Below are 115,343 nucleotides of genomic sequence, written 5' to 3'. Positions count from 1 at the left end.
TTGATTTTTTGAAAAAAAATCATGTGAGTGAAGCTAAGTTAAAAGCGGAAATTATATTTTCAAGTGTTTTGGGAATTGAAAGAATGATGCTTTTTACAAAGTACAATGAAAAAATATCTAAAGAAAAAAAAGACAAATTAAGAAAATTTATTTCAAAAGTTGGGAAAGAAAATTTTCCAATACAATATCTTTTGAATGAACAGGAATTTTATGGAAGAAAATTTTATGTGGATAAAGGTGTGTTAATTCCACGCCAAGATACTGAAATTTTGGTTCAAAAAGCTATTGAAATTTTAAAAAAAAATGAAAAAGAAAATAAAAATTCAAAAAAAATACTTGATATTGGCTGTGGAAGTGGTATAATAGGATTAACAATAGCACTAGAAATTAAAAATAGTTATGTTTTAGGTGTGGATATATCAGAAAAAGCATTAAAAACATCTGAAAAAAATAAAAAAATACTAGGTTCAAAAAACATAAAATTTATAAAATCGGATTTGTTTGAAAATATTGAATTTAAGAGTTTTGATATGATTGTGTCAAATCCACCATATGTTTCTTTGAGTGAAATTGGAATTATGTCTGATGATACTTTACATGAGCCGAGTGAAGCACTTTTTGCAGAAAATGATGGATTATATTTTTATTTGGAAATTTCTAGTAAAGCTAAAGATTATTTGGCTGAAAATGGTTTTTTGATTTTTGAAATTGGGTTTAAGCAAGGTGACAAAGTCAAAGAAATCATGGAGAAATTTGGATTTAAAAATGTTGAAATTATTGAAGATTTGAATGGAAATGCGAGAGTTGTAATTGGACAAAAAATTTCATAAATATTTTGGTTTAGAAACAAGCCGTTTATCTTGTGATAAAAAAATAGTTTCAAAAAAATAAATAAAAAATAAAAAAAGAGGAGATGAGTTAATGATTTGTGACAGGACGATCATGAAAAAAGCAGGAATTTTATTATTAGGACTGACATTATCAGTATCAGTGTTTGGAGGACAAGCAAAATCTGCGCAAGGGAATTCTCAATTAGAAAATTTAATAAAAAATCAATATAATAATCAGAATATCAATTTGAATACGGATAGAAGCGTAAAAAATATGCAACAAACTGGAAGTTACACAAAACCAAGTAACACAGAGTTTGTATCTACAACAAATGGAAAATCTCAAGATGGGATACCTGAATTGAAATTGACTAGAGAACAATTGCTATCAGTTGCGAACAAAATTTTTCAAAATGAAACTGGAGGTTCAGTAAATAATTTGGTTGACTGGAATGATGGAGAAAATTTCCCATCGCTTGGAATAGGTCACTTTACTTGGTTTAAAGCTAGTGGCGGAAGAAGCGGATTTGGAGATAGTCTTCCTGATATGGTCGCTTATTTTAAGAGTAAAGGTATTAAATTGCCAAAAATTTTGGCAGAAAATAGATTTTCACCTTGGCAAAGTAAGTCTGAGCTTATGAGCAAAAAATCCAGAGGAGATAAAGATATTCAAGAATTAATTTCTTTCTTTGATAACACAAGAGATATTCAAGTGATGTTCATCTATGAGAGATTGAAATCTTCATTGGGAAAAATGTTAAATGCGTCTTCAAACAAAGAAAACTTAAAAAATCAATTTAATAGAATGGTTGAGACTCCGAATGGACTTTACGCTTTGATTGATTATGTCAACTTTAAAGGAGAAGGATTGTCAGGTGTTTCTTCATACAACAATGTTGCTTGGGGACTAAGACAAGTACTTGAAAATATGAAAGGGACAGCTACAGGTCAAAGTGCTTTAGAAGAATTCAGTAATTCTGCAAAATATGTATTACAAAGAAGAGTAAAAAATGCACCAAGAAATGAGAGCAGATGGTTACAAGGATGGTACAACAGAGTTGATACTTATAAAACATTTGTAATAGGTAGTTTGTAATTTTTTTGGCAGGAACTTTTTTAGTTTCTGCCATCTTTTTTAATTCATAAAAAATTTTAAAAATAAGGAGAAAAAAGTGAAAATATCAGATTTTGATTTTGAATTGCCAAAGGAATTAATTGCACAAAAGGCGGCAGAGCCAAGAGATAGTTCCAGACTTTTAGTTTTAAATAAAGAAGAAAAGACACTTGAACACAGACATTTTTTTGATATAATCGACTATTTAAAAAAAGGGGATGTGCTTGTCATAAATAGAACAAAAGTCATTCCTGCAAGAATTTTTGGACATAAAAAGTTGGATGGAGAAGAAATTGGAGCGTTGATGGAGTGCTTTTTATTAAAAAGATGTGATTTAAACACTTGGGAAGTTTTGCTAAAACCTGCTAAAAAGTTGAAAATAGGACAGAAAATTGTGTTTAGTAAAGGTCTTTTAGAAGCGGAGTTAATTGAGATTAAAGAAGATGGGAATAGAGTTTTGAGATTTGAGTTTGAAGGAAATTTTGAAGAAATATTGGATAAATTGGGAGAGATGCCACTTCCACCTTATATAACTGAAAAACTTTCAGACAAAAATCGTTATCAGACAGTTTATGCAAAAAAAGGAGAATCGGTTGCAGCACCGACTGCGGGACTTCATTTTACAACAGAATTGCTTAAAAAAATAGAAAAAAAAGGTATTATTTTGACGGAAGTATTTTTAGATGTTGGACTTGGGACTTTTAGACCTGTGCAGGTTGAAGATGTGACTGAGCATAAAATGCATAGTGAAAAATACTGGATTCCCGAAGAAACTGCAAAAATTGTGAATGAAGCTAAAGAAAATGGAAACAGAGTTATAGCGGTTGGAACAACTTCTGTGAGAACATTGGAGTCTTGTGTTGATGAAAATGGCAAACTTCTTCCAAAAAGTGGAGCTACAAATATTTTTATCTATGGAGATTATAAATTTAAAATTGTTGATGCGATAATTACTAATTTTCATTTGCCAAAATCTACGCTTGTTATGTTAGTTTCGGCATTTGCTGGAAAAGATTTTGTATTTTCGGCGTATAAAAAAGCGATTGAAGAAAAGTATAGATTTTATTAAATAGTGCAAGAACACTCACAACTTTAGTCGTGAGATGAATTGCACGAAAATTTTAGTAAGCATATAGGGAAACTTGTATGTAGATACGGAGCAAAACCGTGCAACAAAGAAACTGAACTGCTGGGAACTCTTAAAGCTGGTATAACCACAACATAATACCTTCGTTCAAATATGGTATAAGTGTGAAGGTAGCGAAAGCAGAAAAAATATACTAGATGGTGCAAGGTTAAATCCTAAACATTATGATAATAGACAATCAGCAGCTAAGCCTGAAAAGGAAAGTTCAACGACTATCCCTCGTGAGGGGAGTACAATACAAGCGACTGGTATTGGAAGTGGTTTCGCCTAAGTCCTTGAAACAGGATATGGATAAGATATAGTCTGTGCTTGTTAGAGATAACAAGAGGTTCAAGGCTAATCTCCTTAATTTATTAAGGAGTATATATGCCATGAGAACTGCATAAGTAGTAGCGCACTTATGTGAACGACGCTTCCCACTGTTGTGGGGTTTTAAAAACTTTAAAAATATTTAAAAATAAATAAAAATATTACTTTTTTGACAGATAAAATGTAGAATACATGGTATAATATCTCTGATGAAAAGGAGGTGATTATATATGTATTTAACATTAAGACAACAGGTAAAACATCTTAGTAAAAATGAGTTTAGGATTTTAAAATATTTATCTCATATAGCCAAGAACTTAACTAATGAGGCTATATATAATGTTAGACAATACTATTTTGAAAATAAAAAGTATTTAAGTTATAATGAAAACTATAAAATGCTTAAAAATAGTGAGAACTATAAGAAGTTAAATTCTAATATGGCTCAACAAATTCTAAAGGAAGTAGACGGAAGTTTCAAATCATTTTTTGGACTTTTAAAACTTGCTAAAAATGGTCAATATAATTTTAAAGATATAAAATTACCTAAATATCTTGCTAAAGATGGTTTTACTACCCTTGTTATAGGTTTTGTTAGATTAAAAGATGATATGCTGATAGTTCCTTATTCAAATTCATTTAGAAAGACACATAAGGAAATCGCAATAAAACTACCACCAGTATTAAAAGGCAAGAAGATAAAAGAGATTAGAATAATACCAAAACAACATTCTAGGTACTTTGAAATTCAATACATTTATGAGGTAGAAGAAGTTCAAAGGGAATTAAATAAAGAAAATGTACTAGGAATAGATTTAGGTATAGACAATCTGTGTACTTGTGTTACAAATACTGGGGCTTCGTTCATAATAGATGGTAGAAAATTAAAATCAATAAATCAATACTATAATAAGATAAATGCAGAATTACAAAGTATAAAAGATAAGCAAAAGATTAAGCACACAACATTAAGACAAAAGAGAATAACTAGAAAGAGAAATAATCGTATAGAAGATTATCTTTCAAAAGCAGCAAGAATAATAATAAATTATTGTCTTAATAATGATATAGGGAAAATAGTTCTAGGATATAATGAAGATTTTCAAAGAAATTCAAATATTGGAAGTATAAATAATCAAAATTTTGCAAATATACCATATGGAAAATTAAGAGATAAATTAATATATCTATGTAAACTATATGGAATAGAATTTAAACTGCAAGAAGAGAGTTATACATCAAAAGCAAGTTTCTTTGATGGAGATGAAATTCCAATATATGATAAAGAAAATCAAAAAGAATATATATTCAGTGGAAAAAGAATAAAAAGAGGACTATATCAAACAAGTAAAGGTTATCAATTAAATGCGGATTGTAATGGAGCATTAAACATATTAAGAAAAAGTAAAGTTGTGGACTTAAGTGTCCTATACAATAGAGGTGAGCTGGACACGCCTGAAAGAATAAGGGTAGTGTAAAGCTATCAAACTTCTTAGAAAATTTTTGAATATTTTTAAAGATTTTAGAACTCTGCGACTTTAGTCGTGGGAGGTTCAGAGTTTTGGAGATTCGATGTTTGTATATTAAAAAACGAGCCGTGTGCTCGTCTTTTTTGTATGAAAGAAGTCTAAATGTAGAGATGGGGCGTCTCTTTTAGACAATTATTTATATCATATATGTAAATATTTGTCAAACGAATTAAAAATTTTAAAAATCAAAATAATTTTTTTATTTTTTAAAAGTATTTTTAAAATGATTGTTTAAAGCATTAAAAACATTTCCTAAATTTTCCATTTCCTCTATTTCTTCCATGTTGGGCTCCTTGAAATTTTCATCTTTTTTTTCGATTTTTTCTGATTCTTTGACGCTTTTCAAGTTATCAGAAAAATTTTGGGCGATGGAAATTTCTTCTGAAAAATTATTTTCAGCTTTTGAATTTTTTACTTCAATTTCAATTTTATTTTTTTTAATTTTCGTATTAGTTTTAATATTTTCTTTTTTTTCGTTAATTTTAAAAGTTTGGTCAAAAAAAATAAAAAAATCATTTATCGCATTTTCTTCTTTTTCGGTTTTTAAAAGTAAAATTGTTCCTTCAAAAAGCGCTATTAAAATTCTGGCTAAACTTTCAGAAGGAATTTCAGAAAATGTTTCCAAAGAAGAATATTTTAGTGTTGTGATAAAAAAAGAAAATCGTAATTCTATTTTTTGGTAGGATTTAATAATTTCTTCTCGAATTGGATTATTTATATCAGAAAGTTCCAGCGTCAAGTTTCCAAGTGGACTTCCACCGTAAAATTTATTATTTTTTATATTTTCAAAATATTTCTCAAAAAAATCTCTAAATTTTGAAATTGATAAATCATTTACAATTGTATTAAAAAAATTTATCAAATTTTCAGTGTGATATTTTATAACTTCAAATAAAACTTCTTCTTTTGTTGAAAAAAATTTGTAAAAATAATCATTTGGAATTTTACATTCTTGAAATATGTCAGTTAATTTAGTATTTAAATATCCTTTATAATAAAATAATTTAGCGCTTTGCTGAATTATAATTCTTTTTTTCTTTTTCATAAAAGTTTTCCTTTCTTATCTTTAAAAAACAAATTTATAATAATCATTTTATAATTTATTCCAAATTATAAAATAAATTAAATATAAAAAAATTTGAATAATATACTACATATTTATTAGTATACTAAAAAAATTAATTATTAGCAAGAAAAAAAATTTATTTATTTTATTAAAATAATCTAAAAAATAAATTTTAAAAAATTCTATTTTAAAAATAAGAGAAATAGGTTATAATATAAAAGAATAAAAGTAAAAAAATTTTAATAAAAAATTAGGAGGAAAAATAATGTCAATATTAGTTTTTGGACATAAAAATCCAGATACGGATACAATTTGTTCAGCACTTGCTTACGCTGAATTAAAAAACAAACTAGGAAAAGATGTAAAACCTGTTAGATTGGGAGAACTTAACGAAGAAACAAAATTTGCTTTGGACTATTTTAAAGTTGAAAAACCTGAACTTGTAACAAATGTTGCAGGAAAAGAAATTATTTTGGTGGATCACAACGAAAGAACTCAGACAGCGGATGGATTTGAAGAAGCAAGAGTTTTGGAATTGATTGACCATCACAGAATTTCTAACTTTAATGTGGACGAACCGCTTTATGCAAGAGTTGAGCCAGTTGGATGTACCGCAACAATAATTTTAAAATTATTTAAGGAAAATAATTTAATGCCGTCAAAAGAAGTGGCAGGACTTATGTTAAGCGCAATTATTTCAGATACATTGCTATTCAAATCACCAACTTGTACTCCACAAGATACAAATGCGGGACTTGCGTTAGCAAAAATTGCTGGAGTTAATCCAAATGAATATGGACTTGAAATGTTAAAAGCTGGAACTGCACTAGGAGATAAAACAGAAGCTGAATTACTTACAATGGATATGAAAATTTTTGAAATTGATGGACAAAAAATTGGTGTGGCACAAGTAAACACTGTTAATGAAGAAGAATTATTAGAAAATAAAAAAGCTTTGTTAGATGAAATTAATAACATTATTTCTAAAGAAAACTTGAAATTTTTCATGTTTGTAATTACAAATATTTTATCAAATGATTCTGTTGCAATTGTTGAAGGAAATGGAGATGCAGTTATTGAAAAAGCGTTTGGACAAAAAGTGGAAGATAATGAAGTTGTTTTAAAAGGAGTAGTTTCTCGTAAGAAACAAATCGTTCCACCTTTGACAAAAGCTATTCAAGATTAAATTTTAAGACGGGAAATAGAAAAAATGGCAATAGTTAAATTAAAAAAAAGAGAAGAGTTAAAGATACTTTTTGCGGTAAAAATGCCTGAAATTGTATCAGAACTTTATAAAGAAATAAAAAATAAAAAAATAGCTAATTCGAAATTAAAAGAAATTTTGAACATAAAAAAAGATAGAGTTATTAATATTATTGAGTTGGTTGATAGTTTTGAAAATATTTTTTCGGTGCTTGTAATTTATGATAATATTTTGACGGAGAAAGAGCTTTTAAAATATGATTTAGATATTGAAAGTATTAATTTTAGAATTTTGGACTTAAATTTTAACAGCAAAATTGAGATGGAAAAAATTATCGAAAGTATTAAAGGTTAAATTTTAAAAAGGAGGATTCATGAGATCAAAAAAATTGACATTGTTAGCTAGTATAATGATGTTGTTTGTATTTAACATAATAAATGCAAAAAATATTAAAATTGTTGAAAAAACAAAAGAAGAGAAAAAATTTGAAAAAATAATGAAAAAATTTGAATTGGAAGCTACAATTCACACAACAAAAGGGGATATTAATGTATTTTTATATCCTGAAGCAGCTCCTGTAAATGTGGCAAATTTTGTATTTTTGGCAAAAAAAGGATTTTATGACGGACTTACTTTTCACAGAGTTATTACAAATGGAATTGTGCAAGGTGGAGATCCAAAAGGAGACGGAACTGGAAGTGCTGGATATTATGTCGATGATGAATTTGTAAACTGGTTAAACTTTAATAATAGTGGAATGTTAGCTATGGCAAATTCAGGAAAGAATACAAATGGAAGTCAATTTTTTATATCGCTTCAAAAAATTCCATCTCTTAATGGAGTGCACACTATAATTGGTGGACTAAAAAGTGGTACTGATTTAGCAGTTGCAAAAATTATAAGACAAGGGGATAAAATTAAGAGCATTGATATAAAAGGGAAAAAAGTTGATGACTTTTTGAGCTATTTTTCTGTGGAAACAGCTGAATGGGAAAGTAAGATGCAAAATAATTAAATAAAGTAAATCAAAGTAAATAAAACAAATAAAAAAGATTGCACAAAATTTAAGGCAATCTTTTTTTTAAATTAATTTTTTTATATATCTTCTTTTGACTTATCTTTTACATAATCAATAAATTTTAAAAATATTTTGTGAGCATATTCATCTGTAGCTGTCATCATTTCAGGATGCCACTGGATTCCTAAAATAAGATTTTGCGTACTCAAATTTTCAATTGCTTCAATAACTCCGTCGCTGCTTTTAGCAATCGGCTTAAATCCAGGTGCTATTTTATTTATAATTTGATGATGAAAGCTGTTTACAAATCCAATTCCGCTCTCAAAAATATTGTTTAAGAAACTATTTTTATCAATAGAAATTGAATGAGTAAAAACATTCCATTTAGCTTTTTGAAAATGTTTAATCGAAATATTTTCTGCATATGATAAATCTTGGTGCAGTGTTCCTCCAAATACAACATTTATCAGCTGATGTCCACGACAAATTCCTAAAATAGGCTTTTTTAATTTTTCTGCAGTTTTAATCAAAACTGTATCGAAGTGATCTCTATCAGGAAAAATTTCTCCTAGCTTTTCTTTGGGTTCTTCTCCGTAAAGCAGTGGAAATACATCATTTCCTCCAGACAAAATAATGGCATCGACATTTTTTACCATTTCTTCAATAATCTCGTCATCTGTGTTAAATGGCAAAACATATGGAACTCCTCCAGCACGAATGACAGAATCAATGTAGCTCTGATCCAGAGAACTGCGTTTATATCCTGCAAAAAGACCATTTTCAAGATGCATTGTACTTCCTGAAATACCTATGAGTGGTTTTTTCATTTTTTTCTCCTCTTTTTATGTTATGTATATTTAATTTGTAACTTAATTCTATCATATTTGCAAGTAAAATACAATTTTAGGTTAAATTTCAGTAATAAAAATATTTTAACAAAAAGATAACAAGAAGTCGTAGACTTTCTACAAGCGGGAATAGTTCACTAAAAAAACTTCTTATTTTTAAAAAATTGAAAATATTGATAAAATTAAAAAAATATAGTATAATTAATAGATTAAAGAAGTTCAATTTCTGAAAATCATATAAATGAATTGATAAAAAAATTTTGTGAAAAATATCATTAAAAAAAAATTAAAAAATATGGAGGTAAATTATGTACACATTGGATAAACAGCTGGTTTTAGAAGATGGTAGCGTGTATAAAGGGTATGGAATTGGTGCAGATGTGGAAATGGCAGGAGAAGTTGTATTTAACACAGCGATGACGGGGTATCAGGAAACACTTTCAGATCCGTCGTATAATGGTCAAATTATCACATTTACATATCCACTTATCGGAAATTATGGTATAAATAGAGATGATTATGAAACTATTAATCCTAGCATAAAAGGAATAGTTACCCGTGAAATATGCAGAAAACCTTCTAATTTTAGAAAAGAATTTACTTTGGATGAAGTGCTAAAAGACTTAAATATTCCTGGAATTTCTGGAATTGATACGAGAAGTCTGACTAAAAAAATTAGAGAGCATGGAACGATAAAAGGAATTATTACAGGAATTGAAAAAGATGCGCAGGAAGTGGCAGAAAATTTGAGAAAAAATAATTTGCCAACTAATCAAATTGAACAAGTGTCGACAAAAAAGGCGTTTTTGTCTTCAGGACTTGGAAAAAGAGTTGTATTGATTGATTTGGGAATGAAATCTGGAATTATGAGAGAGCTTAATTTGAGAGGCTGTGATATTATTGTTATGCCACACGATGCAAGTGCGAAAGAAATTTTAAGACAAAAACCAGATGGAATAATGCTAAGTAATGGACCTGGAGATCCTGTGGATGTGCCAGAAACAATTAGTACAATAAAAGATTTAATAGGAAAAGTTCCAATTTTTGGAATTTGTATGGGACATCAGCTAATTTCGCTAGCTTGTGGCGCAAAGACATATAAATTGAAATTTGGACACAGAGGAGCTAATCAGCCGGTAAAAAATCTTCTTACTGGAAAAGTTGATATTACAGCACAAAATCACGGATATGCAGTTGATATTGACTCGCTTAAAGATACAGATTTGGAGCTTACTCACATTGCAGTAAATGATGGAACTTGTGAAGGTGTTAGACACAAAAAATATTCAGTATTTTCAGTGCAATATCATCCAGAAGCTTCACCAGGACCACACGATCCAAATTATTTGTTTGATCAATTTATTGAAAATATGAAAAAATTTAAATATTAAGTATAAAAATTTTTAAAGTTTTCGATAAAATAAATTTATGAGATAAATTTTTTAATAAAATAAAAATTATTATTTTAAAAGATTAGGAGTTGTTAAAAAATGCCAAAACGAAAAGATATAGAAACGATATTAGTAATTGGTTCAGGACCAATAATAATAGGACAAGCTGCGGAATTTGACTATGCGGGGACACAGGCTTGTTTGTCACTTCGAGAAGAAGGATACAAAGTAATACTTGTAAATTCAAATCCAGCGACTATTATGACGGATAAGGAAATCGCAGACAAAGTTTATATTGAGCCTTTAACTGTGGAATTTGTTTCGAAAATTATTAGAAAAGAAAGACCAGATGCATTGCTTCCTACACTTGGTGGGCAAGTTGGACTAAATCTTGCGGTGGAACTTCACAATTCAGGAGTTTTAGCAGAGTGTGGAGTAGAACTTTTGGGGACAAAACTTTCTTCTATTAAACAAGCGGAAGACAGAGAACTTTTTAGAGATTTGATGAATGAATTAAACGAACCTGTACCAGAATCGGATATCATTCATAATCTTGAACAAGCTAGAGAATTTGTTTCAAAAATTGGTTATCCAGTAATTGTAAGACCTGCTTTTACGATGGGTGGAACAGGTGGAGGAATTTGTCATAACGATGCTGAACTTGAAGATATTGTAAGTAATGGGCTTCGTTATTCGCCAGTAACTCAATGTCTTTTGGAAAAATCTATTGCGGGATATAAAGAAATTGAGTATGAAGTTATGCGGGATAGTAAAGATACGGCAATTGTAGTCTGCAACATGGAAAATATTGATCCAGTTGGTATTCATACAGGGGATTCGATAGTTGTGGCACCGTCACAGACATTGACAGACAGAGAATATCATATGTTAAGAGATGTTTCGCTAAAAATAATAAGAGCATTAAAAATTGAAGGTGGATGTAATGTGCAGTTGGCACTTGACCCAAATTCATTTAAATATTACATAATCGAAGTAAATCCGAGAGTTTCTCGTTCATCAGCTCTAGCTTCAAAAGCTACAGGTTATCCAATCGCAAAAATTGCAGCAAAAATCGCAGTTGGACTTACACTTGATGAAATTATAAATCCTGTTACAAAAAATTCTTACGCTTGTTTTGAGCCATCACTAGATTATGTTGTAAGTAAAATACCAAGATTCCCATTTGATAAATTTGAAAAAGCTGATAGACATTTGGGGACTCAAATGAAAGCAACTGGAGAAGTTATGGCAATTGGGAGAACTTACGAAGAAAGTTTATTAAAAGCAATTCGTTCGCTTGAATATGGAGTTCATCATCTAGGACTTCCAAATGGAGATGAGTTTCCATTGGAATATATTTTACGAAGAATTCAAAAAGCTGGAGATGAAAGATTATTTTTCATTGGAGAAGCTCTAAGAAGAGGAGTTACACCGGGAAATATTCATGAAATGACAAAAATAGATATGTTTTTCCTTGATAAAATGAAAAATATTATTGATATTGAAGTGGAATTAAAAGCAAATGTGGGAAATCCTGATGTACTTTTATTTGCCAAAAAATTTGGATTTTCGGACAAAGTTATTGCGCATCGTTGGAATACGACTGAAGAAGAAGTTTATAAACTTCGTGAAGAATATAGTATTAAGCCAGTTTTTAAAATGGTAGATACTTGTGCTGCAGAATTTAAGTCAGAAACACCTTATTTTTATTCAAGCTACGAAGATGAAAACGAGAGTATTATTGGAGATAAGAAAAAAATTGTTGTATTGGGATCAGGTCCAATAAGAATTGGACAAGGAGTGGAATTTGACTATGCGACAGTTCATGCTGTAAAGGCGATAAAAGAAATCGGATATGAAGCAATTATTGTAAATAATAACCCTGAAACAGTTTCAACTGACTTTTCAATTTCGGATAAACTTTACTTTGAGCCACTTACAGAAGAAGATGTTATGGCAATTATTGAATTAGAACAGCCTGAAGGAGTCGTAGTTCAATTTGGAGGACAAACTGCGATAAATCTTGCTGAAAAATTGGCTAAGCACGGAGTAAAAATACTTGGAACTGCACTTGAAGAAATTGATAATGCTGAAAATAGAGATAAATTTGAAGCATTACTTCATAAATTAAATATTCCGCAACCGCTTGGGAAAACTGCGTTTGATACAGAAACAGCTGTAAAAAATGCTGCGGAAATTGGTTATCCTGTGTTAGTAAGACCGTCTTATGTACTTGGAGGTCGTGCGATGGAAATCGTTTACAGGGAAGAAGAATTAAGACATTATATGGAAAATGCTGTAAAAGTGTCGCCTGATCATCCAGTTTTGACAGATAGATATTTAGTTGGAAAAGAAATTGAAGTAGATGCGATTTGTGATGGAGAAACTGTTGTAATTCCTGGAATAATGGAGCATATCGAAAGAGCGGGAGTTCACTCTGGAGATTCAATTGCTGTTTATCCGCCACAAAGTTTGTCACAAGAGCATATTGACACATTAGTTGATTATACAGTTAGACTTGCAAAAGGACTTAATATAGTTGGACTTCTTAATATTCAATATGTAATCAGTCACGGAGAAGTTTTTGTTCTGGAAGTAAATCCAAGAAGTTCGAGAACTGTGCCATTCTTGAGTAAAATAACAAAAGTTCCGATGGCAAACTTGGCTATGAAAGGAATTTTGGGAGAATCATTGGCTTCTAAAGGATATAAAACTGGACTAATACCTATGGCAGATGCTGTTTATACAAAAGTTCCAGTATTTAGTTTCCAAAAATTAAAAGATGTAGACACAACTCTTGGACCTGAAATGAAATCAACTGGAGAAGTTATGGGAAGTGATATAAGTCTTGAAAAATCACTTTACAAAGGATTAATTTCTGCAGGAATAAAAGTAAAAGATCAAGGAAGTGTGCTATTTACAATAAGTGGTAATGCAAAGGAAGAAGCGTATAAACTTGCTCAAAGATTTTCAAATTTAGGTTACAATTTGATGGCGACTGAGAAAACTGCGCATTACTTTAGAGATAGAGGACTTAGAGTTGAAACTGTTGGAAAAATTAATGAAGGTAAATATGAGCATAATGTACTTGATGTAATTTACAAAGGTCATGTGGATATGATTATAAACACTGCGGCTAAGAAAAAAAGTGCAACAACAGATGGATTTAAAATTAGAAGAGCTGCAAGTGAACAAGAAATTGCGTGTTTAACTTCACTTGATACAGCTGATGCGCTATTAAAAGTGCTAGAATCTATTTCGTTTAATGTAACATCAATATAAAATAAATCGAAAAAAATATTAAAAAAGATTTTTTAAAAATAAAAAAATTTGGAGAAAAAATGGAAAAAGATAAAGTTTCAATTATAACTCCAATGTATAATGCACAAAAATTTATCGCAAAAGCAATAGAAAGTGTGCGCTCACAAACTTATCAAAACTGGGAGATGCTTATAATAAATGATAAATCAAAAGATAAAAGTTTTGAAATTGCGAGTGAATTTGCAAAAAAAGACGACAGAATTAAAATTGTAAATGTAAAACAAAATGTCGGAGTTGTGAGAGGAAGAAATCAGCTGATAGAAAAGGCAACTGGGAAATATATTGCTTTTCTTGACGCTGATGACTTTTGGCACGAAAAAAAATTGGAAAAGCAGATAAATTTTATGAAAGAAAGAGATGCGGCTATAAGTTGCACAGAATATACGAGAGTTAGAGAAGATGAAACAAAAATAAACGAAGTTATCATAAAAGAAAAAATTTCTTACAAAGATATGCTAAAAAATAACTATTTAGGATGTCTTACAGTAATTTATGATGCACAAAAGTTGGGAAAAAGATATTTTAAGCAAAGAGATAAAAATGAAGATTATGTGCTGTGGCTGGAAATTGTAAAAGAAGTAAAAATAATTTATGGACTTAAAGAAAATCTGGCATTTTACAGAGTTTTGGATAATTCTCGCTCGAGTAATAAATTTAAAACAGCAAAAGTCAGATGGGAAATTTATAGAAATGAAGAAAAATTACCATTTTTTAGTGCAATTTACTATTTCATTCAATATGCTTTTTTTGCGTTAAAAAAAAGTAAATAAATTTTTGAAAATAAATAGGAAGGAAGAAATTATGGGAAAATTTTTTGACGAAATTGAATTATTTTTATTTGATATGGATGGATTATTGTTTGATACTGAGACAATTTATGTGGAATATGGGCGTGAAGTAGCTAAAGAAAACGGATATACAATAACAAAAGACATTGTGGAAAAAACAACAGGTGTTACAAATGATAAAGCAAGAATATTGTTCAAGGAAGCACTAGGACAAGATTTCCCGTATGATGAAATGATGGGGACGGTTAAAAATTATATACTGGAAAAAGCTCTAAAAGGGGAAGTCCCGCTAAAACTCGGTGCATTGGAATTGCTTGAATTTTTGAAGAAGAATGATAAACAGATGATTTTGGCAACTTCATCGGAGTTACATTTGGCAGAAGCGTTGACGGAAGGAAAAGATGTAAGAAAATATTTTTCTCATTTGATAACTGCGGAAGATGTCGTTCACGGTAAACCCGACCCAGAAGTGTTTTTAATAAGTGCTGAAAAAGCTGGAGTTTCTTGTGAAAAAACAGTTGTATTTGAAGATTCGTTCAACGGAATAAGGGCAGCGCACGCAGCTGGAGCATTTCCCATTATGGTACCAGATAAATTGAAGCCGACTGAGGAAATTTTAAAATTGGTTTATAAAAAATTTGATAATTTATTGGAAGTGCTTGACTACTTTAAGGGAAAACAATAAATGCAAAAAAGTAAATGGAAAATTGATTAATAGAAGTTATTTTGGAAAAATAGGATAACTTCTATTCTTTTGTAAAAATTCTTTTTTCAAAAGATTTAAATTAATTGAAAAAAACTAATAAATATAGTAAAATAAATAGTAAAAAGATAAAATTTTAGTAAGGTAGATTTTTTAGGTTTTTATGGTTCAGTTTTTAAAATAAAGTAAGAAAATTCTAAAAATTTTGGAGGAATGAAATATGAGAAATAATACTTTTGTAATAGTGGGAACGCAGTGGGGAGATGAAGGAAAAGGTAAAATAATTGATGTGTTGTCTCCAAAGGCGGATTATGTAGTGAGATTTCAAGGAGGAAATAACGCAGGACATACGGTTGTCGTAAATGATGAAAAATTCATTTTGCACTTATTGCCATCTGGAATAATAAATTCAGCTGGAAAGTGTATAATTGGAGCTGGAGTTGTGATTGACATTGAAGTTTTATTAGAAGAAATTGAAGAGTTGGAAAAAAGAGGAAGAAAATTAGATAATTTGCTTATTGATGAAAGGGCGCATATAATAATGCCTTATCACATTGCAATTGACAAAGCGAAAGAAGAAGCAATGGGAGAAAATAAAATTGGAACAACTCAAAGAGGAATCGGGCCTTGCTATATTGATAAAATTGCGAGAAATGGAATTAGAATAGGAGATTTACTGGAACCAGAAAGATTTAGAGATAAATTAGCTTGGAATGTGGCAGAAAAAAATGATATGCTTACTAGATATGGTAAAGAAACTTTTGATTTAGAAGAACTTTATGATAAATTTATGAAACTTGCTGAAAAGATTAAATTTAGAATTATTGATGCAGTTGTGGAAATTAATGAAGGGATTGAAGAAGGAAAAGTTGTACTTTTTGAAGGGGCACAAGCGTTAATGCTTGATATTGATTATGGAACTTATCCTTATGTAACTTCGTCATCGCCAACATCTGGTGGAGTAACAGTAGGAACTGGGGTTGCACCGACAAAAATTTCAAGAGTGCTTGGAGTTATGAAAGCCTACACAACAAGAGTCGGAGAAGGACCTTTCCCAACAGAATTGGAAAATGAAGATGGAGAAACTTTGAGAAAAGTTGGACATGAATTTGGTGCGACAACTGGGCGTCCAAGAAGATGCGGATGGCTTGATTTAGTAATCGGAAAATATGCGGTTCTAATTGATGGATTGACAGATATTGTGTTGACAAAATTAGATGTATTGACTGGATTTGAAAAAATTAAAGTTGCAGTTGGTTATGAAATTGATGGAAAAGTTTGTTATTCATATCCTGGAAACTTGAGAAAATCTAAGGACTTGAAAGTAATTTATGAAGAATTAGATGGATGGAACGAAGATATTACTCAAATAAAAAATTACGAAGATTTGCCTGAAAATTGTAAAAAATATATTGAATATATTGAAAATAAATTGAAATGCCGTGTTTCAATGATTTCAGTTGGACCTGAAAGAACTCAAAATATTTATAGATATGATTTGGGAGATTTTGTGAAATAGAAATTTTTGAATTAATTGAAATCTATAAAAATATAAGAGAATAAAAGAGAATAAAAGATATTTTTTGAAATTAACTTTAAAGAAAGGAATGATTAATGAAAAAATTATTATTAGTATTGATGTTAGTTATAGGAGCAATTTCATTTTCAGCTAAAGCACAAAATGTTGGAAAATCTAAAGTTGAAAAATCTTCAAAAGAAAATATTGCACAAAATTTATCTTTTGATACAATTACTTTAAAATTAGTCGGACAAGGATTGTCGAAAGATGATGAAAATAAGATAGAATTAGAATATGAAAATTTTAAGGCAATTGGAAAAAATAAAAAAGTTTATACAGAAAAAGATTTTCAAGTAAATGGTAAAAATCCAAAAATTATGATAAGTAAAATAGTTTCTACTAAAATGATAAGAAATTTTATTGAAAGCGATGAAGAAATACAAGTAATTGGATTTTTAGACGAAACTAATGAAAGAGATAAAGGAATTAGATATAAACCATTTGATGTTAAATTTACTGAAAATCAAGATTGGGTAAAGAAAATTTATTTTAAGGATGGAGTAATTTATATTTGGGATAATTAGTCAACAGAAAATTTTGTAAATAGAGATTTTGTTTATACAAAAAGGAATAATAAGTATAAATAAAATTATAATTAATTATTAGTTTTAGGAATTTTATCATATTCTTTTAAATTTCAAATAATAACATGTTGTGAAAATTGTTATCATAAAAATTTAAGAATAAAAAATAAAAAGTTTGATTGGGATAAATTAGGGACTGAATTTAATTGGGATTTAGGTTCAGAGTATAAATTTATAAAAAATAATAATTAGGAGGAATTAGAAATGGCAGATATGAGCATATATTCAAATCCGTTGGCGGAGAGATATTCAAGTAAGGAAATGTTGCATATTTTTTCACCAGAGTTTAAATTTATAACTTGGAGAAAATTGTGGATAAATTTGGCGGAGGCGGAAAAAGAGCTTGGGCTTGATTTTATTACTGATGAACAAATTGAGGAACTAAAAAAATATAAAGATGATGTTGACTTTGAAGTTGCGGCTGAATTCGAGAAAAAATTGAGACATGATGTTATGGCTCATGTGCATACTTATGGGGAACAAGCTAAAAATGCAAGAAAAATTATTCATTTAGGAGCGACAAGTGCGTATGTTGGAGATAATACTGATTTGATTCAAATTAAGGAAGGGCTTTTAGTTATTAGAAAAAGACTGCTTGTCTTAATTGAAAAAATGAGAGATTTTGCGTTACAATACAAAGATTTGCCAACTTTAGGATTTACTCATTTCCAAGCAGCACAGCTTACTACTGTTGGAAAAAGAGCGACTTTGTGGCTTCATTCGTTACTTCTTGATTTTGAAGAATTGGAATTTAGATTAGAAAACTTGAGATTTAGAGGAGTTAAAGGGACTACTGGGACTCAGGCTAGTTTTAAAGAATTGTTTGAAGGAGATTTTGAAAAAGTAAAACAGTTGGATGAATTGGTTACTGAAAAAGCTGGATTTGGTAAAAAACAAGGTGTTTCAGGACAAACTTATGATAGAAAAGTGGACGCACAAATCTTGAATTTATTGTCAAATATTGCTCAGTCTTCACATAAATTTACAAATGATTTTAGATTGTTACAACATTTGAAAGAATTGGAAGAACCATTTGAAAAAAATCAAATTGGGTCAAGTGCGATGGCATACAAGAGAAATCCAATGAGAAGTGAAAGAATTTCATCACTTGCAAAATATGTAATTTCAAGCTCACAAACAGGTGCGCTAGTTTTTGCAACACAATGGTTTGAAAGAACATTGGACGATTCTGCAAGTAAGAGATTGTCTATTCCACAAGCATTTTTGGCAGTTGATGCAATCTTAATTATTTGGCTTAACATCATGGATGGAGTTGTTGTTTATCCAAAAGTAATTGAAGCTAATATTCAAAAGGAATTACCATTTATGGCGACTGAAAATATTATTATGGAATCAGTTAAAAAAGGAATGGACAGACAAGAAGTTCACGAAATTATTAGAGAACTTTCGATGGAAGAAACAAAGGAAATTAAATTAAATGGAAATCCTAACAGATTGATTGACAGAATTATAAAAGATGGTAGATTGGGACTTAAAGCGGAAGATATGGAAGGGATTTTAGTTTCTGCTAATTATACTGGATTTGCTGGGCAGCAGACTGAGGATTTTGTGAAAAATGAGATTGATCCGATTCTGGATAAGTATAAGGATGAGATTGTTGAAGATAGGGAGGAATTGAGGGTTTAATGAAAAATAATATAATTGATTATGAAAATTCTTGGAAAAGGAAAAATGAAGAAAGAGAATATTTTAATTCAGAATTTTTGAATAAAATAAATATTAAAAAATATAAAGATGAAGTTGAAAAATTTGATGCTTTAGCTATAAAAAATCGTGCAAAATATAAAATTTCTAAAAAAACAATTGACGAAATAAAGGATTACTGTTTTTCATATTTGCCAATGCTTACAGGAATAGAAAAGGAAGCAGTTAGCGAACTGTTAAATGAAAAATACAATATTGATGAAATGGAAATAGACATTCCAAATAAATTGTTTTTTGAAGATGAAGAAGTAAAAAATGAGCAGAAACATTGGTTTCAAATGTATAAAATGTTATTTGGAGAAACAGAAATTGAAGAGTTTAAAAAAGAAGATTTGATTCCAATTGCAGAAGATGAAGAATTTATGTTATTCATTGAAAGAAGAACTGGAGAAGTGTATATTAATATTTATGAATTATTCTTTTTTTGCGCAATTTCTGATAGTTTTGATGAGTTTTTAGATGCAATTAAAAAATAAGTAAAAGATGACTTTATGAAATTTATAAAAAAATGGAAATTACTATTTTTATTGATATTTTGCATTATAATGTTAAGTTTTTTGTGTAAGTAATACTGGGAACAGCGATATTAACACTTACAGCACTAATAGGAAGAGCATGTATAGTTGATCCCGGGTAAATGTCCGTAAGGATGTGGAAAAATGAAAAAGAAAAAACCTCTCACAAGAAGCCAGAACATGGCAAGAATAAAATCTAAAAACACTAAACCTGAGATTTATATTCGGAAATTGCTTTATAAAATGGGATATAGGTACAGAGTGAACTATTCACAGCTTCCAGGAACACCTGATATTTTTATTCTGAAATATAATACTGCGATATTTGTGAACGGATGCTTCTGGCATAGGCATAAAAATTGTAAAATTGCAACTTTTCCTAAGACACATACTGAATATTGGGAAAAGAAGTTTAGGAGAAATGTAGAGAGGGATATTGAGGTTCGTGAGAAGCTTTTTGAGATGGATATTAGTGTCATTACGATTTGGGAATGTGAAATTAATAAAATGCAGCGAAATGAAAAATACAAGGAAAAATATTTGAAAATTCTGAAGGATAGAATTGAAAGAGTCTTTAATTATGAAGAAAAGGATATTTCAGTGCAGATGGAGATTGCAGAAGAAAGCATGCAATAAAATAATTGAAATTTGATTAATTTGTACTGAAATGGCTTTGAAATAATTTGACAAAAACTAGGAGGAATTTTTTGTGAATAAGAATTTAAGCGAGTTTGAAAACAAATTGCCTAGTGTATTAGAATACGATACACAGCAGCTTTTGGATTATTATTATGAAAGTCCAGAAAAAATGAAGATTGCAGAAGTATTTTCTGAATTTTTGATAGAAAAAGGAATAAAAGTAGAATTGAAGGAAATAGGAGAATATCAGTATATTCATGAGATTGAAACTGGATATTACTTATTACCTTTATTTGTCGGGGGTGGAACTACTGATAAAAAAATGTCAGTGAGCATTAATATTCATCTTTTTCACGAAAAATATTTTCCTGAAGGAATGAAAAATTGGAATGGATCTCAAATGAACCTTAATTATAAAGATTCCTTGATACAGGCTTTTGAAAACTGGTTCAATTATGACAGACTGAACTATTTAAAGTTAATAAATCCTGATAAAACAGATTTGAGAAGAATAGAAATTAATGGAAAGAAAAAAATCATTGTTTCTGGAAATATAAAAATAATATATAACTATGATGAAGAAAAATATCAAGGAAAAGAAAGTGAAGAAAATTTTTTGTCAAATATATTTTCACTTATTAAAGAAAAAATTTCATTAAAAGATTCTAAGATTGATATTTCTCTTTTAAAATATCCATACAATAATTATGGAAGCTATCTTGAAGAATTTGATAAAGGGGATTTTTATGTAGATTGCCGTATAGATGGTAATCGTTTATACGGTAATGAATTAAACCCAGAAGGAAATACTGAACTTTATTACAGAGAAATTCTAAAGAACTGGAAGGATTATGAATATAGTAAAAGTCAAACATTTTTCGTACTTGACAATAAATTCGAGAAAAGTGAGTGGTTAAAAATACCAGAATTTGAATTTTTGCCTAAAATTAAGCTAAAATATGTTGAAAAACCTTCTTGGAAAAAAATGGAAGAAAATTTTGGTAATTTGAAGGAAATGGATAGAGGACACGAAGGAGATTTTGCCTTTACGATGGCTGAAGTTTTGTTTGATAAAATGATACATTGTGGTTATAATGTCAGATTAATGGATGATTGGGTGTATGATTTTGATAATGAGTGCTATTTACTTCCTTTGCTGTCAACGAAAGACTATAAAACTATTCCACACGATGATATTTATCAGGTTGTTACTACGATTCAAGTCCATAATAAAAAATATTTTCCAGAAGGAAAATTATATGTTCAAAAACTGATAGGCGAACCGCTTTATGATGCAATTTGGATAAATTATAGAAATTGGATAAATAATGATTATAAAAAGTTGTGTAAAAGTATTTAAGTAAAAAAATAAAATTTTAAAAAGTATTAAATATAAGTAATCAGAATTAGAAAAAATGAGGGGGTATGATGATGCGATGTTTAATTTGGCAATAGTTAGAACACTCGCAACTTTAGTTGTGAGATGAATTGCACGAAAATTTAGTAAGCATATGGAAAAATTTTAGTAGATAAAATATAGAATATATGATATAACATCTTTGATTGAAGACTGTAATGGAGTATTAAATATTCTAAAGAAAAGTAAAGTTGTGGACTTAAATGTTGTCCTATACAATAGGGATGAGCTGAACATGCCTAAAAGAATAAGGATAGTTGTTGTGCTATCAAACTTCTTAGAAGATTTTTAAATACTTTTAAAGATTTTAGAACCCTGTGACTTTAGTCGTGGGAGGTTCAGGGAGTAAAAAATATGATAAAAAAAATAATAGCTCATAAAAATAATGAAAATATTCAAACATTAAAAGAACATTTATTTCAAGTTGCAGGAAAAGTAAGAAAAATAGGCAAAAAAATAGGAATAGAAAAAATTACAATTTTAGTTTCTTTACTTCATGATTTAGGAAAATCAGATAGAAATTTTCAGAATTATATTTATAATGGAACAAATGAAAAAATAAACCATTCATCAGCAGGTGCAAGATTTTTGTTTGAAAAAGTTAGATATTTTGTTGAAAAAAATTTAAAATTAAAAAAAGATTGGCTTTTATTTTTAGAAATTATGGAATATGTCATATTTTCACATCATGGTTTGTACGATGTAATTTCTAGTGAAGGTGAAAGTAGAACAATAAAAAGACGAAATTATGATAAAGAAAAAGATGACAAAAGAAAATATTATTATGAAGAAGATGTAAAAAAATATATAAAAGATCTTGAGGTTGATGAGAATGTTGATTTTAATAAATACATATCAGAAGCTTTTGAGGAATTTGAAATAATATTTAAAAAGATTAATGATATAATAAAAGAAGAAAAATTGGATCAAAAATTAAGTGAAAAAAATATCAAAGAAATAGAAGAGGAGAAAAGATTCTTTTATTATTCTTGTATTGTAAGATTAATCTTGTCAATTTTAAAAGAAGCGGATATAAATGACACTGAAAATTTTTTTCAAGAAGAAAATATTGAAAAATTTAGTGAAAAAGAAATTTTAGAATTGTGGGATAAAATAGGAAATAATATAAATGAAAAATATGAAAGTTTTGAAAAAAATTCTAAAAAAACAAAAATAAATGAATTGAGAAAAAGTTTGTCAGAAAATGCAAGAAAAAGAGGGAAAATAGATACATCTGGAGTTTATAAACTGGAATTACCAACAGGATCTGGGAAAACGCTGACCTCTTTTAGATATGCTATAGAACAAGCAAAGTTTCAAAAAAAAGACAGGATTATTTATATTACAGCATTTTTATCAGTTTTAGAACAGAATGCTGAAGAAATAAAAAGACTTGTGAAAAACGATGATTATGTATTGGAACACCATTCAAACATAACACAAGAAGGTAATGATTCAAAAGAAACAGAAAATTATGAAAAATATAAAGAGCTTCTAAAAAGACAGTATCTTTTAAATAGTTGGGATAGTCCTGTGATTCTTACTACAATGGTTCAATTTTATAATACTTTATTTAAAGATAAATCTTCAAATATAAGAAGATTCTCAAAACTTATAAATTCAGTAATAATAGTTGATGAAGTACAAAGTTTGCCAAAAAAAGCAATTTATATTTCGAATTTAATGACAAATTTTTTAAAATATTTTATGAATTGTACGATTATTCATTGTACTGCAACTCAACCAAGTTTTGATAAAGATATTTTAGAACATAGAGTTATTTATGGAAATAAAAATGGAAAAAACACAGATATAGTTAAAATGAATAAAAAAGAAAGAAATGTTTTTGAAAGAGTAAAAGTATATAATTTAGCAGGTAAAAATGGCATAAAAACTTTGGAAACTGAGCAAATTTCGAATTTTATAATTGAAAAATATGAAGAAAATGAGAGCATCTTAGTTATTTTAAATACAAAAAAAGCAGTTAAAAAAATTTATGATAATTTGAAAGAAAAATTAGAAAATTACGAGGGGAATTTACATTACTTAAGTACAAATATGTGTGCTACTCACAGGCTTGAAAAGATTAAAGAAATAAAACAAAAATTATCTGAAAATAAAAAATAATATGTGTAAGTACTCAATTGATAGAGGCTGGAGTAGATGTGGATTTTAATGTCGTTATAAGAAGTATTAAAGGGATAGACTCTATAATTCAATCTATAGGAAGATGTAACCGAGAAGGAAAATTAGACAAAGGAAAATTTTATATAGTAAACTATTCAGAAGAAAATTTTAAATATTTGAAAGAAATAAAAAATTCGATAGAAGCTACTTCAAAAATTTTAGAAGAAGAAATTGACAATATAGAAAAGTTGAGAGATAATTATTATAGTGGATATTATATAAATAATTTAGAAGAATTAAGATATAAAATTGGTAGTGATGATTTACTTTCAATTCTTTCCAAAAATACTGTTTCTCGTAGTGAATATAAAAAAAGATATGGAAGATCATATAATAATTATCAAATTGCACAATCATTTAAAACGGCTGCATTAAAATTTAATTTGATAGATAATGAAACGGATTCTATTATAGTAAATTATGATAAATATAGTGATGAATTGATAAAAAAATTGAGAGAAGCAATAAAACAATATGAAATTGCTGATATAAAAAAAATATTAAAAAAATTACAGAGATATACTGTAAATGCTTATAATATAGAAAATATGAAGGAATATTTAGAACAATATAAAGAATATGGAATTCATATACTTTTAGATGAATATTATGGGGAAACAGGAATTGAAAAAGAAGAATTGAGTACATTAATAATTTAGAATTAAGAAACTAGTATTTTATAAATATTAAAAAAAAGGAGAAAAGATGGAAAGAAAATTTCAGTCAAAACCATTTTACTACAAAGTTAAAGGAGAATATGCTTTATTTACTGATCCTGTAACAAAAGGTGGAGGGGAGAAGTTTACTTATCAAGTTCCTACATATCAAGCTTTAAAAGGTATTACAGAAGCTATTTATTGGAAACCTACTTTAATATATTATATTTCCAGTGTTAAAATTATTAATAAAATAACTACTGAAACAAAAGGAATTAGAACAATATTTAAAGATGGCTCAAATGATTTAAGTTATTATACTTATCTTAAAAATGTTGAATATTTAGTGAAAGTATATTTTGAATGGAATTTAAAATATGAAAATTTGAAACAAGATAGACAGGAAATAAAACATCAGCAAATACTTTTAAGATCATTGGAAAAAGGTGGGAGAAGAGATGTATTTTTAGGAAGTAGAGAATGTGTTGCAGAAGTCGAAAGAATTACAAAAGAAGAATATGAAAAAACAAAAAGTTATTACGAAGGAGAAAATTTAAATTTTGGAATAATGTTTCATTCTTTTATTTATCCAAATGAAACAGAAGAAAAAATAGAAAAGTTACAATCGACATTTGCACAAATACAAATGGAAAATGGTGAAATTAAATTTATAAGACCCGAAGAGTGTCAAATAAAAAGTGAACTTGGAAATTATACAATAAGCAAATTTGAATATGATAAAAATATGAAAGACATTGATAAAGAAATTTTGGATTATAAAAAAGAAGGTGAAATAGATGAGCGTTCTGACAGCATTGTATAAGTCCTACGAATATTGCGAAGAAAATGGTTTTGTTGATAGAAGTGAAAAAATTGATTTTGAAACAGTTTTACTTCCAATCTATCACAGTAATAAAGAGTCAAGAGATGAAGATATAATCGAAGTTACATTGGATAAAAATGCTGAAATAATTTTTGCAGATTATTTGGAAAAAAATAAGAAAATTATATTTCCTGTAACAGAAGATTCTATAAGCAGATCTTCGGGAATTGCTCCACATCCATTAGCAGAAGAAGTTTCTTATTTTGTAGAAAAAAATAAAAATGAAGAATATATAAAAAATTTAGATGAATGGATAAATTTTTCGAAAGAAAATAATCAAAAAAGTTATTCTTTTTTAAAAATCATAAAAAATTTTCTAAATCAAAAAAATTTTCTAGAAGAAATTTTTAAAAAATGCTATAAAGATAGATTTTGTTCATTTTCGATAATAGAAGAAAGAAAAAGTAAAGGAAAGATGGATTTAATAATAGAAGTAAAATATTTGGATAATAATGAAAAAGAGAAAATCAAAAATGTAAATAAAATATTTATTACTTTTAAGATTCAAAATCTATTTGATGATTTAAAAGATTATTCTATTACAAATTATAAACAACTTCATAAAGATTATATTAAGTATACAAATAATGCAAATGAAAAATATACTAAAAAATTATGTAATATTTCTGGAAAGAAAATATATTGTTCTTCAAAACATAGGGGACTATTTGGTAATTCTAAATTAATCTCAGTGAGTAATCATAGTGAAACATATTTTGGAAGATTAAAAAAAGGAGAGGAAATAATATCAATAGGATATGAAACATCACAAAAAATTCATAATATGATTAAATATTTATTGGAAAACAAAAAAAGTTCTATTTCTTTAGGTGAAAACTCATATTTAGTAAATTGGTTTTCAGATGACATTAATAATTTTGAAAATATTTCTGTAACAAGAGATGCAAGTGATTACTTGGATATATTTGATCAAGAAATTTTTGAAGAAAAGGTAGATATGGCAGATATGTATAATGAAAATATCATAAAATACTTGTCGGGAAATCATGAAAAAATAAATAGTAAAAGTCGGTACTATATAATGATTGTAAATAACTTTAATAAAGGAAGAGTATCAATAAAATATTTTAGAGAACTTCCAAAATCTGAATTTTATGAAAGAGTATCAAGATGGTATGATACAATTGGTTGGATAAAATATAATTATAAAGAAAAGAAAAAATGGAAAAAGTATCCTGGAATATATAAGATTATTGACTATACTTATGGAATTGAAAAAAAAGATGGAAAAATAGAATTTGATCAAAAAGGATACAAAAGAGATCTAATGGAATCATTAATTACTACTATGATTGATGGTAAAAAAATACCTTTAAATATAGTAAAAAAAATGTATTTTAATGTATCAAACCGACAAAAATATGATAAAAAATGGAATTTGATTGTTGATATGGCATGTTCTATATTTAAAAAATATAATATAGATTATAAAAATAAGGAGGTAAATGAAAAGATGTTTGATAATAATGATAGAGATTTTTTGTATGGACGATTACTTGCGATATTTGAAAAAATGGAAGCAGCAACTTTTGATGATGAAAAAAGAACAACTAATGCACAAAGGTTATGGTCTGCTTATGTAAATAATCCTGGAAAGACTATGAACATTTTATTTGATAAATTACAACCATATAAAAGAAAACTTGAAAATTCTAAAAGAGGATTGTACATTACATTTGAAAAGAAAACTCAAGAAATAATGGAAAATTTGATGAAAACAGATAATTTTGAAAATAATAAAAATAAAAAATTAAGAGAAAATTTCATTTTTGGGTATTATTATCAATTGAATGAAATTTTTAAATCTAAAAAGGATGAAGATTAATAAAAAAATAAAATTTGATGATTGCTTTAAATAAAAAATACTAGTACTTAGTGAAAATATTTATAAAATTGTGATATACTGAAAGTAGAAAAAAATTTTTATTAAATATTTAGTATGAAATAGAATTTGGAGGAAATAAAAAATGGAAGAAAATAAAAAAGTTTTGAATAAAAAAATAGATTTTATGTTGACAATAGAAGTTAGAAATGCTAATCCAAATGGGGATCCTTTAAATGGAAATATGCCGAGAGCAGACTATGATGGATATGGAGAAATATCTGATGTGGCAATAAAAAGAAAAATAAGAAATAGATGGCAAGATATGGGAAAAGAAATATTTGTTAAATCAAATGACAGAATTGATGATGGAATGAGGTCATTGGAAAAAAGGTTTGAAAATAAATTTGGAAAACTTTCAAAAGAAAAAAAAGATGAAGAAATTTATAGAGAATCTTGTGAAAAATGGCTAGATGTAAGAGGATTTGGACAAGTAATTACTTTTCAAAAAAAATCAATAGGAGTAAGAGGACCTATATCTATTTCACTAGCAAAAAGTCTATCACCAGTAACTATCCAAACAATGCAAATAACAAGAAGTACTAATGGTATGGAAAAAGACGGAAAATCTTCTGATACTATGGGAAACAAACATTTTGTAGAATATGGAGTGTATATAGTAAAAGGTAGTGTAAATTGTTTCTTTGCTGAAAAAACAGGATTTACAGAAGAAGATGTAAAAGATTTAAAGGAAGCTTTAAAAACATTATTTGTTAATGATGCTTCTTCAGCAAGACCTGAAGGAAGTATGAGTGTTAAAGAATTATTTTGGTTTGAGCATAATTCAAAATTAGGAAAAGTTTCTGCAGCAAAAATATATGAATTATTGAAATACAATAAAGAAGAAAATATGGGAATGTTTACTAAATATTCGGATTATAACATTAGATTGGATGAAGAAAAAATGAAAGAATATAACATTGTATATAAAAAAATAGAAGGAGATGACAGTGAAAAAAATGAAGACAGTTGTATGGTAGAGAGAATTGAAGGAATTTAGAGAAGACGAGTATCTAATGTTATCTGGAATACAACATTTTTATTTTTGTAAAAGGCAATGGTGTTTAATTCATATTGAACAACAGTGGGATGATAATGAAGCAACAAAAGAGGGTGAATATTTGCATGAAAATGCAGACAATCCCTTTTTAAAGGAAAGTAGACAAGATGTATTTTTTTCGAGAAGTATTCCAATTTCATCTAAGAAACTTGGACTAAATGGAATACTTGATGTTGTTGAATTTAGGAAAAGCAATAAAAATGAAGGAATAAAAATATTTGGGAAAAATGGATATTGGATTCCTAAAATAGTAGAATACAAGAGAGGAAAAGAAAAAAAGGATTTAAGAGATATAGTTCAATTAGTTGCAGAAGTTATATGTTTAGAAGAAACATTAAATGTAGAAATAAAAGAGGCTTTTCTTTTTTATGATATGACTAAAAAAAGAAAAAAAATTGAAATAACTCAAGAATTAAGAAACTTAGTAGAAAAGTTATCTTTAGAGATGCATGAATATTATAAATTAAAGAAAAGTGCTAATGCAGAGAATTACAAAAATTGTACAAAATGTTCCTTATATGATATTTGTATACCAAAAATTACAAAGAAAAAAAAGAATGTTTTAAATTATATGAACTCAAAGATATATGGTGATTTAGAATGAGAAAATTATTGAATACACTATACATTACAAATGAATTGTGTTATTTATCAAAAGATAGAGAAAATATAGTAATAACAATAGATGATAAAGAAGTAAAAAGATTTCCAATACATATTTTAGAAGGAGTAATTTGTTTTAATTACAATGGAATAAGTCCAGGCGTTATAAGATTATGTAATGAAAATCATATATCAATTGCTATTTTAACACCTTATGGTAAATTTTGTGGAAGATTTATAGGAAAAACGAATGGAAATGTTTATTTAAGGCGTGAACAATATAGAATTGCGGATGATGAAGAAAAATCACTCAAAGTTTCTAAAAATTTTATTATTGGAAAGTTAAATAATTCTAGAAAAATATTAATGAGATTAATAAGAGATCATAAAGAAAAAATAAATAGTGAAAAAGTGCAAAAAAACAATAGATAATTTAATGGAGCAAATAAAAAAAATTCAAACAGTCAATAATAAAGATTCCTTAAGAGGAATTGAAGGTGAATCGGCAAGAAATTATTTTTCAAATTTTAGTGAAATGATACTTTCACAAAAAGAACATTTTATTTTTAATGAAAGAAATAAAAGACCTCCTAAAGATAGAGTAAATGCGTTATTATCTTTTTTGTATAGCTTACTGACATATGAAGTTCAATCTGCATTAGAAAGTGTAGGATTAGATAGTTATGTTGGTTTTTTTCATACAGATAGACCTGGACGAGCTGGAATGGCACTGGATATGATGGAAGAACTGAGAGCATATATGGTTGATAGACTTGCAATTACATTAATCAATAGAAAACAAATTGATTCAAGAGGATTTGAGGAAAAAGAAAATGAGAGTGTTTTATTGAATGAGAAAGGGAGAAATATTGTAATTGAAGCCTGGCAAAAGAAGAAACAAGAAGAAATAATACATCCGTACATTGAAGAAAAAATAAGTATAGGTTTATTGCCTTATGTACAGGCACAACTATTGGCTAGATATATTAGAGGAGATATTAATGAATATCCTCCATTTCTGTTATAATACAAGGAGAAAAAAATGATGATATTAGTTACTTATGATGTAAATACTACAGAGTTAGATGGAGTAAGAAGATTAAGACAGGTTACAAAAGTTTGTGTTGATTATGGTCAAAGAGTTCAAAATTCAGTTTTTGAGTGTAGTGTTGATCCAGCTAAGTTCGTAGAAATAAAACATAAGCTTTCAAAAATTATAAATCATGAAAAAGATAGTTTAAGATTTTATAAATTAGGTAAAAATTGGGAAATTAGAGTAGAAACAATAGGTAAAAATAATTCATACAATCCAGACAAAGAAGTATTAATATTTTGATTGCGAATCATTATTACACAAAAAAAGGTCAAATGTTCGCACTTAAAATTACTATAAAAAAGAAAAAAATATATTTTTTATATTTTTAAAATAATTATTTTATAATTCAATTATATATTTGTTGTAGTAAAATATCTAAAAATCGCACTATAGTGCAGTCACTCTCTTTACGAGAGTGTGAATTGAAATTGTTATTATTATCATAGCAACATTTTTTTTAAAGTGTCACTCTCTTTACGAGAGTGTGAATTGAAATACTCACATATCTCATTTTTTTTTACCTCCACATAGTCACTCTCTTTACGAGAGTGTGAATTGAAATTAAGTCAAACATACCATTTTCGTCTAATTCACAACGTCACTCTCTTTACGAGAGTGTGAATTGAAATTGTTTAAGATAATCGCCTTTTATGATATTTTCGGGTCACTCTCTTTACGAGAGTGTGAATTGAAATAATGCTTGGAAGTCCATCGGAATCCATTGTTGTGGTCACTCTCTTTACGAGAGTGTGAATTGAAATTATCGACATTTGTAAAGAGACAATAACAATTACTGTCACTCTCTTTACGAGAGTGTGAATTGAAATTGTTTGAACTCCTAATATCTGTTATAATCGTATTGTCACTCTCTTTACGAGAGTGTGAATTGAAATAATAATTTTCAAGCATACACTCCATTGGTATGGAAGTCACTCTCTTTACGAGAGTGTGAATTGAAATTATGATTGGAAAATGTGTTATTCTTTAGCCAAGAGTCACTCTCTTTACGAGAGTGTGAATTGAAATTTTTTGTTGCTGCTTTCGATAAATTCAAAACGGTGTCACTCTCTTTACGAGAGTGTGAATTGAAATTTGAGTGATCCGAATGACGAAAATGCGAGGGGGGAGTCACTCTCTTTACGAGAGTGTGAATTGAAATGGTCATTGTCAACGCAGCCAATTTTATAATAAATGGTCACTCTCTTTACGAGAGTGTGAATTGAAATCTCGTTATATGTTATTGTACCAACAGACACATAAGTCACTCTCTTTACGAGAGTGTGAATTGAAATAAATAGTAACTGAAAATGTGTAATAACATAAAATGTCACTCTCTTTACGAGAGTGTGAATTGAAATAAAAAATTTATGCATAAAAAAGCAAAAAATGATTGTCACTCTCTTTACGAGAGTGTGAATTGAAATTATAAAGTCTTTTTGATAATCTAAAAATAAGTTCGTCACTCTCTTTACGAGAGTGTGAATTGAAATCATTAGTCGCTTGTGTATTATGTGTATATTACGCAGTCACTCTCTTTACGAGAGTGTGAATTGAAATACTGTAGACAAATTCTTCGTAATACTCCCAGTCTGTCACTCTCTTTACGAGAGTGTGAATTGAAATCATCAATCCTTTTTTATAAATTAACATTTATCTTGTCACTCTCTTTACGAGAGTGTGAATTGAAATATAAGGGAAAGCTACAATGTGATGAAGGGCAAGAGTCACTCTCTTTACGAGAGTGTGAATTGAAATAATAATGGAAAAGTAATCAAAAGAAAAAAAACAAAGTCACTCTCTTTACGAGAGTGTGAATTGAAACTTGAATAAAAATTTAATTATTAATTTATAAATTGTATTAAATTGTGTCTTAAATTTTTGTATTTTAAAAGTTTTGGGCACAATTTAATTATACTGATAAAAAAGGAGTGAAGTAATGAAAAGTAAAATAGTATTAATTTTTTCAATCTTTATGCTCTCTTTTAATGTTTTTTCAACTCCAAATTCTAATGAGAAATTTAAATTGGCAAAATCATATTTGGAACAGAAAGAATATGTCAAAGCTGAAAAGATATATTTGGAATTGGCTAAAAAGAAAGATGTTCATGCGATATATAATTTAGGTTATCTTTATATGGAGCAAGGAAAAATAATAGAAGGCGAAAAGTATTATAAAATGGCTGCTGATATGGGATACGATGATGCGATGTTTAATTTGGCAATGTTTTATGATAGACAAAAGAATTATGATAAAGAAAAATTTTATTTAGAAAAATTGGCTGCAAAAAATCAAAATGATGCAATATTTCAGTTGGCAATTATTTACAGGCAAGAAGGAAATTATCAGAAAGCTGATGAATTTTATAAGCGATTGTTGAAAGAAAAATATCAAGAAAGCGAAGTTTTCTATAATTTAGGAATTTCTTGCTACTATCAAAAAAAATACGATGAAGCAGAAAAGTATTTTTTGAAGGCAATAGAACTTGGAAATAACGATGATCCTGAATATAATTTAGGAATTTTATATAAAATTCAAAGAAAATTCGCACAAGCTAAAAAATATTTGATACCGCTTGCTCAAAAAGGTAAAGTAGATGCGATGATGAATGTGGGAGCAATTTATCGAGATGAAAAAGATTATAGCAATGCTAAAAAGTATTATAAAATGGCAATGGATAGAGGTTCACGAGAAGCGGAAGTAGAATATAATACTATATTGATATTAGAAGAACATGGTTTTTAAATATTAACTTATAAATTGTATTAAATTGTGTCTTAAATTTTTGATATTTCAAAAGTTTTTGGCACAATTTAGTGAAAATTTTTATCATTTAAAATAAAATCCCTAACCTTTTCAGCAACTTCCTTTTTAGCAAAAAATAATTTCTCAGATTTAAAAGATTTAGTAAAAATAAAAGTTAAAGATGAATAACTTCCTCCACGATTATAAACTCTATCAATTGTTATGTCAGAAATCCAAGAATAAGGAATTATGTATGCTGGATAGACAGAAAATAAATATCTGCTTCCAATTTTTAAATCACTTTGTGCGACCATTCCAGTTTTAACTATTTTCTCAGAGTTGATAAAATCTTCTTTTGCATAATTTAAAAATCTGTATTTTTCTAAGTTATCTAGCATGTCGGCTAATCTTTTATTTTCTTTCTTTTTCATAAATAATGCAAATAATAATAGAAAAAGTATAGTAAACCATAAGAAAATTGGGATACCAAATTTAATGAATACAAATAACATAGGATTTATTGGAAAATCAGGAAACTCTTGTGCAAATTTTAACTCTTTTAGATATTCAGCATACCCGCCGAATAAGATATAAATGGTATCTATTGTCAACAAAAAAATTTCTGCATAGTAAACTGGTTTTGCTGTTCTTTCCATTTTTAATAAATTATAAAAAAATTCTCGTGGTTTTAAGTCTTTTAAGTCGTCACTAATTTCAGCGGATATAATTTTTTGAATGTTTCTTTTTCTTAATGATAAAGAAAAAAATATTGATAAAATAAATAAAAATGGTATAAACATTGTTCCTATAATTATTTCATATATTCCCATTTAAAACACTTCCTTTTTAGTATAAAATTTGTTATTTTGAATAAATTTTGAATAAATAAAATAGAACTAAATTTCTTAAAATTCTATAACAATAATATTCAAAATTTAACAATATCTAGCAAGAAGTTTCCCTCTTCTACAAGAGGGAGATAACTTGAAATAATAATTATTATATGGTATAATACTCGTACATCAGGGCAGGGACTGCCCGAAGAGCTTGGTAAATATGTTTGGCTAACAGAAGCAGATACTTCCCAAGAAGCTCCCACTTCTAAAAGCTGGAGTAGTTCACTTATAATTAATAGTGTACGGTATCAAATATTCCTTCAAAATAGGTGTCAATTTATTAATTTCATCTAAAACTATTTGTTCAGTAACAAAAAATGTAAATTTACTTGTTTGAAAAAATCGTTTGACTACTTTTGAATTTATCGTATGAATCTTTATCAATCCTCTGCAACTGTTACGAAAACGACTGCAATAAAATTCTATGTAATCAATATCAGAAAGTGGAATCTTTTTTGTAGGCATAGAGTTTAGGCATAAAATTTCATTTTCTATGTAAAAACATTCCATTGTATTTTTTCTTGTTATTAAATAGATAATAGTTGTGATACTAGTAATAAGTATTACCAATTGCAATATCAACATAAAAATAAACATTATATTTTTCTCCTTATTTTTTAATTTTGTAATTAAAAAAAATTTTTATTTCTAAAATCATATAGACTCTTAGAAATAATCATATAAATCAGCAATCATCACATTATATTTTGTAAAATATTTTTTCAGCAAACAATAATCAGTTGGCTTGATAGACATTTCAACAAATTTTTTCTCTTCTTTATCAAAAATTTGAAAAGTGGGATTTCTTTCTTTTCTGCCTTTTCCAGCATTAGCCGCATAAAATTTGGCATAACGGATATTATCAATTTCTATAAATTCTATTTCATTGTTTTCATATAATAATTTTATAATTCTTCCACTTATAATTAAAGAATATTTTCTTTTTTTGAGATTTTCCAAAAAAAAGCTAAAATTGACGGCAATCGTTATAATCATAAAAATAACGAAAAAAATATCTTTTGATGTAAAATTTTTTAACAATTCATTTAATTTAAAATAGAGTATTGTAATAAACATAATAAATAATATAATACACAAAAAAATATATGAATTATCTTTTAGTGGATGAATTTCAAATTCATATGGCAATGTCATTTCTTCAAGTTGTTTCAATTTTCTTTCGATGAAAGAAATATTTACTTTTATAATAATAGCCAAAAATAAAAGAAAAAAAACTGAACCTCCACTATAAATCAAAAATATTATTTGTTTTGGGGAAGTTTTATCTAAAAAATATAATTGCATTAGAGCAATGATAAAAAATAGTAACGATAAAATCAAAAATATTTTTACAAATTTTTTCTGTCTTGGAATATTAGGAATCAACATATCTAATTTTTCATCAAAGATATAACCCCATCTTTTACGATTTTTATCCATTTTATGCCTCCTAATTTTAGTATTTTAAAGTCATTTTATTCTAATTAACAGATATTTCCAAAAATCCTAAAATTTCTTCTTTACTTAACGGCTCAACAAGAATGTATGAAGCGTCAATAAAACGATACTTATCTTTTGGTAATTTTTTTATAAAATCATTATAATCTAATTGACCAATAACTTGATAACTGTTTGGATCATTTTCATCTCCGTCAATAGTTACCAGTCCAATATTCCAGAAAGCAATATCTTCATTTTTAACCATATCTGAATTTTCAAATTCAACACTAGGTTTATAAGGAAGTATCGTTCTAAGATTTTGTGTAAGAGTATAAGTTCCTATTATTTTCCCGTCTTCCTTATTTCTGAAAAATCGCTGATTTGCCGAGAAGGCATCTAAATATTGTATTTCCTTTACCATATTAGAAAAAGTATCAATAGGGCTATCTGAATTTTCTATTCTATCAATCATTTCCTGATTAAAGGAAACTATTCTATTTATTCCAAAAATACTGTAAAGAGTCGAATCTTCACCTTTAACTCGTGATGAAATTCCTTCTATTCCATAAAGTATATCACCTTCATAGTCAAATTTATCAATATTGTCAACTGTATATTCTTCTCCCGTTTCACTTATAATTTTTGAATCAAATTTTTTAGCCAATGCTTTTATATATTCCAACGCCAAAAGCCAATCTTCCCTAGATGACGGCGTAAAAATTCTTACAATATAATTATTATATTTTGTGTCATAAGATAGCTCAAATCCTCTTGAACTTTCCTTGCCATCTCCTATTAAAAGACACTGATAATTAGAAACTGGAGATAACAGCAAATCATTAATATCAACATTTCCAGTATTGTAGCTGTAAAGCTCCTTATCCAGCAAACTTAATGCAGTTTCAACATTTAAAACGGCTTTATAACCTAAAAATTTTTTCTTGTTTTTCACATAAAAACTTATACTCATTTTTTATCCTCCGTATTTTTTATTTATATCAAATTTTATAATATTTTATTTTAATTTTACCACGATTTTCAAGATAATCAAATATTTTGAGTTGAAAAGACAAAATAAAAAAGCCGATTCATAAATTAACTTTATGATACAGCTTTTTTAAAATTTTTATAACAATCCTTATCAAAATCTTCACTTTGAATTGAGAGCAAAATGGCTCTTAATTTTACTAATCTGAATCATACCCCCATTTGCACCATCTGTCACCCCATTTATCGGTATAACAAGTCATAGGCCAATGAGGATAACCTTCTTTTTCCCATTCATCTTTTAACTCACCTTCAGGTTTCCATCCATAAAATCTCTGGGGCTGTGTCACATAATCTACAAAAGAGCATCCTTGTAATGTTCCCAATAATACTAATAATATTAATATCTTTTTCATTTTTATTACTCCTTAGTCTTTTTTTATTCTAATGTTTCTATTTTTGTTCCACTTTTTTTAATTGAAATCTAAGTCAGTAAGTTGACAAAAAATCGCTATTAAAACTAAAATAAATATTAAAACAGCTCTTTTAACTGCTATATCAATATTTGAAAAAATATATCTCATAAAATATTTTTTATTATCTTCTTTCAATATTATTAAAAAAAGTTAAATCAAACTTTCGTTCAATCAATCCAAAATCAAAATAAATTAACCTTTCTATAATGTAAAAATCTAACTTTTTATCCTCAAAAAGATTATTTAAAATATCTTTCTTCAGTTATTATATCCTGTTTTTTTTTTTTTTTACTTTGGTTACCATTATATTTATATTAGAATGATAGAAAATACAAATTTTTTTAAATATAATAAATAAAAAATAATATAATTTAGTAAACAAGAAAATATTATAACAGATACCAAAAATGAATTTAAAATATTTTATATTTTTTAAAAACATATGCTATAATTAATTATATTAATCAAAATTTATTTAAAATAAATTCAATATTCAAAAAATATTAAAAAAGGAGCAAATATGAAAAAATTAAATTTCAAAATAGAAGAAAAAGAATGTATTTTATATACAAATGAAAATAAAAAGACAGAATATATTTTAATACAGCCTGTTGATGAGCATGATATGCAACTTTTAGATAATGAAGTGAAATATATTTCTGAAAATACAGATAAAAGTTTTAGCTTGGCAGCTTTCAAAATAGAAGACTGGAATAGTGAGCTGACACCTTGGGAAATGCCACTTCTTCGTGGAAAAGGGAATTTTGGCGATGGAGCTGGTAAAACATTAGAATTTATAAAGGAAAAATTGATTCCAAATTTGGTAAAACTTGTGAATATTCAAGAAAATAATGTGAAATATGTTTTAGGAGGATATTCACTTGCGGGATTGTTTTCGTTGTGGTGTGGGTATCAGACAGACATTTTTGCTGGAGTTGTTGGAGTTTCGCCATCAGTTTGGTATAAGGATTGGATTAAGTTTGTGAAAAATAATGAAATTTTGGCAAAAAATGTTTATTTGAGTCTTGGAGATTTGGAGGAAAAGACTAAACATCAGGTTTTATCGAAGATTGGGGATAATATAAGAGAATATTTTGAGATTTTGAGAAATTCTAAAGATTTGGAAAAATGTGTCTTGGAATGGAATGAGGGGAATCATTTTAGGGATTCGGATGTGCGAATAGGAAAAGGATTTGTCTGGATTACAAAAAATTGTTAATTTTAATAATTTAAATAATTTAACTCCCCTAAGGGTAGAGGCAGAGGTGAAATTCGATATTTTTCGACTATCTAGTCAATCTGTAAACAATATACATAATAACTAGAAGTCTAATAAGTTCATCGCTGTTCACTGCTCTAAACCTCCTTTGTATTAAAGTATGAGTTATTGGAACTCATTAAAATTATTATAACAAAAAAAACTGGAAAACTCCAGTTTAATTTGCCAATATTTTTTTACTTTAATACAAAGTTTTTTCCCTTAGGGTTTTTAACAATTTAATTATATCATATTTTCAAAAAAAGTCAATCCTGAAATAAAGATCATTTTTTTATTTTTATCCCTCGCAAAATCGTCATTTTTCCTTAAAAAATGCAATCCCAATTTTCAAAATTTTTATGGATTTTATCATTTAAAATTAAAGAGGGAGCAAATGTAATACTAAACCCCATTTAAATAACGAATATGTTGTAAATCTTTTTAGCAGATTAAACTTGATATTTATTTTAATTATTTGAAAATAAATATTCGCTTTTTAAACGGGGAATAGTATGAAAAGAAATTTGAATGGATTTTGAGAAATATTTGAATTGATAAAACAGACTTATTGATATTTAATTTTGAATTCAAATATCATTATTAAAAGGATGTATAAAAAATTTTTTATGTAAATCTCTAAATAATATATGATAAAATATATGATATTTGGAGATTTTTATTATGGTTAAAAAGAAAATTAATAATTATATTTTATAAAAAACAAAGAGAGCTTTAAAACTCTCTTTAAATTGGCCTTTTTTTAACAATGAATATAAGTTTTTTTATTTCATTTATTAAGTTAATTATACAATATTTTTTTATGAAAAGCAATAATATTATATTTTTTAACTATTTTTCAAACTTCATCTCAAATTCTTTCCCCAAAAATGCAATCCCAATTTTCAAAACTTTCTCAATCCCAGCATTTTTCAAAACAGAACTATATCCTTTCTCATCAATTTGATTCAACGCAACTTCACATTCCTTTTCAAGTTTTTCATGAATTTTATTATTACTTAAATTTTCTGTCCCATTAATAATTTTCAATTCAATAATAATTCCTTCTTTTCCTTCCAAAATATTTTTAGGTTTTAAAAGTAAATCGTATCTTCCTTTTCCCGCAAAATTATTCGATGTAATTTCGTATTCATTTTTCAAAATTAAAATTAATCCTAACATCAATCCGTGATAAAATTGCTCTTTGTAAGTTCCACTCACATCAAATATTCCAGTATTTTCCAATAAAATTTCTTTTAGATATTTTTTGAAATTTGAAATATCGCCATTTCTTAAAGAATCTGACATATATAAAAATTTTTCATAACTATCAAAGTATACTTCTATAAACATTTCTGAAAACATTTTTAATATCTCTTCATTTGGTATTTTTAAACAAACATCATTTCCATTGTATTTTTCTGCTAAAGTCAAGTAACCGCTATGAAAAAATAAATTCCAAATATTTTTTTCAAAATTTGCTTCCAAATTACCAAAAGTCATATTATCATTAATAATTTTTAAGATATTTTTTTTATCCAGAAGTTTCGTAAAATCATCAAAAATGCTGTCTCTTAACTTTTTCAAATACAATTTAATAAGACCATTTCCACTTGTGTTTACCCAATAAGGTTTCAATTTTCCATTTTTTAAAAAATTGATAATAGACCACGGATTATAAACTTGTCTATTTCCAAATAAATAACCATTATACCATTTTTGGACATCTTTCAATTCATACTCCAAACCAAAATCTTCGACTGATTTTTCCACTTCGTTTTCCATAATCCCAAAATATTCTGTAAACTCATCATCTAAAATTGTATGAACTTCTAAATTATTCAACCCAGAAAAAATATTTTCCTTAGCAACCCTCAAAATCCCAGTCATAACTCCCATTTCAAGATACTCATTATCCTTCAAAACAGCACCATAAAAACTTTTGAAAAAATCAATAGTTTCATCGTAATATCCCTCAATATAGGAATTTATTATCGGCTGGTCATATTCATCTATTAAAACAATCACTTTTTTTCCATAAAAATCATACAAATAATTTGACAAATCTGCCAACGAATTTTTCCAATTAGCAAGATTAGCTTCCTCCATCAAAATCGAATCAAACTTTTTCTTTTTTCTTGCACTGAGTTTTTCCTTCACAAACTCAAATTCATCATACAAGCCAGAAATAATATCTTTAATCATATCAAATCCATTTTTCCAATCTTTTTCCTGATATTTCTTAAACGAAACCGAAATCACAGGAAAATTCCCTTGTATGTCAAAATACTCACTTTTAGAAATATTCAGCCCTTCAAACAGTTTCCTGTTCTCATCTTTATTCTTAACATCAAAAAAGTATTTAAGCATCGACATATTCAATGTTTTCCCAAATCTTCTAGGACGAGTAAACAATTTCACCTGAGAGCCATCTTCTAAAATATTTTCTATAAATTTTGTTTTATCAAAATAATAGTAATTTTTTTCAATAATGTCTTTAAAATTAGATACTCCGATTGGCAGTTTTGTTTTTTTGCTGTTCTTCATATCGGGTTCTCCTTTCTTCTTATTTTGTTATCTGAATAATTTTAATATCTATTTTTACTTAATTCTTTCTCCATGATAATATTTACTATTTTTATCTTTCGAATAATCGTCATCTAGCACTTCAAAACTTTCAACATCAGCATTTTCAATTTTTTTCATTATTTTTTCTTTATCTGAAAAATAGAAAATATTTTTATCATCTTTAAAATAATTAAATTCTATCATATCAAATTTTTTAGGATTTATATTATTTAATTTATTTAGTTTATAATCATTTTTTTCAAAACTAAAAACCGTAACTGTTTTATCATCATCTGTATTCAAAGTATAAACAGAATTTTTATCTTTAAAAACATAAGGATAATTTGTAATTTCTTCAAAATTATTAAAATCAATATTCTTAATATTTTTATCAATTTTAATTATTTTTATGCTACTCTCTTTAGTTAATATGTAAATTCCATTTTTATCTTTTATTATAGAATTATCGTAAGATTCATTTAATACTCTAAAACTATTTCTATCTATTTTTTCTAATTTATCTCCTTTATAATAAATATTATTTTTATCTTTTCCAAAATAAGAATTTTCTTCTAGTATTCCAAAACTTTTGAAATTTACATCTTCTATTTTTTTTAATTTTCCATTTTTATTATAATAAATGTTAGTTTTGTCCTTATAGTACTTGTTATCAATATATTCAAAGCTTTTTACATCAACTGCTAAAGGTAATATTTCAACTTCTTTTTCTTCAAAATTAGAAATTTCATATAATGTATCTTTTATTTTAATGAAGTCATTTTCAATTATTTCAACATCATTGGGATTAACATTTTTTACTTTTTTCCATTTAAAGTACAAATTATTTTTATCCTTTTTGTATCTTGTCATAAAAATATTTTGATAAGTCTCAATATCCAAATCATCTAACCTATGAAGTTTATAATCCTCCAAATAATAGACATTATTTTTATCCTTGAAATAATCATCCAACATTTTATTTGCTATTCCAAAACTTTCTATATCTATCTCATTATTTTTAAATTTTATTAAAGTTTTTTTATTTTCATCAATATAATAGACACCATTTTTATCTTTTATCAAATTTTCAGGTTCTGATATTCTATTTTCATAAATAACTTTAAAACTATTAACATCCAAACCTTTTATTTGTTGATTTTCAAAATAGACATTATTTTTATCTCTTAAAATATTTTTACTTAATTCATTAACACTGTTTCTATCTGCATTTTCTAGTTTCAATATTTTGTCACTAGAAAAATAGTAGACATCATTTTTATCTCGATAATATTTATTATCAAGATAACTACGACCGTTTATTTTTTCAAAAGTTTTCGCATCCACATTTTTTATTGGATAAATTTTCCCGCCTTTTTGGAAATAAACATCATTCTTATTTCTATAAATGGTTGGATTTTCGCTTGAAATTACTTTAAAATCATTAAAATCTATATCAATCCCATTTTCTTTAAAATTTATAATTTTTAATTTATCATAATTTTTTCCAAAAGTATAAATTCCATTTTTATCTTTGAACATTGTAATATAGTATCCTTCAACTACTTCAAAAGTTTTTGGATCTATTTTATTCAGTTTATCTCCCAAATAGTAAACATTATTTTTATCCCTTCCAAAAGATCTGCTTTCTTTAAAAATTTCAAAAGTTTTCGCATCTGCATTTTGCAACTTTTCTAATCCATTTTCTGTTCTATAGTACACACTTTTTTCATGAATTTCATAAAAAGGCACCACAAGAATATCTGCATTCGCAACACTCCCTACCAAAACAAGTAAAAGCAGAATTTTTAACAAATATCTTTTAATGTTCACAATAACTCTCCTTTTTTATTCCAAAATTTAGCAATTCAAACAAAGCAATTCCTATTATTTAATCTCCATCTCCTCCTCAAACTTCTTCGGATTCTCCCCTTCCATTTTCTTCCCTTCAAAATAAACATTATTCCTATCTTTTCCATATTTTCCACTCATTGTCACTTCAAAAGTATCTATATCCGCTCCATTTATTTTCACGAATTTTTCTCCATTCAAAAAATAAACCCCATTTTTATCTTTAAAATAATTGGAACTATCCATTGGAGATTCAATTCTTTCAAGAGTTTTTAAGTCAATATTTTTGCTATCAAGTGGGATTATTTTATCTTTTTGATTTTCATTTTCCAACAATTTGTAAGCTCCGTTTTTGTCAACTAAAATTATATCATACGACATTCCGCCATCAAAATAGTTAAAGTTATTTGAACTGATTTTCTCCAATTTCTTCCCTCGATAAAACACACTATTTTTATCTTTTATCCAAAGCCCGTCTATTCCTTCAGCACTCTTAACATCTATTCCTTTTACTTTTTCTCCGTCAAAGTAAACATTATTTTTGTCTTTTGCAATAAAAGTATAATTTTCGTTGTCATATTCAAATGAATTTGGATCTGATCCATCTATTTTCTTAAACTCATTTTCTCCAAAATAATAGAGATTTTTATCGTCTTTATAATAATTTCCACCTATTTCTTCAAAATTTTCAAGATTGACTTTTTCATTGAGTGGAATTAATTTTATCTCATTTTTTTCTTCATCTTCGTCAATTTTATAAAGTCCATTTTTATCTTTTATAAAATTAAATTCTATTTTTTCAAAACTTGCAGCATCGATTCCATCCAATTTTTTATTTTTATAATAAATATTATTTTTATCTTTCGCAAAATTATAATCCAAGTCTTTGAATGTTTTTAAGTCAGCATTTTCTATTTTATGTAAATTTCCAGAATCCTCGTAGTAAATACTATTTTTATCTTTAAAATAATAATCACTATCATCAATTTTTTTAAAACTTCTCAAATCCAATCCTTTTAAGTTCAACTTTTTAGTTTTTATTTCTGAATTTTCATTTTCTTCTGAAATATTTTCCAAAAAATACACTCCATTTTTATCTTTTATCATTTCATAATTTAATGCTTCGAATGTCTTTGGATCAATTCCATCTACTTTATATCCCAAAATATAAACATTTTTATCATCTCTTGCAAAATAATCGTCAACAATTTCAAATGTTTTCGGATTCGCACCATCCAATTTTTCAAATTCCATTTTATCATCTTTATCATTCAAAAAATATATATTATCTTTATCTTTAAAATATTTGTTATAAGAATATCCAAAAAATTCAAAACTCGGAATATCAATTCCTTTTGTATCTAAAACTTTTACTTTATAAGTAATCCCATCACTTTCTCTATCCAAATAATAAACATTCTTATAATCCTTCACAAAATTAAACAAATCAGCCAATACTTCAAATCCTTTAGAACTCACACCTTCCAATTTCTGATTATCAACAAAAACACTATTTTTATCTTTAGAAATAACTCCAAACTCAAATGTAGCCGGATCTGCTCCTTTTAATATTTTCAAAGAAACTTCTCCATTATTTTCATCAACATAATAAACTGAATTTTTATCTTTGTAATTTAATCCGCCGAAAATATCTTCAAAAGTTGCCACATCAATATTAAGATTTTTAATCGGTTTTACTTTCACTTTATCATTATCATTTACAGAAATTTCATAAACATTTTTCTTATCTTTCAAATAACCCTCATTAAAAATTTTAAGTCCATCTAATCCTATAAAATCCAGTTTTTCTCCCAAATAATAAACATTTTTACTATCCACTCCATAATTTCCGTTTACAACTTTAAATGTGTTTTTATCAACATTTTTCACAATTTTTATTTTCCCATCTTCATCATTCACAAAGTAAACATTTTTCCCATCTCTCAAATAACTACTAAAAACAGAATTTCCATCATCCAAATATTCTAAATTATTTACATCAATTTTCAAATTAATTTTCTCAAGTTTTCCATCAGAAAAATGATAAATATTATTTTTGTCCTTTATAAAATCACGCAACTCAATCATTTTTTCAGCACTTTTAACATCAATATCACTTTTAATTTTTTTCAAGTCATTATCTGAATGATAATAAAAATTATTTTTATCTTTATACAAATCGTATATTTCAAAATATTTAAATGTGTCATAATCAATATTCAAGCCATTTATTTTCTTTATTTTAAATTTTTCTTTTGTATTATCATCTGACTTGTCATATGAATTTCCTTCATTTACAGTTACCAAGTAATGATCATTGCCACTTTGAAAAATATAATCGTAATCTCCTAATTCTTCAACAACTTTAGCATTATTCGAAGAAATTCCATCTATTTTTTCTCCAAAATGATAAACGCCATTTTTATCTTTCCCAAATTCAGCATTCAAAATATCAAAACTACTTCTATCAATATTTTTCGACATTTCCAAAACCAAATTATAACTAGAGTCAGGATAATCATTTTTTAAAGCAAAAACATTATTTTTATCCCTAAAATAATAGCTTTCTCCCATTCTCTCAAAAGTTTTCGCATCCGCATTTTTAATATCTTTACGCTCATCCATATAAAAAACTCTATTCTTATCTTTCGCTATCCCATTATCAAAATATTTAAAACTCGCAATATCTATATTTCCTAATTTTTCCCCTTTTTTATAGACATTATTTTTATCTCTAGCAATAGAATACCCTAAAATTTCAAAAGAATTTCTATCCGCTCCTGTTATTTTTTCCAAATTATCTTTATCAATATAAACATTGCTTTTATCTACATAATAGTCGAAGTAGGAATCTTTATTATTCTCTAAAACCTTAAAACTTTTCACATCAAGTCCATCAATCGAAACTTTTTTCGTTTTTATTTCATTACTTGAAAAATAAGAAAGCGAATCAGTTTCAAATTTATACAAGTTTTTATCATCTTTTACATATTTTGTATCCAAAATCTCAAATCCTTTAGGTGAAACATCTTTTATCTTTTTCCCAATAAAATAAGTATTCTTGCTATCTTTTCCAAAAAAGCCAGCCATTTCCATATTATCTTCTCCAACATTCTCCAAAGTCTTCGCATCCGCACCTTTCACTTTTGACTTAATTTCAAAATATGGCATCTTATAATAAACTTCTCCATTTTCCTTAAAATATTCAGCATTTGCAATAGTTTCCGCTAAAATAAATAAAATCAATATTTTTAATAGATTTTTTGTTTTCATATTCGCTCCTTATTTTTAATTTTTCATTTTAATGTTAGATTTATCTAAATCCTTTTTGATAAATGCTCATATTTCCCTTGTTATTCAAAAATATCAACCACATTGAACATCAACAAAAATATCTGAAAAATCTTTATTTTTCAATTTTTCACTGTTAATAAAAAAGTTCACAAATCCAGCATCAAAAATTAAAGCTCTCCAATCTCCATCTTTAGACAAATCACTTCCTAACTGAAAAAGAACCGTATCGTATTTTTCTTTTTCTCCTTCCTTTTCTCTAGGGTCGTATCCTTGAAAAAAATCAGGATATCCGCCACAATGCGTTCTTGAATCAATTCCACACGCCTTTTCATCTACTATTTCCATATTTTTATCAATATACTCATTCCACTTAAAATTATAGAATATGTCATCTTCTACCTTTAAAAATATATCTTCCTTTTCTTTTTCCGACAATTTTAAATTCATTTTTTCCAAAGTTGTCTCAAGATATTTTTTCTGTTTTTCTTCACTTATTTCTGAAATATTGTACATCGAAGAAAATTCCAATGCATACCCAATCTCTCTTCCAAGCGTTTCTCCAAAAGGAAAATCTCCACAATCAAATTTTGGATTATAAATCTCCTTCAATTCTTCTTCGCTATAATGTTCCCCAATATTTTCATAATAAATCACTTTCAAGTCATCTTCATTGTAAACTTCAAAATCTGTATCCCCTTGCATATAAATTTGAATAAGCCCCTTTTCAGGAAAATTTTCAAGTCCTTTTAAATCCTCACAATTAATTTGAGCAAACAGAGCCATTGTTTCATTTCCATCTTCATCGTCATCCTCATCATCTTCACAATCTGAAAACGCATCATAAAACATCGGTGCTCTTTCTCCAATCGGAATATACGGAAATCCTCCCACTTTACTCTCTGTCAAGGAAATTTCTTCTCTATCCAAAAGTTTTGCATGACGAAGTGGCTTAATATTAAGTTCCACATTATTTTCTTTAATTTCTTTCAAAAAATCCCCTTTTATTCTTTCTAAAATCTCATTAACAATCTCTTTATTCAAATTTGACATTTTTATTACTCCCTCTTTTTAAATATTTTTATTTTTTCTTAATATATTTTACCTCATTTTTTGTAATTTCAAAATTATTAAAATTTCAATATTTAATTATTTTTCTTCATAATTAAGAATTATTTTTTAATTCCAAAATTCCAGTTCATCTTCTTCTTTCATATCTTCCTCTTCCATTTCATCTTCAAAATCTTTCAAAATATCTTCTATATTCATGTCATTAATTTCAGGATCAATTTTATCAAGAAACTGTGAGAAACTTTTTTTCGCCTTTTGAATACAGATTCTATCGCCTGTTGCTACAACCATTTGATAATTTTTTAAATAACCAGAAATATGATTTCTTATTTAAGTATTCTTGCTATCTTTCCCAAAATAGCCGGCTATTTCCATATTATCTTCTCCAACATTCTCCAAAGTCTTCGCATCTGCACCTTTCACTTTCGACTTGATTTCAAAATATGGCATCTTATAATAAACTTCTCCATTTTCCTTAAAATATTCAGCATTTGCAATAGTTCCCGCTAAAATAAATAAAATCAATATTTTTAATAAATTTTTTCTTTTCATATTTTGCTCCTTGTCATTTTTAATTTTTTTTCTATTTAAAATGGTAAATTTATTCAAGATCCTTTAATTAGTTCTGTCTGATAACTTTAAAAACTTTTTCCAATTTCTTTATCTTCTTTAACAGTTTTACTTTTTTTATCATAATAATATTTCTTATTTTTATACTCGAATCTCTTTTCATCCAAAATCAAAAAATCTCTTGCCTCAAAATTCTCGAGTTTTTTCCCATCAATATAAATATTATTTCGATCTTTTGCAAAAATATCATTTAACTCTATAAATTCACTTGGTTTTACACCGTCCATTTTTTTATCTTGATAATAGACACTGTTTTTATCTTTTCCATATTTTCCTTTAAAAGTCACACTAAAGCTATCTTTATCTGCACCGTTCAATTTAAGAAATTTACTTTTCCCCGCATAATAAATTCCATCTTTATTTTTGAAATAATTTGAGTACCCTAGATCCCAATGATCAGAAATTCTAATTCTTTCAAGACCATTCATATCCATATCGCCACTCTCAATTCTTCTCACTCCCTCAACTTTTTTTCCATTATTAAAAAGAACACCTTCATATGTCGCAAATCTTTCATCCAGTTCCTCAAATCCAATTGGTTTAACACCATCCAATTTTCTATTATGATAAAAAACACTATTCTTATCTTTCCCATAATTTCCAAATTTCATAACTTCAAAACTATCTTTATCAACTCCATCCAATTTCAAAACTTTTTCTCCACTTTTATAATAAATCCCATTTTTATTTCTAAAATAATTTGAATCCCCAATTTTTTCAATAAGTTTCAAATCAATTTCTTGATTACTTAATATTTTTGAAACATTTCTCTTACTTTTTCCACTTTTAACACTCGTAATTTTCATTTTATAATCTGAATTTTTAGAATAAGTTTTCTCAAATTTCCCAGAATATTCAGCATTTGCAACATTTCCTACTAAGATCAATAATCCCAATATTTTCAATAAATTTTTTCTTTTCATAACCATCTCACTCCTTTTAAAAAAGTTGTCAAACAAATTTATTTTACTTTAATTTATTATTTATTTTCAGTTTCTTAATATATTTTACCTCATTTTTCATAATTTCAAAATCATTAAAATTTAAATATTTAATTATTTTTCTTCATAATTAAGAATTATTTTTTAATTCCAAAATTTTAGTTCATCTTCTTCTTTCATATCTTCCTCTTCCGTTTCATCTTCAAAATCTTTCAAAATATCTTCTATACTCATATCATTAATTTCAGGATCAATTTTATCAAGAAACTGTGAGAAACTTTCTTTCGCCTTTTGAATACGAATTCTATCGCCTGTTGCTACAACCATTTGATATTTTTTTAATAACCAGAAATATGATTTCTTATTTCTGTATTTACTATCTCAGCATAAATTCTATTTGCTCTCTCAAGCAGCAGTTTATCCTTATTTTTATTTTCAGACTGAATTTTTATTTCTTCCAGCATTTTTATTTTCTCGTTTTTTTCTTCTTCAGATAAATCTCCATTTACAATCAATTTACTTTTTTTAAGTCCTGTACTCACAACTGTCGCTTCCACTTCCAGAATACCGTTTATATCATAAGTAAATCTGACATTTATAGCTTCCTTTCCTGCTATATTTCGTGGCACATCTATCAAAAAATTTCCCAAAAATAAATTGTCATCTATATTCAGGCTTTCTCCTTGATAAATTCCAACATTCACTTTATCCTGATAGTCATCTATTGTGTAAAAATATTCAGATTTACTTGTTGGAACAGTTGTATTTCTAGGAATAATTGGTGCAAATCGTTTTCCTACGAGTTCTGTTCCTAAAGTAAATGGACAAACATCAGTTAAAATTCTCTCCTTAAACATTTTGTTTCTTTCTTTCATTCCAACTGCAACTCCAACACCGTAAGCTACAACTGTATCAGGATTTGCCACTATTGACACGAGTTTATTATTTTCAATAAAATTCTCGCTACTAAAATATATTTTTTCTCCACGCATTTTATGAAAATATTTTTCTGTAAATTCTTCAATAATCCCTAATTTTACAGCTCCTCCAACCAAAACAACCTTTTCAATTTCTCTGGCATCTGTATTTCCATCCTGCAAAGCCTTGTCAATTGCAGCTTTCATTTTCACAAGCAACGGTTTTACAGTTTCTCTAAAATCCTTTTGTGTAATTTCTGATTTATAATTTTTTCCTTTAATTTCTAGCTCAATTTCAATATCTTTTAAACTTATTAATTTTTTCGCTCTATCTGCCTTTGTATACAATTTTGTTCTTTCATCACGGCTCAAATCTGTTATTGCTAATTTAATATTCTTTAGAAAAATTTCACAAATTTTAGTAGTAAAATCTTCTCCACCAAGCATCGTATCCCCGCTTATAGAAATCACATCCATAATATTTTCAAATGTTTCAAGCAAAGTAACATCAAATGTCCCACCACCCAAATCAAGAACAATAAACTTTAAATTTTGATTTAAAATATTGCTTCCAAGTGACAATGCCGCAGCCGTTGGTTCATTTATAAGTCTTTCTACTGTAAGTCCTGCCAATTCTGCTGCCATTTTTGTATCTCTTCGCTGTTTATCATTAAAATATGCAGGTACACTTATTATCGCCCTATTTATTTTTTCATTTAACTGTTTTTCAGCATTTTCCTTTAAATGTTTCAAAACAAATGAAGATAACATTTGTGCATCAAAAGTTCTATTTTTAACTTTAATTTTTGCATCTGTTCCCATTCTTCTTTTAAAATTACTCGCAGTTTCCCCAGCATTCATCATTCTTCTTTCTTTTGCTAATTCCCCTACAATAATATCATCATTTTCATCAATTCCCACAACAGACGGAATCAAAATATTTCCATATTCATTTTTTATAAACTCTATTTTCCCATTATCGTCAATATATGTAGCTAGGCTATTCGTTGTTCCCAGATCAATTCCAATCATTCTTCCCATTTTTATTTTTCTCCTTTAATAATATTTTGGTCATTTATAAAAGTTTAGAAAATTTTCTAATATAGCATTTTTCAATTTTTATTTTTTATATTTTATTACTTTTTGATAAATAGTCTCAATTCTTTAATTTTTAATAATTTTATTTTTATTAACTGTAATTTTTTTAATTATATATTTTATCTAAAATTTTTTTTGCATAATTTTTCAATCTTAAATATTTTATTCTATTTACAATTATTAATTTTATAAGCATCCATATTAATATTCCAAACAATAGAAAATCTTTAATTTTATAATTAAAATAAATAGAAATTAAATAACTTCCAAGCAAAATTATCTGTATATTCAACATACTTGCCATGTTTAAATTGTTTCCACGTTTTGCAAGTGAAAAATCTAAATAAATTCTTGTAACTGTAAGTACAATCCAATAAATTCTCACTAATTCAAAACTTTTCACGACATTTCTATAATCTATTTCCTTTGTATTTATTATTGCTGGTAAACTAAATATGCAAATAAAAATTAGCGCAATACAACTAAGAAGAAATATTAGAGTGTGTATAAAAGCGTCATCTTCTCCAATATCGTCTTCGCAAGTAATTTCCAAATGATAAAATATATTCTTTATTTTCTTATAACTGTAAACTATTCTTTTAAAAAAGAAATTATTTGCTGAATTAAAAAACAAATTGTGAATTCTTTTATTTATTTTTATATCAAAATATTTATAATTTCCACGATAAATATTCCAAAATATAAAAAATCCAAAAATATTCAACTTTTTCACATTAAAATATCTTTCTACAAAATTTTCTAGAGCCTTATCATTATCTTTTTTCTCTTTACTGTTATAAAGCCCCTTTATTTCCCCAAATTCATTTTTATTATTTGACAAACAGGAAATAATGTATTCTTTTTCAAATTCAAAAAGATTCTCTGATTTTAAAATCAAATTATCTTCAAAATCATTATTTTCCAATCCTAAAATATCCCTAATCCTAGACTTTTCATCATCTGAAAACTTATCAAATCTTTTCAAAAAAACTTTTAAGTAAATAAAAGAAACTTTTTCGCCATTTAAAATCCTACGAATTTCTTTTATCCAAGATTTGAAATTTTTTTCCATCCATTCATATTTCCCATTAAAAATATCAGAAAATTCTTCATTTTCAATCTCTGACTTTTGAATATCATTTCCAAAAGAAACTTCCTCATATCCATCTTTTTCCGACTTTTGTTCAATTTCAAAAAAATTTTTATTTCTAAAATTCCCTTTATTAAAATTAATTTCATTAAAATCAAATTTTTCAAACTCCAAAGCAACCCTATACGCTTCATTAATCTTCATAAACATCTCAGGAAACTCCTCAGGATGATATTTTTTCAACATTTTAGAATATGCAATTTTTATTTTCTTCTTATCATTTGTCGGCTCTATTTCCAGTATTTTAAACGCTTCATCAAAATTCAAAATCATCACTCCTAATTTTTTCTCAAATAATAGAATAGATATGTTCGATAACCTAAGTTTACAAGGAATAACCTCTAGTTTTTAAATATTTATTTTGTCAAATCCTAAATTTATATAGTTATTGAACAAGTCTAATATAAAAATAATATTTTATTTATTTTACAACAAATTTTTTAGTCTTTTATTCAATAGTAGTAAATTCCTTTAAATTTAAATAATTTTACTAGTTAGTGAGTAGCAACATAAAATGGCATAAGCAATCTGATTCCTTCCAAAAATTCCTCAACAAGCTCATCCAAACTCTCAAATCTTTCAATCTCTTCCACATCAAACTTAACCAAAACTTTCCTAATTCCCCCATTTTTCCACTCTTTAAGAAATTTTTCTCTATTACTTTCATTACCTTCAAATCTATCCAAAGCACAGTTTTCCTTACTTTTCGCAAATTGCACAAAATAATAAAGCGGTTCATTAATCGGCACTTCTAAAACTTTATTCTGATTTTCAAGCGTATTTTCCCCAATTTTTCTTTCAACAAAACTCACTTCAAGCGAAATCCCAATTTTCTTAGTCTTCCCATTTTTAAAAACTCTCAAAGCAATCCCTGATTCAGTATCACTATCCCCATCTTGTCGCAAAAATACCCAAAGATAAGGTCTTGCAATCTGAGCCTGATTCATCCAGCTACTAACTTTCTGCAAATGAAATCCATCAGTCTTTTCTTCCAAAGCCTTTGCAATTTCCGTAAAAACTTTTCTAGCATTTTGTCCATTTTTTCTAAAAAGCTCCATATCTTCCTTTAAATCTCCAGCTTTTTCAGGTTTTACATATTTTTTCCCTTCATAATTTGTGTATTCAATTAATGGTTTGTAGTTAAATTTTTTATTCATTTTTATTTTTATCTCCTTTTTTTTATTTTTTTTAAATTATATCATATTTTTTTGCAATTTTTTAATTTATATTACCCAAAATAAAAACCTCCAAATATGTATAATTATTTTATTATACATTATTCAGAGGTTTGAACGAAAATTTTTAAATTGTTGTTTAATGTTTCCATGATACCACTTTATTTATGTTAAATGAAATTTTATTTTCATTTGGGTAATAGTATACGGTCTTTTTAGGATAAAATGTTAAAGATGAAAGAGTATCTGTAAATTCATTACTGCTTTTTGTAATTATTGCTAATCGTACATTGTGAAAATAATGACCACCTATTTTGCAATTAGCATATTCATACATGTGAGCATAATATCCATCATTGAAAGAATCTATTCCTTGATAATCAAGGCTATAATTTGCTGGAACACATCTATCTGATTTTCTAGTTTCAATCGACATGCTTTCACCAAAAGCAAAACTACCTAATAATAACATTAGAATTAGTACTTTTTTCATAAAAGATCACTTCCTTTTTTTATTTTTATAATTTTTTACATAATAAAAAGATACATAAGTTTTTTCTTCACATTAAAATTGTACCTTTTTATTATGATTTTTTGATTAGTATAATCTTATATTTTTGTTTGTTAGTTAAAAAATAAGATATAAATTTATAAAAATTGTAAAAAATGAAAATTTTGTTTTTTCGCTTCAAATGTGATAAAATATTTTTAGAAAAATAAAAAAGGGAATTGGATTAAAATGGGAAAATTGAGAAATAAGAGAAAAATTGGGTTTGAATATGAAGAGATTGCAAAAGAGTATTTAACTTTAAAGGGACTTGTTTTTGTTGAAAGAAATTTTTCTAGCAGGTATGGGGAGATTGACTTGATTTTTAAAGATTTTGAAAATGACGAAACACTTGTGTTTGTGGAAGTTAAATATAGAAAAAATGATTTTTTTGGGAAAGCCGTTGAAATGGTTACACAAAGAAAGCAAAAAAAAATTTTGGCAACTTCACAGGTTTATATATTAAAAAATAAATGGAATAGTGGCGTAAGGTATGATATTATTGGAATAGACAGTTTTTCTAATAATATTGAATGGATAAAAAATGCGTTTTGAGGTGAAATATGAGAAATAATGAAAGATGCTTGAAATGTGGTGAAAAAACATTTGAAATAAAAAAAATAGCAGTGCCGACAACAAAAACGACAAAAGCGAAAATTGGAATAGATATGTTTTATTTAAAAATATGTCAAAATTGTGGATATACAGAAATGTACTCAACTAAAGTACTTGAAAAAGTCAAAGACCCAGTTAAAAATTATTGATAAATTAAAAAGCGAGATTTTTAACTTTAAAGGAATTTTTTTTAGAAATAAAGATATAATTTCTGGGGAGGAATTAGTTGAGTGCGAAATAGTTTCAAAAAAGACTAAAAAAATTTTTAATGATTTAAAAAAATTGCGAAAACTTAATAATATTTATTATTTATGGGATTATAACAATGAATTTAAAAGATTGATTTATGCTTATAAATATAACAAGAAAAAAATTTTGGCAAAATTTATTTCAGGACTTATAAAAAAAGAATTTTATTTTATCTTGAAAAAAGAAAAAATAGATATTGTTGTAAGTGTGCCTGTAAGTAAAAAGAGAAAAAGTGAACGGGGTTTTAATCAAGTTGACGAGATTCTAAATTATTTAGAAATAAAATATTGTAAAATTAAAAGGACAAAAAATACTAAAAAAATGGCGTCAATTTTGGATGAGGAAAAAAGGAAAAAAAATATAAAAGGTGCATTTGAAATTTCAGGGGGAATTGATTTTAGTAATAAAAATATTTTGATTGTTGACGACATTGTTACGACAGGAGCGACTTTAAAAGAAATAAAAAATGAAATTTTACAAAGTTCTAAAATTAAAAATTTAAATATTATCGTTTTTTGTCTTGCAGCGGCAAAAGAAATTAAAAAAGATAAAGGAGAAATATGAGTAAATTAAAATTAAAAATTATAGTTCTGTTATTTATAATTGGTACAACTCTTTCTTTTTCAAAAGAAAAAAGTGACAAAGTGAACAATGCAGATACAAATATGGAGCATCTGGACGAATCAACGCAAGAAATTATAGATGACAGTTCAAAAATAGATGAAGAAATTATAGACGACCAAGAAAATAAAAGTACGAATGAAAATTTGAAATACAGTCAGAGAAATGACGGAATAATAGATGTAAATTCGTTAAAACACGAAGAAAATTCTGAATATCGTGTAAAAGATGGGAAAAATGTAAAAATACTTATGAAAACGAAAAACAACGATGTTTATTCAGTGGAAGTAATTTATAAAAATGGAAAAAAAATGATGCGTGGAATTGGAAATTATGGTGGAAACGAAACATTTTTAGCAGAAGTTCCAGACACGATTAAAGATTATTTTTTTGAAATAACTGACGCCAAGACAAAATATTTTATGGGAAGAAATTTAACAAAAAATAGAAGTTCGGTAATTCCATTTGAATATACAAATTCAAAAAAATTGACACAAATTCCAGATTGGGCAAAAGGTTCTGTTGGTTACCAAATTTACATTGATTCATTTAGAAATGGAGATGTTGACAACGATGCGATCTTTAATGAATTTGGAACTGATGACTTTTCTGCACCAACTGGAGAAATTCGTTCGGGAACTACAAAAAGAGAATTACTTTTAGCTGAATGGGGAGATGGAAGCAAACCGCAATTTTCATTAAATGAATGGAACAGTAATTATGAAGAAAAAAATGAGTGGGAAGAAAGTGCGTTAAATGAAGTGCAAAATTACACCCGTTATTATGGTGGAGATTTAAAAGGTGTTGAAGAAAAACTAGATTATTTGAAAAATTTAGGAGTGGAATATATAATTTTATCTTCACCTTTTTATTCGTTGTCAAATCATAAATATGATACGATTTATTTTAATCATGTAGATCCATATTTTGGAGTTATTGAGCAGACTGGGACAATAAAGGCGCTTGATATAAAAGCACCTGTTCACAATGTCAATGGTGACAAAGAATTAAATTTATTAGTTTTTAATCCGACAACTGATAAAAATTTGCTTGGGGAAGATTTGAGAAATATAAATAGCTGGGTTTGGACTGATTCTGACTTGGTTCTTGCAAGTCTTGTAAAAAAGGCGCATCAGAAAGGGTTAAAAGTTGTTTTGGAAGTTGCGCCAGATGTGACTTCGGGAGCTTTTTTTGCAAGAGAAAATAAAGAGTTTAAAGATTGGTATTTAAAAGATACAGTGCTTGATTTGAGCAACAAAGAAGTTCAAAATTATTTTGAAAATTCGATGAAAAAATGGATTTTAGGACCAGACCAAACTTTTAAGAAAAATATTTATGATGATGGAATTGATGGAATTAGATATGTATATTATGACGATAGAAATAAAGAATATATAGCTGATATCACGGAAAATTTAAAGCAGTATAAGCCAGATTTATTAATAACTGGAGAGTTTTCTAATAGTTTTACAAAAGATATAGATGATGGAGTTTATGACAGTGGAGCGGATTATAATATTATAAATAATATAATTAAATACACCGTAAATACAAATCCTAATTATCGTATAAATGGAGTAGAATTTGCTTCAAAATTAAATGAAATTTATAATAGATATTCATCTGACAGATTTAATATGACGCAGCTTTTTATAGGTTCACTGGACACAGATAGAATTTTTAGTGGAATGATAAACACAAACCGTGTTTATGACAGAAATAATCAGTCAAATCAGTATTTAAACATAAGACCTGATTTATATGATGGAACTGCAATAAGTAAATTAAAAAGAGTGGTTTCGATGCAAATGATGTTACCTGCAACTCCTATTATTTATTATGGAGATGAAAAGGGAATGTGGGGAGCGGATTCTCCTAGAAATAGAAAACCTATGTTATGGGATGATTACGAACCATATGATAATGAAACTGATGATATAAGTAAATATAAAAAAGTACTTAGAAGTTTGCCAGATTCAGTGGAAGTAAATGAAGTGCAAAAATTTATTTCTTATCCAGTTACAAGCAACAAAGAAATTGAAAATCATTATAGAAGTTTACTAAAAATAAGAAAAGAGCACAAAAATTTGTTTAAAAATGGAAAACTTAGAATATTAGAAGTTTATAGTGATGGGAAGACGAAAGGTAGAGTTGATGCTGAAATTGCAGCATATTTAGCTGATCAGACAAGAAGAGCAAAATTATATCAAGGTCGTGACTACACACCACCAAAACCAAATACGGATTTTATTTCCTATGAAATTTCCTTAGGAAATGAATCAATCATAGTTTTGGTAAACAACAGCACCGACAGTTATCCACTAAACTTAAATGTTCCAAAAATGTTTGGATTTTATAAAAATCAATTAAATCCAAAAGAAAATTATGCAATTTCTGAGAGAAAAATACAAGTGGATGTAAAACCTTATGAAGTAAAAATTCTTTACAGCAATGCTAAAAATATGTTTGATTCATTTAGAAAAAATAAAAAATAAAAAAATATAATTAATAGAAGTTCTTTTTTAGGACTTTTATTTTTTTAATTTATTTATAAAAAAAATATTTTTAGAAAAAATTTTAACAAATAAAAAAATTGGCTCTTGTTTTATACAAAAGTCAATTTTTTATAAATTAATTAAATTAAATATTTAATTTAGAAAAATTATTAAATATCAAGTTTAATTCTTTGAATATCAGCACCGACAGCGTTTAATTTAGCTTCTAGTCTATCGTATCCACGATCAATGTGATAAACTCTGTTTACGATAGTTTCCCCTTCAGCAGCAAGTCCAGCAAGTACAAGTGCAGCTCCAGCTCTTAAATCTGAAGACATAACAGCGGCACCAGTTAATGAAACACCTCCATTTATAACGGCAATTCCTCTTTTTATCATAATGTCAGCACCCATTCTGTTAAATTCTGGCACATGCATAAATCTGTTTTCAAATACAGTCTCTTCCATTGTGCTAGTTCCATTTACCAATGTTTGAAGTAACATCATTTGTGGCTGCATATCTGTTGGAAATCCTGGATGTGGAAGAGTTTTAACATTACAAGGTTTTAGTTCTTTTAAATTTCCTTCCACAGTTAAAATGTTTCCTTCTTCTTTAAATTTAACTCCCATTTTTTCAAGGTCAGATTTGAAAGCTCCTAAATCGTCAAGTCTAGCGTCTTGAATTTTTAAATCTCCTTCAGTGATTAAAGAAGCAATTACATAAGTTCCAGCTTCAATTCTATCTGGCATAATTGAATATTCAACGGCATGTAAATCTTTTACTCCTTCAATTTCGATTCTAGTAGTTCCAAGTCCTTTAATTTTAGCTCCCATTTTTGTTAAAAAGTTTCCTAAATCTACTATTTCAGGCTCTCTTGCAGCGTTTGAAATGATAGTTTTTCCTGGAATTTTTACTGCAGCCATCATAATGTTTTGAGTTGCACCAACGCTTGGAAAACCTAATGGAATTTCTGCTCCTTTTAAATTATCTGATTTTGCATGGACATATCCATGAATTCTAGTAATTTCCGCACCCAAAAGCTCAAATCCTTTTAAATGCAAGTCAACAGGTCTTGAACCAATTGCACATCCTCCAGGAAGTGAAACAACTGTTTCATCAAGATTGGCAATCATAGGTCCCATTACTAAAAATGAAGCTCTCATTTGCTTTACAATTTCATAGCTGGCTTCGTTTCTTACAAATCCTTCATTAACTATTTTGTAAGTAGTTTCATCCAATTTTTCAGTTTTCATTCCCAAATCTTCTAAAAGTTTCATTGTAACTCTAATATCTCTTAAATTTGGTACATTTTTTAAAATATACTCACCTTCTGCAACAAGTGTTCCAATAAGGATTGGAAGAGCTGCATTTTTAGCTCCGCTCACTTTTATAGTTCCATTCAAACTATTTTTTCCTTTTATTTTAAATCCATCAACCACGCTTTTTTCCTCCTAATTTTTGACATATTGGACATTTTGAACCGAATAATTTGTCCAAAAATCCCATTTCTTTATAATTTTTCGTGTAATTTGGCAATTCTTGCCGAACTATATCTAAATGAAATTCACAAATACATTTTTCCATTGATTTATAATAAATTTCCGGTAAATTTTTCTGCTTTATAACTTCCAATTTAGGTTGTACTAAAATATTGTCATTTTCACCGTGTTCAATTGCATCTTTAGCTGCGACGACAAGAGCGACATCTCCTGAGTATTCTAAACTGTCAATCATTTTGTATGACATTCCTTTTTTCTTAGCAATTTCAATATATTTTTTTATATTGACAAAATCAGCTTGGTGAGAAATTAATAGCTTGTAGGCATTTTTGTCTTCCATAGCTTTTTCGATTTCATAATAAATACCTTTTTCGTTAACTTCATCAAATGTCAAAGCCTTTATCACTCTTTCTTTGTATTCTCCCAAATATAAACTACATTCAATTTTTGCATTATGCGCTCTATCTGCAACTTTTTCTACATCTCTCATAAAATCTGTATCATTGTATTTCATTTTTTTCTCCAATTCATCTAAATAAAATAACTCAAAATCAAGTTATTTTTTTATCAAAATAAAAAAATCTAAAAATATTCAGACTTTTAACTTATTTTTACATTATACTACTTTTTTTGATAATTCTCAACTATAATTTGAAAAAAATTTTTTAGTGCAAATTACTTGATTTTTATTGAAAAAAATGATAGTATATTATGTGAATTATGATATTCATAGTAATTGCAAATTTAAAAAGAAAAAAAATAGTTTAGCCAAACAATGGATATTCGGCGCTATGTCTTTTTAAAATTGTTTGACTGCATATTAAGCAAAAATATAAATTTTGTCGAAAGGAGTGAAGAAATGGCAAATTCTAAAGCATCTAAAAAAAGAGTATTTATAGGAGAAAGAAATGCACTTAGAAACCAAGCAATTAAAAGTAGAACAAGAACTTTTGTAAAAAAAGTTGTAAAAGCTGTGGAAGCTAAAAATGTCGACGAAGCTAAATCAGCATTACAAGCAGCTTATAAAGAACTAGACAAAGCTGTAACTAAAGGTGTAATCAAAAAAAATACTGCTTCAAGAAAAAAATCAAGACTTGCATTAAAAGTCAACAAATTAGCTAACTAATTATTATTAGTTTAAAAAAAAATTTTTTTTAAATTATACTTTGATAATAAACTTAAAAAATTTGAGTATAAAAATTACTTTATATAAAACTGTACCAGAATTCTTGAGAAATATAAGATTAAAGGTACGGTTTTTTTCTAATCTTTATTTAGTTTTAAAATAATAAAAATAAAGTTGAGGTGAAAAAAAAGATGAAAGTTATAATTTTGAAAAATAGAGAAGAAATAGGAAATTGGACTGCTTATAAAATAGCAAAAAGAATTTTAAAATTCAGTCCAACAAAGGAAAAGCCTTTTGTACTAGGACTTCCAACTGGAGCGACACCTCTTAAAACTTATAAAAAGTTAATAGAATTAAATGAAAAGAAAATAATTTCATTTCAAAATGTGATAACTTTTAATATGGACGAATATGTTGGATTAAGTGCAAATCATAAAAATAGTTATCATTATTTTATGAATGAAAATTTTTTTAAATATATTGATATAAAAAAAGAAAATATTAATATTTTGGACGGAATGGCACAAGATGTGGAAAAAGAATGCCGAGAATATGAAGAAAAAATAAAAAAAGTCGGAGGAATTAATTTATTTTTAGGTGGAGTTGGTGAAGATGGTCACATAGCCTTTAATGAGCCAGGTTCTTCGCTTTCTTCCAGAACTAGAAAAAAAGATTTGACTTATGACACAATTTTGGCAAATTCTAGATTTTTTGAAAATGATGTAAAAAAAGTTCCAAATGCTGCACTTACAATTGGAGTTGGCACATTAACTGACTCTGATGAAGTTATAATACTTGCAGATGGGTATAAAAAATCAAGAGCAGTTTATCATGGAATAGAAGGTGGAGTAAATCATCTTTGGACAATTTCAGCATTGCAGTTGCATAAAAATTCTGTATTAGTTATCGATGAAGAGGCGGCTTCTGATATAAAAGTGAAAACTTATAGGTATTTTAAAGAAATCGGAAAAGAAAGTTCCAATTTGAAAAGATGTGAAGATGAAATAATAAAATTGTCAAAAAATAGTTAAAAATAAAAAATATTTCTCCCGGATTTTAGAGAAATATTTTTTTTGAAATTTTTTATTCATAATTTTGAGTTTTTTCTTCAATAAATTTAAGAAGTTCTTCTCGTCCAGTATTTTTTAGTGACGAATAAAAAAATACATCTTCGTTGTCAAAGACAAGTTTTTTCTTAATTTCTTTTAACTGCTTAAATTTTTCGTTATTCGACAATTTATCAGATTTTGTAAAAATTATATAATATTCTATTTCAAAGTGTTCCAGCCACTTTAACATCTCCATATCTTCATTTGACGGAATTCTTCTCAAATCCAAAAGTAAAAACACAATTTTTTTTCTATCTGAAGTTAAATAATCTTCTATAATTTTTCCCCAATTTTTTTTAACAGCTTGAGGAACTTTTGCAAATCCGTAACCAGGCAAATCGACAAAATGAATTTTATCATTTATCAAAAAATAGTTAATTAATTGTGTTCTTCCAGGAGTCTTACTTGTTCTGGCAAGGTTTTTCCGCTTTGTCAAAGAATTTATCAACGAAGATTTTCCAACATTTGAGCGTCCAATGAAAGAAAATTCTGTAAAATTGTTGGATTTTGGATATTCATTTGAGTAGACAGCGGATTTTATAAATTCAGCTTTTTTTATTTCCATTTTTCTCCTTTCTTTAATTATTTATAAAAATTTATTATTTTTTTTTATTAATAATTATTATATCCTGAACCTCCCACAACTAAAGTCGCAGGGTTCTAAAATCTCTAAAAATATTTAAAAATTTTCTAAGAAGTTTGATAGCTTTACACTACCCTTATTCTTTTAGGCATGTCCAGCTCACCTCTATTGTATAGGACGCTTAAGTCCACAACTTTACTTTTTCTTAAAATATTTAATGCTCCATTACAATCTGCATTTATGAGTTTACCTGCACTTGTTTGATATAGTCCTCTTTTTATTCTTTTTCCACTGAATATATATTCTTTTTGATTTTCTTTATCATATATTGGAATTTCATCTCCATCAAAGAAACTTGCTTTTGATGTATAACTCTCTTCTTGCAGTTTAAATTCTATTCCGTATAGTTTACATAGGTATATTAATTTATCTCTTAATTTTCCATATGGTATACTTACAAAGTTTTGATTATTTATACTTCCAATATTTGATTTTCTTTGAAAATCTTCATTATATCCTAAAATTATTTTTCCTATATCATTATTAAGACAATAATTTACAATTATTCTTGCTGCTTTTGAAAGATAATCTTCTATACGATTATTTCTCTTTCTAGCTATTCTCTTTTGCCTTAATGTTGTGCGGGAGGTCTTTTGCTTATCTTTTATACTTTGTAATTTTGCATTTATCTTATTATAGTATTGATTAATTGACTTTAATTTTCTACCATCTATTATGAATGATGCTCCATTATTAGTTACACAAGTACATAGATTGTCTATGCCTAAATCAATTCCTAGTGCATTGTTTTCATTTAATTCCCTTTGAACTTCTTCTACCTCATAAGTATATTGAATTTCAAAGTACCTAGAATATTGTTTTGGTATTATTCTAATTTCTTTTATCTTCTTGTCTTTTAATACTGGTGGTAACTTAATTTTAACTTCCTGATGAATTTTCTTAAACGAATTTGAATAAGGAACTCTCAGAATATCATCTTTTAATCTAACAAAACCTATAACAAGAGTAGTAAATCCATCTTTAGCAAGATATTTAGGTAATTTTATTTTTTTATTATCGTATTGACCATTTTTAGCAAGTTTTAAAAGTCCAAAAAATGATTTGAAACTTCCGTCTACTTCTTTTAGAATTTGTTGAGCCATATTAGAATTTAACTTCTTATAGTTCTCACTGTTTTTAAGCATTTTATAGTTTTCGTTATAACTTAAATACTTTTTATTTTTAAAATAGTATTGTCTAACATTATATATAGCTTGATTCTTTAAATTTTTAGCTATATGGCACAAATATTTTAAATTTCTAAACTCCTTTTTACTAAGATGTTTTACCTGTTGTTTTAAAGTTAAATACATAGATATCACCTCCTTTTCATCAGAGATATTATACTATATATCCTACATTTTATCTATTAAAAAGTAATATTTTTTAAATATTTTTAAAGTTTTTAAAACCCCGCAGCAGCGGGAAGCGTCGTTCACATAAGTACGCTAACTACTTATGCAGTTCTCTCATGAACTTCTTGTTATCTCTAACAAGCACAGACTATATCTTATCCATATCCTATTTCAAGGACTTAGGCGAAACCACTTCCAATACCAATCGCTTGTATTGTACTCCCCTCACGAGGGATAGTCGTTGAACTTTCCTTTTCAGGCTTAGCTGCTGATTGTCTATTATCATAATGTTTAGGATTTAACCTTGCACCATCTAGTATATTTTTTCTGCTTTCGCCACCATCACACTTATACCATATATTATTACCTAGATATTATGTTGTGGTTATACTAGCTTTAAGAGTTCCCAGCAGTTCAGTTTCTTTGTTGTACGGTTTTGCTCCGTGTCTACATACAAGTTTCTCTATATGCTTACTAAAATTTTCGTGCAATTCATCTCACGAATAAAGTTGCGAGTGTTCTTGTACTATTTAATAAAAAAATAATTTAAAAAATTTTGTTTAATTTTGAAAATCATAAATTATGTCGTTTAGTGAATTATCGTTTAAGATATAGTAATAAACACCATTAATCATTCGTCCGTCTCCTTGCAGTTCATGTTGTTCAATTGGATGATGTAATAAAATTGCAGGTGCAGCACTTAGAGCTTTTATAGGATTTACTTGAATTTCCATATTTTTTTTGGCGTAATCCAAAACTTTTGGAATATATTTCCATCCTGAAGGAGTTGAAAGTTTTTGCACAATTCCTTGTATAACTTGTCGCTGTCTTTCATCCCGCTTAAAAGCCGTATCACTTTTTCTATGTCTTGTATAAGCAAGTGCTTGTCGTCCCTTTAAGTTATAAACTTGTCCTTTGTTAAAGTGAAAAACTTCCTGATCAAAATAATCTTGGTTAAATGTGTGATTTGCAACAACATCAACTCCGCCAATCATTGTTGTGATATCCATAACATTTTCAAATCTAAATAAAATATGGTAATCAACTTTTACATCAAGCAATTTTTCTACAGCTTCCACAGTACAAGGAGTTCCTCCAAAAGCGTGAGAGTGCGTAATTTTGTCCATTTTATAATTTTCGCAAGGAATCTCAGCGTAAGAATCTCTGGGAATTGAAACCATTTTAATTTGAGCTGTAAGTGGTACAACTCTAACAAGAATTAATCCGTCACTTCTTGAACCTTTTGTTGGTTGATTTGCATAAGCGTCACTTCCAATTATAAGAATATTAAACGGTACAGAAAGCCAAGCTATAAGACCAGCTAGACTAGCTACAATAGCCAAAGTAATTAATAATATTGTTTTTTTCATTTTACACCTCTTTTTTTTCAAAATTTAGTTTAGTTTCTAAAAAATTAATAAAATTATCTATTTTATTTTTTAAATCTTCTAAATTATCGTTGTTATTTTCAATGACATAATCGCTTTTTTTTATTTTTTCGTCTAAAGAAATTTGAGAATTTATTATATTTTTTGTTTCATTTTCACTCCGCTTATCTCTAGCCAAAACTCTCTTAATTTGGGTATTTTTATCAGACCAAACAAGTAAAATTAAGTCAAATTCACGCTCCCATCCAACTTCAAAAAGCAGCTGAATTTCCACAAATACAATTTTTTCTTTAATTTTTTCAATTTTTTTTCGCATTCTTTTTAAAATTTCAGGATGCATAATAGAATTTAATCTCTCCAATTTATTTTTATCCTCAAAGACGACTTTTCCCAATTTTTTTCTTGAAATCTCTTCTTTGTCAAAAATTTCACTTCCAAAATTTTTAAAAAGTTCTGCTTTTATTTTTGAATCTTGAATAACATCATGAGAAATTATGTCTAAGTCAATAAAACAAAACCCTTTATCTTTTAAAATTCGGCTGACAGTACTTTTTCCACTTCCAATTCCCCCTGTAATACCAATGATCATAGTATATTCCCTTCTTTTTAAGATTTTTATATAATCTATTTTATATCTTTTTTTGTTTAATTGCAAATTTTATTATTTTTTAAATAAAAAAAAATTTTAAAAATAAAAAAATTTGATAAAAAAATATTTTATATTCAAAAAATTTAGGTTATTATATTTTTATAATTAAATATATATTTTTTTTAAAAATACTTGCAAAAATTTCAAAAAAAGTATAAAATAGTTTTGATAAACAAAATATAATATTGAACAAGTATTTTATATTTTGAAAATAAAATTATTTTAGAGAAATTAATTTGTATTTTAGAGGAGTGATTATGATGACTTTATTACAAGGAAAAGTAGGAGACAAGTTTTTTTTGAAAAATATTATTGAAAAAAAGCTTGACACAAGATTACTTAGTTTAGGACTTTGTAGAGGAGATGTCTGCAAAATTGAAAATATTGCAAATGGAAATATTTTAATCAAGACAGTAGAAACAAAAATTGTGCTTAGTGAAAATTTAGCAGAAAAGGTAGAGATTGAGGTGGTAGAATGATAAATGTAGCATTTGTCGGAAACCCAAATGTTGGAAAAACAGCGTTAATCAATCAAATTTCACACGCCAGTCTAAAGATGGGGAACTGGCCGGGAGTAACAATTGAAAAAAAAGAAGTATTTTTTTCAGTTGGAGATGAAGATGTAAAATTAATTGATTTGCCAGGAATTTACAATTTATCAATGAGTACGGCAGAAGAAAGAGTTTCACGAGATTTTTTGCTGGATGAAAAAGTTGATGTGATAATTAATGTACTAGATTCGACATCGCTTGAAAAAAATATTTATTTGACTGCTTTATTAAAGGAACTTGATATTCCAGTTGTGATGGCACTTAACTTTGAAGATGAATTTAAAAGAATTGGCTATCAATTGGATATAGAAAAATTTGAAAAGCAATTGGGAGTTCCAGTTATGTTCACAAGTGGAAGATCTGGAGCTGGAGTAGACAAACTTATGGAAAAAGCTGTAGAACTTTACAAAAAAAATTCTTCAGATAAAAAAATACAGCATAGATTGCCATTTGAAAAGGAAATCGAAGATAATATTAAAAGTTTGAAGGATAAATTGGAAAATGATAAATCATATGAAAAAGTTTTAGAAAAATATCCAGTAGAATGGCTAGCAATTAAAATTTTGGAAGATGATACCAATGTAGCGGCAAGAGTAAAAACTGAATTTGGAGTAAGTGTTTCAAATATCGGAGAAACTGAAAAGAAAAATATTGAAAATCGTTACGGAATCGAACCTCAAGATGCTTTGGCAAGAGAGAGATATGGAATCGTTCGTGGAATTATCTCGATGAACCTAAAAAGAGGTACTGGAGATAAATTTGCATTAACTGATAAAATTGACAAAGTTCTTTTGAATAAGTTTTTTGGTGGAATAGCATTTCTTGCTATAATTTATGCTGTTTTCGTAATCGTATTTGATGGAAGTTCGCCGTTTATCGACTGGATTGATGGGTTCTTTAGTAACTTTGTCATAAAATATGTGGGTCACGCCATTGAAGGGGTGCCAGATTGGTTAAGCAGTTTTATACTTGATGGAATTTTGGCTGGTGTAGGTTCAGTATTGACATTCGTTCCACTTATGTTCTTTATTTACTTCTTCATGGCAATTCTTGAAGAAAGCGGATATATGGCTCGTGTTGCATTTATTTTAAATAAAATGATGACAAAAGTTGGACTTTCAGGAAAAGCATTCATCCCAATGCTAATCGGATTTGGATGTACAGTTCCAGCAATTTATTCAACAAGAACATTGGAAGATGAAAAAACAAGAAGATTGACAGGAGTTATCGCAACATTTATGTCATGTGGAGCAAGACTGCCGGTTTATTCATTACTTGCAGCGGCGTTTTTCAGTAAAAATGCAGCTTTAGTTGTAGTTTCAATCTATGTTTTTGGTGTATTTATGGCCCTTTTAGTAGCTTTTATATTAAAAAGATTTAAATACTTTAAAGGAAACAACACAGAGTTACTTATAGAATTACCGCCATATAGACTTCCAGGTGCAAAAGCTGTCTGGAGCAATATGAGATCAAGAACTTTTTCTTACATAAAAAAAGCAACTACAATAGTTTTAGGAATCCTGTTAATTATCTGGTTCTTCCAATATTTCCCAAATAAAGGAGATGCTGAAAGTTCATATATAGGTCAAGCAGCAAAAGTTGTTCAGCCTGTATTCAAGCCAACTGGTTTTGGTGACAGATGGGAACCTGTAGCTTCTATTGTGCCAAGTATCATTGCAAAAGAAACAGTAGTTGGATTTTTAGGACAAATTTTATTATCTCAAGGAGATGATGAGAAAAAAGAATATAATTTTGTATCAGATTTAAAAGATCAAGTAGTTGGATTGGGAGGAGCAGCAGTAGAGTCAGTAAAATCATTAGGACATATTGCAACCTTCAAAATTACGACATTGGAAATGAAAAGTCAGGAGGAGCTTGACCAAGATGCAGGTGGAAACATCATTCCAGCAATTAGAAGCTTGTGGAGTGACAAATATGGTCAGCTAAGAGCATACTCATTTATGCTGTATGTCCTTTTGGTAGTGCCATGTGCCGTAGCAATGGGAGCTTTAAAACAAGAATTTGGATGGAAATTATTAGCATTTCAAGTGTCAATGTTGTTAGTGTTACCATATGTGGTATCAACATTATTTTTCAACATTGCAAGATTATTAGTTTAGAAAAGAGGAAATATTATGATGATAAAAACAATAATAGTTGGAATAATAGCACTTTTAGTAGCTTTTGCAGTATTTAGAAAAATTTATAAAGATTATAAAAAAAATAAAAATTTATGTGGAACAGATTGCTGCAGATGTTCAGGAACTTCAACTTGTGGAAAACCGAAAAAAAAGTAGTATTCAAATTAAAAACAAATAAATAAAAAGTGATTTTCTAATGATATTAGTGTATAATCATTAGTGACCAATAGAAAAAGTGAAAACTTTTTTCTTCATAACTCCTTTTTAAATATGCTATCACAAGGGTAGCATATTTTTTTTGCCATTTCTTACAAAACAAGATAATACAGTACCAAAAAGGTATTCAGTTATCTTTTTCATTTTTTTAGTTTTTTTATTTATTTGTAATTTTTCATAAAAAGGTACTCATTTACCTTATCCGTTGGACTAGCGTTGGACTAAAACTAATGTCAAGAAAAAAGCCTATAATTAAGGCTTTCTATGAAGTTTTTCTAAAATTTAAACTATTCATTGATAACTTTAGTTTTTGTTTATCTGTCTGAATATAATATTGTTTTGTTGTCGTAATATTTTCGTGTCCCATTATATCTGTTATCACAATATTATTTATTTTTTGATTACTCATAAGTGTCGCTAGTGTTTTTCTGCAATCGTGAGGTTTATGTTTATTAATTTTTAAAGTTTCCAATGTTTTATAAAATTTCTCACGAAAATAATTTTTTCTTAAAGGCTTATTCTCATTCTTTTTTTTACTGAATATCCATTTATCATTGTATATCAAATAATCTGTTGGACTGTTCTCGTAAAGCTCTTTTATAATTTCAACTATATCTTTATGAATAGGTATGCTTCTATTTTTCCCTTTTCTAGTTTTATTTCCACCGTGTATAAATTCCTGCTGTAAATCTACATTTTCCTTTTTCAATTCTACAGTTTCTTCGATTCTCATACCTGTATAAATCATAATTAAAATATATTTTACCCATATTATATCCGTGTTTTCCCATAATTTTTCTATTTCATCATAATTAAAAGGTTTTTTTTCTTTGATTTCAGTTTCTTTTGGTAAATTTATAAATTCTGTTCTATTTTTTTCCAATATGTCTATTTCTCTCGCATAGTCCCAAAAAATTTTTAAAAATCCTTTTGTTATACTTTTAGTTGAAATACTACAATTTAAATCATTTATTAGATTTTGCAATACTGGAGTGCTAATATCTTTAAAAACCAGATTATGTAATTCTTTACATCGTTTAAAACTATTGATGTAACTGTTCAAAGTATTTTTAGCAACAATATCTTTTTTACTGTTTTTAAATAACTCAAACAAATCTTTAAATTTAATTCTATGATTTTCTAAATTGTAAGGATTATTAAAATATTTATTTAATATTTCTGTTGCTTCTTTTTTAGTGCTGAAATATCCCAAAGAATGTCTTTTTTTAGTTACAGGATTAGTAACTCTAACTCTAAAAGGATTCGTTCTATTTATTTTAACTTTTGTTATACTCCCTGTACCATTTGCATTTTTATACTTTTTCATATTTTCTCCATTCTGAAAATCCAACTAAAAAGCATTATCTACTTTATAATTTTAATATTATTTTTCTTTCATTGCAATATATTTATTTAAAAAAATATCTGTATTAATTCAGAATTTTTTAATTTCAATATCTTTTTCAACAAAAATATTTCTTCTTGTGTAAAAAAATACTTTCCATTTATTTTCTTATTAAATCCACTCTCTGAAATTCTCATTTTTTCAGATAACTTTTTATAACTCAATTTTTTCTCTCTAATCTTTTCTTTCAAAATATTATACATTTCTTTTTTTAATTCTAAATTCAATTAAATCACTCTCCATTTCATTTTCAAAAATTTCTTTATTAAATTGGAAGAGTGTGATAGAATAAAAGTGGTTGCGAGGGGCTTTTATAAAGTCCTTCCTTTTATTTTTTATCAACACTCATTCTATTTTTCAACTCCTAACTAATTTACTTAGTAATTTAAAGTTTTTTTTATATTCTTGTCTTGATTCTTAATCATTCGTTGCCTAATTCTTTTATTACTTAATTTATCTGTGTAAATTATTCTTAATAACTTCACATATAGGTTTCACAAATTCTTATTTTTTTGAATTTTTCAACTCTTCTAGTCTATATTTCCACAAAGGACAATCTTTATATTGGCAATCTATAACTTTTTGCTCATCATCATCCCAGCACTCAAGACAATGCTTTTCAATGGACTTCTTCATATCATCTTTTTCATCCATTTTTTTCTCCTTTCCTTGCTTACGTTTAAGTATAGCTATTTAATTTCAGTTCTTTTAATATATTTTTACTCCAAACAAAAAATCTTTTATTCTGAATTACTTCTAAATGAACCTTAACGACATTACTATCTAAATTAAGCAAATTATATAACTGTTTTTTATTATGTCTTGTCAAATAAGAGACCTCCTTTTCTATTTTTTCCTTTGTTCCTAAACTTTTTAAATACACATTTGCATTGAATCCTTTTAAATTTCTCCATTCTTGTGTAATCATATTCTTAAATTCACTCATCTTGAAATGTTTGTATATGCCTCTTATTGTAAATAAAATAATATGAATATGTGGAAGTGAATCATAGTAAGTATAACTAATTTCAATTACTTTAAAATATCCTCTCACAACTTTCTCAATAAAGGGCCTGCTTAATAATATTTTTAACTTTTCATTGTTATCCTTTATTTCCTTATTTATCTTATCAGTTTTAATTTCAACATTATTACCATTTAAGACTAGTATAAACAAGTTATATTTCTTTTCTAGCTTTAAGGCCCTGTCTTTATGCTTATAGTACATCATTCTTTTATTTTTCATATCACATATAGGACAAAATGATTTTTTACATCTAAAAATTTTATGAGGCCATTCTGGATGTTCATACCAATATAAGTACTCATTATAACAATTTTTCACATTCAATAATTTCTTTTTAGAAATAATATCTTTAAAATCTTCTCTTTCATATATTTCAATGCTTTTCTTATAATACCCAATATACTCTTCTTCCCTGTTCAATCCTTATCACTTTCCTTTTTTAATTTTTCTACCCCTACCTTTTACAAAAAAGATTATAATTTTGAGTTAAAAATATTTTAATTTTTCTTTTCCTCTACACCACTATTTAATAATAGAGAGAAAACAAAATTTCTTGACTATTAGTTCAAAACAATATATAATATTCCTATGTGGGTGGATACATTAGGTTCAAAAAATAAAGGTTCTGTTTATATCTATCCACCTATGGATATAATACCACGATTTTATAAAATTGTCAATACTGTATTTAAAAATTAGGAGGAAGAATATGGCAAAAACAAAATTTAAGGAAAATTTTAAGGAAATATTGAAAGAGTTGAGAAAAAAAAAGAATCTTACTCAAAGAGGATTAGCTGAAAAAACTGGAATTTCATTAGCAATGATAACTAAATATGAACAAGGGTTAAATACTCCAAGTATAGAAAATCTAAGAGTTTTAGCTGATTTTTTTAAAGTACCTATACGTAACTTTTTAGAAGATAGAAATAGTGATAGGTTTTTTAAGGATTTTTTCTCAGAAGAAGAACCTAATATAGATATTGAAAATTATGATTTTTCCACTAATGATGAAAAATTTTTATCTATATCAAAAGGAAAGCAATTTATTTATCACATTTTAAAATTTTTAGAAGCAGTTGGATTTGAAATTTACATTGATGAAGAAAAGAATGTTTTTAATATAAGAAGTTCTGACCCTGAATATCTTGTGAATATTTACTGGACAATCAATAATCTTCAGTTTCAAATACAATTTTTAAGAAATATTCTTATTGACTATTCTTATATGTTTTTTAAAGATATGGATAACCATATAAAAAAAATTGATAATGATACACAAGTACGTTTACTTGAAAATGATAATACAGAAAATAATAATACAAAAGATTTTGATTTTTTTGAAGATTTTGAGGATAAAAAATAAGTTAAAAAAAGAATATAGAAAAAATAGAGCATTACTTATTATTAAAAAAATAAGAAAAGATATTCAAAAAGAGTGTAGTCTGTATTTTTACACTCTTTACTTTTAACTTCTAAATTTATTTTATTGATTTACTTTTTCTTATTTTCTTATATTTTCTAACCAATTTTTTTTTAAATAAGTTGCAAATTTTTGTATCTCATTTCTTACTTAATATTCAAAATAAATTACTTATTTTTAATTTCTAATAACTAAAAATTTATTTTATAAAATTATTTTTTGCTTGATTGCTTTTGACCAAAAAGGTTAAGTATGAGAGGATTTCTTTTTGTCCTTAATTCGAGCGGAAATGGGGGTAGAAAGCGATTCAAAAAGTTTTTGGATAAAATGTACCAACAATTATTTTAACGCTCTAAAATGCTAAAATTTATCCTATTTTATTTCAAAAAATTTATTTATTAGATAGATTATATAATAAATTTAAAATTGCTAAATGAAAAAATATTTGAAAAAACCAAGCCTTTATAAAGAAATCATTGAAAAATTGGATGAGAAAACTAAAAATAAATAAATTTGCAACAAAATACAGGGCCTTTCATTTTTTAGAGGCCCTGTTGATTAAGATATGCACTTGTAACTCCGTATAAGCCCTGTAGAGAGCATTTAAACTCATTTTTGATATTTTCCTCGAATAACAAAAATAAGCTCTTAAATCGGCTGTTACAATAAAAAATTTTCTCTTTTGTTTTCTATTCTGAATATTCAGCATCGCTTTTATCTGAATTTGTTGAACTATTATTTTGAGTTTGGTCAATTTGATTTGTTGTTCCATCAATTTGATTTATTGTTTCGTCAATTGTTCTTTCAATTTCAATTTCTCTTTCATTATTTAGATTTTTTTCTTTTCTTTTAAGAGTGGAACTAGCATTATTTTTTATACCGTAACCGTGATTATTAAGGTATTTAATTATAGAACGATCATAAAATTGTTTTGCTTTATACTGTGAATTTGCATTATTCCAATGAGTTCCAGTATAATGACAACCTGCTCCATTTTCCAAATCATTATCATTTCCATAAATTGTATCAAATACTTGTCTAATTTGTGCTATTTTTTGTAAATGTTCTCTATAAGCGTCATCTACTTGAGTATAGGTTACTTCTTCAAAAGGTTTAGTTGTACCTGGCATTATTCCATTATCAACCTTAACAATTTCGTTTACTGTTCTACAGTATTCTTCTCTTAAACTGTCGTATGAAACTTGATTATTAAGTAGGCTTTCAGCATATCCAAGATTTCTCGGAGTAAAGGTTGAACTTTCTCCATTAGATTTTTTGTATTTATATCCTGATTTTATTTCATATTCAATATCATTTTCTGTATTATTGTTATTGTGTTTATTAGTTTTCTTTTTTATTTTTTTAACTTTTGAAACTTTTGGATTTTGCTTGCTATACTTAATTATAAAATTAGTCCACTCAAAAATATTAAATATAGCAATCAATCCCATTATAATTCCAAATATTAAATTACGAATATTTGTTTTATTATTCATATTTTTTATTCCTTTTCTCCATATTTTTATTCCGAAGTATTATTTTCATTTGAATTGTTAGTATTAGATTCCTGTTTTGAAATAGTTTCAATTTGTTCTTGTTTTTTGATTGTGTATACTTTAGAAAACAAACTAAATAAAATACCTATAATTATTATGATTTTTTGAATTTTACTAAAATCTGTATAAGATTTTATTTTAGGGTAAATAACTCTTAAATTCACAATTATTGTGATAATTAATAGCCACAATCCTGTAAAACTAACTAATTCATATTCATAATCTAAAATTTTAGTTAAAAAGCATATTTCGGTTAAAAGTAAAAAAACATAATTTAAACTTGGAACTTTATTTATTTTTTTACTATATAGATAAATACTTGATATTGCTAAAATTCCTAGTAATGAAACTAAAATTTTAAAAAAAGAGTTATCAATCTTAGATAATAACATTGAAGTAAAGAAAATAGTAAAAAAACCTAATATTGAAAATAACAAGTTTTCTTTATTTTTTGAAAATGTTTTAGCAAATTCAAAACATTTATAAATACTTATGATAAAAGAAACCATAAATATTGTGCTTAATGAATAAAATCCCATTGTTAGAACTAATAGTATGTAATTTAGTTTAAAAAATTTATCTATTTCTCCATTCACTTTAAATTTTAAATAGATGATTATTAATGTGTTTTCAAATAAAAAGTACACTAAAAAATATGATAGAAAATACATTGGATAATCCATTAAATAGAAAATACTAGCTCTTTCATATTTACCGATATAATAATGAACAAGATGAATAGATTCCGAATTTACCAACATCATCGTATGTACAATAAAACATAGAAGTGTTGCTATTTTCAATAAAGTCATTTTCTCATCTTTTTTAGCCAATTTGATAAAAAAATCATTTTTCATAATTTCTCCTTAAATTTATAATTAATTTTTTGATTAATTTTATTTCAAATGAGGAATCCTCTTTTTTAAAGTTTTCCCTAAATATTCACAATAGAAAAAACTTTTTTCTATAATTTTTTCAGAATTTTCAATTGTAAAATTTCTGTCTTCAAATATTATTTTTTGAATATTTTCATTATTGTCTAAATACGATATTTTCAATTCACTCCATAAAAATATATGTTTTACAAGAGTATTTGAAATGACATCTTCATATTCTTCTTCTCTTATATTAAAATCAATCATTTTAATTTTATCAAAATCTAAAAATTCTTTTTTATCCGAATTTCCAATTTCTAATCTGTTATTTAAAATTTTAGCATAAACTTTTTCTTCTTTTTGAAATTCTAATCCCTCGATATATTTTAATTCATAATAGTTACTTTTATTAACTTCTCTCATCTTTTTCATAATAAAATTATTTAACTCATTAAGATTGTTTTCTTTTTCCATTTCAATTTTTTTAATTATAAAAAACCAAACAATAAAAAATACAATAGTGAATAAAAAGTAAAAATCTAAATTCAAATCCATAAAAAGTTCCTTTCTTTAAAGTTATCCTTTTAATTACATTTTTTTTAAATATCTTATAGTTTGACTTACAGTTTTTAAAAATAATGCTAATACAAACACATCAATTACCCACAAAATAATAGCAATAAACCAATGACTATCATAACCAGTTAGACTCGCAAATATTCCAAAACCAAGAGCAGTCATAATATTTAATAATATAACATCAACAAAAACTAATCCTATATATTTTAGCCCTACATTCTCATCGCTTAAGTCCTTATTTTTATCATAATACTGTTCTAATATCTCTTTTCTTTTAACATCTGATTGAGTGCTATTTTCTTCTCCATTATTTTTATTATTCTCATCATTATCGTTATAGTATTGCTCCCAAATTTTTCTTTTATCCATTTTTTCACTCCTATTCTAATTTAATTTTCTATTTGATATAAAAATATGTTTCGATTAAATTATCATCTCCTTTTTTAAAATTTACCAAATAGCAAATTAATTATCAAAAAAAAATATCCAAAAACTCAACATCACTCAACTCATATTCTTTCCTAATAAATTTCATTTCTTCAATAGTAAAATTACTAGTTCCATTTATTTTTCTTGAAAATGCTGAAGGAGTTATTTTTAATTTATGTGCAAGTGTTTTATTGTTGTCTTCGTGTAAACTCATTTTTGATTTTAAAAGATTCTTTTTCATCTCTATTCTCCTTTTTGCTAATTGGTAAAATAATTATACCATAAATTAAAAGTTTGTCAAGACAGCTTCAATTAAATTGATAAAATATCAATTTTATGATTAAATTTATTAATTTTAAAGTAGAATTATTATGAAAAATTTAGAAAAATAATGGAGTATTCTATTCTTGTACAATATCTGCTATTTTATTTAGTAATTTCAAAATTTCAGAAAATTGTATATTATCAACATATTTATTTTCATTTTTATAAATATTCCATTGTTTATTCAAATATTCATCATTTTTAATATCTTCTAAAATTTCCTTGCTTTCTAATATTTCTTCTGTTGAATTTCTATTTTTTGCCGTTTCCCTAATCGCTTGTTTCAAGTTATTTACATTTATTTTATCATTTTTCAATTTAAAAATCATATAAATATCATAAAAATCTCTCAATCTCGTTGTTGTAATATTTCGTTTTATTATAGTTTCATACTTTTCAGCAATCAATGTTTCCAATGAATAAACCAAAATATTTAGTTTTTCTTTAAATATTGTTTCGTATGAATATTCTATTTCTGATGGAATTATGACATCTCCTGTTGTAATATCAATTTTTAATGGATTCTTTATTTTCTCAAAATTTGCTGTCAAATGTAATCTATAATTTTCATATTCCGATATTTCTCTTATATTTTCTATTTTTCCCAATACAAATTCTATTCCATCATTTACTTCGATACTTAAAATTTTCAATATTATTTCTTTAATAATTTCCTCTTTTACTGGAAGTCCTTTTATTGTTGTATCAATATCCATCGTTGTTCTATTTTGTATACCAATAATTGATGAAATTAAAAATCCACCTTTTATTATAAATTTCGCTCTATATCTTGATTTTTCTAATCGAGTCAAAAATCTTTCAAAAAAATACATTTGTAATACTTCCTGTGCTTTTAAATTATTTTTTTCTGAAAAACTTTTTATTTTCCCTTTTAACTTTTCTGATGTCATATCAAAACCTCCAAATATTCTCTTACTTTTTTCTCAACTTTCAATTCTTTACTATATTTTATTAATTTTCTTACTTTTATATCTTTATCTTTAAAAAATAATTTTAGTGCCTTTGAGAATACATCTACATCAATTTTTTCTTTATTTTTTATAATATCACATATCGTTCTCTCTTTATCATAAATATAAATTTTAGCACCCATTTTACTCAAAGTTTCAATTTTTCCACTTTCAAATATTTCCTTTTTCACATAATGAATTTTCAAATTTTCAAATTTTTTCGTAATATGTAAAACATTGTAACCTTGTGGAACTGTTATTGAAATCGTATTTGGCACTCTATCAGTTAAATTATGAAAGTATAGAGCGGTTGTGTTTGAAAAAATCACATTATTATTTTTTTGTATTTTCATAAATTCATCTGTAATTGTATCACTTTTCTGATAAACCCCTTGCTTTACTCTCTCTAAAATCCCTTTTTTACATAAATTAGAAAGTGTCTGTCTTTTTATACCAATTTTTTCTGCTTTCTTAACTGTTATTATAGTACTATTTTCAAAAAAATTATTTAATTTATCATTTGTAATTTTTAACATAATTATCACTACCTTTACTATTACACTTTAATTTTAATATTTTAAAGAGTAATTGTCAAGATTTTATTCAAATTTTATATCTTTTATTTATTTGGTAATTAGTAAAATAATTGTACCATAAAAATAAAATTTATCATTATTATTTCAATTAAATTGATAAAATATCAATTTTATGGTAAAATTTATTGATTTTAAAGGAGAATTACTATGGAAAATGTAGGAAAAAGATTAAAGAGTTTGAGAGAAAAGTATAAATTTTCTTTGGAAGAAGTGGCTAGAAAAATAAAATCATCTGCTGGTGCTATTTCACGATATGAAAATAACGAGAGGAAAATAAATAGTGAGAGTTTAATTAAGTTATCTAATTTATATAATGTTTCACCTGAATACATATTATACGGTATAAATAAAGATTCCAGTAATTTAGAATCATCTATTATATCGTTCTTTAATAATGAAAATATAGATTTTAAGGAAAAAGAAGAGTTATTCAATAAGATTCAAAATGCCTTTTTTAAAGAAAAATTTAAATAAAATTTATTACATTTAAAGTTATAAAATAAAATTAAGAAAATAGTGATGTGTTTTCTAAAAATAGATTTTAAATTTGGGCCTTATTTTTTGAGTAAGGCCCTTTTGTTATTCGCTCGTATATCCGTGTAACAGCCTTATAGCGTTCGTTAAAAAAAATACCTTGCCTTGAAATGAAAAAGTCTACCAAAACGATACTGTTTGATTTTTTTGATTTATAAAAAATAATTTTTAGAAAAAATCACAGCTAAATTAATAATTGTGATTCCAAATTTTTTATTAAAATAAACTGCTCGGAGTTTTTGTTTTCGTTGTTAGAAATATTAATTCCTCACCTTTTATTTTATATACTAACAACCAATCAGATGTTATACAGCACTCACGATACCCTAAATATTTATTTTTTAAAGCATAATCTTTATTTTTTACAGACAATTTTTCACGATTAATCAATATTTCAACTACTTTTTCAAGTAATTTTAGATTATACCCACGCTTTTTTATTAATTTTAAATCTTTAGAAAACCTATTTGTATATTTTAAATTATACTTATTCATCTTCATCTTTCAAAATATCCTCTATCATTTCTCTAGCACTATGATAAGACTTGCTCAAATTCTTACCTTGTTCTACATCTTTCATAGCTTGATAAACTTCTTCCTTATATTTTGGCTCTCCAACATAAAAAGGTATTCTCTGCTCTCTTACTGCCTGTTTCAAGAATATATTTATTGCTGCAGTTAAACTCATTCCCATATCTTTAAATAATTCTTGTGCTTCTTTCTTTGTTTTGGCATCTATTTTTATACTTGTACTAACCGTTGGCATAAAAAAATCACTCCTTTGAATATTTTATAAAAAAACATTACCATATAATAATCAGTAGTATTTATTTTTCATCCAACTTCATTATCATAACAACAAATCCATCTTCAGAAATAAAATCATCTACTTTTTCAAATCCAAACGTTCTATAAAAATTTATAAGTTTTTCAGAATTTTCACATTCTAGCCAAACATAACGTGCCGTCATTATTTTTTTTACTTCCAGCAATAAATTGAATCCAAATGAGAGCAAGTCTTTTCCTTTTATTTGTTCTTCTTTTGCTAAATTATAGTTCTTTCCTAATTGTCCAATTAAGTAACTATTTACAGCTAAATGTCCATTTTCAAGTATTTGTCCACTTTGCATTAATTTTTTCTTTCGGCTATTACTTAATTTTTCAAATCGTTCTTTGGATAAAATTAAACTTTTATTTGACAACGATAAATAACCAACTAATTTTTTGTTGTTAAATACTAAATGAGTTGTTGAAACAGATTTTTTCTCAAATTCAATTGCTCGGTTATGTAAAAATTTTTCTATATCATTGTTTTCTAAACTTTTAAAATTATTTAAAAATTTATTTTTTATATTTTCCTCTGTATCATATTTCAACAATTCACTCAACGTTATCTTTTCCATCATTTAACCCCAATAATTCCTTTATTTCCTTTTCATCAGTAATTGTTCTTATTTTTACATCTGTTAAATTAGGCTTTCTATCATTCTCTAAGGCTTTTATTAAACCATCAATTTCTTTATCTGTCTTAAATTCTGGTGTTCTAAAAAAACTTATTGTAGCCATAAAAATCACTCCTTTTATTAAAAAAATACCACTATAATAGTGGCTCTGTGGCTGGTATTCTTACATAACACTTAAACTTTCATTCAGTTACACAGATATACAGTCTAGTCTCCTATCTGCAATATAATTGTATAATAAAAAAATATAGAAGTCAAGATTTTTAATTTCATAATTTTTACAACAATTTATACAAATTAAATTAATGGTTGCTAATTTTCTCAAAAAAAATTATTTGTATTTCAAAGCCACACTAATTAGAATCAAGAAAATAGTGCCATACTTATAGGGATAGCTTTGCAAAATACTGTGCCTTTATCTCACAGACTATGTCAAAAATACAATCTCGGATAACTCTGTATAAGCCCCGTAGAGAGCATTTAAACTTATTTTTGATATTTTCCCTTGAATAACAAAAATAAACTCTTAAATCGGCTCTTACAAGAAAAAAACTCACTATCTAAATTAACATAGTGAGAAAAAATGATATAATAACTAAATTTAATATTGTTTCTAGTTGGATTTTCTGTTTTTAAAATTTACAGATAATGTTGAATTTTTTTATAAAATTAGAGATTTTGTTCTCATAATTTCTTGTTGGACTAATGTTGGACTATTTTTTAAATTTAGCCCTTATTTTACTAGGTTTTCTTTAAAAAGGATGTTGTTTCTTCATAACTCCTTTTTAGATATGTTGCCATATGGGTAACATATCTTTTTATTACTGATAATATGTGTGTATATTTATATAAAATTATGAATATTCTCAAAAATCGATTATTAAATCACAAAATTTTTGAAATATTTATTTTAATTCATAAAAAATATAGCTTTCTATGTATTTTTTTATTTATTTAAGGTAACATTTTTAAATAAATTGTATCTTGTATAGGTTTGTTGTTTAAAACACCGCTATATAAATAATTGGATGTAATGTCGGCTAATCTTATCATAGGTGTTTTTTCGGAATTGCAATATTTTACTTCTAAATGTTTTAAGTTTTTAAAAATAGGTTTTGTGTATACTTCATAGCTTGAATTAAAAGTTCCGCTTTTAAATTCTTGTATTAATCCTTCTTTAAATTCATATTTTCCATTTATTGTTGTTGAATGTTCATCAACGAAAATATAAATATTTTCTACTTTTTCTTTTAATATTTTTTTCTCGGCTATCAATTTTTTTAAACAATTTTTGACTCCAATTTTGTAAGCGTAATCTAGGTATCGTTGTTTATTTTTTTTATCTTCAAAAATTTTTGGGTGTATTTCTTTTTGGTTTATTATAACGCCAAATTTTATAACTTTTTTTGTTGCATTCATAATTTTATACTTTTGTTTTCCAGTTAATATACAAGCTTTTATTTCTTTATTTTTTAAATAGTTATTATTTTCTCTTAAACTTTTTTCAATATTTTTATATTTTCTGTTTTCCACATCTTTATCATTTTTATTCAAAAAAATTACTCCGCCGTAAACATAATATTTATTATGTTTAACATCAAAAACTCCAGATTCATCCGAATAGACAAATATATCCATAAAAAAAATCCTTTCAAAAAAAATACCACCTAAATGGTGGCGCTCTGTGGCTGGCGTTCTTAAATAACGCTTAAACTTTCATTCAGTGACATCACAGATATACAGCGTAAGTCTCCCTACCTGCAATATAATTATATAATAAAAATATATAAAAGTCAATGTTTTTGAGTTAAATTTGCCTGTTTTGACATATTTTATATATTCATAAAAAAGTTTTAAAAAAATTAAAAAAAAGTCTTGACAAAAAGTAAAAAATATATTATTATATATTTGTGATTAGCACTAGCTATGTTAGAGTGCTAACAAAAAAGGAAAGGGTGTTAAAATGAATGAGAGAGAGCAATTAATTTTAAAGGCGATTATCAAGCATTATTTAGATTTTGGTGAAAGTGTTGGTTCGAGGACGCTTGAAAAAAAATATAATATTGGTGTTTCGTCAGCCACAATTAGAAATGCGATGGCAGATTTAGAGGATAAAGGGTTAATTGTGAAAACTCACACTTCTTCCGGAAGAATACCTACGAGTGAAGGGTATAGACTATATGTCGAAGAGCTTTTGAAAATAAGAGATATTTCTCAAGAAGAAAAAGCAAAAGTTTTTGAAACTTACAACAAGAAAATGAATCAAATAGATGCGATTTTTGAGGAGACTTCGAGGTTATTGTCAAAAATTAGCCAATATGCGGGGGTTGTATTAGAACCTTCAATTCGGCAGGAAGTCATAAAAAAAGTTCAACTTGTTTATATAAATGACACAAATATTTTAGCCGTAGTTGTAATGGATACATTTTTGACAAAGAGTCTTAACATTTATTTGGAAAATCCTGTAAGTGAGGAAGAAATCGATAAAATAAATAATTTTTTAAATGAAAAAATAAAAAATAGTAATTCAGTTTTTACTTTGTCGGATTTAAAAGATTTTTTAGTTAATATGGATTTATTTATTCCAGAAGAGCTGGAAGAAGAAAAGTCTTTAAATGAAGGAAAGCTATTTTTTGAAGGTAGTTCAAATTTATTTGAGAGCAACGATATTTTAAAAGTTGTAAGTCGAGCAAAATTGTTTAATAGTCCAAATGATTTGAAAAATATTTTTTCACAATTTATTCAAATGGATAAATATAAAGATGGTGAAGTAAATGTTATTTTCGGAGAAGATTTGGGAATTGCTGGACTAGAAGATTTTTCTTTTGTATTTTCAGTTTACACTTTTGGAGATGCGAAAGGAATGATGGGAGTAATTGGTCCAAAGCGGATGGAATATTCAAAGACAGTTGGACTTGTTGAATATGTTTCAGAAGAAGTGCAGCAGTTGTTAAAAAAAAATAAATAAAAGAAAGTGAGAGGGGAATGAAAAAAGAAAAATCAAAAGACAAAGAATCAAAAAAAACACTAGATAAAGAAACTAAAGAAGCTAAAGCTGATGATTCTGAAAAAGAAGTTAAAGAAGAAAATCCTTGCGAAGTAATCGCAAAACTTGAGGCGGACTTGGAAGAATGGAAGAGTTCTTATACAAGAAAATTAGCTGAATTTCAAAACTTCACAAAAAGAAAAGAAAATGAAGTTGCTGAAATGAAAAAATATGCTTCGGAAGGTATTATTACAAAATTATTAGATAATATTGATAATTTAGAAAGAGCTGAACAAGCTTCTGCTGAAACTAAAAACTTTGACGCATTGGTTGAAGGAGTTAATATGATTTTGAGGAATCTGAGAAATCTTTTGACTGAAGAAGGTGTTGAAGAATTGGAAGCAGCAGAAGGTGTGAAGTTTAATCCTTATGAACATCAAGCGATGATGACTGAAAATGTGGAAAATTTAGACAATGATGTTATTGTGAAAGTGTTCCAAAAAGGATATAAATTGAAAGGAAAAGTTATTAGACCAGCGATGGTAACAGTTAATAAAAAGTAATTTTGTAAAAGTTATAATTTGAAAATTCAAAAAATTGGATTTAAAATAATACTTTTATAAAAAAATTAAATAAATTGAAAATTAAGGAGAATGATATATATGAGTAAAATAATAGGAATAGATTTAGGGACAACAAACAGCTGCGTGGCAGTTATGGAAGGTGGAAACTTTGCGATAATACCAAATAGTGATGGAGGAAGAACTACACCTTCAGTAGTAAATATCAAAGATAATGGAGAAATTATAGTTGGGGAAATTGCTAAAAGACAAGCAATTACAAATCCTGATTCAACAGTAATTTCAATTAAAACACAAATGGGATCAGACTATAAAGTAAATATTCATGGAAAAGATTATACACCACAAGAAATTTCAGCAATGATTTTGAAAAAATTGAAAAAAGATGCAGAAAGCTATTTAGGAGAAACTGTAACAGAAGCAGTAATCACTGTACCAGCTTACTTCACTGATGCTCAAAGACAAGCAACTAAAGATGCAGGAGAAATTGCAGGACTTACAGTAAAAAGAATTATTAATGAACCAACAGCAGCAGCATTATCTTATGGATTAGATAAGAAAAAAGAAGAAAAAGTGTTAGTATTTGACTTAGGTGGAGGTACATTTGACGTATCAGTACTAGAAATTGGAGATGGAGTAGTAGAAGTTATTTCAACTTCAGGAAATAACCACTTAGGTGGGGATAACTTTGACCAAAAAATTATTGACTGGTTAGCTGATGAATTTAAAAAAGAAACTGGAATTGATTTAAGAAATGATAAAATGGCAATTCAAAGATTGAAAGATGCAGCAGAAGACGCTAAGAAAAAATTATCAACTACATTAGAAACACAAATTTCATTACCATTCATTACAATGGATGCAAGTGGACCAAAACATTTGGAAAAGAAATTAACTAGAGCAGCATTTGATGAACTTACCAAAGACTTGGTTGAAGCAACTAAAGGGCCTGTTAAACAAGCGTTGGAAGATGCAAACTTAGATCCAAGCGGAATTGATGAAATCTTATTAGTTGGTGGATCAACAAGAATCCCAGCAGTTCAAGAATGGGTTAAATCATTCTTTGGAAAAGAACCTAATAAATCAATTAACCCTGATGAAGTTGTAGCAGCAGGAGCAGCTATTCAAGGTGGAGTATTAATGGGAGACGTTAAAGACGTATTGTTATTAGATGTAACTCCATTGTCATTAGGAATTGAAACAATGGGTGGAGTATTTACTAAGATCATTGATAGAAATACTACTGTGCCAGTTAAAAAATCACAAGTGTTCTCAACAGCAGCAGATAATCAACCAGCAGTATCAATCGTTGTATTGCAAGGGGAAAGAGCTAGAGCGGCTGACAACCATAAATTAGGAGAATTTAACTTAAACGACATCCCACCTGCACCAAGAGGAGTACCTCAAATCGAAGTAACATTTGATATTGATGCAAATGGTATCGTGCATGTATCTGCTAAAGATTTAGGAACAGGAAAAGAAAATACAGTAACAATTTCTGGTTCATCTAATTTGTCTAAAGAAGACATCGAAAAAATGAAAAAAGATGCTGAGGCAAATGAAGCTGAAGATGCTAAATTTAAAGAATTAGTAGAAGCTAGAAACCAAGCTGACCAATTAGTAATTGCAACTGAAAAAACTATAAAAGAAAATGAATCTAAATTGCAAGGAACTGAAAAAGAAGACATCGAAAAAGCAATTGAAGAATTGAAGAAAGTAAAAGATGGAGACGACATCGAAGCAATCAGAAAAGGAATTGAAGAATTGTCGAAAGTATCTCAAGGATTTGCAACTAGAATGTACCAAGAAGCAGCAGCGACTCAACAACAAGCACAAGGTGGAACTGAAGGAAATGCAGATAATGGTTCTTCTGAAGATGATGTTCAAGATGCAGAAATTGTTGATTAATTAGCTGATTGATTAAAAAATAAGAAATTTAAATAAGAATATTATGAAGGAAGGGGAAGTTTTTCTCCTTCTTTTGTAGAAATAGTTGATTTTTAAAAAAGTATCTGGAATTATTGGATTTGGAATTAAAGTTATATAAAAATAAATTCTTTATAGAGGATGTGTTAAAGATGGAAAGTACAATAAATACCCTAAAATATGGAAATATTGAAATTGCAGTTGCAAATAGAGGAGCAGAATTACAAAGTTATAAAGTAAATGGAGAAGAGTTTATGTGGGACAGGAAGCCTGAGTTTTGGGCTGCTAGTTCGCCTGTGCTATTTCCGTTTGTTGGGACTATAAAAAATGGGGCTTATAGTTACAACGGAAAAGAATATAAAATTTCTACACGGCATGGGTTTGCTCGGACTGAGGATTTTGAACTGGTTGAGAAGACTGAAAATTCTTTGAAATTTAGATTTTCTTCAAATAAGGAAACTTTGGAGAAGTATCCATTTGATTTTGAATTGTTTATAACTTATACAATTGTTGGAAATACTTTGGAAATTGAGTACAATGTTGTAAATAAAAATAATTCTGATATGTATTTTTCACTTGGAACACATCCTGCATTTGCACTTGATGTAAATGATGACATAAAATTGAGTGATTATTATTTGGAATTTGAGAAAAATGAGACTTCAAAGAAATATAAATTGAATGAAAAAGGGCTTGTTTTAGATGAAAAAGCTGATTGCTTGAACAATGAGAATAAATTGAAGATTACTGAAAAGGTTTTTGATGATGATGCGATAATATTCGATGATTTGAAATCAGAAAAAGTTACAATAAAAAATAGTAAAAATTCTAAAAAATTGAGTGTTGAATATAACGGATTTCCTTATATTGCATTTTGGAGCAAGCCAAAAGCACCGTTTGTGTGCATAGAACCTTGGTATGGAATTTCAGATTTTGAAGATTGCACAGGAAAACTGGAAGAGAAAAAAGGAATATTAAAATTGGAAAAAGATAAGATTTTTACTGCAAAATTAGTGATTGAAGGGAAATTATAAAAAATTATACAGATAAAAAAGAGAGAAACTCTTTTTTGAAACATTGAAATAAAAGCAAAATAATGCGAAAGAAAGGAGTACATCTCTGAAAAAAAGGAGGTGTAATTGAAAAATGGCAAAAAGAGATTATTATGAAGTGCTTGGAGTAGCAAAAAATGCAAGTGAATCAGATATAAAAAAGGCGTATAGAAAAGCGGCGATGAAATATCACCCAGATAAATTTGCTAATTCGTCAGATGCTGAAAAAAAGGATGCGGAAGAAAAATTTAAAGAAATAAATGAGGCTTATGAAATTTTGTCAGATGCACAGAAAAAAGCAGCTTATGATCAATATGGACATGCGGCATTTGAAAATGGTGCTGGTGGAGCCGGAGCTGGTGGTTTTGGTGGCTTTAGCGGATTTGGAAATGGTCAAGGATTTGATTTTGAAGATTTGGGAGATATTTTTGGAAGCTTTTTTGGTGGAGGTGGAAGAAGCCGAAGTCAAGGTCCAAAAGTTAATCAAGGAGAAGATTTACGATATAATCTTACTTTAATATTGGAAGAAGTTGCAAATGGTGTAGAAAAAGAGATTAAATATAAAAGAGATGGGAAATGTAAACATTGTCACGGCTCTGGAGCAGAAGCTGGAAGTCATATGAAAACTTGTACTAAATGTAATGGTTCTGGACATATAAGAGTGCAGCAAAGATCTATTTTTGGAATGCAAGTTATGACACAAGAATGTGATATGTGCCACGGAACTGGAAAAGTACCTGAAAAAGTTTGTAGTCATTGTCATGGAACTGGAGTGGAACATGAAACAGTTACAAGAAAAATAAAAATACCAGCTGGAGTGGAAACTGGTCAAAGACTTGTTGTAAGAGATGGCGGAAATGCTGGAAGAAATGATGGAATCTACGGAGATTTATACATATTTATAACGGTTAAAAAACATGAAATATTTGAGCGAGAAGGACTTGATATTTATTGTGATGTTCCAGTTGGAATTACAACAGCAATTTTAGGGGGAGAAATTGAAGTGCCAACTCTTTCTGGAAAAGTAAAAATAAAAATAGCTGAAGGCACACAAAATGGAAAAGAATATAAATTGAGGGATAAAGGAATAAGTTATGGAACTAGAAAAGGTTCTGAAATAATTAGAATAAAAATTGAAACTCCAACAAATTTGTCTGAAAAACAAAAAAATATTTTAAGGGAATTTGATGGTTCGCTAGAAAATAAAAATTATAAAGAAGGTAAATCATTTAAAGATAAAATAAAAAGATTTTTTAGTAAATTTGAAAATTAAATAAAATTTATTAAATTAAAAAAATAAAAAAATTAAAGTTTTGAAAATATAATTTAAAAAAATAAAAAAATCTGGGGGGATTTGATTATGAAAATAAAATATATTATTATTTTTATTGTGCTTTTAATTGTGGGAAATTTTTTTAGACTTTTTATTGAGGATAAAAATAAGCCGAATGTTGAAATTAGTAAAGAAGTCAATTATAAAAAAGAAAAAGCTAAAGAAAACAGCGATTTGACTAAAAAAAAGAAAAAATTTGATGTAAACAGTGTTGAATATGCGGATTTATTGAAATTAGGATTTTCGAAGTCAAAGGCGGATAACATTATAAAATTTCGAGATGAAACTGGAATAATTTTAGATATTGAAGATATGAAAAATGTTGAAAGATTTGGAAAATCGGGATTGGAAATTTCTAAAAAATATCTTTTTGTTGATAAAGAAAAAATAAAAAATCCAAAAGAAAATTATGGCAGAGAAATTGCAAAATATAATATTAATAAATGCGGTGAAAAAGAATTAAAAAGAATTGGATTTACAGCAAAAGAAATAAAAAAAATACTTTTGGAACTTGAGAACGGAAGTATTCGCTCAAATTTAGATTTAGAAAAAATTATCGGAAGTAAAAGATATTCAGAAATAGAAAATAAAATAAAATTTATTGATTAAATTTAAGAATAAAAAATTTAAGAGTGTATATAAAAAATTACACTCTTTTTTTATTTTAATTTGAAAAATTTATTTATTCGTCAAATTTTGAAAATAGTCAATAACAAATTCAGCACATTTCACTCCATCAACGGCAGCAGACATTATTCCACCAGCATATCCAGCACCTTCTCCACAAGGCATAATTCCTTCAATATTGGCAAAAAATTTTTCATTTCTTGGAATTTTTACAGGAGATGAACTTCTACTTTCCACACCAGTTAAAATGGCATCATAATTTGCAAATCCTTTTATTTTTTTGTCCATAAGCGTGATTCCTTCTTTTAGAGAAGAGTTTATATATTCAGGAAAAATCTGATTTAAGTCGGCAAATTTGTAATCTGCAAGGTAACTTGGCTTTACATTTCCTAATTTTTTTGAAACTTTATTATTTAAAAAATCTCCAAATAGCTGAACGGGAGCTTTGTAGTCACTTCCACCAAGAATAAAGGCTTTTTCTTCCAATTTTCGCTGAAACTCAATCCCAGCAAGAACTGAATTTCCTTCAAAATCATCTGGAAAAACATTTACTAAAATTGCCGAATTTGCGTTTTCTAGATTTCTTTTAGAATAACTCATTCCATTTACAACTAACCTATTTTCTTCGCTTGCAGACGGTACTACAACTCCGCCGGGACACATGCAAAAAGTGTAAACTCCTCTTCCATTAGAAGTTTTGACATTTAATTTGTACTCGGCAGATGGCAACTTATCAGCAAATTTTCCGTATTGAGCTCTATTTACCATGCTTTGCTTGTGTTCGATTCTAACTCCCACAGAAAAAATTTTTCGCTCCATTTGAACTTTTTCTTCGTTTAACATATGAAAAGTTTCTCTTGCACTATGTCCAATTGCCAAAACTGCAATATTTGTTGAAATAGTATATTTTTTTTTATTTTTTAAATCTTCAACTTCAATTTCTTTCAATTTATTATTTTTGTAATTAATTTTTGTAAGTTTTGTGCAAAATCTATATTCTCCGCCAAGACTTTCAATTTTTTTTCTTATGTTTTTCATAATTCCAATAAGTTTGTCCGTTCCAATGTGCGGTTTTGACATGTAACTTATTTTTTTCTCGGCTCCTGCTAAAATTAGTTCATCATAAATTTTTTGCATTCTAAAATTATTTGTATTAGTGTTTAATTTTCCGTCAGAAAAAGTGCCAGCTCCACCTTCACCAAATTGTACATTTGAATATTTATTCAATTTTCTTGTCTTAAAAAAATTGTAGACATCTTTTTTTCTCTCGTCGACATTTTTTCCCTGCTCAATAATAATCGGTTTAAGTCCAGCTTCAGCCATCACAAGTCCCGCAAAAATGCCAGCAGGTCCGCTTCCAACTACAACGGGTCTTTTTATTTTCTCATTTTCAGAAAAATTTTCTATTTTTGAAATAGAATAAATTTGTTTTTCAAATTTTTTTATATTTTTAATATTTTCAAATTTTTTTTCGTTTTCAAGCTCGATATTTATAGCATAAACAAAGACAACATTATTTTTTTTTCTGGCATCAATCGCCTGTCCTGCAATTTCAAAACTTTTTATCTCATTTTTATTAATTTTATAAAGTTTGCAGACAACATTTTTTAAGTCGTTCTCGTTATGTTTTACAGGCATTTTTATATTATTAATTTTAAGCATTTCTTTTCCTTTCACATTTTTTTCATTAAACATTTTCTCCAGCAAATTTTCCACTCGCCCAGGCCCAATGTAAGTTAAATCCACCACATTCACCGTAGACATCCATAACTTCTCCAGCAAAATAAAGCCCTTTTGTTTTTTTTGACTCCAAATTTTCTAGATTTATTTCGCTCAAAGGAATTCCGCCGGCGGTAACTTGTGCGTTTTTAAAGCCGTTTGTATCCAATATTTTTATTTTATATTTTTTTAAAATTGTACATATTTTTTTTATTTCATTGTCGGTAAGTTCTGAAATATTTTTTGACAATTTTGGAATTCCCGACATTTTAGTCAAAAATTGACCTAATTTTTTGTTAATCATTCCATTAAAATATTGCTCCATTGTCATATTTTTTAGTATTTCCCGTCTCTTTTTCAAAATCGTAAAAAGATTATTATAATCAAATTTTGGCATAAAATCAACTTCAAATTCAACTTCTTTGTAAAGTGGAAAAACAAAAGAAATATTAAAGACTACATTTCCTGAAATTCCGTAATCAGTAAATAGCAGCTCTCCTTCATAGGTACAAATTTTCTCAAATTTATCTTCATTTTTTCCAAAAGCGCTGACTTTTGCATCTAATTTTATTCCACGCAATCCTTTTATTTTGTGCTTTTCAGTTTTTAGCTGAACAATTGTTGGCACAAGTTTTGTTAAACTGTGACCAAAATTTTCTGCAATTTGGTAGCCACTTCCGTTTGAACCAAGTTCAGGATAAGAAATTCCGCCTGTTGCAAGAATTATTTTTTTCGAGTTAATTTGTCTTTTATCTTCGGAAAAAATTTTAAATTCAAACATTTCTTTTGTGACTTTTGTGACATAAAAATCAGTATAAATTGGAATTCCAAGATTTTGTGCATAGAATCTTAGTCCATCTACAATTGACGCAGCTTGTCCGCTAAGTGGATAAAGTTTTCCACGACTTTCTTCGTTGCAAATGATTCCAACTTTATTTTCAAAAAAGTCAATTACATCAGTTGGCAAAAAATTATTTAAAATATGATTTATATCCTGTTTTTGTTTTTCAATCCCAAAGTAATTTTCATTTGTTGCATTGACATTACTCAAATTACATCGTCCATTTCCCGTGACCAAAACTTTTTTCAAAATTCTATCTTTTCGCTCTAAAATAACGACATCTCTTCCATTTTTTTTAGCAGTAATCGCTGCCATAAGTCCAGCTGCTCCACCGCCAATAACAGTTACTTCTGTTTTCAATTTTATACTCCTTATCAAATTATTAAATTAAAATTTTTTATTATCAAATAAATTATATCATTTTAGTCATTTTTTTTCATCAAAATTTTAAAAGTTTTATTATAAATTTGATTATATTTTCTTTGACAATATATTTTTTTTGTAGTAAAATTTATGCATTGAGAAAGTTTTGATTATTTTTAGAAGAAATTTTAATTTGAAATTTAGGAGGAAGAATGAAAAAAAGGACATTAGTTTTAGTGTCGCTAGTATTGACAATTTTAATATTTTTTACAGCTTGTGGAAAAAAAGATGCAAAAAATCCAAATGCAAAGACAGGTAAAAAATATATTATTGCAGTAGATTTGATTTATCCGCCGTTTTCTTTTAAGGAGAATAATGTGGATAAGGGAATTGATGTGGATTTGATGAAGGCGGTGGCGAAAACTCAAGGATTTGAAGTGGAAATTCAGCCGATGGATTTTGGAGGAATTATTCCTGCGATGGAATCTGGACAAATTGATGGTGCGATTGCGGGAGCGAACATTACCGAGGAAAGAAAAAAGGTTGTTGATTTTTCTGATCCATATTACGATACAGGAATTGTTGCGATAGTTCATAAAGATAATAATACGATAAAAACTGGAAAAGATTTGGTTGGAAAAAGACTTGCGGTTAAAAGTGGAACTGCAGGAGAAAGATATGTTCAAGAAAATTTGAAAGGGAAATCTGAAGTAAGAATTTATGATGATACAGTTTCAATGTTAAAGGCGGTTGAAAATAAACAGGCTGATGCAGGATTTGAAGATTTGCCAGTAGTTTTGTATACTTTAAATCAAGATCCAGATACGCAGTTAAAAGTTGGAACTGGAAAGTTGACAAATGTTGGAAATGGATTTATGGTAAAAAAGGGGACTCACAAAGAGTTGCTGGAAGAGTTTAACAAAGGTTTGAAGACTTTAAGACAAAATGGCGAATATCAAAAAATTGTGGATAGATACACTAAAGGTGGAAAAACTGTGGAAAAAGGCGGAATTGCTGGAGTTATTGATTCCTACAAGGGAATTTTGACTGGTTACGGACTAAAGTTTTTAAGAGGACTTGCAGTTACTATTTATATTACAGTTGTTTCGTTATTTTTTGCAACATTGATTGGTTTAGGAATAGGATATTTAAATTTTGTGCCGACAGATAAAAAAGGTTTTCATTCTAAAATGATAAAAGTTTCGCAATTTTTAGGAAAAGAATATATTGATTTAATAAGGGGAACTCCGCTTATGGTTCAGACAATATTCTTTTATTTTGGAGTTGTGCCATTACTTCCAAAACTTTTAAAATTCACATTTCATTTGAGCAGTGAGCCAGGAATGCTGTCTCCTGAAGTTTCTGGAATAATTATAATTGCATTAAATGCTGGAGCATTTTTAGCTGAAATTTTTAGAGGCGGAATACAGGCTATTGACAAAGGACAAATGGAAGCGGCTAGAAGTTTGGGGCTTTCTTTTAACAAGTCGATGACCAAAGTAATTTTGCCACAGGCTATTAAAAATATGATTCCTGCCATTTTAAATCAGTTTATAAGTTCACTAAAAGATACTTCCTTATTAGTTGTAATTGGAGTGGCAGATTTGATGAAAGAAGGGCAAGTTGCTTATAAAACTAATTTTAAAACATTTGAAACGATGCTTATAGTTGCGGCAATTTACTATATAGTAATTAAATTATTGTCTAAATTGTTCAAGAAAGTGGAGGATAAGTTAAAAGTATGATTAAAGTAGAAAATTTGAAAAAACAGTATGGAGATAATGTTGTTTTAAAAGATATAAGCCTTTATGTAGAAAAAGGGGAAGCAATAAGTGTGATTGGGCCGTCAGGTTCGGGGAAAAGTACATTTTTAAGATGTATAAATGGGCTTGAAGAACTATCTGACGGACATATTTGCGTGGATGAATTTGACCTTGCGGATAAAAATTTGAACATTGACAAATTTCGTGAAAAAGTTGGAATGGTTTTTCAAAATTTTAATTTATTTCCACATTTAACAGTTTTGCAAAATATAATTTTAGCTCCAGTAACGCTAAAAAAAGTGACAAAGCTAGAAGCTATAAAATTGGGAAAAGAACTGCTTGAAAAAGTTGGACTTTTAGATAAAGCCGATGTTTATCCATCAAGTTTGTCTGGTGGGCAAAAACAAAGAGTGGCAATTGCAAGAGCTCTCGCTATGAAACCGGAAGCATTACTGTTTGATGAGCCGACAAGTGCATTAGATCCTGAGATGGTTGGAGAAGTTTTGAAAGTTATGAAGGATTTGGCTAAAGAAGGAATGACAATGATTGTTGTGACGCATGAAATGGGATTTGCAAGGGAAGTTTGTGACAGAGTCATTTTTATGGCTGATGGTGAAATTGTGGAGCAGGGAAAACCTGAAGAAGTGTTTTTGAATCCAAAAAATGAGAGAACTCAGAATTTTTTAAAAGTTTTATAAAAAATTTATTTTTAAAATTAAAAAAGATAATTATGAATATATTTATTTAAGAATTATTGAGAAAATAATAAGATTTTATTCTTATTATTTTTTTTATTAATTAATTTTTGAGTTTTTTGTCAATGTTAATAATTAAAAATTAAAAAAACATTGACAAAATTTAAAAAATATTGTATAAATAATTAATAAAAAATTAAATAAAAAGGAGGGCAAAAAAATGAATGGGAAAATTGAAAAGATTAAGAGTGAAAAAACCTTTGGCAAAAAAGCAAAAAAAGGTTTTACGCTTATTGAAGTGATATTGGTCGTGGCAATTATTACGATAATTTCTGCGATTGCAATACCGCAAGTTGGAAAATACTTGAACAAAGCTAATAGGAGTAAAGTTATTGGTGCGATTTCTGAGTTAAATAACACGACAACATCTTGGAGCATTGATCATAGCGGAGATGCACCCAAAAATTTGCAGGAGATTTTGACGGAGCAGGGAAATTTGAATAAACTTGGAATTGGACTGGATAATAGTGGAAAATTTAAAATTGGTAATATTCAAGGACAAATAATTTATCAGGATGGTGAAATTTTTGCTAAAATTGACGCTAGCAGTAAGGCTTTTCCTGGAGAAGAGATAAAGAGATGATAGTAATTTTTTTGTTGATTTTAAAGTATTTTGCATTTTTAGTATTTTTGTAAATGATGTGAAAAAAAAGCTGATATATGACAGAGATATTTTGTTTTTAGTTCTAATAGGATTATTTTCTGCTGTTAAATTTAATGATCTGGGAAATTATTATTTGGGAGCAAGTGGATATTTAATGCCATTGTTGGCACTTTATATTTTGGAAGATTATTTTAAAAAAAGTTTGATTGGCTTTGGAGATGTGAAACTTATGATGGGAATAGGTGGATTATTTCGATACAATGGAGTAGAAAATATTTTTAAATTTTATACAGTTTTATATATTTTTTCAGGAATTATTGTATTATTTTTATTATTTTTTAAGAAACTTCAAAAATATGAATATATTCCGTTTGCACCGTTTATTATTGTGAGTTACATATTTTTTAATCATTTTAAAATATTTTTTGATTAAAAGAAAAATTAAAAGAGAAAATAGAAAAGATAAAGAAGGGAAAAGGGGAAAAATAAAAAAATGAGAAAAGATAAGGGGGAAACTTTAGTTGAAAGTTTGATTTCAATGTTTTTTGTAACACTTGCAATTGTTCCACTATCAAATTTATTCTTAAAAACCTTAAAGATAAATACTAAAATAGATAATATAAATACTCAAAATATAGAAATTTCAAATATGATTGAGCTTATAAAAGATAAAAAATATGAAGAAGTGAATAATTTTTCTGGAAAATATGAAATTTCAAATACAAACGATTTTTATAATAAATTTTTGATTGAGAGAAAATATCAGATTTTAAAAAATATTGATTTTACAAAAAATAAAATTCAAATAAAAATTGAAAAAACAGATGGATTTTATTTGAATGAAAAAGGCGAAAAAGAATATATTTTTAAAATAATTGCAAATAAAATGAACGATTATTATTTTCCAAATTTTTTATAGCGCAAATTTAAAATAAATTTAAATAAATTTGAAAAGAGGAAAATTGTGAAAAATAAAAAAAGAGGTTATTTGCTTTTGGAAATTATGCTAAGTATGTTTTTATTTTCAGTCATAGTTTTTGTAGTTTCGATTTTTTTAAAAAGAGTTGTCATAATTGAGAAAATGAAAAAAAATAATCAAAAAAGTTATGAAAATTTGTATTTTTCGTTGGATAAAATTGTGGAAAATTTAAAAAATAGAGATAAAGATGAATTTTTTTATGAAAATGAAAATAAAAATATTCATATTTTTAAAAATAAAATTATTTATAAAACAGATGGAATCTTATATAAAATTGAATTTGAAAATAAAAAAATGTATATTTCGGATACGGAAAATAAAAGTAGTTTTGGAAGTAGAACAGTGATTTCAAATTTAGAAAATTTAGAATTTGAAAAAATTGGCGAAATTCTTGTCATAAAAATAAAAAATTTTGGAAAAGATGAAATTAGAGTTGTGAAAATATGATAAAAGGGGATTTTTTAAAATGAAAAAAAAATTTAGGAGCAAGTCTTATTTATGTGTTAATTGCACTCTCGATGATAACTGTGTTTTCGACAAATTTTATATTTTTTGTAAAACAGAAATCGGATGTAGTTTTTTTGAAAAATACAGAAAAAAAATTAGATAAAAAAACTTTTGTTGAAAAAGAGTTGGAGAATGCGAAAAGATTTGTGAAAAATGGCGTGACTTTTGAGAATAATCAGGTTGAAATAGAAAAAGAAGAATTTTATTTTGATACGAATTTACAAAAAGTAGAAAATAATTTGAGAGCAGAAAATTTGATATTTTTGCCAAAAAATGCGCAAAGTATTGGTGGATTTACTGTAAAAAGTATTAAAAACAGTAGTGAAAATGAATATTTTTTGCCACTTGATAAAAATACAGTTTATGGTGATTTGGAAGTTATTTTTGAAAGAAAAATTTTGGATATGGAAATTTTTTATAAAGAGAAAATTTCTTTTAAGCGAAAAAATGCAACACTTGTGGAAATGAGTGTTTTGAGCAGTGAAATTTTAAAATAGAGGAGGAATTTTTTGGAAAGTTTGAAGATATATTTAAGAAGCGAAAATAAAATTTATCTTTTTTATGAAAATGAAATATATTTTTATGAAAATCAGGAATTATCAAATGTTTTGGAAAATTTTTTGGAAGAAAATAGTTTTGACAAAACGGAATTTAAAAAAAATGTGGAAGTCAGTTTTATTTTGCATTTTTCATATTTTGATTTTGAAAATTTTCAAAATTTTGAAAATTATAAAGAAGAAAAAAATAAAAACAAAAAGAAAAATAATTATGAAGAAGATAAAAACGAAAATAAAGAAGAAAATAAAAAAGAAAATAAAAATAAAAATAAAAATTATGAAACAAAAAAAATTTTTAAAAATAATAAATTTGTTTGCAAAAAATTTATTTTGGATTATGTAAACGATGAATATTTGAATCTTTATTTGGAGAAAAATAAAATTTCAAGATTAAAAAAAATAGTAAAAAAATATTTTTTGAAAATTTCAGAAATAAAAATTGATTTTCAAGCAATTTATAATTTTTATAAAAATAAAAATTTAGAATTTGAAAGTGAAAGTCAAAATCAAAATCAGAAAGAAAACAAAAATAATTATGAAGAAGAAAAAAATAAAGAAGAAAATTTATTTTTTGAAAATCAAAAAGAAAATAAAAATAAAAAAGAAGATGAAGAAATTAAAATTGTTCAAATAGAAGATATTGGTGTTGAACAAACTATAGACAAAGAAAGTTTGGAAAATGAAAATTTGAAAAGTGAAAAAATTGAAATTTTTCAAATTGGGGAAGAAAATAGTTTACGCATGGTAATTTTTGATGAGAAGATAACGGAATTGGAAAAAGTTGAGTTAAGACTTTCTGATATTGAAGAAATTAGTGAATTTGACTTTGGAGATATGATTGTTTTTACTGATACGGAAGAAGAAATTAAAACAATTTTTTCAGGTAGTGAACTTTTTGAAACTCCAAATTTCGTGGAAAATGAAAGTTTTTTTGATGCAAAAAGTTTGAAAGAGATAAAAATTTTGGATGTGGCGACAGTTTTATTTTTGTTTCTTGGATATTTTCTTTTGAGTAATTTTATGAATAATGAAAAATTAAAAAAAGAAAACGAAAATATAAAAGTTCAGACGAAAATTTTGGAAAAAAATTATTTGAAAAAGAAAGACGAAGAAATTCCTGATTATACGAAAGAATTAAAAATATTAAAAGATATTGATAATTCGATTGAGCGAGATGAGTTTTATTCATATATAAAATTTTTAGTTGAAAACAGTAAAAAAGGGGTAGATTATACAAAAATTAATTATGAAAATTCAAAGTGGACGGTTTCTGGCGAGTTAAAAAATTTTGAAAATTTTGAAAAATTTGAAAATAGTATTTTGAAAAAATATCCCAATTCTGAACTTGGATATTTAAAAGATAACGATGAAGCGACGATGTTTGAATATGTCATTAAATAATTTTAGGAAAAGTGGGAAAAGTATAAAATGAGAAAAATAAATTTAAAAATGATGATAATTGCTGTAATTACAGTTTTTTTGGCGATAAACTTAAATTTAAAATATAATGAACATAAAGAGCTTTTGGAAAATAAAAAAATGCTTTTGGAGAATAAAGAAAAGTTTGAGAAAAAAATTATTGAAATAGAAACTGAGAAATCACTTGAAAAAGAAAAAAATATAGCTGATTATGACAAAATTATAATGCTTACAAAAAGACTTTCTTTTTTTTCAATAAAAAATGAATCGGAGTTTAAAAAGATGATTTATATTTTTGCTCACGAAAGTGATTTAAAAATGAAAGAAATTTCAAAAGCAGAAAATGTTTGGGAGAAAAACGGATATAAATTAAAATATATCCATTTTACAACTTTTGGAAGTTTAAATGATTTTGGGAAATTTTTGTATTTAATTAATAAAAGTAAAAGATATATTGATACTTCAAGATTGTTTATTGAGCTTACAAGTGATGAATTTAAAATTTCGATAGGGTTTATTGAGAAAAAATTGTAAAAGTAAAAGGGGGAAAGATGAGGAAAATAAGTTTTATTTTATATGCCATTATTTTTTTTAGCAATACTTTTTCAGCAAAGGTTACGGATTATGTAAATAAAAATGATGCGCAAAATATGAAAAAAATATTTATTTACAAAGTGCCGAAAGAAAATAAAAAGATTGAAAATAATAGTGTAAATAATAAAAACATACAACAAAAGCAAGTAAAGACTTCTGAAAATAAGACACCTAAACAGATAAAACAAACTTCAAAGATTGAAAATAATAAAAAAGAAGTTCCAAAAATAGAAAGTTCAAAGATTGAAAATAATAAAAAAGATGAAATAAAAAATAAGACAGGAGAAATTGAGTTTGAATATAGAGATGCAAAAGAAATTTCAGAAGCATTAAATGGATTTGAAAAATTTGAAATTATCGGTGTAGGAAATAAAATTATTTTTAGTGGAGATGAGAAAAAATTTGAGGAGATGAAAAAGATAATAAAATCTTTTGACAGTCCAAAAGAACAAGTTATAATAAAAGGAACAATAATTGATACAAGTTCAAATTTATTTGAGCGGCTTGGAATTGATTGGTCAATAAATTCAGATTCTGGAAATGCTGGGAAAAATAATTTGGTTGCAAAATTTTTAAACGGAGAAATTTCAATTGGCTCGATATTTTCTGCGGGAGGAAAATTTTTAGGAGTTGACTTTAATATGTTAAAAGAAAATGGGGATATAAGAATAGAAGCTATGCCGACACTTATGATTATGGAAAAGGAAGAAGGAGAATTAAAAGTTACGGAAGAAGTGATTGTGGGTGAAAAAAAAGTGACTAAAAATAATGAAGATTACATTGAGCCGATATTTTCAGAAGCGGGAATAGTCTTTAAAATAATTCCAGAAATAAAAAAAATAAATGGAGTAAAAAAAATATTGTTAAAACTTGACACAGAAATAAGTAATTTTAAATTGACTTCAACTTATAAAGAATCTTCTGGAGCAAAACAAAAAAATCAGACACGAACTACGATAACATTGAATGATGGCGGTTCAACATTTATTAAATAGTGCAAGAACACTCGCGACTTTAGTCGTGAGATGAATTGCACAAAAATTTTAGTAAGCATATAGGGAAACTTGTATGTAGACACGGAGCAAAACCGTGCAACAAAGAAACTGAACTGCTGGGAACTCTTAAAGCTAGTATAACCACAACATAATACCTAAGTGAATGGTATAGGTGTGATGGTGGCGAAAGCAGAAAAAATATACTAGATGATGCAAGGTTAAATCCTAAACATTATGATAATAGACAATCAGCAGCTAATCCTGAAAAGGAAAGTTCAACGACTATCCCTCGTGAGGGGAGTACAATACAAGCGATAGGTATTGGAAGTGGTTTCGCCTAAGTCCTTGAAATAGGATATGGATAAGATATAGTCTGTGCTTGTTAGAGATAACAAGAAGTTCATAAGAGAACTGCATAAATGGTAGCGTATTTATGTGAACAATGCTTCCCACTGTTGTGGGGTTTTAAAAACTTTAAAAATATTTAAAAATAAACAGATAAAATGTAGAATACATGGTATAATATCTCTGGTGAAAAGGAGGTGATTATCTATGTATTTAACATTAAAACAACAAGTAAAACATCTTAGTAAAAAGGAGTTTAGGAATTTAAAATATTTATCTCATATAGCCAAGAACTTAACTAATGAAGCTATATATAATATTAGACAGTATTATTTTAAAAATAAAAAGTATTTAAGTTATAATGAAAACTATAAAATACTTAAAAACAGTGAGAACTATAAGAAGTTAAATTCTAATATGGCTCAACAAATTCTAAAAGAAGTAGACGGAAGTTTTAAATCGTTTTTTGGACTTTTAAAACTTGCTAAGAATGGTCAATATAATTTTAAAGATATAAAATTACCTAAATATCTTGCTAAAGATGGATTTACAACTCTTGTTATAGGTTTTGTAAGATTAAAAGATGATATTCTGACAGTTCCTTATTCAAATTCGTTTAAGAAAACTCATCAGGAAGTTAAAATTAAGCTGCCACCAGTATTAAAAGGCAAGAAGATAAAAGAGATTAGAATAATACCAAAACAACATTCTAGGTACTTTGAAATTCAATATACTTATGAAGTAGAGGAAGTTCAAAGGGAATTAAACAAAGAAAATGGACTAGGAATAGATTTAGGTATAGACAATCTATGTACTTGTGTTACAAATAACGGAGCTTCATTCCTAATAGACGGCAGAAAATTAAAATCTATTAATCAATACTATAACAAGACAAATGCAAAATTGCAAAGCATTAAAGATAAGCAAAAGATAGAGCATATAACATTAAGGCAAAAGAGAATAGCTAGAAGGAGAAATAATCGCATAAATGATTATCTTTCAAAAGCAGCAAGAATAATTATAAATTATTGTCTTAATAATGATATAGGAAGAATAGTTCTAGGATATAATGAAGATTTTCAAAGAAAATCAAATATTGGAAGCATAAATAATCAGAACTTTGTAAATATACCATATGGAAAATTAAGAGATAAACTAATATATCTATGTAAACTATATGGAATAGAATTTAAACTGCAAGAAGAGAGTTATACATCAAAAGCAAGTTTCTTTGATGGAGATGAAATTCCAATATATGATAAAGAAAATCAAAAAGAATATATATTCAGTGGAAAAAGGATAAAAAGAGGACTATATCAAACAAGCACAGGTAAAATCATAAATGCGGATTGTAATGGAGCATTAAATATATTAAGAAAAAGTAAAGTTGTGGATTTAAGTGTCCTATACAATAGAGGTGAGCTGAACACACCTAAAAGAATAAGGGTAGTGTAAAGCTATCAAACTTCTTAGAAAATTTTTAAATATTTTTAGAGATTTTAGAACCCTGTGACTTTAGTCGTGGGAGGTTCAGAGGAGGATTAAAGCAAAATGTGAGTAAAGAGACGCAGAGAAGAGTGCCAATACTTTCAAAAATTCCAATAATTGGACCGCTTTTTAAGTACAGAAGAACAAATAAAGAAGTGAGAGATATTTATATTGAAATTGAAGCAGTTATACAAAATGACAAGACACTTTTGATAAAATAAAAATAAAAAATTTTTTCTAAATTTTTGATGAAAAATATTAAAATATGTTGTATAATAAAAATATATTCAAAAAGAAATAAATTTAAAAAAAATAAAAAATAAAAAAGCAAAAAAAATAAAAGAAAGGAAAAAAATGATTTCAATTCAAAGGCTTAAAGAGATACTTGAGAAGTTTAAAAGTGTAAAAATTGCTGTTATTGGGGATATGATGCTAGACGAATATCTTATTGGAAAAGTTGGAAGAATTTCTCCTGAAGCACCGGTTCCTGTAGTGAACATTGAAAAAGAGCGATTTGTATTAGGTGGAGCTTCAAATGTAGCTAATAATTTAATTTCACTATCAGCAAGTGTGTCGGTATATGGAGTCGTGGGAAATGATGCAAATGGTGAAAAATTTATAAAAGAGCTGGAAGATAAAAAAATTGACTCAGTTGGAATTGTGAAAGATGGTTCTCGACCGACGATAATTAAAAGTAGGGTTTTAGCACAAGGGCAGCAGTTACTTCGACTAGATTGGGAAAAAGATATTGATATTTCATCTGAAAACCAAGATAAAATTTTAGAATTGTTAGAAGAAGATTTGAAAAATATAGATGCAATTTTGTTATCTGATTATAATAAAGGACTTCTAACAGAAAGACTTTCCAAAAAAATTATAAAACTTGCCAAAGAAAATGGAAAAGTTGTAATGGTAGACCCAAAACCTCAAAATTTTAAAAATTATATTGGGGCAACTTCAATAACACCTAACAAAAAAGAGATTTTAGACTATTTTGGAATGAAAAAATTTTCTAGCGAAGAAGAAATTGTAGAAAAATTAGAGCAGTTAAAAAAAGAGTTGGAACTTGAAAATGTTGTACTTACGAGAAGTGAAGAAGGAGTTTCACTTTTTGAGACGGAACATAAAAGAATACCGACGGTGGCAAGAGAAGTTTACGATGTGACAGGAGCAGGAGATACATTTATTTCGACTTTTCTTTTAGCAAGATGTGCAGGAGCTGATTTGTATGAAGCTGGAGAAATTGCAAATATGGCTTCAGGAATAGTTGTGGCTAAAATTGGAACAGCAACTGCGACAAAAGAAGAAATTTTAGATTTTTATGAAACCGTGCAAGAACATTTATAAAATAAAAAGGGAGTTTTATTGTGGGAAATTTAAGTGAGATTAAAATTAAAATTAAAATTTAATTTATAAAAAGAAAGAAAAGGAAGTGAAAGTTATGGCAATTATTGCAGCAATAGAAGCTGGAGGAACAAAATTTATCTGTGGACTTGGAACCGAAGATGGGAAAGTGATTGAAAGAATTAGTATTCCTACAACAACTCCTGAAGAAACAATGGGAAAAGTTATAGAATATTTTTCAGATAAAGAATTTGATGTGATGGGAGTTGGAAGTTTTGGTCCAATTGACCCTGTAAAAGGTTCTGAAACTTATGGATATATAACAAAAACTCCAAAACCTTATTGGAGCGATTTTAATATGATTGGAGAATTAAAGGAAAAATTTAATGTTCCCATGGAATTTGATACGGATGTAAATGGAGCAGCACTTGCTGAATCTTGGTGGGGAGCAGGAGAAGGATTAAAAAATGTGTTGTATATAACAGTTGGAACTGGAATTGGAGCGGGAGCTGTCGTTGATGGTAAAATGGTTCAAGGATTGACTCATCCTGAAATGGGACATATTTCACTAAAAAGACATAAAGATGATAAATTTGAAGGAAGATGTCCATTTCATAAAGACTGCTTGGAAGGAATGGCAGCAGGACCAGCAATTGAAGATAGATGGGGTAAAAAAGGATTTGAGTTAGCAGAAGTTGATGAAGTTTGGGATATGGAAGCATATTATTTGGCACAAGCGTTAGTAAATTATATTTTAATTTTATCACCACAAAAAATTATTATGGGTGGTGGAGTTATGAAACAAAAACAATTGTTCCCAAAAATTAGAAAGTATGTTCAAGAAACTTTAAATGAATATGTGCAAAAGAAAGAAATTTTAGAAGACATTGAAAATTATATTGTTTATCCAGGATTAGGAGATGAAGCTGGATTTGTTGGATCAATTGCATTAGGAAAAATTGCGTTAGAACAAAAATAAAAAAATATAAGTAAAATATAAAAAAGTTTTTTTAAAAGGGGGAAGGTTATTGTGGGGAAAATAACTGAAAAGGAACTTTTGACATTTACAAAAAGTGTATATTATTTGTTAAACGGTAAAATTAGCTTAATTGATACACTTACGATTGTTTCTCAAAATTATAAAAACGAAATGAAAAATAAAATTTTAAAAACTAAAATTCAAATAGAGCAGGGAGTACCTTTAAATAAAGCATTTTATAAAATTACCCAAGAAAGAGAATTTTTAGAAATGATAAAAATTGGAGAACAAACTGGAAATTTGGAATTGGTTTTTAAAAATCTGTATCAAAAATATGAATTTAATCAAAAAATAAAAAAAGATATTATAGGACTTAGTATTTATCCAGTTACAGTGATTATTACAGCAATTATAATAGTTGCAGTATTACTAAAATTTGTTGTTCCAAAATTTGTTTCAATTTATTCGGATATTGGACAGGATTTGCCAAAAATTACTAAAACTGTTATAAATATAAGTAAAGTTTTTGATAAATATTGGATTCTTTTTTTTGGTGCGATGATTTTTATATATTTTTTGTTTTTTTATTTTAAAAAGAAAAATGAAGAAGATTTTGAAAAATTTTTTTTAAAGTTAAAAATAATTGGAAAGATGTATAAAGATATTTGTGTTTTAAATTTTACAAGAAATATGTATTCTTTGACTGATACAAATATATCGTTTGTGAAATCTTTAGAAATGTGTTCAAATTCTAAAAGTAATGTTTTAAATAAAGAATTGAAAAAAATTATTTCAAAAATTGAAAAGGGGGAAAGTATACAAAAATCATTTAAAAATACAACTTTTTTTGATGCGGAATACAGAAGTTTTTTAACGATAGGTGAGAGAACTGGAAAAATGGAAATTTCATTTTTTAATTTGAATGAAATATATTATGAAAGAGTAAATGAAAAGATTAAATGGTTTTTAAAAATGTTTGAGCCATTTTCGATAATTTTTATTGGAATATTAATTGGTGGAATAATATTTTCAGTTATGCTTCCAATTTTTAAAATGGGAGAAATGCTATAAAAATAAAAAAGGAAAAATATGATAGAAAATTTTAATGAATTATCAAAGTATACACAAGATTTATTTTGTGAAAAAAATAAAAAATCAAAAAAATATGAGATTATAAAAGAAATAAAAGAAGAAAGTTTGGAGAAAAAAGTACCTATAATTACAGATGATGTACTTAATTTTATGATATTTGCTGCAAAAAATAAAAAGTCAAAAAAAATTTTGGAAATTGGAACTGCAACTGGGTATTCAGGAATTTTTTTGGCACAGATTGCAAATAAAAATGATGGATTTTTGACTACAATAGAAATTGACGAAATTCGTTATGAAAAAGCAGTCGAAAATTTTAAAAAAATGGGACTTTTTGAGAAAAATAATTTGATTATGGGAGATGCACTTGAAGAAATACCAAAATTGGATAAAAATATAAAATATGATTTTATATTCATAGATGCGGCCAAAGGTCAGTATTTGAAATTTTTTGAGATGTGCTATGAACTGCTTTGCGAGGATGGAATAATTTTTATTGATAATATTGTATTTCGTGGGCTTGTGGCAAAATCTAAAGAAGAAGTTCCAAAAAGATATAAAACGATTGTAAGAAGATTAAACGAATTTATTAAAAAATTAAATGATGAATATAATTTTGTTTTGTTGCCGTTTGGAGATGGAGTTGGAATAGTTAAAAAATAAAAATTAGTGGAAAGAAGTGATGAAAATGAAGTTTCTTTTGTATAATATACGGTATGGGACAGGAAAGTATTTAAATCAGCCATTTAAACATATTAGAGGATATTTAGGCCGCTCAAACTGGCATATTCACAAAATTGGAAGTCTCATAAATAAATATAAACCTGATATAGTGGGACTTGTAGAAGTTGATTTGGGTTCTTTTAGAATGAAAAGTAAAAATCAAGCTACTGTGCTTGCACGAATTACAAGAAGTAATGATGTCTTTCAGTATAAATATAAAGAAAATTCAAAATATATGAAATTTCCAATGGTCCGTAAACAGGGAAATGCACTGCTTTCAAAAGGTGAAATAATTAGGAAAAAATTTCATTACTTAGATAATGGAATGAAAAAACTTATAATTGAAGCGGAAACTGAAAAAGTTGTAGTATTTTTAGTACATTTGGCGCTAGGAGGAAAAACTCGGCAAAAACAGATAGTTCAGCTCTATGATTTGGTAAAAAGTACAAAAAAACCTGTGATTGTCGCTGGAGATTTTAATGCTTTTTGGGGATATGATGAACTTGCAATGTTTTTAAAAGCGTCAGGATTAAAAAATTCGAATATAAATTCGCAACCGACTTTTCCCAGTTGGAAGCCTAAAAAAGAACTTGATTTTATACTTTGCTCAAAAGAAATAAAAATAAATGACTTTAAAGTTATACAAACAAAACTTTCTGATCACTTACCAGTGTTAATTGATTTTAATATATTATAATTTTGCAAAAAATCCAAAAAAAAGTTGCAAAAATTGAATAAATATATTAAAATTATAGTGAAAAATATATTCAGAAAGGAGTTTTTTAGTGAAATCAGTAGTAAAAAAATTGTCATTATTAGCAATTTCGATTTTGACAGTGACATCGCTAAATGCCGCTAATTTAGTAGTTGGTGGAAATAAGAATGCAACAAAAATAGATAATGCAAAAATAGCAAAACCTAAAGAGTTGAGAGGTGTGTGGGTTGCAAGTGTAAGTAATATAGATTGGCCGTCAAAACCAGGTCTTAGTGTAGAAAAACAAAAAGCGGAGTTTATTTCAATTCTTAACAATGTAAAAAGTTGGAATATGAATGCCGTGTTTGTGCAAATTAAACCAGAATCTGATGCCTTTTATCCATCGAAATACGCACCTTGGTCTCGTTATTTAACTGGAACTCAAGGAGTAAATCCTGGATATGATCCATTAAAATTTATGGTGGAAGAAGCTCATAAAAGAGGAATAGAATTTCACGCTTGGTTTAATCCTTACAGACTTACTGCAACTGGTGGAAGAGAAAAGTTATCAAGTGAAAGTATCGGTAAGAAAAAACCTGAATGGACTGTGACATATGGTGGAAAAGTTTACTTAAACCCTGGAATCCCAGAAGTTAATAATTATGTTGTAAATAGTATTGTTGAAGTTGTAAAAAATTATGATGTTGATGGAGTTCATATGGATGATTATTTTTATCCATATAAAGTAAAAAATGAAGAATATCCAGATTTTGAACAATATCAAAAATATGGGAAAAAATTCTCGAATATTGGAGATTGGAGAAGAAATAATGTAAATACTCTGATTGAAAAATTGCACAAAGAAATAAAAAAAGAAAATCCTAATGTAGAATTTGGAATAAGTCCTTTTGGCGTTTGGAGAAATGATTCAACAGATCCTGTAAGAGGTTCTGCAACGAAGGCTGGAGTTCAAAATTATGATGATTTATATGCAGATATTTTACTTTGGATGAATAATCATTGGATTGACTATGTTGCACCACAAATTTACTGGAATCAAGGATTTAAAGTTGCTGAATACAATACTTTAGTAAAATGGTGGAGTAAATATGCAGCTGAAACAAATACTGATTTATACATAGGACAAGCTGCCTATAAAGTAAATGAATGGAAAAATGCAAAAGAATTGGTAAATCAAATTAATTTTAACAGAAATTATCCAGAAGTCAAAGGAAGTATATTTTTTAGCTATAAATCTTTATTGACAAATCCAAAAAATGCGACAAATAGCTTGAAACAAGGACCATATAGTTTGAATAATTAATAAATTAGAGGTTAGTTCTAAAAATAATTCTTTAGAACTGTCTCTTTTTTTTATTTTTAAATTTTAGAAAAAATTTTTTAAATATGTTATAATATAAAAAAGTATAATAAAAAAATTATAAAAAAGGAATTAAAGAAAGATGGGAAAATTAATAATTATTGAAGGAACGGATGGAAGTGGAAAACAGACGCAGACAGAATTGTTATATAAAAAATTATGTAACTTAAAAGGAAAAGAAAAAATAAAAAAAATATCTTTTCCAAATTATGACAGTAAAGCTTCGGAACCAGTAAAAATGTATCTTGCAGGTGAATTTGGAAAAAAAGCTCAAAGTGTGAATGCTTATGCGGCTTCAGTTCTTTATTCAGTCGATAGATTTGCTTCTTATAAAATGGAGTGGGAAAATTTTTATAACGGTGGAGGAATAGTCATAAGTGATAGATATACAATTTCAAATATGATTCATCAAGTTCCAAAAATAGATAATGAAATTGAAAAAGAAAAATATTTGAAATGGTTAGTCGATTTAGAATGGAATAAAATTGGTTTGCCTAAACCTGATATTGTGTTTTTTTTGGATATTCCTTTTGAAATTAGTGATGAACTTATGAAAAATCGGGAGAATAAAATAACTGGAGAAATTAAAAAGGATATTCATGAAAAAGATAAAGAGTATTTGAGAAAATCATATGAAACGGCAAAAAGCCTTGCACTAAAATATAGCTGGGAAATAATTTCTTGCGTAAATAATGGAAAGTTAAAATCTATTGAAGAAATTAATGACGAAATAATGGAAATTGTAAATAAAAAATTATAAAAAAAATTATCTTAAAATGACAGGAATAAAAATATTTCTGAAATTTTAAGATAATTTTTTGTTTCTTTTATTTATTGTTATTGTTTTATTTTTAAATTTATTTAAATAAAATATTATTTAACAAATTTAAAATTTTTATAGTTAATTTGAAGAATTTTTTTTACTGAATTTTTCCAAAATATACAAAGTTAAAGAATTTATTATAAATCCAGGAACGATTTCGTAGACTGTTTTTCCAAGTCCGCTTTGATTCCAGAAAATAACTGTGACAGTTGCGATAAGCATTGAAATTAATATATTTTTCCAATGTAAATTTTTCTTGTATAAAATGAATAAAATAACAGGAGAAAATACAGCTCCAAAACCTGCCCAAGCATATGAAACTAGTGATAAAACTTGTGAATTTGGATTCATTGCCAAAATTGTTGCAACGATAAAAATTAAAATTATACATATTCTTCCAACCCAAATAAGCTCTTTGTGGCTTTTTTCTCTCTTTACAATGTATTTATAAAAATCTTCTGTCAAAGTATTTGAAGCAACCAATAATTGTGCAGAAATTGTTGACATTATGGCTGATAAAATTGCAGCGTATAAAATTCCTGCAACCCAAGGATTGAAAAGTCCACCAATCATGTAAATAAAGATTTTTTCAGCATCACCTGAAATTGTTTTTATATTAGGGTAAAGTGCCATTCCTGTAAGTCCAACTGCAATTGAACCGACAAGGGAAATGATGACCCACACCATTGCAATAAGCCGTGCTTTCCAAAGTTCGTTTACATCTTTAATACTCATAAATTTTACAATTATGTGCGGCTGTCCAAAATATCCAAGTCCCCATCCAAGTCCTGAAATAATGACAGGTAAACTAAGTGCTTCAGGATATCTTAAAAGATTTAAAGAAATATGTTTTTGAACCATGGCAGTTTCAATTCCTTTGTTCCCGCCAACCACGAAATATGCAACGACAGGTACGACAATTATTGCAAAAAACATAAGAATTCCTTGAAAAAAATCAGTCCAAACTCCAGCTAAGTAACCACCTAAAAATGTATAAATAATAATAGTTCCACCACCTATTAAAACTCCCCATTTGTAATCAATTCCAAGTAGTGATTCAAATAATTTCCCGTTTGAAACAAGACCTGAGGCTGAATAAATTGTAAAGAAAAATAATATTACAATAGCAGAAAAAGTTTTGACATATCCTTTTTTGTCATCCGATTTTCTTGATAAAAATGTGGGAATTGTTAGTGCATCATGCTCTTCAGTCTGAGTTCTAAGTTTTGGCGCAACGAATTTCCAGTTCAAATATGTTCCAATGATAAGACCCACAATGACCCATATTTGCTTTAATCCAGACAAATAAACAGCTCCAGGCAATCCTAAAAGCAACCATCCGCTCATATCACTGGCTTGTGCTGACATCGCTGTAACCCAGTATCCAACACCTCTTCCACCTAACACATAGTCTTCGTGGGTGTCTGTTTTTGTATAAAAATATACACCTATTCCTATTAAAAATAATAAATAAACTCCAAATGTTATAAATGTTTCGATTCCAACTTTCATTTTTTCTCCCTTATTTTTTATAATTTTTTATTTAGCTATTTCAGAAAGTAAAATTCCACCTGCAACGGAAACATTTAAAGAATTAATTTTTCCGTTTAAATGAATTTTTACAATTTTATCACAGTGCTCTCTGACTTTTTTTCTCATTCCATTTCCTTCGCTTCCAAGCACAAGACAAACTTTGTTTGGATACTTTTCTTCATAGTAGTAACATTCACCATCAGCTTCTGCACCATAAACTGTGTATCCATATTTTTTTAATTTGTCAATTGTATCTGAAATATTTGTCACTTTTACAATATCCACATGTTCTATAGCACCTGTTGATGATTTTACAACTGTTTCTGTCACTTTTACGCTGTTTCTGTCTTGAATGATTATTCCGTCAACTCCAAAACATTCAGCACTTCTGATTATTGCACCAAAATTTCTTGGATCTTGAACTTGATCTAAAATTACTACTTTTGATTTTTCTTTTCTCAAAACTTTTTCCAAAAATGCGTTTAGATCAACATAGTAGTCAAAATCTGAGATTATTGCGACAACACCTTGTGAATTTTCAATTCTTTTGTCGTTATAAAAAACTTTTATATTTTTTTTACTTGCTAAATTTAAAATATTTTTTATAGTTTCTTTCTTGACTTTTTTATAAATTTCAAGTTTTTCAATATTTTTATCGGATTTTAAAACTTCCGTTACAGGATTAATTCCTATGATTTTTTTCATATTTTTCTCGTTCTCGCTTTCTTTTTGTGATTTATATTAATTATAACAAAAAAAAATGATTTTGTCTTGTTTAAATTTTATCTATTTTAAAGAAAAAAATTAAAAATTTTAGTTTTACTGTTCTTTTACTATGAATTTTAAAAATATTTTATCTAACCATAAAAAATATCATTTAAAAAGCTCATATAACATCTATACAGCTCAAAAAATTCATTTTTAGTATAAAAATTATTCCTTAAATGAAAATTTTAGCTTATAGGGGTTATATGGGCAAATTTGATATAATCAAAATATTTTGTGTTAATTATTTGGAATGTATAAAGTTGAAAGAAAAAACTGGACTTTCATTGTATCTCGGGACAAGATAGTTCTCCCCGTCTGTTTTTCTGTAATATATTTTATTCCTTTGTTAAATGATATTTTTCAATGTATTCTTCCATATATTTCACACCTGTTTTTCTTCTATTTTTTCTGGCTATATCAAGTGAAGTATTCCCATTTTTATCTTTAAATAAAATTTTTAAATTGGGTTCTGAGAATACTATATTGTATAATGGTGCCATTTTTTTATCAGGATATAATATCCCGTATGTTGAAAAAAGACAATTTAGTGAAGATTCTCCTGTATTCATATCTATTGACGATAAACTTTCTCCTCTTTCTAGTAATATTTTGCACAAATCCAATGTAATTTCTAAATCTGTTTTTCTATTATCCAAGGATATATTACTAAACAATGGGAAAAACAGGTTTATTCCCTCCCCTTTCTTCTTTTTGACTGAAGCTCCCTTTTCTAATAAAAATTTAACTATTTTATATTTTTCTTTAGGTTCATAATTGCAAAAAGCAGTATATAGTAAATCTTCCTCATATTGTTGCCCCTCCTCAAATTTTTCCAGAAAAGTTTCATATGTACCAAAATATGCTTCTGAATACACAGTAGGATTTTCATTATCAAGCAATTCAACTATCTCTTCATAATTTAATTCTGGTTCTCTTTCTAAAAATTTAGTCCATTTTTTTAATAGTACTGACATTGATTTCCTTGAAATTTCCGCCTGCGAATATCTATCTTCTGGAGAAAAAATAAATGAAAGATACATGTTGTTCGCTACTATATATCCTGCCCATCCTTCAGTTCCAGTTTTTACATCATATACATCACTTCTCAACATTTTTATATTATGTTTATAATCAATTTTTCCATTTAATATATCTTCTTCAATATCTGCTAAATAACTTGCTACATTTTTTTCCTGTATTGAATTATTTAAACTAATACAATCAGCTCTCGTTTTAATAAGATTATTATTTCCTACAGACACAAATTTAAATTTAAACTTCATTTTAATATCCTTTCTTATTGATTTTTTTTAGGAAATACTGTTGTTCTCGGATATTCGAATCCTTCTACTTTAATTCCTGATGGCGTAATTCCTTCCCATTTTGATTGATTTGTAGGATGCTGAGTTCTTAATTTATACGCCGTATCATTTTCAACTTTTATTCTATTCCCTGTCCACCATTCTGGAAACATAGTATTTATATATCTCTTCGGAAGCCATTGATTAGTTCTTGAATTAAATATCTCAATATTATTTTTACGAACTCCATTTGATGTAACTCCCAAATCATTGATAATTCTAACGGTTGGAGTTAGAGTGCTGTGTCCTCCTACTGGATCTCCATATCTGTTTATTTCTCCGCTTATTATATGATTATCAAAGTCTATTGGAGCTGTCACATTTCCAACATTTCTATCTGCTCTCAGATATGCAACACCCTTTGAAAGATTTTTACATGAAATTAAATTTGAGAAAATTAAAAAAATTTTGCATTTAATATTGCAATTTAGGATAAAAATTACCAATCTATTACATTCTCTGAACGTAATATGTCCAAAAATTTTTTTCTTAATTCTAAATTACCGTCAATAACCTCATCTAATAAATCTTTTTCTATTAATGCCCAATGAAATATCCCTGGAAGATGCCCAGAAAGATAAATTGTTCTAAAATTTATATTTGGGTCAATAATCTCAACTTCACTTTCTGAATAAACATATACTCCACTATATTTATCTGTCATCCCCAAAAAAAGTGTTTGATTTCTTTCTTCATCCCAATAAATACCAAAAATTTCTGCTATTTCCTCTTCATTTTTATCTCTTTTTATTATTCTCATTTTACATCCCTTTCTTAATTTGAAATATTTTATTTGGATTAAGTATATTTCTTTATTATTTTGGTAAATTTCATTTTAAACTTTCACTGTGGTTTCGTTGTATTAACAATTTCTAATAAAAATAGTTTACTTTTTTCTATTTTTCCATTGTTTAAAATTCCAATATTTTGTATTTCTATATTGTTTTCTTCTTTTTTCCGAAAACCTTCCATTATAATTCATCCTTTATTCTAAAAGTTTTTCAGTTCATCATCCATAAGAATGATGGCTTTATCCATGTCATTCTTGTAAGGCTGAATTTACTTCCAAACTTTCCTAATTTTAAAGCCTTGTCTGCTATTTCATTGTTATATGCCTGATAAACTCTTATTGTTTTATCATCAAATACAGCATAAATATTTCTTTCTTCTTCTTTTTTCATAATTAATCTTTTCATTCTACATCTTTATTTGTGAAATCACATCTGTTTAATTGCTCCATTGCATGTTTTCTTATCATTTCTTCATCACTTTGTAATAATAATTCCAATTTTTCTTTCGCCTTAGGAGTGTTTATGTCTCCCAAAGCAAAACAGCATTTTCTCACTAATGCAAAATTATCATCCCATTGATATTTTTCAAAATTTGAAATTGCTAGTTCGTATATACAGTCTATTGTAGAAGGTAATTCTAGTTGCTGGAGATAAAACACTATGTCTTCGTGTTTTCCATGCCATTCTTCTTTTGTTAATTTGCATAAAATATCAACAAATTTTTCACTATGTAATTCAAACATATATATTGCTAAAATCAAAGTGTTTATACTTTTTCCATTTTTTTCATTATATGCTTTCTCCAACTCTGTTTTTATATACTCTATTCTTTCATCATCATTTTTTAAAAATTCCTTTTGTAATTGTTGAAAACTTATTTGTTTTTTATATTTTTTCGACATCAAATTTTCCAATTTTTCAAGATTATTTTTTTCCATTTTTTATTATTTCCTTTCTAAAATTGATCTCTTTTATATTTTTATTAAATATTTCCAGTCCTTTTCCATCACCTAATGTTCTAGTTATTTGTTTTCCTTCTTCTTTAAAAAGTACTTTTTATACAGTTCATTGTATTCTTTTGTTGATAATTTTTCCGTTTTTCTCCTTTTTCATTACATATTTTTTAATTTATTTCAATAAATTTGTCTAACATCTTATCTATTTGCTCTACGTTTTGCTGCAAAGTGGTATTTTCATTATCATAATAAAATAGAATTATCTTTTCATCACTCACTCTATAAACTTCAAAGCAAATATTTTTATAAGGTGCAAAAATAGGTTCTGCAATTATTAGTGAAGCTAAATATTTTTCTTTTTCTAAAATTAAATAATATTCATTTTTATTATTTTTAACGATATCTATTGCTATATTTTTTAATTGAAATTCTTTTATTTTCTTTTTCAATATATCGTCAATTTTATTTTTTAAATTTATAATTTCTGACATTTTATTTTTCTCCCTTTATTTCAATATTATAAACTTTTGGCATCTCTTTAATTCCCTCTAATCCTTTTTTTATGTTAAGCCTATCAACTGGAGAACCTGGTCCATGAATTATCCCCCAATTCTCCTTTCCTCCTGGTTTAATAATATTTTTATCTATATCAAATTCAACAAAGATTGAACTTTTTTTTGCGGCCTTAAAAGCTTCAGGATTGGATGAATTGATTACATATGTTATCCCTCCTTCTGAACTCTGAATCCTTCCTGTTTTTAACATTTTTCTCCTTTATTCCTGAAGTAGAATTTGCAGTTACTTCTCCGCCTAAATGCTCTATTGCACCATATTTTGTGTAATTATTGCTACCCTTACCGAATTTATCTTCGTCACTCAATGACAATGCTGATACATTGAATTTATTTACATCATCAGCTACATTATCCATCATTGACTGAATCAATTCCTCATTAGATTTTCCATTTATGAAGGCTGTACTGTGATATATCTTGTTAGAAACTTTCTTGTGTTAAGCTACCTGTCGTAAAAATATATTTTCGTCTAAAAATTTTCTTTAAAGTTTTCAAACATTTTTTGAACTTCATTATCATTATAAATATCTTCATAAGCATTAACAATAATTTCAAGTTCTTTTAAAAAATCTTCTTTTGAAATTCTTTCTACATTCATTTCATCCCTATTATCTCTATATCGTTCAAAATTTAATTCCTTCCCTTTTAAACTTTTATTTTCAATATCAAAATTTTTCTCTTTGTATAAAAAACCAACATTTCCAAAACTTTCATATTCTAAATCTTTTGAATAATATTCTATTTTAATATCATTTTCTATTTCTATTCTATATATTTCAGAATATTTTTCTTTTTCTTCAATTTGAAAATAATCAACTACATTTATTCTAAAAACTCTCTTTTTGTTAAGCATAAATTCTTTTAACCTATCTTTTCCAAGAAGACAAGAAAAAAATTTCTTTTTTATATTAATATCCCAATAATTTATATATTTTGTATAATAATTAATAAACTCCAAATTATATTTATTTTCTTTCTCGTTATATTTTAATAAGAAATTTCTTAATTTATCTCTTTTAAATAAATCTTCTAAATCAACATTTATTCTAAAATTTTTAAATTTTTCCATATATTCTATATAATTATGCAATTCTTGTTCAACAAAACTTATTAAGTTAGCATAATCAACGATATTTTCAAAATAGTAAATTAAAAAATAAGAAAAAAGTTCTTCATAACCATAATAAACTCTAATTTCACTATCAGAATTACACTCAGAAATATATAATGCTGTTTCATCGGTTTCATTCCAGCCATTATTAATATACATACCCTGATCTTCAACTATTGTAGTTTTTGTTGAATTATCTTCGTATATATTTGAAACTACATATGGAAAATTTCCTATTCCTTTTTATTATATTATATTTAATATAGATTAGTCAAATTTGAATTAATCTTTCTACAACTTACAAAGTAAGTTGTAGCTCGTTACACCAAAAATGACATTACCGAAAAATCGGCAATATCATTTGTTGGTTCACTCGCTCTTGCAGAGAGCTAAAAAATATTATTTTTTACAAAATTAAATAGAAATTTTATAAATAAATATAAAAAAAGGAGAATAACTATGGAAGAAAAAAGTAATCTAAAATCTAAGAAATTTAATCAGAAATCTTATCTTTATGGAATGTATAAAAATAAGTTTTATCCAGTAATTAACTTTGAAGAATTGTTAAATTTTGAAGAAGAACTGACTTTAAAAAAACAATATTTTGAATTTGAAAAGCAATTTAAATTAGAAGAAAAAAATATAAAGAAATTCAGTTCAGGAAAAGAAAATCCTGTTACTAAAATTATGGAATCTGCAACTAGACTTTCCAGTATTCAGAAAGAAGTAAAAGACTATTTTTTAAGTAAAGAATTTAATGAAAAAGTTAAAGATTTAATTTCAAAATTTTTGGAAAG

Annotated in this window: 123 protein-coding genes, 1 pseudogene and 1 CRISPR repeat array (2 of these 125 cut by a window edge); of the genes and pseudogenes, 68 read left to right on the top strand and 56 right to left on the bottom strand. The window is 27.0% G+C overall.

Annotated features, from left to right (window positions below; all coding sequences use genetic code 11):
* From prmC to J5A73_RS07565, 5 genes are all read left to right on the top strand, one after another.
* Positions 1–830: the 3' portion of a peptide chain release factor N(5)-glutamine methyltransferase gene (gene prmC / locus J5A73_RS07585; protein ID WP_211614560.1), read on the top strand. It extends 274 nt beyond the left edge of the window; 830 of the gene's 1,104 nt are visible here — the last part of the coding sequence; the start codon falls outside the window, past its left edge; it ends in the stop codon at positions 828–830.
* Between the two features lie 91 nt (positions 831–921).
* Positions 922–1,926, top strand: coding sequence for a hypothetical protein (locus tag J5A73_RS07580; RefSeq protein WP_211614558.1), 1,005 nt, complete (start codon positions 922–924; stop codon positions 1,924–1,926).
* Between the two features lie 76 nt (positions 1,927–2,002).
* Positions 2,003–3,013 (top strand): tRNA preQ1(34) S-adenosylmethionine ribosyltransferase-isomerase QueA, encoded by a 1,011-nt coding sequence (queA, locus tag J5A73_RS07575; RefSeq protein ID WP_211614556.1) that lies wholly within the window; start codon positions 2,003–2,005, stop codon positions 3,011–3,013.
* A 39-nt stretch (positions 3,014–3,052) separates the two neighbouring features.
* Positions 3,053–3,169: a MarR family transcriptional regulator gene (locus tag J5A73_RS07570; protein ID WP_211614554.1), complete on the top strand. Its 117-nt coding sequence runs from the start codon at positions 3,053–3,055 to the stop codon at positions 3,167–3,169.
* Between the two features lie 461 nt (positions 3,170–3,630).
* Entirely contained in the window at positions 3,631–4,878 is a 1,248-nt protein-coding gene (locus J5A73_RS07565) for an RNA-guided endonuclease TnpB family protein (RefSeq protein WP_211614552.1), read from the top strand.
* Positions 4,879–5,128: 250 nt separating this feature from the next.
* On the opposite strand, the gene J5A73_RS07560 is transcribed toward J5A73_RS07565, so the two are convergent.
* A complete protein-coding gene (locus J5A73_RS07560; protein WP_211614550.1) occupies positions 5,129–5,974 on the bottom strand; it encodes a TetR/AcrR family transcriptional regulator in 846 nt (281 codons plus the stop codon).
* A gap of 286 nt (positions 5,975–6,260) precedes the next feature.
* On the opposite strand from J5A73_RS07560, the gene J5A73_RS07555 reads away from it, so the two are divergent.
* From J5A73_RS07555 to J5A73_RS07545, 3 genes are read left to right on the top strand one after another with little or no spacing between them, the layout of a single operon-like run.
* On the top strand, positions 6,261–7,181 hold the full coding sequence (locus J5A73_RS07555; RefSeq protein ID WP_305798709.1) for a manganese-dependent inorganic pyrophosphatase: 921 nt from the start codon (positions 6,261–6,263) through the stop codon (positions 7,179–7,181).
* Positions 7,182–7,205: 24 nt separating this feature from the next.
* Entirely contained in the window at positions 7,206–7,553 is a 348-nt protein-coding gene (locus J5A73_RS07550; protein ID WP_211614548.1) for a hypothetical protein, read from the top strand.
* 19 nt (positions 7,554–7,572) lie between these two features.
* Complete coding sequence (locus tag J5A73_RS07545) at positions 7,573–8,214, top strand: peptidylprolyl isomerase (protein WP_211614546.1); 642 nt, start codon at positions 7,573–7,575, stop codon at positions 8,212–8,214.
* Positions 8,215–8,294: 80 nt separating this feature from the next.
* Here the strand turns inward: J5A73_RS07545 and J5A73_RS07540 are convergent, their stop codons facing one another.
* Positions 8,295–9,044 carry a gamma-glutamyl-gamma-aminobutyrate hydrolase family protein gene (locus J5A73_RS07540; protein WP_211614544.1) on the bottom strand — a complete coding sequence of 250 codons (750 nt, stop codon included), beginning with the start codon at positions 9,042–9,044 and terminating at the stop codon, positions 8,295–8,297.
* Between the two features lie 329 nt (positions 9,045–9,373).
* Between J5A73_RS07540 and carA the strand changes: the two genes are divergently transcribed.
* From carA to J5A73_RS07435, 21 genes are all read left to right on the top strand, one after another.
* A complete protein-coding gene (carA, locus tag J5A73_RS07535) occupies positions 9,374–10,456 on the top strand; it encodes a glutamine-hydrolyzing carbamoyl-phosphate synthase small subunit (RefSeq protein ID WP_211614542.1) in 1,083 nt (360 codons plus the stop codon).
* A 99-nt stretch (positions 10,457–10,555) separates the two neighbouring features.
* The gene (gene carB, locus J5A73_RS07530; protein WP_211614540.1) at positions 10,556–13,738 is read left to right on the top strand and encodes a carbamoyl-phosphate synthase large subunit; all 3,183 of its coding nucleotides are present in this window, start codon (positions 10,556–10,558) and stop codon (positions 13,736–13,738) included.
* 59 nt (positions 13,739–13,797) lie between these two features.
* A complete protein-coding gene (locus J5A73_RS07525; RefSeq protein WP_211614533.1) occupies positions 13,798–14,547 on the top strand; it encodes a glycosyltransferase family 2 protein in 750 nt (249 codons plus the stop codon).
* Between the two features lie 31 nt (positions 14,548–14,578).
* Positions 14,579–15,250: an HAD family phosphatase gene (locus J5A73_RS07520; RefSeq protein ID WP_211614531.1), complete on the top strand. Its 672-nt coding sequence runs from the start codon at positions 14,579–14,581 to the stop codon at positions 15,248–15,250.
* A gap of 238 nt (positions 15,251–15,488) precedes the next feature.
* Complete coding sequence (locus tag J5A73_RS07515) at positions 15,489–16,787, top strand: adenylosuccinate synthase (RefSeq protein WP_211614529.1); 1,299 nt, start codon at positions 15,489–15,491, stop codon at positions 16,785–16,787.
* A gap of 95 nt (positions 16,788–16,882) precedes the next feature.
* Positions 16,883–17,371 (top strand): hypothetical protein, encoded by a 489-nt coding sequence (locus tag J5A73_RS07510; RefSeq protein WP_211614527.1) that lies wholly within the window; start codon positions 16,883–16,885, stop codon positions 17,369–17,371.
* 264 nt (positions 17,372–17,635) lie between these two features.
* The gene (gene purB, locus J5A73_RS07505; RefSeq protein WP_211614525.1) at positions 17,636–19,078 is read left to right on the top strand and encodes an adenylosuccinate lyase; all 1,443 of its coding nucleotides are present in this window, start codon (positions 17,636–17,638) and stop codon (positions 19,076–19,078) included.
* Positions 19,078–19,632, top strand: coding sequence for a hypothetical protein (locus J5A73_RS07500; RefSeq protein ID WP_211614523.1), 555 nt, complete (start codon positions 19,078–19,080; stop codon positions 19,630–19,632). Before purB ends, J5A73_RS07500 begins: the two co-directional genes overlap by 1 nt.
* Before the next feature lie 183 nt (positions 19,633–19,815).
* On the top strand, positions 19,816–20,307 hold the full coding sequence (locus tag J5A73_RS07495) for a very short patch repair endonuclease (protein ID WP_211614521.1): 492 nt from the start codon (positions 19,816–19,818) through the stop codon (positions 20,305–20,307).
* Between the two features lie 73 nt (positions 20,308–20,380).
* Positions 20,381–21,670: a hypothetical protein gene (locus tag J5A73_RS07490; protein ID WP_211614520.1), complete on the top strand. Its 1,290-nt coding sequence runs from the start codon at positions 20,381–20,383 to the stop codon at positions 21,668–21,670.
* A 199-nt stretch (positions 21,671–21,869) separates the two neighbouring features.
* Complete coding sequence (locus tag J5A73_RS07485; RefSeq protein WP_211614518.1) at positions 21,870–22,019, top strand: hypothetical protein; 150 nt, start codon at positions 21,870–21,872, stop codon at positions 22,017–22,019.
* Between the two features lie 62 nt (positions 22,020–22,081).
* On the top strand, positions 22,082–23,854 hold the full coding sequence (locus J5A73_RS07480) for a CRISPR-associated endonuclease Cas3'' (protein WP_211614516.1): 1,773 nt from the start codon (positions 22,082–22,084) through the stop codon (positions 23,852–23,854).
* A gap of 17 nt (positions 23,855–23,871) precedes the next feature.
* Positions 23,872–24,573 carry a hypothetical protein gene (locus J5A73_RS07475; protein WP_211614514.1) on the top strand — a complete coding sequence of 234 codons (702 nt, stop codon included), beginning with the start codon at positions 23,872–23,874 and terminating at the stop codon, positions 24,571–24,573.
* Positions 24,574–24,619: 46 nt separating this feature from the next.
* The gene (cas5c, locus tag J5A73_RS07470) at positions 24,620–25,393 is read left to right on the top strand and encodes a type I-C CRISPR-associated protein Cas5c (protein WP_211614512.1); all 774 of its coding nucleotides are present in this window, start codon (positions 24,620–24,622) and stop codon (positions 25,391–25,393) included.
* Complete coding sequence (cas8c, locus tag J5A73_RS07465; protein WP_211614510.1) at positions 25,368–27,299, top strand: type I-C CRISPR-associated protein Cas8c/Csd1; 1,932 nt, start codon at positions 25,368–25,370, stop codon at positions 27,297–27,299. Before cas5c ends, cas8c begins: the two co-directional genes overlap by 26 nt.
* Before the next feature lie 142 nt (positions 27,300–27,441).
* Positions 27,442–28,356 (top strand): type I-C CRISPR-associated protein Cas7/Csd2, encoded by a 915-nt coding sequence (gene cas7c / locus J5A73_RS07460; RefSeq protein ID WP_211614508.1) that lies wholly within the window; start codon positions 27,442–27,444, stop codon positions 28,354–28,356.
* On the top strand, positions 28,343–29,020 hold the full coding sequence (cas4, locus tag J5A73_RS07455; protein WP_211614506.1) for a CRISPR-associated protein Cas4: 678 nt from the start codon (positions 28,343–28,345) through the stop codon (positions 29,018–29,020). The genes cas7c and cas4 overlap by 14 nt, the downstream gene beginning before the upstream one ends.
* Positions 29,017–29,451 carry a CRISPR-associated endonuclease Cas1 gene (gene cas1 / locus J5A73_RS10695; RefSeq protein ID WP_211614499.1) on the top strand — a complete coding sequence of 145 codons (435 nt, stop codon included), beginning with the start codon at positions 29,017–29,019 and terminating at the stop codon, positions 29,449–29,451. The genes cas4 and cas1 (J5A73_RS10695) overlap by 4 nt, the downstream gene beginning before the upstream one ends.
* 4 nt (positions 29,452–29,455) lie before the next feature.
* Positions 29,456–30,046, top strand: coding sequence for a CRISPR-associated endonuclease Cas1 (gene cas1, locus J5A73_RS10690; RefSeq protein WP_211614497.1), 591 nt, complete (start codon positions 29,456–29,458; stop codon positions 30,044–30,046).
* 15 nt (positions 30,047–30,061) lie between these two features.
* Positions 30,062–30,355: a CRISPR-associated endonuclease Cas2 gene (gene cas2 / locus J5A73_RS07440; RefSeq protein WP_211614495.1), complete on the top strand. Its 294-nt coding sequence runs from the start codon at positions 30,062–30,064 to the stop codon at positions 30,353–30,355.
* Positions 30,356–30,512: 157 nt separating this feature from the next.
* A CRISPR array of direct repeats spans positions 30,513–31,937; the repeat unit is 31 nt; unit sequence GTCACTCTCTTTACGAGAGTGTGAATTGAAA.
* 114 nt (positions 31,938–32,051) lie between these two features.
* The gene (locus tag J5A73_RS07435; RefSeq protein WP_211614493.1) at positions 32,052–32,858 is read left to right on the top strand and encodes a lipopolysaccharide assembly protein LapB; all 807 of its coding nucleotides are present in this window, start codon (positions 32,052–32,054) and stop codon (positions 32,856–32,858) included.
* A gap of 68 nt (positions 32,859–32,926) precedes the next feature.
* Here the strand turns inward: J5A73_RS07435 and J5A73_RS07430 are convergent, their stop codons facing one another.
* The 5 genes from J5A73_RS07430 to J5A73_RS07410 form a co-directional block, all read right to left on the bottom strand.
* On the bottom strand, positions 32,927–33,688 hold the full coding sequence (locus tag J5A73_RS07430; protein WP_211614491.1) for a hypothetical protein: 762 nt from the start codon (positions 33,686–33,688) through the stop codon (positions 32,927–32,929).
* Positions 33,689–33,976: 288 nt separating this feature from the next.
* Positions 33,977–34,351, bottom strand: a complete 375-nt coding sequence (locus J5A73_RS07425) for a hypothetical protein (RefSeq protein ID WP_211614489.1) — start codon at positions 34,349–34,351, stop codon at positions 33,977–33,979.
* A 69-nt stretch (positions 34,352–34,420) separates the two neighbouring features.
* Positions 34,421–35,194, bottom strand: a complete 774-nt coding sequence (locus J5A73_RS07420) for a hypothetical protein (protein WP_211614487.1) — start codon at positions 35,192–35,194, stop codon at positions 34,421–34,423.
* Between the two features lie 40 nt (positions 35,195–35,234).
* Positions 35,235–36,164, bottom strand: a complete 930-nt coding sequence (locus tag J5A73_RS07415; RefSeq protein WP_211614485.1) for a DUF4299 family protein — start codon at positions 36,162–36,164, stop codon at positions 35,235–35,237.
* Between the two features lie 217 nt (positions 36,165–36,381).
* Positions 36,382–36,597 (bottom strand): hypothetical protein, encoded by a 216-nt coding sequence (locus J5A73_RS07410; protein WP_211614483.1) that lies wholly within the window; start codon positions 36,595–36,597, stop codon positions 36,382–36,384.
* 580 nt (positions 36,598–37,177) lie between these two features.
* Here J5A73_RS07410 and J5A73_RS07405 point away from each other — a divergent pair.
* The gene (locus J5A73_RS07405) at positions 37,178–37,876 is read left to right on the top strand and encodes an esterase (RefSeq protein WP_211614481.1); all 699 of its coding nucleotides are present in this window, start codon (positions 37,178–37,180) and stop codon (positions 37,874–37,876) included.
* 888 nt (positions 37,877–38,764) lie between these two features.
* Here J5A73_RS07405 and J5A73_RS07400 read toward each other — a convergent pair.
* The 12 genes from J5A73_RS07400 to J5A73_RS07350 form a co-directional block, all read right to left on the bottom strand.
* Entirely contained in the window at positions 38,765–40,459 is a 1,695-nt protein-coding gene (locus J5A73_RS07400) for an AAA family ATPase (RefSeq protein ID WP_211614479.1), read from the bottom strand.
* A gap of 54 nt (positions 40,460–40,513) precedes the next feature.
* Positions 40,514–42,310, bottom strand: coding sequence for a DKNYY domain-containing protein (locus J5A73_RS07395; RefSeq protein WP_211614478.1), 1,797 nt, complete (start codon positions 42,308–42,310; stop codon positions 40,514–40,516).
* Positions 42,311–42,364: 54 nt separating this feature from the next.
* Positions 42,365–45,601, bottom strand: coding sequence for a DKNYY domain-containing protein (locus tag J5A73_RS07390; RefSeq protein ID WP_211614476.1), 3,237 nt, complete (start codon positions 45,599–45,601; stop codon positions 42,365–42,367).
* Between the two features lie 93 nt (positions 45,602–45,694).
* Positions 45,695–46,672, bottom strand: a complete 978-nt coding sequence (locus tag J5A73_RS07385; protein ID WP_211614474.1) for a YwqG family protein — start codon at positions 46,670–46,672, stop codon at positions 45,695–45,697.
* Between the two features lie 126 nt (positions 46,673–46,798).
* Positions 46,799–46,981 carry a hypothetical protein gene (locus J5A73_RS07380; protein ID WP_249069211.1) on the bottom strand — a complete coding sequence of 61 codons (183 nt, stop codon included), beginning with the start codon at positions 46,979–46,981 and terminating at the stop codon, positions 46,799–46,801.
* Positions 46,982–47,020: 39 nt separating this feature from the next.
* A complete protein-coding gene (locus J5A73_RS07375; RefSeq protein WP_211617467.1) occupies positions 47,021–47,242 on the bottom strand; it encodes a hypothetical protein in 222 nt (73 codons plus the stop codon).
* A gap of 86 nt (positions 47,243–47,328) precedes the next feature.
* Positions 47,329–48,243: a DKNYY domain-containing protein gene (locus J5A73_RS07370; RefSeq protein ID WP_211614472.1), complete on the bottom strand. Its 915-nt coding sequence runs from the start codon at positions 48,241–48,243 to the stop codon at positions 47,329–47,331.
* 162 nt (positions 48,244–48,405) lie between these two features.
* Positions 48,406–48,588, bottom strand: a complete 183-nt coding sequence (locus tag J5A73_RS10520) for a hypothetical protein (RefSeq protein WP_249069210.1) — start codon at positions 48,586–48,588, stop codon at positions 48,406–48,408.
* Positions 48,589–48,599: 11 nt separating this feature from the next.
* The gene (locus J5A73_RS07365) at positions 48,600–50,219 is read right to left on the bottom strand and encodes an Hsp70 family protein (protein WP_249069209.1); all 1,620 of its coding nucleotides are present in this window, start codon (positions 50,217–50,219) and stop codon (positions 48,600–48,602) included.
* Positions 50,220–50,382: 163 nt separating this feature from the next.
* Positions 50,383–51,699: a J domain-containing protein gene (locus tag J5A73_RS07360; protein ID WP_211614470.1), complete on the bottom strand. Its 1,317-nt coding sequence runs from the start codon at positions 51,697–51,699 to the stop codon at positions 50,383–50,385.
* 221 nt (positions 51,700–51,920) lie between these two features.
* Positions 51,921–52,583: a sakacin A production response regulator gene (locus J5A73_RS07355; RefSeq protein WP_211614468.1), complete on the bottom strand. Its 663-nt coding sequence runs from the start codon at positions 52,581–52,583 to the stop codon at positions 51,921–51,923.
* Between the two features lie 157 nt (positions 52,584–52,740).
* Entirely contained in the window at positions 52,741–53,073 is a 333-nt protein-coding gene (locus tag J5A73_RS07350) for a hypothetical protein (protein ID WP_211614466.1), read from the bottom strand.
* A 267-nt stretch (positions 53,074–53,340) separates the two neighbouring features.
* Between J5A73_RS07350 and J5A73_RS07345 the strand changes: the two genes are divergently transcribed.
* The 4 genes from J5A73_RS07345 to J5A73_RS07330 are packed head-to-tail and all read left to right on the top strand — an operon-like array spanning position 53,341 to position 57,128.
* Entirely contained in the window at positions 53,341–53,703 is a 363-nt protein-coding gene (locus J5A73_RS07345) for a YraN family protein (protein ID WP_211614464.1), read from the top strand.
* Between the two features lie 8 nt (positions 53,704–53,711).
* Positions 53,712–53,912 (top strand): zinc ribbon domain-containing protein, encoded by a 201-nt coding sequence (locus J5A73_RS07340; protein ID WP_094079153.1) that lies wholly within the window; start codon positions 53,712–53,714, stop codon positions 53,910–53,912.
* Positions 53,878–54,576 carry a ComF family protein gene (locus J5A73_RS07335; protein WP_249069208.1) on the top strand — a complete coding sequence of 233 codons (699 nt, stop codon included), beginning with the start codon at positions 53,878–53,880 and terminating at the stop codon, positions 54,574–54,576. Before J5A73_RS07340 ends, J5A73_RS07335 begins: the two co-directional genes overlap by 35 nt.
* On the top strand, positions 54,573–57,128 hold the full coding sequence (locus J5A73_RS07330) for an alpha-amylase family glycosyl hydrolase (RefSeq protein WP_211614462.1): 2,556 nt from the start codon (positions 54,573–54,575) through the stop codon (positions 57,126–57,128). Before J5A73_RS07335 ends, J5A73_RS07330 begins: the two co-directional genes overlap by 4 nt.
* Positions 57,129–57,298: 170 nt before the next feature.
* Here the strand turns inward: J5A73_RS07330 and murA are convergent, their stop codons facing one another.
* Together murA and J5A73_RS07320 are read right to left on the bottom strand one after the other, a co-directional pair.
* Positions 57,299–58,567 carry a UDP-N-acetylglucosamine 1-carboxyvinyltransferase gene (murA, locus tag J5A73_RS07325; RefSeq protein WP_211614460.1) on the bottom strand — a complete coding sequence of 423 codons (1,269 nt, stop codon included), beginning with the start codon at positions 58,565–58,567 and terminating at the stop codon, positions 57,299–57,301.
* Entirely contained in the window at positions 58,560–59,141 is a 582-nt protein-coding gene (locus tag J5A73_RS07320; RefSeq protein ID WP_211614458.1) for a DUF1694 domain-containing protein, read from the bottom strand. Before J5A73_RS07320 ends, murA begins: the two co-directional genes overlap by 8 nt.
* Before the next feature lie 345 nt (positions 59,142–59,486).
* On the opposite strand from J5A73_RS07320, the gene rpsT reads away from it, so the two are divergent.
* Both rpsT and nagB read left to right on the top strand, forming a co-directional pair.
* On the top strand, positions 59,487–59,753 hold the full coding sequence (gene rpsT / locus J5A73_RS07315) for a 30S ribosomal protein S20 (protein WP_211614457.1): 267 nt from the start codon (positions 59,487–59,489) through the stop codon (positions 59,751–59,753).
* Between the two features lie 191 nt (positions 59,754–59,944).
* Positions 59,945–60,784, top strand: coding sequence for a glucosamine-6-phosphate deaminase (nagB, locus tag J5A73_RS07310; RefSeq protein WP_211614455.1), 840 nt, complete (start codon positions 59,945–59,947; stop codon positions 60,782–60,784).
* Positions 60,785–60,836: 52 nt separating this feature from the next.
* Here nagB and yihA read toward each other — a convergent pair whose 3' ends face one another.
* From yihA to coaE, 5 genes are all read right to left on the bottom strand, one after another.
* Positions 60,837–61,427: a ribosome biogenesis GTP-binding protein YihA/YsxC gene (yihA, locus tag J5A73_RS07305; protein ID WP_211614452.1), complete on the bottom strand. Its 591-nt coding sequence runs from the start codon at positions 61,425–61,427 to the stop codon at positions 60,837–60,839.
* A 143-nt stretch (positions 61,428–61,570) separates the two neighbouring features.
* Entirely contained in the window at positions 61,571–62,818 is a 1,248-nt protein-coding gene (locus J5A73_RS07300; RefSeq protein WP_211614450.1) for an RNA-guided endonuclease TnpB family protein, read from the bottom strand.
* A gap of 416 nt (positions 62,819–63,234) precedes the next feature.
* Positions 63,235–63,351, bottom strand: a complete 117-nt coding sequence (locus J5A73_RS07295; RefSeq protein WP_211614447.1) for a MarR family transcriptional regulator — start codon at positions 63,349–63,351, stop codon at positions 63,235–63,237.
* A gap of 69 nt (positions 63,352–63,420) precedes the next feature.
* Positions 63,421–64,230 (bottom strand): LCP family protein, encoded by an 810-nt coding sequence (locus tag J5A73_RS07290; RefSeq protein ID WP_211614445.1) that lies wholly within the window; start codon positions 64,228–64,230, stop codon positions 63,421–63,423.
* A 1-nt stretch (position 64,231) separates the two neighbouring features.
* Positions 64,232–64,837 carry a dephospho-CoA kinase gene (coaE, locus tag J5A73_RS07285; protein WP_211614443.1) on the bottom strand — a complete coding sequence of 202 codons (606 nt, stop codon included), beginning with the start codon at positions 64,835–64,837 and terminating at the stop codon, positions 64,232–64,234.
* 317 nt (positions 64,838–65,154) lie between these two features.
* Here coaE and J5A73_RS07280 point away from each other — a divergent pair, with 317 nt between their 5' ends.
* From J5A73_RS07280 to J5A73_RS07270, 3 genes are read left to right on the top strand one after another with little or no spacing between them, the layout of a single operon-like run.
* On the top strand, positions 65,155–65,376 hold the full coding sequence (locus J5A73_RS07280) for a FeoA domain-containing protein (RefSeq protein ID WP_249069207.1): 222 nt from the start codon (positions 65,155–65,157) through the stop codon (positions 65,374–65,376).
* Positions 65,373–67,568, top strand: a complete 2,196-nt coding sequence (gene feoB / locus J5A73_RS07275; RefSeq protein WP_211614441.1) for a ferrous iron transport protein B — start codon at positions 65,373–65,375, stop codon at positions 67,566–67,568. The genes J5A73_RS07280 and feoB overlap by 4 nt, the downstream gene beginning before the upstream one ends.
* A gap of 15 nt (positions 67,569–67,583) precedes the next feature.
* Positions 67,584–67,745 (top strand): FeoB-associated Cys-rich membrane protein, encoded by a 162-nt coding sequence (locus tag J5A73_RS07270; RefSeq protein WP_249069206.1) that lies wholly within the window; start codon positions 67,584–67,586, stop codon positions 67,743–67,745.
* 322 nt (positions 67,746–68,067) lie between these two features.
* Here J5A73_RS07270 and J5A73_RS07265 read toward each other — a convergent pair whose 3' ends face one another.
* From J5A73_RS07265 to J5A73_RS07250, 4 genes are all read right to left on the bottom strand, one after another.
* On the bottom strand, positions 68,068–69,132 hold the full coding sequence (locus tag J5A73_RS07265) for a site-specific integrase (RefSeq protein WP_211614439.1): 1,065 nt from the start codon (positions 69,130–69,132) through the stop codon (positions 68,068–68,070).
* 86 nt (positions 69,133–69,218) lie between these two features.
* Complete coding sequence (locus J5A73_RS07260; protein ID WP_232049810.1) at positions 69,219–69,437, bottom strand: transcriptional regulator; 219 nt, start codon at positions 69,435–69,437, stop codon at positions 69,219–69,221.
* A 277-nt stretch (positions 69,438–69,714) separates the two neighbouring features.
* Positions 69,715–69,864: a hypothetical protein gene (locus J5A73_RS07255; RefSeq protein ID WP_172618879.1), complete on the bottom strand. Its 150-nt coding sequence runs from the start codon at positions 69,862–69,864 to the stop codon at positions 69,715–69,717.
* Positions 69,865–69,889: 25 nt separating this feature from the next.
* Positions 69,890–70,657, bottom strand: coding sequence for a protein rep (locus J5A73_RS07250; protein ID WP_211614438.1), 768 nt, complete (start codon positions 70,655–70,657; stop codon positions 69,890–69,892).
* Positions 70,658–70,946: 289 nt separating this feature from the next.
* Here J5A73_RS07250 and J5A73_RS07245 point away from each other — a divergent pair, with 289 nt between their 5' ends.
* Positions 70,947–71,600, top strand: a complete 654-nt coding sequence (locus tag J5A73_RS07245; protein WP_211614436.1) for a helix-turn-helix domain-containing protein — start codon at positions 70,947–70,949, stop codon at positions 71,598–71,600.
* A gap of 746 nt (positions 71,601–72,346) precedes the next feature.
* Here J5A73_RS07245 and J5A73_RS07240 read toward each other — a convergent pair.
* The 7 genes from J5A73_RS07240 to J5A73_RS07210 all read right to left on the bottom strand — a co-directional run bounded on the left by J5A73_RS07240 (position 72,347) and on the right by J5A73_RS07210 (position 76,927).
* Entirely contained in the window at positions 72,347–73,153 is an 807-nt protein-coding gene (locus tag J5A73_RS07240; RefSeq protein WP_211614434.1) for a hypothetical protein, read from the bottom strand.
* 26 nt (positions 73,154–73,179) lie between these two features.
* The gene (locus J5A73_RS07235) at positions 73,180–74,070 is read right to left on the bottom strand and encodes a hypothetical protein (RefSeq protein ID WP_211614433.1); all 891 of its coding nucleotides are present in this window, start codon (positions 74,068–74,070) and stop codon (positions 73,180–73,182) included.
* A 39-nt stretch (positions 74,071–74,109) separates the two neighbouring features.
* The gene (locus J5A73_RS07230; RefSeq protein WP_211614431.1) at positions 74,110–74,520 is read right to left on the bottom strand and encodes a hypothetical protein; all 411 of its coding nucleotides are present in this window, start codon (positions 74,518–74,520) and stop codon (positions 74,110–74,112) included.
* Between the two features lie 156 nt (positions 74,521–74,676).
* Positions 74,677–75,036, bottom strand: a complete 360-nt coding sequence (locus J5A73_RS07225; protein ID WP_211614429.1) for a hypothetical protein — start codon at positions 75,034–75,036, stop codon at positions 74,677–74,679.
* Between the two features lie 103 nt (positions 75,037–75,139).
* Positions 75,140–75,337 carry an XRE family transcriptional regulator gene (locus J5A73_RS07220; RefSeq protein ID WP_211614427.1) on the bottom strand — a complete coding sequence of 66 codons (198 nt, stop codon included), beginning with the start codon at positions 75,335–75,337 and terminating at the stop codon, positions 75,140–75,142.
* Between the two features lie 160 nt (positions 75,338–75,497).
* Positions 75,498–76,331 (bottom strand): nucleotidyl transferase AbiEii/AbiGii toxin family protein, encoded by an 834-nt coding sequence (locus tag J5A73_RS07215; protein ID WP_211614425.1) that lies wholly within the window; start codon positions 76,329–76,331, stop codon positions 75,498–75,500.
* Entirely contained in the window at positions 76,328–76,927 is a 600-nt protein-coding gene (locus J5A73_RS07210; protein WP_211614423.1) for a type IV toxin-antitoxin system AbiEi family antitoxin domain-containing protein, read from the bottom strand. Before J5A73_RS07210 ends, J5A73_RS07215 begins: the two co-directional genes overlap by 4 nt.
* A 207-nt stretch (positions 76,928–77,134) precedes the next feature.
* Between J5A73_RS07210 and J5A73_RS07205 the strand changes: the two genes are divergently transcribed.
* The gene (locus tag J5A73_RS07205) at positions 77,135–77,461 is read left to right on the top strand and encodes a helix-turn-helix domain-containing protein (RefSeq protein WP_211614421.1); all 327 of its coding nucleotides are present in this window, start codon (positions 77,135–77,137) and stop codon (positions 77,459–77,461) included.
* 276 nt (positions 77,462–77,737) lie between these two features.
* On the opposite strand, the gene J5A73_RS07200 is transcribed toward J5A73_RS07205, so the two are convergent.
* The 5 genes from J5A73_RS07200 to J5A73_RS07180 form a co-directional block, all read right to left on the bottom strand.
* Positions 77,738–78,016, bottom strand: a complete 279-nt coding sequence (locus J5A73_RS07200; protein WP_371813390.1) for a type II toxin-antitoxin system YafQ family toxin — start codon at positions 78,014–78,016, stop codon at positions 77,738–77,740.
* Entirely contained in the window at positions 78,009–78,287 is a 279-nt protein-coding gene (locus J5A73_RS07195) for a type II toxin-antitoxin system RelB/DinJ family antitoxin (RefSeq protein WP_094079111.1), read from the bottom strand. Before J5A73_RS07195 ends, J5A73_RS07200 begins: the two co-directional genes overlap by 8 nt.
* Before the next feature lie 61 nt (positions 78,288–78,348).
* On the bottom strand, positions 78,349–78,924 hold the full coding sequence (locus tag J5A73_RS07190) for a hypothetical protein (protein ID WP_021743948.1): 576 nt from the start codon (positions 78,922–78,924) through the stop codon (positions 78,349–78,351).
* Positions 78,902–79,087, bottom strand: a complete 186-nt coding sequence (locus J5A73_RS07185; RefSeq protein ID WP_021743949.1) for a hypothetical protein — start codon at positions 79,085–79,087, stop codon at positions 78,902–78,904. Before J5A73_RS07185 ends, J5A73_RS07190 begins: the two co-directional genes overlap by 23 nt.
* Positions 79,088–79,938: 851 nt before the next feature.
* Positions 79,939–80,622, bottom strand: coding sequence for a DUF3800 domain-containing protein (locus J5A73_RS07180; protein ID WP_211614417.1), 684 nt, complete (start codon positions 80,620–80,622; stop codon positions 79,939–79,941).
* A 325-nt stretch (positions 80,623–80,947) separates the two neighbouring features.
* Between J5A73_RS07180 and hrcA the strand changes: the two genes are divergently transcribed.
* The 6 genes from hrcA to J5A73_RS07150 all read left to right on the top strand — a co-directional run bounded on the left by hrcA (position 80,948) and on the right by J5A73_RS07150 (position 87,471).
* Positions 80,948–81,952 (top strand): heat-inducible transcriptional repressor HrcA, encoded by a 1,005-nt coding sequence (gene hrcA / locus J5A73_RS07175; protein ID WP_211614415.1) that lies wholly within the window; start codon positions 80,948–80,950, stop codon positions 81,950–81,952.
* Positions 81,953–81,969: 17 nt separating this feature from the next.
* The gene (gene grpE / locus J5A73_RS07170; protein ID WP_211614413.1) at positions 81,970–82,533 is read left to right on the top strand and encodes a nucleotide exchange factor GrpE; all 564 of its coding nucleotides are present in this window, start codon (positions 81,970–81,972) and stop codon (positions 82,531–82,533) included.
* 99 nt (positions 82,534–82,632) lie between these two features.
* Complete coding sequence (gene dnaK / locus J5A73_RS07165; protein ID WP_211614411.1) at positions 82,633–84,459, top strand: molecular chaperone DnaK; 1,827 nt, start codon at positions 82,633–82,635, stop codon at positions 84,457–84,459.
* 170 nt (positions 84,460–84,629) lie between these two features.
* Positions 84,630–85,511 (top strand): aldose 1-epimerase family protein, encoded by an 882-nt coding sequence (locus J5A73_RS07160; protein WP_211614409.1) that lies wholly within the window; start codon positions 84,630–84,632, stop codon positions 85,509–85,511.
* Between the two features lie 112 nt (positions 85,512–85,623).
* A complete protein-coding gene (gene dnaJ / locus J5A73_RS07155) occupies positions 85,624–86,802 on the top strand; it encodes a molecular chaperone DnaJ (protein ID WP_211614408.1) in 1,179 nt (392 codons plus the stop codon).
* 87 nt (positions 86,803–86,889) lie between these two features.
* Positions 86,890–87,471: a helix-hairpin-helix domain-containing protein gene (locus J5A73_RS07150; protein WP_211614406.1), complete on the top strand. Its 582-nt coding sequence runs from the start codon at positions 86,890–86,892 to the stop codon at positions 87,469–87,471.
* A gap of 69 nt (positions 87,472–87,540) precedes the next feature.
* On the opposite strand, the gene J5A73_RS07145 is transcribed toward J5A73_RS07150, so the two are convergent.
* Together J5A73_RS07145 and J5A73_RS07140 are read right to left on the bottom strand one after the other, a co-directional pair.
* Positions 87,541–89,253, bottom strand: coding sequence for an NAD(P)/FAD-dependent oxidoreductase (locus J5A73_RS07145; RefSeq protein WP_371813389.1), 1,713 nt, complete (start codon positions 89,251–89,253; stop codon positions 87,541–87,543).
* A complete protein-coding gene (locus tag J5A73_RS07140; protein WP_211614404.1) occupies positions 89,177–90,409 on the bottom strand; it encodes an aminoacetone oxidase family FAD-binding enzyme in 1,233 nt (410 codons plus the stop codon). The genes J5A73_RS07145 and J5A73_RS07140 overlap by 77 nt, the downstream gene beginning before the upstream one ends.
* 215 nt (positions 90,410–90,624) lie before the next feature.
* On the opposite strand from J5A73_RS07140, the gene J5A73_RS10515 reads away from it, so the two are divergent.
* From J5A73_RS10515 to J5A73_RS07035, 20 genes are all read left to right on the top strand, one after another.
* Positions 90,625–92,157: an ABC transporter substrate-binding protein/permease gene (locus J5A73_RS10515; protein WP_249069205.1), complete on the top strand. Its 1,533-nt coding sequence runs from the start codon at positions 90,625–90,627 to the stop codon at positions 92,155–92,157.
* Complete coding sequence (locus J5A73_RS07125; protein WP_211614401.1) at positions 92,154–92,873, top strand: amino acid ABC transporter ATP-binding protein; 720 nt, start codon at positions 92,154–92,156, stop codon at positions 92,871–92,873. Before J5A73_RS10515 ends, J5A73_RS07125 begins: the two co-directional genes overlap by 4 nt.
* A gap of 217 nt (positions 92,874–93,090) precedes the next feature.
* Positions 93,091–93,513, top strand: coding sequence for a type II secretion system protein (locus J5A73_RS07120; RefSeq protein ID WP_211614399.1), 423 nt, complete (start codon positions 93,091–93,093; stop codon positions 93,511–93,513).
* 34 nt (positions 93,514–93,547) lie between these two features.
* Positions 93,548–93,967, top strand: coding sequence for a prepilin peptidase (locus tag J5A73_RS07115; protein WP_211617381.1), 420 nt, complete (start codon positions 93,548–93,550; stop codon positions 93,965–93,967).
* Positions 93,968–94,027: 60 nt separating this feature from the next.
* Positions 94,028–94,453, top strand: a complete 426-nt coding sequence (locus tag J5A73_RS07110) for a hypothetical protein (protein ID WP_211614397.1) — start codon at positions 94,028–94,030, stop codon at positions 94,451–94,453.
* A 45-nt stretch (positions 94,454–94,498) separates the two neighbouring features.
* Positions 94,499–94,960, top strand: coding sequence for a hypothetical protein (locus tag J5A73_RS07105; RefSeq protein ID WP_249069202.1), 462 nt, complete (start codon positions 94,499–94,501; stop codon positions 94,958–94,960).
* Between the two features lie 71 nt (positions 94,961–95,031).
* The gene (locus J5A73_RS07100) at positions 95,032–95,517 is read left to right on the top strand and encodes a hypothetical protein (RefSeq protein WP_211614395.1); all 486 of its coding nucleotides are present in this window, start codon (positions 95,032–95,034) and stop codon (positions 95,515–95,517) included.
* A gap of 12 nt (positions 95,518–95,529) precedes the next feature.
* Positions 95,530–96,978, top strand: coding sequence for a hypothetical protein (locus tag J5A73_RS07095; RefSeq protein WP_211614393.1), 1,449 nt, complete (start codon positions 95,530–95,532; stop codon positions 96,976–96,978).
* A 27-nt stretch (positions 96,979–97,005) separates the two neighbouring features.
* Complete coding sequence (locus J5A73_RS07090; protein WP_211614392.1) at positions 97,006–97,530, top strand: hypothetical protein; 525 nt, start codon at positions 97,006–97,008, stop codon at positions 97,528–97,530.
* Between the two features lie 17 nt (positions 97,531–97,547).
* On the top strand, positions 97,548–98,585 hold the full coding sequence (locus J5A73_RS07085) for a type II secretion system protein GspD (protein ID WP_211614390.1): 1,038 nt from the start codon (positions 97,548–97,550) through the stop codon (positions 98,583–98,585).
* A gap of 35 nt (positions 98,586–98,620) precedes the next feature.
* Positions 98,621–98,737 carry a MarR family transcriptional regulator gene (locus J5A73_RS07080; RefSeq protein WP_082719398.1) on the top strand — a complete coding sequence of 39 codons (117 nt, stop codon included), beginning with the start codon at positions 98,621–98,623 and terminating at the stop codon, positions 98,735–98,737.
* A 400-nt stretch (positions 98,738–99,137) separates the two neighbouring features.
* On the top strand, positions 99,138–100,385 hold the full coding sequence (locus tag J5A73_RS07075; protein WP_211614388.1) for an RNA-guided endonuclease TnpB family protein: 1,248 nt from the start codon (positions 99,138–99,140) through the stop codon (positions 100,383–100,385).
* Between the two features lie 29 nt (positions 100,386–100,414).
* The gene (locus J5A73_RS07070) at positions 100,415–100,639 is read left to right on the top strand and encodes a hypothetical protein (RefSeq protein ID WP_371813430.1); all 225 of its coding nucleotides are present in this window, start codon (positions 100,415–100,417) and stop codon (positions 100,637–100,639) included.
* A 133-nt stretch (positions 100,640–100,772) separates the two neighbouring features.
* Positions 100,773–101,765 carry a D-glycero-beta-D-manno-heptose-7-phosphate kinase gene (gene rfaE1, locus J5A73_RS07065; RefSeq protein ID WP_211614372.1) on the top strand — a complete coding sequence of 331 codons (993 nt, stop codon included), beginning with the start codon at positions 100,773–100,775 and terminating at the stop codon, positions 101,763–101,765.
* A 94-nt stretch (positions 101,766–101,859) separates the two neighbouring features.
* Positions 101,860–102,741: an ROK family protein gene (locus J5A73_RS07060; RefSeq protein ID WP_305798704.1), complete on the top strand. Its 882-nt coding sequence runs from the start codon at positions 101,860–101,862 to the stop codon at positions 102,739–102,741.
* 51 nt (positions 102,742–102,792) lie between these two features.
* Complete coding sequence (locus J5A73_RS07055) at positions 102,793–103,812, top strand: type II secretion system F family protein (protein WP_249069200.1); 1,020 nt, start codon at positions 102,793–102,795, stop codon at positions 103,810–103,812.
* Positions 103,813–103,830: 18 nt separating this feature from the next.
* A complete protein-coding gene (locus tag J5A73_RS07050) occupies positions 103,831–104,493 on the top strand; it encodes an O-methyltransferase (protein WP_211614370.1) in 663 nt (220 codons plus the stop codon).
* A gap of 19 nt (positions 104,494–104,512) precedes the next feature.
* Positions 104,513–105,250 (top strand): endonuclease/exonuclease/phosphatase family protein, encoded by a 738-nt coding sequence (locus J5A73_RS07045; RefSeq protein WP_249069199.1) that lies wholly within the window; start codon positions 104,513–104,515, stop codon positions 105,248–105,250.
* 88 nt (positions 105,251–105,338) lie between these two features.
* Positions 105,339–106,571 carry a glycoside hydrolase family 10 protein gene (locus J5A73_RS07040; protein WP_211614368.1) on the top strand — a complete coding sequence of 411 codons (1,233 nt, stop codon included), beginning with the start codon at positions 105,339–105,341 and terminating at the stop codon, positions 106,569–106,571.
* 139 nt (positions 106,572–106,710) lie between these two features.
* Positions 106,711–107,388 carry a thymidylate kinase gene (locus J5A73_RS07035; RefSeq protein WP_211614367.1) on the top strand — a complete coding sequence of 226 codons (678 nt, stop codon included), beginning with the start codon at positions 106,711–106,713 and terminating at the stop codon, positions 107,386–107,388.
* Positions 107,389–107,529: 141 nt separating this feature from the next.
* Here J5A73_RS07035 and putP read toward each other — a convergent pair whose 3' ends face one another.
* The 12 genes and pseudogenes from putP to J5A73_RS06980 form a co-directional block, all read right to left on the bottom strand.
* Entirely contained in the window at positions 107,530–108,963 is a 1,434-nt protein-coding gene (gene putP, locus J5A73_RS07030) for a sodium/proline symporter PutP (RefSeq protein WP_211614365.1), read from the bottom strand.
* 27 nt (positions 108,964–108,990) lie between these two features.
* Positions 108,991–109,689, bottom strand: a complete 699-nt coding sequence (gene rlmB / locus J5A73_RS07025; RefSeq protein ID WP_211614363.1) for a 23S rRNA (guanosine(2251)-2'-O)-methyltransferase RlmB — start codon at positions 109,687–109,689, stop codon at positions 108,991–108,993.
* Between the two features lie 398 nt (positions 109,690–110,087).
* On the bottom strand, positions 110,088–111,035 hold the full coding sequence (locus tag J5A73_RS07020) for a DUF5376 family protein (protein WP_211614361.1): 948 nt from the start codon (positions 111,033–111,035) through the stop codon (positions 110,088–110,090).
* 14 nt (positions 111,036–111,049) lie between these two features.
* Entirely contained in the window at positions 111,050–111,433 is a 384-nt protein-coding gene (locus J5A73_RS07015) for an EndoU domain-containing protein (RefSeq protein ID WP_211614359.1), read from the bottom strand.
* Between the two features lie 119 nt (positions 111,434–111,552).
* A complete protein-coding gene (locus J5A73_RS07010) occupies positions 111,553–111,873 on the bottom strand; it encodes a hypothetical protein (protein ID WP_211614358.1) in 321 nt (106 codons plus the stop codon).
* Between the two features lie 83 nt (positions 111,874–111,956).
* The gene (locus J5A73_RS10685) at positions 111,957–112,085 is read right to left on the bottom strand and encodes a hypothetical protein (protein WP_256438634.1); all 129 of its coding nucleotides are present in this window, start codon (positions 112,083–112,085) and stop codon (positions 111,957–111,959) included.
* 35 nt (positions 112,086–112,120) lie between these two features.
* A pseudogene (locus J5A73_RS07005) lies at positions 112,121–112,309 on the bottom strand (DUF4291 family protein); the annotation flags it as partial.
* Positions 112,306–112,842: a HEAT repeat domain-containing protein gene (locus J5A73_RS07000; protein ID WP_211614356.1), complete on the bottom strand. Its 537-nt coding sequence runs from the start codon at positions 112,840–112,842 to the stop codon at positions 112,306–112,308. The pseudogene J5A73_RS07005 and the gene J5A73_RS07000, both read right to left, overlap by 4 nt.
* A 185-nt stretch (positions 112,843–113,027) precedes the next feature.
* The gene (locus tag J5A73_RS06995) at positions 113,028–113,351 is read right to left on the bottom strand and encodes a hypothetical protein (RefSeq protein ID WP_211614349.1); all 324 of its coding nucleotides are present in this window, start codon (positions 113,349–113,351) and stop codon (positions 113,028–113,030) included.
* A 1-nt stretch (position 113,352) separates the two neighbouring features.
* Complete coding sequence (locus J5A73_RS06990) at positions 113,353–113,625, bottom strand: hypothetical protein (RefSeq protein ID WP_211614347.1); 273 nt, start codon at positions 113,623–113,625, stop codon at positions 113,353–113,355.
* Entirely contained in the window at positions 113,555–113,794 is a 240-nt protein-coding gene (locus J5A73_RS06985; RefSeq protein ID WP_211614345.1) for a hypothetical protein, read from the bottom strand. The genes J5A73_RS06990 and J5A73_RS06985 overlap by 71 nt, the downstream gene beginning before the upstream one ends.
* A gap of 110 nt (positions 113,795–113,904) precedes the next feature.
* On the bottom strand, positions 113,905–114,705 hold the full coding sequence (locus J5A73_RS06980; RefSeq protein WP_249069198.1) for a hypothetical protein: 801 nt from the start codon (positions 114,703–114,705) through the stop codon (positions 113,905–113,907).
* A gap of 300 nt (positions 114,706–115,005) precedes the next feature.
* Here J5A73_RS06980 and J5A73_RS06975 point away from each other — a divergent pair, with 300 nt between their 5' ends.
* Positions 115,006–115,343 carry the 5' portion of a hypothetical protein gene (locus tag J5A73_RS06975; protein WP_211614344.1) on the top strand. 4 nt of this gene lie beyond the right edge of the window, so the window shows 338 of its 342 coding nt (coding positions 1–338); it begins with the start codon at positions 115,006–115,008; its stop codon lies beyond the right edge, outside the window.

Origin of the sequence: Leptotrichia sp. oral taxon 218, from assembly GCF_018128225.1 — a bacterium.
Taxonomy (GTDB): domain Bacteria; phylum Fusobacteriota; class Fusobacteriia; order Fusobacteriales; family Leptotrichiaceae; genus Leptotrichia.
Note: the sequence above shows the minus strand (reverse complement) of the source record. Positions and strands in the feature narration are given on the sequence as shown.

Excerpts from the sequence above, each read along its gene's own strand:
- J5A73_RS07580 (WP_211614558.1), top strand. The coding sequence starts at position 922 with ATGATTTGTGACAGGACGATCATGAAAAAAGCAGGAATTTTATTATTA.
- J5A73_RS07565 (WP_211614552.1), top strand. The coding sequence starts at position 3,631 with ATGTATTTAACATTAAGACAACAGGTAAAACATCTTAGTAAAAATGAG.
- J5A73_RS07560 (WP_211614550.1), bottom strand. The coding sequence starts at position 5,974 with ATGAAAAAGAAAAAAAGAATTATAATTCAGCAAAGCGCTAAATTATTT.
- J5A73_RS07555 (WP_305798709.1), top strand. The coding sequence starts at position 6,261 with ATGTCAATATTAGTTTTTGGACATAAAAATCCAGATACGGATACAATT.
- J5A73_RS07550 (WP_211614548.1), top strand. The coding sequence starts at position 7,206 with ATGGCAATAGTTAAATTAAAAAAAAGAGAAGAGTTAAAGATACTTTTT.
- J5A73_RS07545 (WP_211614546.1), top strand. The coding sequence starts at position 7,573 with ATGAGATCAAAAAAATTGACATTGTTAGCTAGTATAATGATGTTGTTT.
- J5A73_RS07540 (WP_211614544.1), bottom strand. The coding sequence starts at position 9,044 with ATGAAAAAACCACTCATAGGTATTTCAGGAAGTACAATGCATCTTGAA.
- carA (WP_211614542.1), top strand. The coding sequence starts at position 9,374 with ATGTACACATTGGATAAACAGCTGGTTTTAGAAGATGGTAGCGTGTAT.
- carB (WP_211614540.1), top strand. The coding sequence starts at position 10,556 with ATGCCAAAACGAAAAGATATAGAAACGATATTAGTAATTGGTTCAGGA.
- J5A73_RS07525 (WP_211614533.1), top strand. The coding sequence starts at position 13,798 with ATGGAAAAAGATAAAGTTTCAATTATAACTCCAATGTATAATGCACAA.
- J5A73_RS07520 (WP_211614531.1), top strand. The coding sequence starts at position 14,579 with ATGGGAAAATTTTTTGACGAAATTGAATTATTTTTATTTGATATGGAT.
- J5A73_RS07515 (WP_211614529.1), top strand. The coding sequence starts at position 15,489 with ATGAGAAATAATACTTTTGTAATAGTGGGAACGCAGTGGGGAGATGAA.
- J5A73_RS07510 (WP_211614527.1), top strand. The coding sequence starts at position 16,883 with ATGAAAAAATTATTATTAGTATTGATGTTAGTTATAGGAGCAATTTCA.
- purB (WP_211614525.1), top strand. The coding sequence starts at position 17,636 with ATGGCAGATATGAGCATATATTCAAATCCGTTGGCGGAGAGATATTCA.
- J5A73_RS07500 (WP_211614523.1), top strand. The coding sequence starts at position 19,078 with ATGAAAAATAATATAATTGATTATGAAAATTCTTGGAAAAGGAAAAAT.
- J5A73_RS07495 (WP_211614521.1), top strand. The coding sequence starts at position 19,816 with ATGAAAAAGAAAAAACCTCTCACAAGAAGCCAGAACATGGCAAGAATA.
- J5A73_RS07480 (WP_211614516.1), top strand. The coding sequence starts at position 22,082 with ATGATAAAAAAAATAATAGCTCATAAAAATAATGAAAATATTCAAACA.
- cas5c (WP_211614512.1), top strand. The coding sequence starts at position 24,620 with ATGGAAAGAAAATTTCAGTCAAAACCATTTTACTACAAAGTTAAAGGA.
- cas8c (WP_211614510.1), top strand. The coding sequence starts at position 25,368 with ATGAGCGTTCTGACAGCATTGTATAAGTCCTACGAATATTGCGAAGAA.
- cas7c (WP_211614508.1), top strand. The coding sequence starts at position 27,442 with ATGGAAGAAAATAAAAAAGTTTTGAATAAAAAAATAGATTTTATGTTG.
- cas1 (WP_211614499.1), top strand. The coding sequence starts at position 29,017 with ATGAGAAAATTATTGAATACACTATACATTACAAATGAATTGTGTTAT.
- cas1 (WP_211614497.1), top strand. The coding sequence starts at position 29,456 with ATGGAGCAAATAAAAAAAATTCAAACAGTCAATAATAAAGATTCCTTA.
- cas2 (WP_211614495.1), top strand. The coding sequence starts at position 30,062 with ATGATGATATTAGTTACTTATGATGTAAATACTACAGAGTTAGATGGA.
- J5A73_RS07435 (WP_211614493.1), top strand. The coding sequence starts at position 32,052 with ATGAAAAGTAAAATAGTATTAATTTTTTCAATCTTTATGCTCTCTTTT.
- J5A73_RS07430 (WP_211614491.1), bottom strand. The coding sequence starts at position 33,688 with ATGGGAATATATGAAATAATTATAGGAACAATGTTTATACCATTTTTA.
- J5A73_RS07425 (WP_211614489.1), bottom strand. The coding sequence starts at position 34,351 with ATGTTTATTTTTATGTTGATATTGCAATTGGTAATACTTATTACTAGT.
- J5A73_RS07420 (WP_211614487.1), bottom strand. The coding sequence starts at position 35,194 with ATGGATAAAAATCGTAAAAGATGGGGTTATATCTTTGATGAAAAATTA.
- J5A73_RS07415 (WP_211614485.1), bottom strand. The coding sequence starts at position 36,164 with ATGAGTATAAGTTTTTATGTGAAAAACAAGAAAAAATTTTTAGGTTAT.
- J5A73_RS07410 (WP_211614483.1), bottom strand. The coding sequence starts at position 36,597 with ATGAAAAAGATATTAATATTATTAGTATTATTGGGAACATTACAAGGA.
- J5A73_RS07405 (WP_211614481.1), top strand. The coding sequence starts at position 37,178 with ATGAAAAAATTAAATTTCAAAATAGAAGAAAAAGAATGTATTTTATAT.
- J5A73_RS07400 (WP_211614479.1), bottom strand. The coding sequence starts at position 40,459 with ATGAAGAACAGCAAAAAAACAAAACTGCCAATCGGAGTATCTAATTTT.
- J5A73_RS07390 (WP_211614476.1), bottom strand. The coding sequence starts at position 45,601 with ATGAAAACAAAAAATCTATTAAAAATATTGATTTTATTTATTTTAGCG.
- J5A73_RS07385 (WP_211614474.1), bottom strand. The coding sequence starts at position 46,672 with ATGTCAAATTTGAATAAAGAGATTGTTAATGAGATTTTAGAAAGAATA.
- J5A73_RS07380 (WP_249069211.1), bottom strand. The coding sequence starts at position 46,981 with ATGGTTGTAGCAACAGGCGATAGAATCTGTATTCAAAAGGCGAAAAAA.
- J5A73_RS07375 (WP_211617467.1), bottom strand. The coding sequence starts at position 47,242 with ATGAAAAGAAAAAATTTATTAAAAATATTGATTTTATTTATTTTAGCG.
- J5A73_RS07370 (WP_211614472.1), bottom strand. The coding sequence starts at position 48,243 with ATGAAAAGAAAAAATTTATTGAAAATATTGGGATTATTGATCTTAGTA.
- J5A73_RS10520 (WP_249069210.1), bottom strand. The coding sequence starts at position 48,588 with ATGGTTGTAGCAACAGGCGATAGAATTCGTATTCAAAAGGCGAAAGAA.
- J5A73_RS07365 (WP_249069209.1), bottom strand. The coding sequence starts at position 50,219 with ATGGGAAGAATGATTGGAATTGATCTGGGAACAACGAATAGCCTAGCT.
- J5A73_RS07360 (WP_211614470.1), bottom strand. The coding sequence starts at position 51,699 with ATGATTTTGAATTTTGATGAAGCGTTTAAAATACTGGAAATAGAGCCG.
- J5A73_RS07355 (WP_211614468.1), bottom strand. The coding sequence starts at position 52,583 with ATGAATAAAAAATTTAACTACAAACCATTAATTGAATACACAAATTAT.
- J5A73_RS07350 (WP_211614466.1), bottom strand. The coding sequence starts at position 53,073 with ATGTTATTATTAGGTAGTTTTGCTTTTGGTGAAAGCATGTCGATTGAA.
- J5A73_RS07345 (WP_211614464.1), top strand. The coding sequence starts at position 53,341 with ATGGGAAAATTGAGAAATAAGAGAAAAATTGGGTTTGAATATGAAGAG.
- J5A73_RS07340 (WP_094079153.1), top strand. The coding sequence starts at position 53,712 with ATGAGAAATAATGAAAGATGCTTGAAATGTGGTGAAAAAACATTTGAA.
- J5A73_RS07330 (WP_211614462.1), top strand. The coding sequence starts at position 54,573 with ATGAGTAAATTAAAATTAAAAATTATAGTTCTGTTATTTATAATTGGT.
- J5A73_RS07320 (WP_211614458.1), bottom strand. The coding sequence starts at position 59,141 with ATGAAATACAATGATACAGATTTTATGAGAGATGTAGAAAAAGTTGCA.
- rpsT (WP_211614457.1), top strand. The coding sequence starts at position 59,487 with ATGGCAAATTCTAAAGCATCTAAAAAAAGAGTATTTATAGGAGAAAGA.
- nagB (WP_211614455.1), top strand. The coding sequence starts at position 59,945 with ATGAAAGTTATAATTTTGAAAAATAGAGAAGAAATAGGAAATTGGACT.
- yihA (WP_211614452.1), bottom strand. The coding sequence starts at position 61,427 with ATGGAAATAAAAAAAGCTGAATTTATAAAATCCGCTGTCTACTCAAAT.
- J5A73_RS07300 (WP_211614450.1), bottom strand. The coding sequence starts at position 62,818 with ATGTATTTAACTTTAAAACAACAGGTAAAACATCTTAGTAAAAAGGAG.
- J5A73_RS07290 (WP_211614445.1), bottom strand. The coding sequence starts at position 64,230 with ATGAAAAAAACAATATTATTAATTACTTTGGCTATTGTAGCTAGTCTA.
- coaE (WP_211614443.1), bottom strand. The coding sequence starts at position 64,837 with ATGATCATTGGTATTACAGGGGGAATTGGAAGTGGAAAAAGTACTGTC.
- J5A73_RS07280 (WP_249069207.1), top strand. The coding sequence starts at position 65,155 with ATGATGACTTTATTACAAGGAAAAGTAGGAGACAAGTTTTTTTTGAAA.
- feoB (WP_211614441.1), top strand. The coding sequence starts at position 65,373 with ATGATAAATGTAGCATTTGTCGGAAACCCAAATGTTGGAAAAACAGCG.
- J5A73_RS07270 (WP_249069206.1), top strand. The coding sequence starts at position 67,584 with ATGATGATAAAAACAATAATAGTTGGAATAATAGCACTTTTAGTAGCT.
- J5A73_RS07265 (WP_211614439.1), bottom strand. The coding sequence starts at position 69,132 with ATGAAAAAGTATAAAAATGCAAATGGTACAGGGAGTATAACAAAAGTT.
- J5A73_RS07255 (WP_172618879.1), bottom strand. The coding sequence starts at position 69,864 with ATGGATGAAAAAGATGATATGAAGAAGTCCATTGAAAAGCATTGTCTT.
- J5A73_RS07245 (WP_211614436.1), top strand. The coding sequence starts at position 70,947 with ATGGCAAAAACAAAATTTAAGGAAAATTTTAAGGAAATATTGAAAGAG.
- J5A73_RS07240 (WP_211614434.1), bottom strand. The coding sequence starts at position 73,153 with ATGAATAATAAAACAAATATTCGTAATTTAATATTTGGAATTATAATG.
- J5A73_RS07235 (WP_211614433.1), bottom strand. The coding sequence starts at position 74,070 with ATGAAAAATGATTTTTTTATCAAATTGGCTAAAAAAGATGAGAAAATG.
- J5A73_RS07230 (WP_211614431.1), bottom strand. The coding sequence starts at position 74,520 with ATGAAAAAGATGAGAGAAGTTAATAAAAGTAACTATTATGAATTAAAA.
- J5A73_RS07225 (WP_211614429.1), bottom strand. The coding sequence starts at position 75,036 with ATGGATAAAAGAAAAATTTGGGAGCAATACTATAACGATAATGATGAG.
- J5A73_RS07220 (WP_211614427.1), bottom strand. The coding sequence starts at position 75,337 with ATGAAAAAGAATCTTTTAAAATCAAAAATGAGTTTACACGAAGACAAC.
- J5A73_RS07215 (WP_211614425.1), bottom strand. The coding sequence starts at position 76,331 with ATGACATCAGAAAAGTTAAAAGGGAAAATAAAAAGTTTTTCAGAAAAA.
- J5A73_RS07210 (WP_211614423.1), bottom strand. The coding sequence starts at position 76,927 with ATGTTAAAAATTACAAATGATAAATTAAATAATTTTTTTGAAAATAGT.
- J5A73_RS07205 (WP_211614421.1), top strand. The coding sequence starts at position 77,135 with ATGGAAAATGTAGGAAAAAGATTAAAGAGTTTGAGAGAAAAGTATAAA.
- J5A73_RS07200 (WP_371813390.1), bottom strand. The coding sequence starts at position 78,016 with ATGAATAAGTATAATTTAAAATATACAAATAGGTTTTCTAAAGATTTA.
- J5A73_RS07195 (WP_094079111.1), bottom strand. The coding sequence starts at position 78,287 with ATGCCAACGGTTAGTACAAGTATAAAAATAGATGCCAAAACAAAGAAA.
- J5A73_RS07190 (WP_021743948.1), bottom strand. The coding sequence starts at position 78,924 with ATGGAAAAGATAACGTTGAGTGAATTGTTGAAATATGATACAGAGGAA.
- J5A73_RS07185 (WP_021743949.1), bottom strand. The coding sequence starts at position 79,087 with ATGGCTACAATAAGTTTTTTTAGAACACCAGAATTTAAGACAGATAAA.
- J5A73_RS07180 (WP_211614417.1), bottom strand. The coding sequence starts at position 80,622 with ATGGATATATTTGTCTATTCGGATGAATCTGGAGTTTTTGATGTTAAA.
- hrcA (WP_211614415.1), top strand. The coding sequence starts at position 80,948 with ATGAATGAGAGAGAGCAATTAATTTTAAAGGCGATTATCAAGCATTAT.
- grpE (WP_211614413.1), top strand. The coding sequence starts at position 81,970 with ATGAAAAAAGAAAAATCAAAAGACAAAGAATCAAAAAAAACACTAGAT.
- dnaK (WP_211614411.1), top strand. The coding sequence starts at position 82,633 with ATGAGTAAAATAATAGGAATAGATTTAGGGACAACAAACAGCTGCGTG.
- J5A73_RS07160 (WP_211614409.1), top strand. The coding sequence starts at position 84,630 with ATGGAAAGTACAATAAATACCCTAAAATATGGAAATATTGAAATTGCA.
- dnaJ (WP_211614408.1), top strand. The coding sequence starts at position 85,624 with ATGGCAAAAAGAGATTATTATGAAGTGCTTGGAGTAGCAAAAAATGCA.
- J5A73_RS07150 (WP_211614406.1), top strand. The coding sequence starts at position 86,890 with ATGAAAATAAAATATATTATTATTTTTATTGTGCTTTTAATTGTGGGA.
- J5A73_RS07145 (WP_371813389.1), bottom strand. The coding sequence starts at position 89,253 with ATGTCTACGGTGAATGTGGTGGATTTAACTTACATTGGGCCTGGGCGA.
- J5A73_RS10515 (WP_249069205.1), top strand. The coding sequence starts at position 90,625 with ATGAAAAAAAGGACATTAGTTTTAGTGTCGCTAGTATTGACAATTTTA.
- J5A73_RS07125 (WP_211614401.1), top strand. The coding sequence starts at position 92,154 with ATGATTAAAGTAGAAAATTTGAAAAAACAGTATGGAGATAATGTTGTT.
- J5A73_RS07120 (WP_211614399.1), top strand. The coding sequence starts at position 93,091 with ATGAATGGGAAAATTGAAAAGATTAAGAGTGAAAAAACCTTTGGCAAA.
- J5A73_RS07110 (WP_211614397.1), top strand. The coding sequence starts at position 94,028 with ATGAGAAAAGATAAGGGGGAAACTTTAGTTGAAAGTTTGATTTCAATG.
- J5A73_RS07100 (WP_211614395.1), top strand. The coding sequence starts at position 95,032 with ATGATAACTGTGTTTTCGACAAATTTTATATTTTTTGTAAAACAGAAA.
- J5A73_RS07090 (WP_211614392.1), top strand. The coding sequence starts at position 97,006 with ATGAGAAAAATAAATTTAAAAATGATGATAATTGCTGTAATTACAGTT.
- J5A73_RS07085 (WP_211614390.1), top strand. The coding sequence starts at position 97,548 with ATGAGGAAAATAAGTTTTATTTTATATGCCATTATTTTTTTTAGCAAT.
- J5A73_RS07075 (WP_211614388.1), top strand. The coding sequence starts at position 99,138 with ATGTATTTAACATTAAAACAACAAGTAAAACATCTTAGTAAAAAGGAG.
- rfaE1 (WP_211614372.1), top strand. The coding sequence starts at position 100,773 with ATGATTTCAATTCAAAGGCTTAAAGAGATACTTGAGAAGTTTAAAAGT.
- J5A73_RS07060 (WP_305798704.1), top strand. The coding sequence starts at position 101,860 with ATGGCAATTATTGCAGCAATAGAAGCTGGAGGAACAAAATTTATCTGT.
- J5A73_RS07050 (WP_211614370.1), top strand. The coding sequence starts at position 103,831 with ATGATAGAAAATTTTAATGAATTATCAAAGTATACACAAGATTTATTT.
- J5A73_RS07045 (WP_249069199.1), top strand. The coding sequence starts at position 104,513 with ATGAAAATGAAGTTTCTTTTGTATAATATACGGTATGGGACAGGAAAG.
- J5A73_RS07035 (WP_211614367.1), top strand. The coding sequence starts at position 106,711 with ATGGGAAAATTAATAATTATTGAAGGAACGGATGGAAGTGGAAAACAG.
- putP (WP_211614365.1), bottom strand. The coding sequence starts at position 108,963 with ATGAAAGTTGGAATCGAAACATTTATAACATTTGGAGTTTATTTATTA.
- rlmB (WP_211614363.1), bottom strand. The coding sequence starts at position 109,689 with ATGAAAAAAATCATAGGAATTAATCCTGTAACGGAAGTTTTAAAATCC.
- J5A73_RS07020 (WP_211614361.1), bottom strand. The coding sequence starts at position 111,035 with ATGAAGTTTAAATTTAAATTTGTGTCTGTAGGAAATAATAATCTTATT.
- J5A73_RS07010 (WP_211614358.1), bottom strand. The coding sequence starts at position 111,873 with ATGAGAATAATAAAAAGAGATAAAAATGAAGAGGAAATAGCAGAAATT.
- J5A73_RS10685 (WP_256438634.1), bottom strand. The coding sequence starts at position 112,085 with ATGGAAGGTTTTCGGAAAAAAGAAGAAAACAATATAGAAATACAAAAT.
- J5A73_RS07000 (WP_211614356.1), bottom strand. The coding sequence starts at position 112,842 with ATGGAAAAAAATAATCTTGAAAAATTGGAAAATTTGATGTCGAAAAAA.
- J5A73_RS06995 (WP_211614349.1), bottom strand. The coding sequence starts at position 113,351 with ATGTCAGAAATTATAAATTTAAAAAATAAAATTGACGATATATTGAAA.
- J5A73_RS06990 (WP_211614347.1), bottom strand. The coding sequence starts at position 113,625 with ATGTTAAAAACAGGAAGGATTCAGAGTTCAGAAGGAGGGATAACATAT.
- J5A73_RS06985 (WP_211614345.1), bottom strand. The coding sequence starts at position 113,794 with ATGATGGATAATGTAGCTGATGATGTAAATAAATTCAATGTATCAGCA.
- J5A73_RS06980 (WP_249069198.1), bottom strand. The coding sequence starts at position 114,705 with ATGTATATTAATAATGGCTGGAATGAAACCGATGAAACAGCATTATAT.